This is a genomic window from Salipiger sp. PrR007 (genome assembly GCF_010499845.1).
Taxonomy (GTDB): domain Bacteria; phylum Pseudomonadota; class Alphaproteobacteria; order Rhodobacterales; family Rhodobacteraceae; genus Salipiger; species Salipiger pacificus_A.
Genome location: NZ_JAAGOZ010000072.1, coordinates 55,470 through 167,280 on the forward strand (window position 1 = coordinate 55,470; position 111,811 = coordinate 167,280).

At 66.4% G+C, this 111,811-nt stretch carries 107 protein-coding genes and 1 pseudogene (2 of these 108 only partly in view); 49 read left to right on the forward strand and 59 right to left on the reverse strand.

The window, feature by feature from the left end:
- Both G0Q01_RS22540 and G0Q01_RS22545 read left to right on the forward strand, forming a co-directional pair.
- Positions 1–596, forward strand: the 3' portion of a protein-coding gene (locus tag G0Q01_RS22540) for a MarR family winged helix-turn-helix transcriptional regulator (protein ID WP_235940342.1). Its footprint begins 43 nt before the window's first position; 596 of the gene's 639 nt are visible here — the last part of the coding sequence; its start codon lies off the left edge, out of view; the stop codon is at positions 594–596.
- Positions 597–713: 117 nt separating this feature from the next.
- Positions 714–872, forward strand: coding sequence for a hypothetical protein (locus tag G0Q01_RS22545; protein ID WP_164213888.1), 159 nt, complete (start codon positions 714–716; stop codon positions 870–872).
- A gap of 102 nt (positions 873–974) precedes the next feature.
- On the opposite strand, the gene G0Q01_RS22550 is transcribed toward G0Q01_RS22545, so the two are convergent.
- Positions 975–1,367: a helix-turn-helix domain-containing protein gene (locus G0Q01_RS22550; protein ID WP_164213889.1), complete on the reverse strand. Its 393-nt coding sequence runs from the start codon at positions 1,365–1,367 to the stop codon at positions 975–977.
- Positions 1,368–1,450: 83 nt separating this feature from the next.
- On the opposite strand from G0Q01_RS22550, the gene G0Q01_RS22555 reads away from it, so the two are divergent.
- The 4 genes from G0Q01_RS22555 to G0Q01_RS22570 all read left to right on the forward strand — a co-directional run bounded on the left by G0Q01_RS22555 (position 1,451) and on the right by G0Q01_RS22570 (position 6,242).
- Positions 1,451–2,938 carry an amidohydrolase family protein gene (locus G0Q01_RS22555; protein WP_164213890.1) on the forward strand — a complete coding sequence of 496 codons (1,488 nt, stop codon included), beginning with the start codon at positions 1,451–1,453 and terminating at the stop codon, positions 2,936–2,938.
- 267 nt (positions 2,939–3,205) lie between these two features.
- Positions 3,206–3,937, forward strand: coding sequence for a GntR family transcriptional regulator (locus tag G0Q01_RS22560; RefSeq protein ID WP_164197959.1), 732 nt, complete (start codon positions 3,206–3,208; stop codon positions 3,935–3,937).
- Between the two features lie 160 nt (positions 3,938–4,097).
- On the forward strand, positions 4,098–4,919 hold the full coding sequence (locus G0Q01_RS22565) for an amidohydrolase (protein ID WP_164197958.1): 822 nt from the start codon (positions 4,098–4,100) through the stop codon (positions 4,917–4,919).
- Between the two features lie 27 nt (positions 4,920–4,946).
- Positions 4,947–6,242, forward strand: a complete 1,296-nt coding sequence (locus tag G0Q01_RS22570; protein ID WP_164197956.1) for an SLC13 family permease — start codon at positions 4,947–4,949, stop codon at positions 6,240–6,242.
- A gap of 251 nt (positions 6,243–6,493) precedes the next feature.
- Here the strand turns inward: G0Q01_RS22570 and G0Q01_RS22575 are convergent, their stop codons facing one another.
- Positions 6,494–8,530, reverse strand: a complete 2,037-nt coding sequence (locus G0Q01_RS22575; RefSeq protein WP_164213891.1) for an NADH:flavin oxidoreductase — start codon at positions 8,528–8,530, stop codon at positions 6,494–6,496.
- Between the two features lie 197 nt (positions 8,531–8,727).
- Between G0Q01_RS22575 and G0Q01_RS22580 the strand changes: the two genes are divergently transcribed.
- Positions 8,728–9,369 carry a TetR/AcrR family transcriptional regulator gene (locus G0Q01_RS22580; protein WP_164197953.1) on the forward strand — a complete coding sequence of 214 codons (642 nt, stop codon included), beginning with the start codon at positions 8,728–8,730 and terminating at the stop codon, positions 9,367–9,369.
- A gap of 99 nt (positions 9,370–9,468) precedes the next feature.
- Complete coding sequence (locus G0Q01_RS22585; RefSeq protein ID WP_164197951.1) at positions 9,469–10,863, forward strand: tannase/feruloyl esterase family alpha/beta hydrolase; 1,395 nt, start codon at positions 9,469–9,471, stop codon at positions 10,861–10,863.
- A gap of 58 nt (positions 10,864–10,921) precedes the next feature.
- Here G0Q01_RS22585 and G0Q01_RS22590 read toward each other — a convergent pair whose 3' ends face one another.
- Positions 10,922–11,626: a helix-turn-helix domain-containing protein gene (locus G0Q01_RS22590; RefSeq protein WP_235940343.1), complete on the reverse strand. Its 705-nt coding sequence runs from the start codon at positions 11,624–11,626 to the stop codon at positions 10,922–10,924.
- An 85-nt stretch (positions 11,627–11,711) separates the two neighbouring features.
- On the opposite strand from G0Q01_RS22590, the gene G0Q01_RS22595 reads away from it, so the two are divergent.
- From G0Q01_RS22595 to G0Q01_RS22625, 7 genes are all read left to right on the forward strand, one after another.
- Complete coding sequence (locus G0Q01_RS22595; protein ID WP_164197949.1) at positions 11,712–12,863, forward strand: acyl-CoA dehydrogenase family protein; 1,152 nt, start codon at positions 11,712–11,714, stop codon at positions 12,861–12,863.
- 144 nt (positions 12,864–13,007) lie between these two features.
- Entirely contained in the window at positions 13,008–13,808 is an 801-nt protein-coding gene (locus G0Q01_RS22600; RefSeq protein ID WP_164197948.1) for a class I SAM-dependent methyltransferase, read from the forward strand.
- A 104-nt stretch (positions 13,809–13,912) separates the two neighbouring features.
- On the forward strand, positions 13,913–14,872 hold the full coding sequence (locus tag G0Q01_RS22605; protein ID WP_235940344.1) for an HlyD family secretion protein: 960 nt from the start codon (positions 13,913–13,915) through the stop codon (positions 14,870–14,872).
- On the forward strand, positions 14,869–15,795 hold the full coding sequence (locus G0Q01_RS22610; RefSeq protein ID WP_164213892.1) for an ABC transporter ATP-binding protein: 927 nt from the start codon (positions 14,869–14,871) through the stop codon (positions 15,793–15,795). Before G0Q01_RS22605 ends, G0Q01_RS22610 begins: the two co-directional genes overlap by 4 nt.
- On the forward strand, positions 15,792–16,937 hold the full coding sequence (locus tag G0Q01_RS22615) for an ABC transporter permease (protein WP_164197945.1): 1,146 nt from the start codon (positions 15,792–15,794) through the stop codon (positions 16,935–16,937). The genes G0Q01_RS22610 and G0Q01_RS22615 overlap by 4 nt, the downstream gene beginning before the upstream one ends.
- Before the next feature lie 141 nt (positions 16,938–17,078).
- Entirely contained in the window at positions 17,079–18,098 is a 1,020-nt protein-coding gene (locus G0Q01_RS22620) for an LLM class flavin-dependent oxidoreductase (RefSeq protein WP_164197943.1), read from the forward strand.
- Between the two features lie 213 nt (positions 18,099–18,311).
- Complete coding sequence (locus G0Q01_RS22625; RefSeq protein ID WP_164197942.1) at positions 18,312–19,589, forward strand: solute carrier family 23 protein; 1,278 nt, start codon at positions 18,312–18,314, stop codon at positions 19,587–19,589.
- Between the two features lie 211 nt (positions 19,590–19,800).
- On the opposite strand, the gene G0Q01_RS22630 is transcribed toward G0Q01_RS22625, so the two are convergent.
- The 10 genes from G0Q01_RS22630 to G0Q01_RS22675 form a co-directional block, all read right to left on the reverse strand.
- Positions 19,801–20,775, reverse strand: coding sequence for a class 1 fructose-bisphosphatase (locus G0Q01_RS22630; RefSeq protein ID WP_164197940.1), 975 nt, complete (start codon positions 20,773–20,775; stop codon positions 19,801–19,803).
- 298 nt (positions 20,776–21,073) lie between these two features.
- Positions 21,074–21,457 carry a RidA family protein gene (locus G0Q01_RS22635; protein WP_164213893.1) on the reverse strand — a complete coding sequence of 128 codons (384 nt, stop codon included), beginning with the start codon at positions 21,455–21,457 and terminating at the stop codon, positions 21,074–21,076.
- The gene (locus tag G0Q01_RS22640) at positions 21,454–22,080 is read right to left on the reverse strand and encodes a TetR family transcriptional regulator C-terminal domain-containing protein (RefSeq protein WP_108970211.1); all 627 of its coding nucleotides are present in this window, start codon (positions 22,078–22,080) and stop codon (positions 21,454–21,456) included. The genes G0Q01_RS22635 and G0Q01_RS22640 overlap by 4 nt, the downstream gene beginning before the upstream one ends.
- Positions 22,055–22,699, reverse strand: a complete 645-nt coding sequence (locus G0Q01_RS22645; protein ID WP_164197936.1) for an NAD(P)H-dependent oxidoreductase — start codon at positions 22,697–22,699, stop codon at positions 22,055–22,057. Before G0Q01_RS22645 ends, G0Q01_RS22640 begins: the two co-directional genes overlap by 26 nt.
- Positions 22,700–22,716: 17 nt before the next feature.
- Positions 22,717–23,727 carry an ABC transporter substrate-binding protein gene (locus G0Q01_RS22650; protein WP_108970213.1) on the reverse strand — a complete coding sequence of 337 codons (1,011 nt, stop codon included), beginning with the start codon at positions 23,725–23,727 and terminating at the stop codon, positions 22,717–22,719.
- 29 nt (positions 23,728–23,756) lie between these two features.
- Positions 23,757–25,148: an FAD-binding oxidoreductase gene (locus G0Q01_RS22655; RefSeq protein ID WP_164197932.1), complete on the reverse strand. Its 1,392-nt coding sequence runs from the start codon at positions 25,146–25,148 to the stop codon at positions 23,757–23,759.
- Positions 25,145–26,314 carry an amidohydrolase family protein gene (locus G0Q01_RS22660; RefSeq protein ID WP_164197930.1) on the reverse strand — a complete coding sequence of 390 codons (1,170 nt, stop codon included), beginning with the start codon at positions 26,312–26,314 and terminating at the stop codon, positions 25,145–25,147. The genes G0Q01_RS22655 and G0Q01_RS22660 overlap by 4 nt, the downstream gene beginning before the upstream one ends.
- 3 nt (positions 26,315–26,317) lie before the next feature.
- Positions 26,318–27,184, reverse strand: a complete 867-nt coding sequence (locus tag G0Q01_RS22665) for an ABC transporter permease (protein WP_235940345.1) — start codon at positions 27,182–27,184, stop codon at positions 26,318–26,320.
- Positions 27,165–27,995 (reverse strand): ABC transporter ATP-binding protein, encoded by an 831-nt coding sequence (locus G0Q01_RS22670; RefSeq protein WP_164197928.1) that lies wholly within the window; start codon positions 27,993–27,995, stop codon positions 27,165–27,167. Before G0Q01_RS22670 ends, G0Q01_RS22665 begins: the two co-directional genes overlap by 20 nt.
- Before the next feature lie 11 nt (positions 27,996–28,006).
- A complete protein-coding gene (locus G0Q01_RS22675) occupies positions 28,007–28,807 on the reverse strand; it encodes a creatininase family protein (protein WP_164197926.1) in 801 nt (266 codons plus the stop codon).
- A 411-nt stretch (positions 28,808–29,218) separates the two neighbouring features.
- On the opposite strand from G0Q01_RS22675, the gene G0Q01_RS22680 reads away from it, so the two are divergent.
- From G0Q01_RS22680 to G0Q01_RS22690, 3 genes and pseudogenes are all read left to right on the forward strand, one after another.
- Positions 29,219–30,130, forward strand: a complete 912-nt coding sequence (locus tag G0Q01_RS22680; protein ID WP_164197924.1) for an AraC family transcriptional regulator — start codon at positions 29,219–29,221, stop codon at positions 30,128–30,130.
- A gap of 46 nt (positions 30,131–30,176) precedes the next feature.
- On the forward strand, positions 30,177–32,312 hold the full coding sequence (locus tag G0Q01_RS22685; protein ID WP_164197922.1) for a TonB-dependent siderophore receptor: 2,136 nt from the start codon (positions 30,177–30,179) through the stop codon (positions 32,310–32,312).
- 101 nt (positions 32,313–32,413) lie between these two features.
- Positions 32,414–34,112 (forward strand): annotated as a pseudogene (locus tag G0Q01_RS22690) (ABC transporter ATP-binding protein).
- A gap of 75 nt (positions 34,113–34,187) precedes the next feature.
- Here the strand turns inward: G0Q01_RS22690 and G0Q01_RS22695 are convergent.
- From G0Q01_RS22695 to fliL, 4 genes are read right to left on the reverse strand one after another with little or no spacing between them, the layout of a single operon-like run.
- Complete coding sequence (locus G0Q01_RS22695) at positions 34,188–34,838, reverse strand: MotE family protein (RefSeq protein WP_164197918.1); 651 nt, start codon at positions 34,836–34,838, stop codon at positions 34,188–34,190.
- Between the two features lie 5 nt (positions 34,839–34,843).
- Positions 34,844–35,224, reverse strand: a complete 381-nt coding sequence (locus G0Q01_RS22700; RefSeq protein WP_108970222.1) for a flagellar motor switch protein — start codon at positions 35,222–35,224, stop codon at positions 34,844–34,846.
- Positions 35,208–36,149 carry a flagellar motor switch protein FliM gene (locus G0Q01_RS22705; RefSeq protein WP_108970223.1) on the reverse strand — a complete coding sequence of 314 codons (942 nt, stop codon included), beginning with the start codon at positions 36,147–36,149 and terminating at the stop codon, positions 35,208–35,210. Before G0Q01_RS22705 ends, G0Q01_RS22700 begins: the two co-directional genes overlap by 17 nt.
- Entirely contained in the window at positions 36,146–36,745 is a 600-nt protein-coding gene (gene fliL / locus G0Q01_RS22710; protein WP_164197916.1) for a flagellar basal body-associated protein FliL, read from the reverse strand. The genes G0Q01_RS22705 and fliL overlap by 4 nt, the downstream gene beginning before the upstream one ends.
- Before the next feature lie 147 nt (positions 36,746–36,892).
- Here fliL and fliF point away from each other — a divergent pair, with 147 nt between their 5' ends.
- From fliF to G0Q01_RS22735, 5 genes are read left to right on the forward strand one after another with little or no spacing between them, the layout of a single operon-like run.
- Positions 36,893–38,584, forward strand: coding sequence for a flagellar basal-body MS-ring/collar protein FliF (gene fliF, locus G0Q01_RS22715; RefSeq protein ID WP_164197914.1), 1,692 nt, complete (start codon positions 36,893–36,895; stop codon positions 38,582–38,584).
- The gene (locus G0Q01_RS22720; RefSeq protein WP_164197912.1) at positions 38,581–39,249 is read left to right on the forward strand and encodes a FliH/SctL family protein; all 669 of its coding nucleotides are present in this window, start codon (positions 38,581–38,583) and stop codon (positions 39,247–39,249) included. Before fliF ends, G0Q01_RS22720 begins: the two co-directional genes overlap by 4 nt.
- Positions 39,250–39,252: 3 nt before the next feature.
- Positions 39,253–39,576 (forward strand): FliM/FliN family flagellar motor switch protein, encoded by a 324-nt coding sequence (locus G0Q01_RS27445; RefSeq protein WP_370457342.1) that lies wholly within the window; start codon positions 39,253–39,255, stop codon positions 39,574–39,576.
- On the forward strand, positions 39,573–40,424 hold the full coding sequence (gene fliP, locus G0Q01_RS22730; protein WP_108970228.1) for a flagellar type III secretion system pore protein FliP: 852 nt from the start codon (positions 39,573–39,575) through the stop codon (positions 40,422–40,424). The genes G0Q01_RS27445 and fliP overlap by 4 nt, the downstream gene beginning before the upstream one ends.
- Before the next feature lie 22 nt (positions 40,425–40,446).
- Entirely contained in the window at positions 40,447–41,502 is a 1,056-nt protein-coding gene (locus tag G0Q01_RS22735) for a flagellar motor switch protein FliG (protein WP_164197910.1), read from the forward strand.
- Between the two features lie 18 nt (positions 41,503–41,520).
- Here G0Q01_RS22735 and G0Q01_RS22740 read toward each other — a convergent pair whose 3' ends face one another.
- The 7 genes from G0Q01_RS22740 to G0Q01_RS22770 all read right to left on the reverse strand — a co-directional run bounded on the left by G0Q01_RS22740 (position 41,521) and on the right by G0Q01_RS22770 (position 46,205).
- Positions 41,521–42,342, reverse strand: coding sequence for a DUF1217 domain-containing protein (locus G0Q01_RS22740; protein WP_164197908.1), 822 nt, complete (start codon positions 42,340–42,342; stop codon positions 41,521–41,523).
- Positions 42,339–42,773, reverse strand: a complete 435-nt coding sequence (locus tag G0Q01_RS22745; RefSeq protein WP_108970231.1) for a flagellar biosynthesis repressor FlbT — start codon at positions 42,771–42,773, stop codon at positions 42,339–42,341. The genes G0Q01_RS22740 and G0Q01_RS22745 overlap by 4 nt, the downstream gene beginning before the upstream one ends.
- Entirely contained in the window at positions 42,742–43,179 is a 438-nt protein-coding gene (flaF, locus tag G0Q01_RS22750) for a flagellar biosynthesis regulator FlaF (protein ID WP_108970232.1), read from the reverse strand. Before flaF ends, G0Q01_RS22745 begins: the two co-directional genes overlap by 32 nt.
- 140 nt (positions 43,180–43,319) lie before the next feature.
- Positions 43,320–44,243 (reverse strand): flagellin, encoded by a 924-nt coding sequence (locus tag G0Q01_RS22755; protein ID WP_164197905.1) that lies wholly within the window; start codon positions 44,241–44,243, stop codon positions 43,320–43,322.
- 112 nt (positions 44,244–44,355) lie between these two features.
- Positions 44,356–44,766: a flagellar protein FlgN gene (locus G0Q01_RS22760; protein ID WP_164197904.1), complete on the reverse strand. Its 411-nt coding sequence runs from the start codon at positions 44,764–44,766 to the stop codon at positions 44,356–44,358.
- Positions 44,763–45,080 (reverse strand): rod-binding protein, encoded by a 318-nt coding sequence (locus tag G0Q01_RS22765; protein WP_164197903.1) that lies wholly within the window; start codon positions 45,078–45,080, stop codon positions 44,763–44,765. The genes G0Q01_RS22760 and G0Q01_RS22765 overlap by 4 nt, the downstream gene beginning before the upstream one ends.
- A 12-nt stretch (positions 45,081–45,092) precedes the next feature.
- The gene (locus G0Q01_RS22770; protein WP_108970235.1) at positions 45,093–46,205 is read right to left on the reverse strand and encodes a flagellar basal body P-ring protein FlgI; all 1,113 of its coding nucleotides are present in this window, start codon (positions 46,203–46,205) and stop codon (positions 45,093–45,095) included.
- Positions 46,206–46,386: 181 nt separating this feature from the next.
- On the opposite strand from G0Q01_RS22770, the gene G0Q01_RS22775 reads away from it, so the two are divergent.
- Positions 46,387–47,169, forward strand: a complete 783-nt coding sequence (locus G0Q01_RS22775; RefSeq protein WP_108970236.1) for a response regulator transcription factor — start codon at positions 46,387–46,389, stop codon at positions 47,167–47,169.
- On the opposite strand, the gene G0Q01_RS22780 is transcribed toward G0Q01_RS22775, so the two are convergent.
- The 4 genes from G0Q01_RS22780 to G0Q01_RS22795 form a co-directional block, all read right to left on the reverse strand.
- Complete coding sequence (locus G0Q01_RS22780; RefSeq protein WP_164197901.1) at positions 47,137–48,195, reverse strand: flagellin; 1,059 nt, start codon at positions 48,193–48,195, stop codon at positions 47,137–47,139. The genes G0Q01_RS22775 and G0Q01_RS22780 overlap by 33 nt on opposite strands.
- Positions 48,196–48,209: 14 nt before the next feature.
- A complete protein-coding gene (flgK, locus tag G0Q01_RS22785; protein WP_164197900.1) occupies positions 48,210–49,622 on the reverse strand; it encodes a flagellar hook-associated protein FlgK in 1,413 nt (470 codons plus the stop codon).
- Between the two features lie 46 nt (positions 49,623–49,668).
- Positions 49,669–50,970, reverse strand: a complete 1,302-nt coding sequence (locus tag G0Q01_RS22790) for a flagellar hook protein FlgE (RefSeq protein WP_164213894.1) — start codon at positions 50,968–50,970, stop codon at positions 49,669–49,671.
- A gap of 155 nt (positions 50,971–51,125) precedes the next feature.
- Positions 51,126–52,976 (reverse strand): hypothetical protein, encoded by a 1,851-nt coding sequence (locus G0Q01_RS22795; protein WP_164213895.1) that lies wholly within the window; start codon positions 52,974–52,976, stop codon positions 51,126–51,128.
- Positions 52,977–53,075: 99 nt separating this feature from the next.
- Between G0Q01_RS22795 and flgF the strand changes: the two genes are divergently transcribed.
- The 5 genes from flgF to G0Q01_RS22820 all read left to right on the forward strand — a co-directional run bounded on the left by flgF (position 53,076) and on the right by G0Q01_RS22820 (position 56,775).
- A complete protein-coding gene (gene flgF / locus G0Q01_RS22800; protein ID WP_164197897.1) occupies positions 53,076–53,822 on the forward strand; it encodes a flagellar basal-body rod protein FlgF in 747 nt (248 codons plus the stop codon).
- A gap of 13 nt (positions 53,823–53,835) precedes the next feature.
- Positions 53,836–54,621 (forward strand): flagellar basal-body rod protein FlgG, encoded by a 786-nt coding sequence (gene flgG, locus G0Q01_RS22805; protein WP_108970242.1) that lies wholly within the window; start codon positions 53,836–53,838, stop codon positions 54,619–54,621.
- 4 nt (positions 54,622–54,625) lie between these two features.
- On the forward strand, positions 54,626–55,285 hold the full coding sequence (flgA, locus tag G0Q01_RS22810; RefSeq protein ID WP_164197896.1) for a flagellar basal body P-ring formation chaperone FlgA: 660 nt from the start codon (positions 54,626–54,628) through the stop codon (positions 55,283–55,285).
- The gene (gene flgH, locus G0Q01_RS22815; protein WP_108970243.1) at positions 55,282–56,046 is read left to right on the forward strand and encodes a flagellar basal body L-ring protein FlgH; all 765 of its coding nucleotides are present in this window, start codon (positions 55,282–55,284) and stop codon (positions 56,044–56,046) included. The genes flgA and flgH overlap by 4 nt, the downstream gene beginning before the upstream one ends.
- Positions 56,047–56,130: 84 nt before the next feature.
- Positions 56,131–56,775 carry a hypothetical protein gene (locus tag G0Q01_RS22820; protein WP_164197895.1) on the forward strand — a complete coding sequence of 215 codons (645 nt, stop codon included), beginning with the start codon at positions 56,131–56,133 and terminating at the stop codon, positions 56,773–56,775.
- A gap of 5 nt (positions 56,776–56,780) precedes the next feature.
- Here G0Q01_RS22820 and G0Q01_RS22825 read toward each other — a convergent pair whose 3' ends face one another.
- The 7 genes from G0Q01_RS22825 to G0Q01_RS26965 form a co-directional block, all read right to left on the reverse strand.
- Complete coding sequence (locus G0Q01_RS22825) at positions 56,781–57,455, reverse strand: flagellar hook assembly protein FlgD (RefSeq protein WP_164197894.1); 675 nt, start codon at positions 57,453–57,455, stop codon at positions 56,781–56,783.
- Between the two features lie 15 nt (positions 57,456–57,470).
- Positions 57,471–58,745 (reverse strand): flagellar hook-length control protein FliK, encoded by a 1,275-nt coding sequence (locus tag G0Q01_RS22830; protein WP_164197893.1) that lies wholly within the window; start codon positions 58,743–58,745, stop codon positions 57,471–57,473.
- Positions 58,742–59,491, reverse strand: a complete 750-nt coding sequence (locus G0Q01_RS22835) for a sigma-70 family RNA polymerase sigma factor (protein WP_164197892.1) — start codon at positions 59,489–59,491, stop codon at positions 58,742–58,744. The genes G0Q01_RS22830 and G0Q01_RS22835 overlap by 4 nt, the downstream gene beginning before the upstream one ends.
- Positions 59,492–59,567: 76 nt before the next feature.
- Positions 59,568–60,347, reverse strand: a complete 780-nt coding sequence (locus G0Q01_RS22840; RefSeq protein WP_164197891.1) for a hypothetical protein — start codon at positions 60,345–60,347, stop codon at positions 59,568–59,570.
- Positions 60,348–60,675: 328 nt separating this feature from the next.
- Positions 60,676–61,683, reverse strand: coding sequence for a flagellar motor protein MotB (locus G0Q01_RS27225; protein ID WP_164197890.1), 1,008 nt, complete (start codon positions 61,681–61,683; stop codon positions 60,676–60,678).
- Positions 61,684–61,692: 9 nt separating this feature from the next.
- Positions 61,693–62,136: a MucR family transcriptional regulator gene (locus G0Q01_RS22850; RefSeq protein ID WP_108970417.1), complete on the reverse strand. Its 444-nt coding sequence runs from the start codon at positions 62,134–62,136 to the stop codon at positions 61,693–61,695.
- Positions 62,137–62,280: 144 nt separating this feature from the next.
- Positions 62,281–62,550, reverse strand: coding sequence for a MucR family transcriptional regulator (locus G0Q01_RS26965; RefSeq protein WP_203595138.1), 270 nt, complete (start codon positions 62,548–62,550; stop codon positions 62,281–62,283).
- Positions 62,551–62,687: 137 nt separating this feature from the next.
- On the opposite strand from G0Q01_RS26965, the gene G0Q01_RS22860 reads away from it, so the two are divergent.
- Entirely contained in the window at positions 62,688–63,353 is a 666-nt protein-coding gene (locus G0Q01_RS22860; RefSeq protein ID WP_164197889.1) for a response regulator transcription factor, read from the forward strand.
- On the opposite strand, the gene G0Q01_RS22865 is transcribed toward G0Q01_RS22860, so the two are convergent.
- Entirely contained in the window at positions 63,350–64,408 is a 1,059-nt protein-coding gene (locus G0Q01_RS22865; protein WP_164197888.1) for a hypothetical protein, read from the reverse strand. The two genes, G0Q01_RS22860 and G0Q01_RS22865, sit on opposite strands and share 4 nt — an antisense overlap.
- Positions 64,409–64,539: 131 nt before the next feature.
- Here G0Q01_RS22865 and motA point away from each other — a divergent pair, with 131 nt between their 5' ends.
- The 4 genes from motA (at position 64,540) to G0Q01_RS22885 (ending at position 67,564) form a co-directional block, all read left to right on the forward strand.
- Positions 64,540–65,406 carry a flagellar motor stator protein MotA gene (gene motA, locus G0Q01_RS22870; RefSeq protein ID WP_108970252.1) on the forward strand — a complete coding sequence of 289 codons (867 nt, stop codon included), beginning with the start codon at positions 64,540–64,542 and terminating at the stop codon, positions 65,404–65,406.
- The gene (locus G0Q01_RS22875) at positions 65,403–65,663 is read left to right on the forward strand and encodes a hypothetical protein (RefSeq protein WP_164197887.1); all 261 of its coding nucleotides are present in this window, start codon (positions 65,403–65,405) and stop codon (positions 65,661–65,663) included. The genes motA and G0Q01_RS22875 overlap by 4 nt, the downstream gene beginning before the upstream one ends.
- Entirely contained in the window at positions 65,653–66,087 is a 435-nt protein-coding gene (locus G0Q01_RS22880; RefSeq protein WP_164197886.1) for a flagellar FliJ family protein, read from the forward strand. Before G0Q01_RS22875 ends, G0Q01_RS22880 begins: the two co-directional genes overlap by 11 nt.
- A 292-nt stretch (positions 66,088–66,379) precedes the next feature.
- Positions 66,380–67,564 (forward strand): carbohydrate porin, encoded by a 1,185-nt coding sequence (locus G0Q01_RS22885; RefSeq protein WP_164197885.1) that lies wholly within the window; start codon positions 66,380–66,382, stop codon positions 67,562–67,564.
- Positions 67,565–67,606: 42 nt separating this feature from the next.
- On the opposite strand, the gene G0Q01_RS22890 is transcribed toward G0Q01_RS22885, so the two are convergent.
- From G0Q01_RS22890 to uxuA, 11 genes are all read right to left on the reverse strand, one after another.
- Positions 67,607–70,999, reverse strand: a complete 3,393-nt coding sequence (locus G0Q01_RS22890) for a calcium-binding protein (protein ID WP_164213896.1) — start codon at positions 70,997–70,999, stop codon at positions 67,607–67,609.
- 219 nt (positions 71,000–71,218) lie between these two features.
- The gene (locus G0Q01_RS22895) at positions 71,219–73,213 is read right to left on the reverse strand and encodes a CocE/NonD family hydrolase (RefSeq protein ID WP_164213897.1); all 1,995 of its coding nucleotides are present in this window, start codon (positions 73,211–73,213) and stop codon (positions 71,219–71,221) included.
- A gap of 42 nt (positions 73,214–73,255) precedes the next feature.
- Positions 73,256–74,857 (reverse strand): ABC transporter ATP-binding protein, encoded by a 1,602-nt coding sequence (locus G0Q01_RS22900; RefSeq protein WP_164197882.1) that lies wholly within the window; start codon positions 74,855–74,857, stop codon positions 73,256–73,258.
- Positions 74,854–75,678, reverse strand: a complete 825-nt coding sequence (locus tag G0Q01_RS22905; protein ID WP_164197881.1) for an ABC transporter permease — start codon at positions 75,676–75,678, stop codon at positions 74,854–74,856. The genes G0Q01_RS22900 and G0Q01_RS22905 overlap by 4 nt, the downstream gene beginning before the upstream one ends.
- Before the next feature lies 1 nt (position 75,679).
- The gene (locus G0Q01_RS22910) at positions 75,680–76,639 is read right to left on the reverse strand and encodes an ABC transporter permease (protein ID WP_164197880.1); all 960 of its coding nucleotides are present in this window, start codon (positions 76,637–76,639) and stop codon (positions 75,680–75,682) included.
- Positions 76,639–78,192 carry an ABC transporter substrate-binding protein gene (locus G0Q01_RS22915; RefSeq protein WP_164197879.1) on the reverse strand — a complete coding sequence of 518 codons (1,554 nt, stop codon included), beginning with the start codon at positions 78,190–78,192 and terminating at the stop codon, positions 76,639–76,641. The genes G0Q01_RS22910 and G0Q01_RS22915 overlap by 1 nt, the downstream gene beginning before the upstream one ends.
- 168 nt (positions 78,193–78,360) lie before the next feature.
- Positions 78,361–79,293: a LysR family transcriptional regulator gene (locus tag G0Q01_RS22920; protein ID WP_235940346.1), complete on the reverse strand. Its 933-nt coding sequence runs from the start codon at positions 79,291–79,293 to the stop codon at positions 78,361–78,363.
- A gap of 93 nt (positions 79,294–79,386) precedes the next feature.
- Complete coding sequence (locus tag G0Q01_RS22925) at positions 79,387–80,478, reverse strand: NAD-dependent epimerase/dehydratase family protein (protein ID WP_164197878.1); 1,092 nt, start codon at positions 80,476–80,478, stop codon at positions 79,387–79,389.
- A 565-nt stretch (positions 80,479–81,043) separates the two neighbouring features.
- Positions 81,044–81,661, reverse strand: coding sequence for a GNAT family N-acetyltransferase (locus G0Q01_RS22930; RefSeq protein ID WP_164213898.1), 618 nt, complete (start codon positions 81,659–81,661; stop codon positions 81,044–81,046).
- A 123-nt stretch (positions 81,662–81,784) separates the two neighbouring features.
- A complete protein-coding gene (locus G0Q01_RS22935) occupies positions 81,785–83,239 on the reverse strand; it encodes a mannitol dehydrogenase family protein (RefSeq protein WP_164197877.1) in 1,455 nt (484 codons plus the stop codon).
- Entirely contained in the window at positions 83,236–84,453 is a 1,218-nt protein-coding gene (gene uxuA / locus G0Q01_RS22940; RefSeq protein WP_164197876.1) for a mannonate dehydratase, read from the reverse strand. Before uxuA ends, G0Q01_RS22935 begins: the two co-directional genes overlap by 4 nt.
- A gap of 131 nt (positions 84,454–84,584) precedes the next feature.
- Between uxuA and G0Q01_RS22945 the strand changes: the two genes are divergently transcribed.
- From G0Q01_RS22945 to G0Q01_RS22965, 5 genes are all read left to right on the forward strand, one after another.
- Positions 84,585–85,283: a GntR family transcriptional regulator gene (locus G0Q01_RS22945; protein ID WP_164197875.1), complete on the forward strand. Its 699-nt coding sequence runs from the start codon at positions 84,585–84,587 to the stop codon at positions 85,281–85,283.
- Positions 85,284–85,330: 47 nt separating this feature from the next.
- Entirely contained in the window at positions 85,331–86,308 is a 978-nt protein-coding gene (locus G0Q01_RS22950; RefSeq protein ID WP_164197874.1) for a TRAP transporter substrate-binding protein, read from the forward strand.
- A 105-nt stretch (positions 86,309–86,413) separates the two neighbouring features.
- Entirely contained in the window at positions 86,414–86,914 is a 501-nt protein-coding gene (locus G0Q01_RS22955) for a TRAP transporter small permease (RefSeq protein WP_108970268.1), read from the forward strand.
- Position 86,915: 1 nt separating this feature from the next.
- The gene (locus tag G0Q01_RS22960; protein WP_108970269.1) at positions 86,916–88,193 is read left to right on the forward strand and encodes a TRAP transporter large permease; all 1,278 of its coding nucleotides are present in this window, start codon (positions 86,916–86,918) and stop codon (positions 88,191–88,193) included.
- 10 nt (positions 88,194–88,203) lie between these two features.
- Complete coding sequence (locus tag G0Q01_RS22965; RefSeq protein ID WP_164197873.1) at positions 88,204–89,256, forward strand: L-idonate 5-dehydrogenase; 1,053 nt, start codon at positions 88,204–88,206, stop codon at positions 89,254–89,256.
- 68 nt (positions 89,257–89,324) lie between these two features.
- Here the strand turns inward: G0Q01_RS22965 and G0Q01_RS22970 are convergent, their stop codons facing one another.
- From G0Q01_RS22970 to pcaD, 6 genes are all read right to left on the reverse strand, one after another.
- On the reverse strand, positions 89,325–90,536 hold the full coding sequence (locus G0Q01_RS22970) for a M20/M25/M40 family metallo-hydrolase (protein WP_164197872.1): 1,212 nt from the start codon (positions 90,534–90,536) through the stop codon (positions 89,325–89,327).
- Positions 90,537–90,610: 74 nt separating this feature from the next.
- Positions 90,611–91,675, reverse strand: a complete 1,065-nt coding sequence (locus G0Q01_RS22975; protein ID WP_164197871.1) for a 3-carboxy-cis,cis-muconate cycloisomerase — start codon at positions 91,673–91,675, stop codon at positions 90,611–90,613.
- A gap of 76 nt (positions 91,676–91,751) precedes the next feature.
- Complete coding sequence (pcaG, locus tag G0Q01_RS22980) at positions 91,752–92,351, reverse strand: protocatechuate 3,4-dioxygenase subunit alpha (RefSeq protein ID WP_203595139.1); 600 nt, start codon at positions 92,349–92,351, stop codon at positions 91,752–91,754.
- 2 nt (positions 92,352–92,353) lie between these two features.
- On the reverse strand, positions 92,354–93,109 hold the full coding sequence (gene pcaH / locus G0Q01_RS22985) for a protocatechuate 3,4-dioxygenase subunit beta (protein WP_203595140.1): 756 nt from the start codon (positions 93,107–93,109) through the stop codon (positions 92,354–92,356).
- Positions 93,106–93,489 (reverse strand): 4-carboxymuconolactone decarboxylase, encoded by a 384-nt coding sequence (gene pcaC, locus G0Q01_RS22990; RefSeq protein WP_164197870.1) that lies wholly within the window; start codon positions 93,487–93,489, stop codon positions 93,106–93,108. The genes pcaH and pcaC overlap by 4 nt, the downstream gene beginning before the upstream one ends.
- Positions 93,490–94,272 (reverse strand): 3-oxoadipate enol-lactonase, encoded by a 783-nt coding sequence (gene pcaD / locus G0Q01_RS22995; RefSeq protein ID WP_164197869.1) that lies wholly within the window; start codon positions 94,270–94,272, stop codon positions 93,490–93,492.
- Between the two features lie 103 nt (positions 94,273–94,375).
- Here pcaD and G0Q01_RS23000 point away from each other — a divergent pair, with 103 nt between their 5' ends.
- Positions 94,376–95,299: a LysR substrate-binding domain-containing protein gene (locus G0Q01_RS23000; RefSeq protein WP_164197868.1), complete on the forward strand. Its 924-nt coding sequence runs from the start codon at positions 94,376–94,378 to the stop codon at positions 95,297–95,299.
- A 21-nt stretch (positions 95,300–95,320) separates the two neighbouring features.
- Here the strand turns inward: G0Q01_RS23000 and G0Q01_RS23005 are convergent, their stop codons facing one another.
- Together G0Q01_RS23005 and G0Q01_RS23010 are read right to left on the reverse strand one after the other, a co-directional pair.
- Positions 95,321–96,274, reverse strand: a complete 954-nt coding sequence (locus G0Q01_RS23005) for an NAD(P)-dependent oxidoreductase (protein ID WP_164197867.1) — start codon at positions 96,272–96,274, stop codon at positions 95,321–95,323.
- 184 nt (positions 96,275–96,458) lie between these two features.
- Complete coding sequence (locus tag G0Q01_RS23010) at positions 96,459–96,959, reverse strand: MarR family winged helix-turn-helix transcriptional regulator (RefSeq protein ID WP_108970277.1); 501 nt, start codon at positions 96,957–96,959, stop codon at positions 96,459–96,461.
- 216 nt (positions 96,960–97,175) lie between these two features.
- Here G0Q01_RS23010 and ectA point away from each other — a divergent pair, with 216 nt between their 5' ends.
- From ectA to G0Q01_RS23050, 8 genes are all read left to right on the forward strand, one after another.
- On the forward strand, positions 97,176–97,712 hold the full coding sequence (gene ectA, locus G0Q01_RS23015; protein ID WP_108970278.1) for a diaminobutyrate acetyltransferase: 537 nt from the start codon (positions 97,176–97,178) through the stop codon (positions 97,710–97,712).
- A gap of 58 nt (positions 97,713–97,770) precedes the next feature.
- Positions 97,771–99,060, forward strand: coding sequence for a diaminobutyrate--2-oxoglutarate transaminase (gene ectB / locus G0Q01_RS23020; protein ID WP_164197866.1), 1,290 nt, complete (start codon positions 97,771–97,773; stop codon positions 99,058–99,060).
- A 4-nt stretch (positions 99,061–99,064) separates the two neighbouring features.
- Positions 99,065–99,457: an ectoine synthase gene (locus G0Q01_RS23025; protein WP_108970280.1), complete on the forward strand. Its 393-nt coding sequence runs from the start codon at positions 99,065–99,067 to the stop codon at positions 99,455–99,457.
- Between the two features lie 3 nt (positions 99,458–99,460).
- Complete coding sequence (locus G0Q01_RS23030) at positions 99,461–100,888, forward strand: aspartate kinase (protein WP_164197865.1); 1,428 nt, start codon at positions 99,461–99,463, stop codon at positions 100,886–100,888.
- 251 nt (positions 100,889–101,139) lie between these two features.
- On the forward strand, positions 101,140–102,231 hold the full coding sequence (locus G0Q01_RS23035; RefSeq protein WP_164197864.1) for a carboxynorspermidine decarboxylase: 1,092 nt from the start codon (positions 101,140–101,142) through the stop codon (positions 102,229–102,231).
- 42 nt (positions 102,232–102,273) lie between these two features.
- Positions 102,274–103,509, forward strand: coding sequence for a saccharopine dehydrogenase family protein (locus G0Q01_RS23040; protein WP_164197863.1), 1,236 nt, complete (start codon positions 102,274–102,276; stop codon positions 103,507–103,509).
- A 367-nt stretch (positions 103,510–103,876) separates the two neighbouring features.
- The gene (locus tag G0Q01_RS23045) at positions 103,877–105,316 is read left to right on the forward strand and encodes a mannose-1-phosphate guanylyltransferase/mannose-6-phosphate isomerase (RefSeq protein WP_164197862.1); all 1,440 of its coding nucleotides are present in this window, start codon (positions 103,877–103,879) and stop codon (positions 105,314–105,316) included.
- A gap of 73 nt (positions 105,317–105,389) precedes the next feature.
- The gene (locus G0Q01_RS23050) at positions 105,390–106,763 is read left to right on the forward strand and encodes a phosphomannomutase (RefSeq protein WP_164197861.1); all 1,374 of its coding nucleotides are present in this window, start codon (positions 105,390–105,392) and stop codon (positions 106,761–106,763) included.
- 55 nt (positions 106,764–106,818) lie between these two features.
- Here G0Q01_RS23050 and G0Q01_RS23055 read toward each other — a convergent pair whose 3' ends face one another.
- The 4 genes from G0Q01_RS23055 to G0Q01_RS23070 form a co-directional block, all read right to left on the reverse strand.
- A complete protein-coding gene (locus G0Q01_RS23055) occupies positions 106,819–106,983 on the reverse strand; it encodes a hypothetical protein (protein WP_164197860.1) in 165 nt (54 codons plus the stop codon).
- 488 nt (positions 106,984–107,471) lie between these two features.
- Positions 107,472–108,167: a sugar transferase gene (locus G0Q01_RS23060; RefSeq protein WP_164197859.1), complete on the reverse strand. Its 696-nt coding sequence runs from the start codon at positions 108,165–108,167 to the stop codon at positions 107,472–107,474.
- A gap of 593 nt (positions 108,168–108,760) precedes the next feature.
- Positions 108,761–109,519 carry a metallophosphoesterase family protein gene (locus tag G0Q01_RS23065; RefSeq protein WP_108970287.1) on the reverse strand — a complete coding sequence of 253 codons (759 nt, stop codon included), beginning with the start codon at positions 109,517–109,519 and terminating at the stop codon, positions 108,761–108,763.
- Between the two features lie 147 nt (positions 109,520–109,666).
- Positions 109,667–110,764, reverse strand: coding sequence for a transglutaminase-like domain-containing protein (locus G0Q01_RS23070; RefSeq protein ID WP_164213899.1), 1,098 nt, complete (start codon positions 110,762–110,764; stop codon positions 109,667–109,669).
- A 203-nt stretch (positions 110,765–110,967) separates the two neighbouring features.
- Between G0Q01_RS23070 and G0Q01_RS23075 the strand changes: the two genes are divergently transcribed.
- Positions 110,968–111,811 carry the start of a cation:proton antiporter gene (locus G0Q01_RS23075; RefSeq protein ID WP_164197857.1) on the forward strand. The gene runs 1,682 nt beyond the window's last position, so the window shows 844 of its 2,526 coding nt (coding positions 1–844); it begins with the start codon at positions 110,968–110,970; its stop codon lies beyond the right edge, outside the window.

Consider the following 111,811-nt stretch of genomic DNA (forward strand, 5'->3'; position numbering starts at 1 on the left):
GCAAGCTGTGCTATGTTTCGGTATGCCGCCGCGAAATATTGCAACCTCGTGGGGCGCTGGGTACCACGGAGACCTTTCGACACCGCCACGGCGAGGACAGCTTGCGATACGAAACCCACGACATCCTGCGCGAGACCTTCACGTCCGATCTGCGCTATCTGATGGCGGTGAGCCACATCGTCCTTGCGAACAACCAGGTGTCCAACCGGTTCTTCGAGAAGACCTACCGCATGCCGGTGCATGCTTGGTCGGCGCTTTACGCGGTGGTGCGATTTCCCGGCCTGCTCGCGAAGGACATCCCGCTGCTGTTCCCGCGACCGCAGAATTCGGTCAGCCGCGCGGTCTCGATGTTGCGCGAACGTGGCTGGATCACCGTCGAGACCAGCGACGAGGACACGCGGGCCCGACTGCTCTACCCGACCGATGAAGGGCGGCGCGTGCTTGAAGGGATCGAGACGCAGGTCCTGAAGCGCCAGGAAGAGATCTTCAGCGTGCTGTCACAGGAAGAGCGCGATCAGTTCCTGGAACTGTGCCGCAAGCTGATCCTCGGTGGTGGTCTTTCAATCTCCGAGGCGCTGTCACCCGACGATGCCTGAAGGTGGGGGCCCGCGAAGCTGGGCCGATATGGCGCCGGGCCCTCTCGACGCACAGGAGCTGATCCCCTGCGTCCGGCTGCTGGTCCGACGGGTCGCGGTTGGGATCGATCCGCACGCGTGGCGGGACAGGTGGTGGAGGTGACGCTCGACCATCCCCCGACCGGGTTTGGCGTCAGCCACACGGTACCCCATCCCGCGCGCCGCCGCATCGCGCGCGCCCGGACCTGGATCGACTATAGGGTCGAGACGCTTCCGGCGCTTGCCAGCGATGGGTGAAAACGGCGGCATGCCGGACGGCACCGATACGAATGGCACAGCGCGCGAGACCTGCAGGAGGGCTTTTTGCCTGACCTCCGCTGACGCCCCCCCTCATAGGTTTCATCCTGCCACCTTGGCCTTGGGCGTCTGCGCCATGTCATAAGCGGCTTGGTTCCGTTCAATGTCGTCGCAGTTCAGCGCCGACCATTCGCAGAGCGCAAAGAGCGGCCCGACCAGGGTCTCGCCCAGGGGTGTCAGCCTGTACTCGACCTGCGGGGGCGTCTTGTCGGCGAAGACCTCTCGCTGGACGAGCCCGTCGCGTTCCAATGCGCGCAGCGTGACGGTCAGCATGCGTTGCGAAATCGTCTCGATTTCACGGCGCAACTGATTGTAGCGCTTGGGTTTCTCCGACAGGACCAGCACCGTCAGCGCCGCCCACTTGTTGCCAACCTGCGAGAGGATCGGCGAGATCCGGTTGCAATCCCCGGGTACAGACATGTGCCCTAGCTTCACGAACGTGCCTCCTTGTGCCGTTATTTTCGCATCCCTATCCATTCTAACGTACAAAGAGTAACCGCACACCAGGAGAATAATAGATGTGTGACCTTTGCCGCTCTGCCCGCCCGAACCGGCGCTCCTTCCTCAAGCTTGCCACTGCCAGCGCAGCGTCGGCCGCCGTATTGCCGGCCTTCCTGTCCAGCCCCGCCGCCGCACAGACGCTTCCCGAGGGTGTCGGCGCGCAAGGGTGCCGCACGCTGATCCGCGGCGGCCACGTCATGAGCATGGACCCGCAGGTGGGGGACTTCGAGCGGGGAGACGTACTGCTCGAAGGCAGCCGGATCGTCGAGATCGCGCCGCGCATCGAGGCGCCCGATGCCGCGGTGATCGAGGCTGAAGGCAGGATCGTCATGCCCGGCTTCATCGACACGCATCACCACCAGTTCGAGACGGCGCTGCGGTCTTTCCTGCCGAACGGGATTATGTATGCCACGCCGGACCGCGACGGCGCCCCGAACTACCTCGACGACATTCTCGGGAAGTTTGCCCCGGCCTATCGCCCGGAAGATGTCTACATTTCCGAGCTTTTTGGTGGCATCAGTCAGCTCGACGCCGGGGTCACCACGGTCCACGATGTCTCGCAAATCCACCATTCTCCCGCCCATTCCGACGCGGCGATCAGGGGGCTGCGCGAGGCGGGGCGCCGGGGCGTCTTCGGCTACTTCGAAGGTCAGGGCGCCGATGCGCAGTATCCGCAGGACGCGCGGCGCATCCGCGACGCGTATTTCAGCTCGGACGATCAGCTGCTGACGATGGTCATGGGGGGCGAGGCCTATCTGCCGCATGTCGATCCGCTGGATCTGTGGACGCTGGGGCAGGAGCTCGATCTGCCTATCGCGCTGCATGTGGTCGGCAGCCTCGGCATGCGCGAGACGATGGACCGGCTCATCCCGCATTTCACCGACCGACATCTGTTCATCCACATGACCGGGATGAGCGACGCCGCCTGGGAGCGCACCCGCGAGGTCGGCGCACATGTGTCGCTTTCGGTGCCGATCGAGATGCAGATGCGCCACGGCATGCCGCCGATCCAGAAGGCGCTCGACATGGGCATCGCGCCGTCCCTGTCGGTGGACGTCGAATGCACCATGACCGCCGACTTCTTCACCCAGATGCGCAGCGCCATGACGCTTCAGCGCGCCTTCGCAAATCAGGCCGCGCTGGACGGAGACGAGACGGCCCCGACTCTGCTGACCGCGCGGGACGTGCTGGAATTCGCCACGATCAATGGCGCCAAGGACCTCTGGCTTGATCACAAGGTGGGCAGTCTGACCCCGGGCAAGGAAGCCGACATCCTCTTGCTGGATGCCGAGGCCCTGAACGTCGCGCCGCTGAACAATGCACCGGGGGCGGTGGTGACCCTGATGGAGCGATCGAACGTCGAGACCGTGCTTGTCGCTGGGCAGATCAAGAAGTGGAAGGGCGAGATGGTCGGTTTCGACGTTCCTGCCCTGCGCGATCAGATCACCCGCTCCCGGGATTACCTGTTCGAGGCCGCTGGCGTCGAACACGCGCTTTTCGACTGAGCGTCTGACGCGCAAGGCACGGCGGCGGCGATTGAATCATCGCCGCCGTTCACCGCGGATCGGAAGGTTGGGCCGACTTCCGGAAAGCGTTCTATGGGGCAGTTGAGCCGGGGACCATGGATGCGCCCGAGACCTTTGGCCCGGGGTCTGGCGCGCGGGTGCAGGCTCCCGGACAAATTGAAGACAGACACGTCCTCCACTTCTATATAGAAGTGGTTGACTCACCCTCTGCACACGACTACTCAGTGCCGAGGGAAGGAGACCGCAATGTCATCACTGGACCGACTGGAAGAAGACAGCCGCCTGCCGGCCTACCTGCGCCTGCGCGACCGGATCGCCGCGCGCATCGCCGCCGGCGAATGGTCGACCGAAGACGCCCTGCCCTCTGAAAACGCGCTTGCCCGCGATTCTGGCTTTTCGGTCGGCACCGTGCGCAAGGCGCTGCAGCAGCTGGTCTCCGAGGGGCTGCTCGAGCGCCGCCAGGGCGCCGGCACCTTCCTGCGCAAACCCGCGTTTGAGCCGACGCTGTTCCGTTTCTTCGCGCTGCAGGGCGAAGACCGCGCCCAGAGCATCCCGGTGAGCCGGCTGATTGCCCGCAGCGTGCAGAACGCGCCCGCCGAGATTGCCGCCGTGCTGGGCTCGGGCGACTGCATCCGCATCGACCGCCTGCGCCTGCTGCAGGACACGCCGATCCTGACCGAGGAGATCTGGCTGCCCCGCGCGCGCTTCGACGGCATCGAGATGGTTGCCGAGGCCGAGATCGGGCCGCTGCTCTACCCCTATTACCTTGAGCGTTTCGGCGTCTTTGTCGCCCATGCCGAGGACGAGGTGAGCTTTGCCAAGCCCCCCGCCGCCATTTCCAAGCGCCTGCGCCTTGCCGCCGGCGAGTTCGTCGCGGTGATCGAGCGCACGGCCTTCGCCCTTGACGGCAGCGCGATCGAGTGGCGCCGCGCCATGGGGCCGGCGCGCAGCTTCCGCTACCGAAGTCGCATCGGCTGATCCCGATCCTGGCCCGGCACGCCACGCGCCGGACCTCCCCATAGGGCTCGAGCGCGACCACTCCGCGCTCGCCCGATTTCCCGGCCCCCTCCACGGAGCCCTCCCCTCCCTTGCAGGAGCGGGGCCGGGACGTCTTGCCCCACGAACAGAAGGACCCGGCATGACCTCCAGCCCCCCGCTCTCCGGCATCGACACCCATGCGCATATCTTTGACCCGCGCGCGCTGATGGCGCCCGGACGCCGCTATGCACCGAGCTACACGGCGACCGTCGAGGCCTGGCTGGGGCACATGGAGCGCGCGGGTGTCAGTCACGGAGTGCTGGTCCAGCCAAGCTTCTACGGCACCGACAACCATCTGCTCGCCGAGGCCCTCGCGGCGTATCCGCAGCGGCTGCGCGGCATCGCCGTGCTCGACCCGGCGGTCGCGGAACGCAGGCTGGCCGAGATGAATGCGCAGGGCTTCGTCGGGGCGCGGCTCAACCTCGTCGGCAAGTACCTCGAGGACTACACCAGCCGAGAATGGCAGCGCTTTTTCCACCGCCTTGCCGAAATCGGCTGGCAGGTGGAGATCCAGCGCGCCTTCGAGGACTTCGCGCAGCTTCTTCCCGCCATCTCACGCGCCGGCTGCGCCGTGATGATCGACCACTTCGGCCTGCCGCAGGGCGGAATCGACGCCGCGAACCCCGCCCATGCCGCCACACTCGACATGCTGCGGCAGACGCCCAATGCCTGGGTCAAGCTCTCGGCCCCCTATCGCAGCGGTCAGGACGCGGCGCGGGCTTCTGCCTCGCTCGCACATCTGCGCGCCGCCTGCGACGGCTTGAGCCGCTTCGTCTGGGGCAGCGACTGGCCGCACACCCAGCATGAGACGGCCGCCAGCTATGCCCAGCAGGTCGCGCGCCTCGAGCAGTTGCTCCCCGATCCGGACGATCGGCGCCGCGTGCTGGTCGAAAATCCGGCGGCGCTCTTCCGCTTCACCTGACACCGCCCCGAGACAAGGGAGGACACCATGAGTCTCATCACCGTGCTGGCCATCGTTCTGGCCATCATCCTCGGCTACAAGACCCGTATCAACATCGGGCTTTTCGCCATTGCCTTCGCCTATCTCATCGGTGCCTTCCTGATGGGTCTGAAGCCCTCCGAGATCATCGCCATGTGGCCGCTGAAGATCTTCTTCGTGATCTTCTCGGTGTGTCTCTTCTACAGCTTCGCCATGGTCAACGGCACGCTCGAGAAGCTGGCGGGCCACCTCCTCTATGCCTGCCGCGGCGCCCCCTGGCTGCTGCCTTACGCGGTCTTCATGACGGCGACGGTGATCGCGGCGATGGGCGCGGGCTATTACACCGTGTTGGCCTTCATGGCGCCGATCACCCTGCTGCTCTGCCGGCGCACCGGCATGGACCTCATTCTCGGCGGCATGGCGGTGAACTACGGCGCGCTCGGCGGCGCCAACTTCATGTCGAGCCAGTCCGGCATCATCTTCCGCGGGCTGATGACCAACGCCGGGATCGATGCCAACACCGCCTTCGTCAACAGCGTCGCGATCTTCGCCGCGACCTTCCTGCTGCCGGTGGTGGTGATCACGCTGATGCTCCTCGTGACGGGCAAACACCGCGGGCTGCAGGGCGAGATGCAGATCGACAAGCCCGCGCCGCTCGAACCCAAGCAGCGCCAGACGCTCTGGCTGACGCTGGCGATGATGGCGATCGTGCTGGCCGCGCCGCTCGCGCATCTGGCCCTGCCCGGAAACGAGACCGCCGCCTTCATCAACTCGAAGATCGACATCGGCCTTATCGCCAGCGTGTTCTCGGTCATCGCGCTGATGCTGAAGCTCGGCGACGAGCGCAAGGCCATCGCGTCGCTTCCCTGGCCGACGCTGATCATGATCTGCGGCATGGGCATGCTGATCGCCGTGGCCATCAAGGCCGGCACCATCGACCAGCTCGCGGCCTGGATCGGCGGCACGATCCCGCCCGTGCTGGTGCCGCTGAGCTTCGGCGTGGTGGCCGCGATCATGTCGCTCTTCGCCTCGACGCTGGGGGTGGTGACGCCGGCGCTCTTTCCCATGGTGCCGGCACTCGCGGCGCAGCTGGGCCTGAGCCCGATGCTGATGTTCACCGCCATCGTGGTCGGCGCGCAGGCGACATCGATTTCGCCCTTCTCCTCGGGCGGCAGCCTGATCCTTGGCTCGGCGCCGGATGCCGAGCTGCGCCACAGCCTTTTCACCCGGCTGCTGCTGCGCGCCGCGCCGCTCGGCTTCGTCGCGGCAATGCTGACGAACCTGACGCTGACCTTCCTAACCTGAGCTCGGGCGGCGAGGTCCAGCGCGCGGGCAAAGGAAAGCCGCGCCTGGACCTTAAAGCCGGAGATCGCGTCGGTCGCCCCGACCCCAACCGGCAGATCATGGCTGGCCAGGACCGCGGACCGCCACGGGAGAGAGAGGCACGCCTGCCGGTCGATTTGGGGAGCCGAAAGAGACCGGCCTCGACGCACGAACCCCTCGAAGTAAGGCAACCGGGAGCGATGCAAGTGCAGCCAGCGCGGCGTCTCCGGTGGCTAGAGATGCCGCACGAGGCGGAGCGCGTCGTAAATCGCCGCGTGGGTGTTGCGGCTCGAGATCGCGTCGCCGATCCGGAACAGCCGGAAGCTCCCGCCGGCATTGGGCGCCAGCGCCTGCGGTCTGCCGTCGATGAGCGCGTCGTAGTCCACCTCTCCCAGGTTCGAGCTTTGCGGTTTCAGCGCGAAGTAAAGCTCGTCCAGCGGCCGCGTGCCGGCGTTCACAACCACCTGGTCGACCAGACGGCTGCGCTTGGCCGCGCCGTAGTCGCTGCCGAGCGTGGCCCGCAGCTGGTTGCCATCACGCTCGACCGACTCCAGCCGCCATGTGACGGTGAAGGTCGTGTCGCGCATCTGCAGGTTGCGCATGTAGGGCACGAGGTTCATCGACATGACCTCGGCCGCGAGGTTGCGGTCCCAGCTGACGATCTCGACCTGCGCGCCGGCCTCCGAGATCAGGTCGGCCGCCATGAGCCCTGCGTGATCGCCCGCCTCGTCGAAGACCAGCACGGTCTGGCCGGGTTTGACGTCGCCCGACAGGATGTCCCAGGCCGAGACAACCAGCTCGTTGCCAGCGGTCAGAACCTCGGTGTGCGGCAGCCCGCCGGTCGCGAGGATCACCGCGTCGGGGGCGCTGCCGAGGACATCCTCCGCCTCGGCATAGGTGTTGAACTCGAACCGCACGCCCATCTTCAGGCATTGCTGGTAGCGCCAATCGATGATCGAGATCATCTCGCGGCGTCGCGGCTGCAGCGCGGTCAGGCGGATTTGCCCGCCCGGTTGGTCGGCGGCCTCGAAAACGGTTACGTCATGGCCGCGTTCGGCAGCGACCCGGGCAGCCTCGAGCCCGCCCGGCCCGGCGCCGACAACGGTGACGCGCTTTCGGGTCTGGGCCTTGGCGATGGCATGCGGCTGCTCCAGTTCGCGCCCGGTGGACGGGTTGTGCAGGCAGAGCGCCATGCCGCCCTGGTAGATGCGGTCGAGGCAATAGTTTGCCCCCACGCAGGGCCGGATATCCTCTTCGCGACCCTCGATGACCTTTCGCACAAGGTGCGGGTCCGCCATATGCGCGCGGACCATGCCGACCATGTCGAGCTTGCCCGAGGCGATGGCGTGGCGCGCGGTGGCGACATCGGGGATCTTGGCGGCATGGAAGGTTGGGAAATCCGTCGCCTTGCGGATCTCCCCGGCGAAATCGAGGTGCGGCGCGTTGCGCATGCCCTGGATCGGAATCAAGTCGGTCAGCCCCGCGTCGGTGTCGATATGGCCGCGCACGACGTTGAGGAAATCGACCAGCCCGCTCTGCTTCAGCTTGCGGCTGAGCTCGATGCCCTCGTCCGCAGTCAGCCCGCCCGGCAGGCATTGATCACCCGTGTAGCGCAGGCCGACGATGAAGGCCTCGCCGCAGCGCGCCCGGATCGCGCGCAGCACGTCCATGGTGAAGCGCATGCGGTTGTCGAGGCTGCCGCCGTAGTCGCCACCGAGGTCGTTGGTCTGCTCCGACCAGAACTGTTCGAGCAGATGGCCGTAGGCCTCGAGCTCGATGCCGTCGACCCCCGCGGCCTGCATCCGCTCGGCGGCATCGGCGAAATCGCCGATGATCCGGGCCATGTCCCAATCCTCGATCAGCTTCGGCGCGGCGCGGTGTGCAGGTTCGCGGTCAAATCCGGGCGCGACCACGGGCAGCCAGTCCGCCTTGTCCCAGCGGGTCCGGCGGCCAAGGTGCGAGAGCTGGATCATCACCGCCGCGCCATGATCGTGGCATTCGTCGACGAGCTGTTTCATCCACGGCACCACTTCGTCCTTCCAGGCGAGGATGTTGTTGAACACCGGCGGGCTGTCTTTGGAGATGCTGGCCGATCCGGCGGTCATGGTCATCGCCACACCCGCCTTCGCCCGCTCCACATGGTAGGCGCGGTAGCGCTCCTTGGGCAGACCGTCCTCGGGATATGCCGGCTCGTGGCTGGTGATCATGATCCTGTTGCGCAGGGTCAGGTGCTTGAGCTGATACGGCTGAAGGAGCGGATCGTTCGTCATCGGAGACCTCTGGGCAGGGGATGCGTCACGGGCATCTCAAGACATAATGTTCACATGTGTCAATTTAAAAATCATCATCGAACATTTTATGGCCCAGCTCCACCGCCATCTCGAAAAACCTGTCGCGGATGCACGCAAAATAGACAGAGGTATACAGTTTCTTGGACAGTCCGGCGGCACCCTGCTAAACACGCCTCATGAACAACGAGATTTCACCCGAACGCGGCTGGCGGGGCTCGCGCGAGCTCTGGCTCGGCGCGGCCACCGAGGCGTTGATCGAGGGCGGAATCGACGCGGTGAAGATCCTGCCGCTGGCGAAGAAGCTCGGCCTTTCGCGCACCAGTTTCTACTGGTTCTTCAAGGACCGCGAGGCCCTGCTCGAGGCGCTTCTCGCCCATTGGGAGGCGGTGACGACTCGCCCCCTGCTCACCGCGAGCCGCGAGTATGCCGCGACCGAGACCGAGGCGATGCTGAACCTCGTGAGCATCTTCCTTTCGGACGAAGGCTTTAACGCGCGGCTCGACAGCGCCGTACGCGCCTGGGGCCGACAGGACCCGGCGGTGTTGCCGAAGGTGCACGAGGCGGACGAGCAGCGCCGGCGCGCGCTCAAGGAGCTGCTGCAGCGCTGGGGGCATTCCGAGCCGGATGCGGATGTGCGGGCCTGGACCATCTACCTCGTGCAGATGGGCTATATCGCCCTGCAGCTCGAGGAGACGCTTGAGACGCGGCTCGCGCGCTTTCCCGACTACGTGCAGGTCTACACCAGCCGCTACCCCACCGACGAGGAAATGGCGCGCTTCAAGGCCCGGCTCGGCCTGAACCCGGAGTTTCCACGCTGATCGCCAAGATCAGCGCGGACGCTGCGTCATGGCATAAAATTCTTGAGCGGTTCTCTTCGCAGGGCAATTCTACTCAAGGGAGAATTTGGGAGGATATCCATGAAGCTGACCGCCATCACGCTGGCCCTTCTGGCAAGCGCGTCCTACGCCTATGCCGATCAGACGCCCGAGGAGTGCAGCGCGCTGCGCGACACGGTCTTCGACGGCGGCCATGTCACCTCGGCCCGGGTGATGAGCCCCGAGGGCCTGCCGCAGTATTGCGAGGTGCGGGCCACCGCCCTGCCCGCCATTTCCATCGAAGTGCGCCTGCCGCTCTCGGGCTGGAACGGCAAGTTCTACCAGGCGGGCTGCGGCGGCTTCTGCGGCATCCTCGGGCGGGCCGATGGTGGCGAGTCCTGGGTCAACGCCATGCGCCCGGGGCTCGAGCGCGGCTATGCCACCGCCACGTCGGACAGCGGCCACCACGCGCTCGCCGTCACCGAGGCGACCTGGGCGCAGGACAACCCCAACGCCGAGCGCGATTGGGGCTGGCGCTCGATCGGCGAGACCAACCGGATCGCGCAGGTGATGATCGATGCCTTCTACGGCGCGCCCTCGAGCCAGGCGATTTTCCAGGGCTGCTCGACCGGCGGGCGCATGGCGCATGTGGCGGCGCAGCGCTATCCCGAGATGTTCGACGGGATCATCTCGGGGGCTCCGGCGATGGATTACACCGGGCTCGTCGGCACGGCGATGTCTTGGACGCTTCAGGCCAATACCGCCGAGGACGGCAGCCAGATCCTCGGGCCTGACGAGGCCGCGACCATCGGCGCGGCGGTGATGCAGCAATGCGACGGCGCGGATGGCACCGAAGACGGGGTGATCGAAGATCCACGCGCCTGCGAGGTCGATTACTCCGGCCTCGGCCTCAGCAACCAGCAACTCGACACGTTGGCGAAATGGCGCGAGGGTCCGCGCAACGCGGCGGGCGAGCAGCTCTACCCGGGCGGCATTCCCGAGGGGTCGGAACCCTTCTGGTGGCTCTGGCTGACCGGCAACGCCGAGGGCGCCGGAAAGCTGGTCTCGGGCTTTGCGGGGGGCTTCACCCGCCACATGGCCTTTGCCGACGATCCGGGCACCGACTACTCGCCGCTGTCCTTCGATTTCGAGGCCGATCCGGCGCGCATGGCGACGGCGGCTTCGGTCTATAACGGCGACACCCCGGATCTCTCGGCCTTCCGCGCGGCGGGCGGAAAGATGATCGTCTACCACGGCTGGGCGGATTCCATCGTGACACCCTACAAGACCATGGAGTGGTACGACCAAGCGGCGGAACTTGCCGGTGGCGAGACCGCGCTGAACGAGAACGTGAAGCTCTTCATGGTACCGGGGCTCGATCATTGCGGCATCCTGCCCGGTCCGAACGGGGTGAACTGGTCCTCGCTCGATCCGATGACCCCGCTGGAGGCCTGGATGAACGAGGGCACCGCGCCGAGCTCAATCATGGTCGAGTGACCCTTCCGCCTCCTGCCCCGCGTCCTCGGCCCGGGCAGGAGGCTCCTCTCTGCCGCGCTCAGTCCACCATGCGGTGCTGCGGCGCGAAGACGCTGAGTTTCAGCCAGGTTTTCAGGCGGGTTTCCAACTCCGGCACGGCGTCGATCTGGATATGCCCCGCGTCGATCTCGTCGGGCAGCCGGGACAGGCCCATCCAGACCGAGGTCATCGCCCGCAGGTCGGCCGTCACGAGGATGTCGACCTCGTAGCCGGGGTCAAATTTGCACAGGTCGGTGTCGTCGGTGCCCACGACGAGCCACCAGTCGCGCAGGTTTTCCCCGATTTCCGGGTACAGAAACTGAATCGTGCAGCGCCGGTCGGGGCGCGGATCCGGGTCGAAATTCCGGCGGATGTCCCACATGAGAAGCGATGGGTCGAGGTTGCGCAGCGACAGGCGCGACTCGACCCAGCGCTGCCCCCAGTTGCCGATGCCCATCACGATCGGGCGCAGGTCCTCACCCGCCGGGGTGAGCTGGTATTCCTGTGTGCCGCGATCTGTCTGCACCGTGCGGATCACCCCGGCCAACTCCAATTCCTTGAGACGTTTGGACAAAAGGCTGGGCGACATCTTCGGAACGCCCTTGCGGATGTCGTTGAAGCGGGTCGATCCGCAGAGCAGTTCGCGCACGACAAGCGGCGTCCAGCGCGTGCAGAAGACCTCGGACGCCATCGAGATCGGGCAAAACTGCCCATAGAGGTTGGTGATCTCCATGCGAAGGATCATACACGAGCCGATTCATTTCCTGAACTATCGCTCTGTGTCGACTCTGTCATGCTCGTGGGACGACAGGGAATGAAAGGACCACGAGATGACCGAGATCGAGACCCTCGACCGCCCGGCGACGCGGGACTTCACCGCCATCGCCGAGGACTTCGCGGCCAGCTGCGGCAAGCACGCCATGGCCCGCGACGATGACGACAGCTTCGTTGCCGAGAACTACCGCAGGGCCAAGGAGGCCGGGCTCATCGACGCGGGCGTTCCGGCAGAACTGGGTGGTGGCGGCGCCGATGTCCGCGCCCTCTGCGACATGCTGCGCCGCGTGGCGCATGGATGCTCGTCCACCGCGCTGGCGCTGTCGATGCACACCCACCAGGTCGCCTTTCCCGCCTGGCGCTGGCACCACCAGCAAGCGACGCGGGACAAGACCGAGCCGTTGCTGAAAAGGATCGCTGCCGAGAAGCTCGTGCTGCTCTCCTCCGGCGGCGGCGACTGGATCGGTGGATCGGGCAAGGCCGAACCGGTCGAGGGCGGCTACCGGATCACCGCCCGCAAGATGTTCGTCTCGGGCGCGCCAGCCGGGGATCTGCTGATGACCAGCGCGATCTCACCCGAAGAGGGCGGCACGATCCTGCACTTCCCATGCCCCATGGCGGCACCCGAGGTCTCGGTGCTCGACACTTGGCACACGCTGGGGATGCGCGGCACGGGCAGCCACGACGTGATGATCGAGGGGCTCTTCGTGCCCGCCGAAAAAGTTGCTGTGAAACGTCCGCAGGGCAGGTGGCACCCAATTTTCTTCATGCTGGGCACGATCGCTTTTCCGATCATCTACGCGGTCTACCTCGGCGTCGCCGAGCGGGCGCGGGATCTCGCGGTGGAGATCGCCACGCGGCGCCCGGCCTCGCGCCTGCTGCGCGACCGTGCCGGGCGGATGGAGACAGCGCTCTGCAGCGCGCGGCTCGCCCACGCGCACATGGTCGCGACCTGCGAGTTGAACACGCCCGGCGCCAAGACGGTCGGGCAGGTGATGACCGGCCGCCGGCTGGTCGAGGAGAACGCGATCCGCACGGTCGAACTGGCCATGGAACTGGCGGGCGGCGCGGGCTTCTACCGCAAGGCGGAACTCGAGCGGCTGTTCCGCGACATCCAGGCCGCGCGCTACCACCCGCTGCAAAAGGAGATACAGTCTGAATACGTCGGCGCCCTCGCGCTCGGTCAGTCGATCGACGAGATCTTCTGAACCGCCTCCCAGCCCCTCGCGGCGTTGACGGGCCGCGGCGCCCTCCGGACACCTCCCCGGGGGCGCCGCGCGCTGCCCGGCGGCAGAGCGCCTGTGCTATACTGCGCCGCATCTATGCTCTGACGACAGGAGGAGGCGATGGGCATGGAAAAGCAAGACGCTGCCACGGGCCAGATCACGGCAGAGGCGGCGCGGGTCTACGAATCGTTCTTCGTTCCGGCGCTCTTCGGGCAATTTGCCCCTTGGCTGGTCGAGGCGGCGGGCATCCGGGGCGGCGGCCGGGTACTCGATGTGGCGACGGGCACCGGCGTCGTGGCCCGGGCGGCGCTCAAGCGCGGCGCGAGCGTGAGCGCGGTGGACATCAACGAGGGCATGCTGACGGTGGCCCGTGAGCTGGAGCCGCATGTGAACTTTCAGCGCGCGCCGGCCGAGGCGCTGCCCTTCGACGACAATGCCTTCGACGCGGTGACCTGCCAGTTCGCGCTGATGTTCTTCGAGGACCGCGTGCAGGCGCTGCGCGAGATGCGGCGGGTCTGCCATCCGGGCGGGCATGTGGCGGTCTCGGTCTTCGATGCCTGGGAGGAGTCGCCGGGCTACCGCGATCTCATTCCCCTGCTTGGCGAGATCATGGGCGAGGAGGCGGCGGAGGCGCTCAAGGCGCCTTTCTGCCTCGGCGATCCGGCGGAGCTCGCGGCCCTGCTCGACGAGGCGGGGCTCGGCGCCGCGCAGCGCATCCACAAGACCGGGCAGATCCGCCACAGCTCGCTCGAGGCCTGGCTCGACACGGAAATCGGCGGCTGGACGCTGGCCAGCATGGCAACGCCGGAGATCATGACGGCTCTCAAGGCAGCGGCGGAGACAAGGCTCGGCCAGTATCGCAACGCCGACGGCACTGTGTCCTTCGAGGCGCCAGCGGTCTTTGCCACAGCCGAAGTGAAACCCTGAGGTGAGTGCCGCAAGACCTTGATCAAAATCATGGACTCGCGCTGCCTTGCGGGCGAGGCTGGCCGGGACGGATGCCGCGCGTGTCCAGAACGGGAGAGGGTGGCATGCTGGCAATGCTCAAGGGTCTGGCGGGTCTGGCGGTGCTGCTGCCGTTCGGTCTCAAGTCCTGTGACGGACCGCCCGCCGACGTGGCGCTTGGCCAGTTGATGCGCGAGCGCGTGCTGCTGACCGCCACCGCCAACGAGCTCATCACCGATCTGCCCATCGCCGAGGGCAGCGCGGTGAAGGCGGGCGACGTGCTGGTCCACCTCGACGACAGCCTGCAGCAGGCGCAGGTGGCGGTGGCGCAGGCGCAGCTCGCCGAGGCGGAGGCCGATCTCGAGCGGATGCGCACCGGTGCCCGCCCCGAGGAATTCGCCATCGCCGAGGCGCGGGTCGAGGGGGCCCGCGCGGTCTACCAGGAGGCGCAGGCCAGCTACGAGCGCAACGCCCGGCTGGTCGAGACCGGCACAGTCACCGCCGCCCGGCTGGACGAGGTGGTGGCGCAGCGCAACTCGGCGCTGGCCGAGCTGACCAGCGCCGAGCAGTCGCTGCAAGAGCTGCGGATCGGCGCCCGCGCCGAGGACATCCGCATCGCCGAGGCGCATGTGACCGCCGCCGAGGCGCAGGTCACCGCAGAGCGGACCCGGCTGGACAATCTGACCATCCGCGCCTCGCGCGACGGGCTGCTCGACAGCCTGCCGTGGAACCGCGGCGAGCGGGTGCCCCTCGGCAGCCCTGTTGCGGTGCTGCTGACCGGCGACCGACCCTACGCGCGCATCTATGTGCCCGAAGCCGCCCGCGCCAGGCTGGCCATCGGCGATCCGGTCTCGATCAGCCTGGACGGAAACAGCGAGGTCTACCAGGGCACCCTGCGTTGGATCAGCAACGAGCCTGCCTTCACGCCTTATTACGCGCTCAACCAGGAGCAGCGCAGTCGGCTGGTCTACCCGGCCGAGGTGGCGCTTCCCCAAGCGGCGGCAGAGCTGCCAGCGGGGCTTCCGGTCTCGGCACATCTGCCATGAGCGAGGCCATCGCCCAGACCTTCGGGCTCACCCGGCGTTTCGGCGACAAGCTAGCGGTGGACGGGCTCAATCTCGCGATCCCCAAGGGCGTGGTCTATGGGCTTCTCGGGCCCAATGGCTCGGGCAAGACCACTGCGATGCGGATGCTGACCGGGCTTCTGACGCCCTCGTCGGGCCATGCAGAAGTTCTCGGCGCGCGCCTGCCCGGCGAGGCCGAGGCGGTGAAGCGGCGGATCGGCTACATGACGCAGGGCTTCACCTACTACCGCGACCTGACCGTGCTGGAGAACCTGCGCTTCATCGCCGAGATCCACGATCTTCCCGCGCGCCGCAAACGCCAGCGCATCGACGAGCTGATGGACACCTACACGCTGCGCGAGCAGGCGAACGTGCTGGCCGGGGCGCTGAGCGGCGGCCAGCGCCAGCGCCTCGCGCTTGCGGCAACGGTGATGCACGAGCCTGAGTTGCTGTTCCTCGACGAGCCGACGGCCGCGGTCGATCCCGAGTCCCGCCGCGCCTTCTGGGAGCAGCTCTTCGATCTCGTCGATGCCGGCACCACGATGATCGTCTCGACCCACCTGATGGACGAGGCCGAGCGGTGCCACCGGATCGCGATCCTCGACCGCGGACGAAAATGCGCCGACGGCACCCCGCGCGCGCTGATGGACCGGATCGCCGGGCGGGCGGTGGAAGTGGAGTCCGCGGATCCCCGCCGCATCGGGCGAGCGATCTCGGGGCGAGAGGGGATCGTGTCGGTGGCGCAAATCGGCGAACGTTTGCGGGTTTTGGTGGCCGAGGGCACCGGCGATCCCGAGGCGCTGGTGAGAACGGCGCTCACAGGTCACCCCGACACCAGGGTGCGGGCGATCTTTCCCAATCTCGAGGACGTCTTCGTGCTGGCAACCCACGGACAAGACCGATGATCTCCGGCCGTCGCATCCTCGCCATCCTGCGCAAGGAACTGCTGCAGCTGCGGCGCGACCGGATGACCTTTGGTATGATCGTGATGACCCCGCTGATCCAGCTGGTGCTCTTCGGCTACGCGATCAACACGGAGATCCGCCACATTCCCGCTGTGCTGGTCGACCAGAGCGAGAGCAGCCTCAGCCGCAGCCTCGTGCAGATGGTCGAGGCGACGCAGGTGGTGCGCTTCGAGCAGCGCGTCGCCACCGTCGCCGAAGCCGAACGCGCCATCGTCCGCGCCGAGGTCCGTGCCGCCTTCATCATTCCGGAGGACGTGGCGCAGAGACTGGTGCGCAGCCCGGCGATCGGCAGCCGTTTCGCCGACGGACTGCAGCAGGTCGGGGCCCGGCCCATCGCGCAATGGGTGGCGGACGGGTCGGACACGCTGGTCGCCGCGGCGATCCGCTCGCTGCGCTCCATGCCGCTCGGCGAGATGTTCCGCGAGTCCAGCAATACCGCCACGCCGACCTTCGAGGTCACGCTCTTCTACAACCCCGAGCAGCGCTCGGTGGTGAACATCGTGCCGGGGCTGGTGGGCATCATCCTGACCATGACGATGATCATGTTCACCTCGGCGGCGATCGTCCGGGAGAGCGAGCGCGGCAATATGGAGATGCTGATCACCACACCGATCCGCCCGGTCGAGATCATGATCGGCAAGATCATCCCCTATGTCGGCATCGGCCTTGTCCAGGTGGGGATTATCCTCGGTCTGGGCGCGCTGCTCTTTTCGGTGACCGTCGCCGGATCGCTCTGGGTGCTGCTGCTGGTGACGCTGCTCTTCATCGTCGCCAGCCTGTCGCTGGGGCTGGTGCTCTCGACTCTGGCCAGCAACCAGCTGCAGGCCATGCAGATGACGGTCTTTGTGCTGATGCCGTCGATCCTGCTCTCGGGCTTCATGTTCCCCTACGAGGGCATGCCCCGCGGCGCGCAGCTGATCGCCGACCTGCTGCCCGCGACCCACTTCATGCGGATCATCCGCGGCGTGGTGCTGCGCGATGCAGGGCTCATCGATCTGCTCCCCGACAGCCTCTGGCTGCTCGGCTTCGCGCTGCTGGGGTTGGGGCTGGCCTCGCTGCGGTTCCGCAAGCGGCTCGACTGATCCGGCCACCCGCGCACAGGGCCTGCGCTTGGGCAAACAGCCGCCCGGCTTGCGGGCCCTGCCCCCGAATGACTAGCTATGGCTCAAACGGGCCCGGCAGAGGGGGCTTTCCGCTGCCGCCGCAGCCCAAGGAGTATCGCTATGAAGAAGATCGGCTTCCTGTCCTTCGGACATTGGTCCCCGCAACGCGGCTCGGCCACCCGCACCGCCTCGGACGCGCTGCTGCAGGCCATCGACCTGTCGGTCGCCGCCGAGGAGCTGGGGCTCGACGGCGCCTATTTCCGCGTCCACCACTTCGCCCGCCAGCACGCCAGCCCCTTCCCGCTGCTCGCCGCCGTCGGCGCGCGGACCAAGAAGATCGAGATCGGCACCGGCGTCATCGACATGCGCTACGAGAACCCGCTCTACATGGCTGAGGATGCCGGCGCCGCCGACCTCATCAGCCAGGGACGGCTGCAGCTCGGCATCAGCCGCGGCAGCCCCGAGCAGGTGGTCGAGGGCTGGCGCTACTTCGGCTATGCCCCGGAGGAGGGCGAGACGGATGCGGACCTTGGCCGCCGCCACGCGCAGGTCTTCCTGCAGATGCTCGAGGGCCACGGCTTTGCCGAGCCGAACTCGCGCCCGATGTTCCCCAACCCGCCGGGCAAACTGCGGCTCGAGCCGCACTCCGAGGGGTTGAAGGATCGCATCTGGTGGGGCGCAGGCTCCAACAAGACCGCCGAATGGGCCGCCATGCTGGGGATGAACCTGCAAAGCTCGACGCTCAAGGATGACGAGACCGGCGAGCCCTTCCACATCCAGCAGGCGCAGCAGATCCGCGCCTACCGCGAGGCGTGGAAATCGGCGGGCCATGCGCGCAAGCCGCGGGTCTCGGTCAGCCGCTCGATCTTTGCCATCACCAGTGACGAGGACCGGATGTACTTCGGCTCCGGCGGCAAGGAAAAGGACTCGGTGGGCTTCATCGAGCAACAGCGCTCGATCTTCGGCCGCTCCTATGCCGACGAGCCCGACAAGCTGATCGAGCAGTTGAAGGCCGACGAGGGCATCAGGGAAGCCGACACGCTGTTGCTGACCATCCCGAACTCGCTGGGGGTCGATTACAACGCCCATGTGATCGAGAATATCCTGAGCCACGTGGCCCCCGCCCTCGGCTGGCGCTGAGCCGCATTCCACCGCATCGCCCGGACCTAACGCCGGGCGATGCAGGCAGAACTGCCCCCCTCCCCTCTCCCCTGCGCACCCAAGTCTGCGAAATCCCGCCCCAAGGGTGCGGCACCGACGCGCGCATCCCGGATTTCCGGTGCGGAACCTCTCACATTCGCGTGCGAATACCGCTAAGGCGTCGCCCAGAGAGAGTCTTCCCAGGAGAGAGCAATGTCATACTTCCCCCGATGGCGCGTCGGCACGGGTCAGGTGATCATGCCGGACGAGCGCCTGCCCGGCGCGGCCTCGGTTCCGATGGGCATCCAGCACCTGCTGGCCATGTCCGGCTCGACCATCGTCGCCCCGATCCTGATGGGCTTCGATCCCAATGTCGCGGTCTTCTTCTCGGGCATCGGCACGCTGCTCTTCTTCATCATCACCGCGGGCCGTGTGCCGAGCTACCTCGGCTCCTCCTTCGCCTTCATCGCGGTGGTGCTGGCGGTGCTGGGACAGGAGGGCGCGACCATCGCCCATGCGCTCGGCGGGATCATCGCTTGCGGCGCGCTTTACGCGCTGATCGGCCTGATCGTCATGGCAGTCGGCTACGGATGGGTGGAAAAGCTGATGCCCCCCGTCGTGACCGGCACCATCGGCATCGCCATCGGCCTCAACCTCGCGCCGGTCGCCGTGGACCAGTTCAACGCCTTCGGCTCCCCCACCCCCGCGCATCTGACCATCGCGCTGCTGACGGTGCTCTGTATGGCGATGGTCTCCTGCTACGGCCCCTCGGGCACGCGGCGGCTGTCGGTCCTGCTGGCGCTGGTCTTCGGTTACGCGCTGGTGCTGCTGCTGGGCAATGGGCTGGGGATCATGCCGGGCATCGACTTCTCTGCGGTCGGCACGGCGGATTGGTTCGGCCTGCCACGGTTCCAGACGCCCGAGTTCCACTGGTCCGCGATCACCCTCATTGCCCCGGTCGCCATCGTGCTGGTCGCCGAGAACCTCGGTCACATCAAGGCGCTGGGGGCGATCACCGGCAAGGACATGGATCCCTACATCGGCCGCGGCTTCTTCGCCGACGGGCTGGCGACCATGGTCGCGGGCTCGGGCGGCGGCACGGGTGTCACCACCTACGCCGAGAACATCGGCGTCATGGCAATGACCAAGGTCTACTCGACGCTGGTCTTCGTGATCGCCGCTATCGTTGCGATCTGCCTCGGGCTCTCGCCTAAGTTCGGCGCGCTGCTGCAGACGATCCCGGCGCCGGTGCTGGCGGGTCTGTCGGTCGCGGTCTTCGGGCTCATCGCCTCGGCCATGGCGCGAATCTGGATCGAGAACCGGGTGGATTTCTCGGATCCGCGCAACCTCTTCACCGCAGGCATCGCGCTGATTTTCGGCGCCGGGGACTTCACGCTGCACCTCGGCGATTTCGCGCTTGGCGGTATCGGCACGTCTACGCTGGCGGCGCTGCTGCTCTATCAGCTGCTCGGGATCGGTCGCAAAGCGTGACCGTCGACAAGAAAACAGACGGCCCCCACCGCCCACGGTGGGGGCCTTTTGCGGGGGCTTTCGGAACCGCGCCCCCGCAAGTGCCCAAAAATCAGGCAAGCCAGCGCGGGCCCATACCTGCTTGATCCGACGCCCCGCTTATCCACAGCTCCATCCCCCGCCGATGGGGAGAACTCCCGCGCTCCGCGACGGTGACAGCGGCGCGGAAGGGTCAGCCGTGCCGCGCGATATACTGCTCGATCCGCGCCACCTCTTCGTCGGACCCGAAGATCAGCGGGCAGAACCCATGCGGCGTCTCGGGCGTCAGCTCGAGGATCCGCCGCCGTCCGTCGCTCGCGCGGCCCCCGGCCTGCTCGACCATGAAGGCGATCGGCACGGCCTCGTAGGCGAGCCGCAGCCGCCCCTGCTCGTAGCCCTTGCGCCCGTCCTGTGGGTAGAGAAAGGCGCCGCCCTTGAGCATGATCCGGTGCAAATCGCCCACCGCCGCCGCCAGCCAGCGCATGTTGTAGGTCTTGCCCAGCGGGCCGTCCTTTCCGGCGCGCATGTCCTGCGCGTAGGCCTGCAGTCCCGGAGCCCAGTGCCGCTCGTTCGAGGCGTTGACGGCGATCATCGAGGTGGTCGGCCTGAGGCGGATGTTCTCGGCGGTGATGCGGAAATCCCCGGCACGGCGATCGAGCGTGGCGATATGCACGCCGTCGCCCAGCGACCAGGCGAAATCCACAGAATGGCCAAAGCAGGCATAGCCCGCCGCCACCGCCTCGGAGCCCGGGCGGCGGAAGCTGCCATCCCCGGCGGGGTAGATCACGAAAAGCATGCCCAAGAGCGCGCAAATGCCGATCGAGCCGGACCCGTCGATTGGATCCATGGCCACATCGAACGCCCCGTCGGGATCAAGCGTCACCACCGCCTCGGCCTCTTCCGACAGAACGTGGCGGACGTTGCAGCCCGCAAGGGCCTTCACCATGTGCTCATGCGCGCCGACGTCGAGCGCCTTCTGCGCATCGCCGCTTTCGTTGTCGCCGACGATCTGCGCCGGATCGCCGGTCAGAAGACCCTCGGCCAGCCGGTCCGCGATAGCAGGGAGCGCCTCGGCGATATGCCGCACGATGCGCGCGGCGCCGTCATCTGCCAGCCGCATGTGCAGCGCGTCTCCGCGGGGCGGGTGGTCGTTCGGGAGAGTCAACATGATGGGTCGTCCTGTGGGTTTCCGCGCGCTCTGCGCTTGCCTTGCCGATTTAGCGCCCCGCGGCCGCCGAGGAAATGCCGCGCGTCAGGCCCCGGTGCCAAAGGTACTTCCCGTATGACGCACCACCACACTGCCTCTCGAAGGGACGCGCGGCCGCTGTGACCCGGCCGTGACGTCACCTGCGGCACCTGCCACGGCAAATCACAACGCCAGCCAGGGGCGCCCTGCCTGCGAAAGCCCCACCGAACGGCAGATGGTGCATGGTAGCGGAGAATTCCGCCGTGAGATCAGACGGCTGTCAGCCCCGGCGCAGCGCCAGCGCCTCGACCTCGACAAGGAATTCCGGGCGGGTGAACCCAGAGACGATCATCAGCGTCGAGGCTGGCTTCACCTCGAGATCGGCGCAGGCGCGGTCGCGGGCGGCCATGTAGCCCTGCATGTCCTCGCGCCGGGTGACAAAGGCCGAGAAGCGCAGCACGTCCGAGAAATCCAGCCCGTCTTCGGCGAGGATTGCCCGCACCGCCTCGAAGCAGAAATCGGCCTGCGCCTCGACACCGTCCGGGATCGTGCCGTCGAGGCGCAGCGCCAGCTGGCCCGAGGTCACCACCACCGGACCGGCGGCGATGCCGTGCGAATACTGGCCGAAGGGCGCGGCGATGCTCTTGGGGGCAAGCGGTTTCATCGGGTCCGTCCTTCGTCTTTCAGTCCGGCGCGGGCAAGAAAGAGCTGCACCGCCTCCGCCGCGATGCGCTCGAAATCCATCTCGGCTCCGGGATCAACGCCCAGCACGCGGCGGCTCTGGAGTTCGTAATCGGCATAGTGCTGGGTCACCGCCCAGATGTTCATCATGAAGAGCAGCGGGTCGACCGGGGTCATCCGCCCCTCGTCGACCCAGCGCTGGATCACCGCCGTCGCCTCGCGCACCGAGGCGTGCAACCCCTCCCATTTACCGCCCATCTCGGGCGCGCCACGCCCAAGTTCCTGCAGGAACAGCCGCGAGGCTTCGGGGCAGTCGAGCGCCAGCCGCAGCTTGAGCCGCACGTAACCGGTGATCACCTCGGCAGGATCGTCGGACTCGCCCACGAAGAAGATGTCGCGCCACTGCCCGATGATGCCATCGAGCACCTCGCGGTAGAGGTCCTCTTTCGAGGTGATGTAGTAATGCAGCTGCGCCTTGGTGATCCCCGCGGCCTTGGCAAGCTGCTGGGTCGAGGTGCCCGAAAGACCGGTGCTGGCAAATTCGCGTAGCGCCGCCTCGCGGATGGCGTCGTGGATTTCCTTACGCTTCAGACGTGCGGCGCTCATCGCTCTTCCTCTGGGTTGCCGGTTCGCCGAACCGCGACATGCGGGTACCGACCTTCGCGAGAAAGGCCTTCAGGTCCCGTGGTTTGCGGTGGTTCATGTCGTGTAGCTGCAACCATGTCACGCGGCAACGCGGGTGAAACAAGACACGGTAGCCCCGCGCCAGCATCGAGCGCCCGGGATCGCGGATCAGCCGCAGCCACCACCAGGGCGAGCCCGAGGTGGTGATCACCGCAAAATGGCGGATGTTCTGCAACCTGCCGGTGGCACGCATCTTGGTGGCGCTGGCGACCTCGAAGGCGACGCCGGGCAGCCAGACCCGCTCCATCCAGCCCTTGAGGATGGCGGGCGGGCCGTACATCCATGTGGGATAGACAAACACCAGCCCCTCGGCCCGGCGCAGCGCCGCGACATGCGGCGCCACGCGGGCGATCAGCCGATCGGTGTCCGGTATGTAGTCGGCCCAATCCTCGGCAGAGAGAACCGGATCGAAGTTCTCGGCGTAAAGGTCGATCACCTCGACCTTGTGCCCGGCCCGCAAGAGGCTCTCGCGGGCCGCGGCGAGAAGGGCGGCGCCATAGCTTTCCCGGCACGGGTGAGCAAAAACGATCAGGACGCGCATGGTACCGCCTCTCCGGCTCAGTTGGCTTCGGCGGCGGTCTTGATCTCGATGCCGTGGCGCTTGTTGACGAAGGACGTGTCGGCCACCTTCGACAGATCAAGGCCGCCCTCCTCGAGGATGCCGCTGTTCACCGCGGTCTCGTAGAAGGCGGCGATGCGCGCGTCGGTCATCGCGCCAATGCCAAGCTCGAGCGCGTCGCCGCTGTCGATGATGCCAAGCTCGCGCACCTGCGCCATCTCGGCGTCCAGCTTCTCGACGGTCAGCTCGGGGTTGGCGGCGATGATCGCCTCGTAGCCAGCGGTGTGATCCCCATAGAGGAAGGTGTACCAGCCCTCGATCGAGGCATCGACGAAGCGCTGCACCACGTCGGGGTTCTCGTCGATCATCTGCTGGCGGGTCTCGATGGTGGTGGCATAGGTGTTCCAGCCGTAATCCGCCATGAGATAGGTCGCGACGTCGGCACCCTCGGCCGCGGCGTAGAGCGGCTCGGCGGTGGCATAGGCCTGCTGCACCATCTTCTCGTCGCTGAGAAACTGCGCGAGGTTGTAACCGTAGGGGCGCACCTGCTCGTCCCGGAAGCCGAAGTCCTGCACCATCCATTTCCAGTACGAGAACTGGCCGTCCTTGGAGAGCAGGATCTCGGGCGCGGTGGTCAGGTCCTCCCAGCTGTCGTAGGCGCCTTCATGGGCGATGAGCGCCTGCGGGTCCTTCTGGAAGATCGCCGCGACGACGGTGGTGGGGATGCCGTTGCGCACGTTGTCGAAGGACAGCAGCAGGTTGCCCGCCATCAGGAAGTCGAGCTTGCCGGCGATCAGCATGGGGCGGTTGTTCACCTGCGGGCCACCCTGACGGATCTCGACCTCGAGTCCGTATTTCTCGTAGGTGCCGTCCGCCAGCGCCTGGTAAAAGCCGCCGTGGCCGCCCTGCGCCAGCCAGTTGGTGCCGAAGACGACCTTGTCGCCGGCAAAGGCCGCAGATGCCGCGAGCGAGGCCGCCAGCGCGGTCAGGGAAACGGAGAGAGTTTTCATTTCTTGGGATCCTGTTGGTTGGGGTCTTGTTATGCGCTGCGCGCCATCTCGGGGTGCCAGCCCCGGGTCTTGCCCGGGTTCATCAGGCCATAGGGGTCGGCCCGTTTCTTGAAGTCGATCTGCGCCGTGTCGATGGTCTTCATGCCGCCATCCTCGATGGTGACCACATGCGGGTCGAAGATCGTGCAGCCATCCGCTTCCAGCTCGGCAATCAGCGCGTACATCTCGTCCTTGCCGCGGAAGCGCACCAGCGGCAGGGCGAAGATCTGGATCTCGCCGTCCTGCCGCGCCATCTCGTGGTGCCAGAACATTTCGTCGCCGTAGCGCTCCATCTGGCGCATCACGAGGGCCGGATCGAAGGGGCGCGGGTAGGCCACCTGCAGGTAGGTCCAGCCCTTGTCGACCTTCAGCGCCTGCAGCGTGGTGTGGTTCCAGCCGCATTCATAGGCGGGCTGCAGGCGATTTGCGTGGATCTCCTCCATGGTCATGGCAAAGGAGATCGTCGCGCCCTCGGCCTCGGCCCGGGCGCGGAAACGGTCCATGTCCGACGGCGCGACCATGGCGAAGACCGCGTCGCGGTCCTCGGGGAAATAGCCCTCGAACTTGCGATAATAGGGCGCGAAGCGGCGCTCGACCGGGGTCAGCAGATAGCAATCGAGGCCATCTTCCTGCGCGGCCGTGGCAAAGCGCAGCGCCTTGTCGTAGCCGTCGAAGAGCGCGGCGGTGTGCAGCCAGTCGGTCGAGGGGGTGAGCGCCAGCCCCACCTCCAGCACGATGCCATTGGTGCCATAGGCGTGGTGCACCTTCTGCACGTCGGGCCCATGAAGCTCGATCACCTGCGGCTCTTCCTCGAGCGTGAGTACCTTGAGGTAGGTGAGGTTGCCTTCGTCGCGCAGCATGCCGTGGCGCAGCGAGCCGATGCCGCCCGAGCCGCCCGCGATGAAGCCGCCGATGGTGGCGAGGCTGCGGGTCGAGGGGTACATCGTCAGCTCCTGCCCGGTCTCGCGCGCCGCATCGTCGAGCTTCGACATGCGAATGCCCGCCTCGACATGGGCGTGTCCGGGGGTGATCTCGAGAATGCGGTTGAGGCGCGTCACGTCGATGACCAACCCGCCGTCGAGCGGCACGCATTGCCCGTAATTGCCGGTGCCGCCGCCGCGCAGCGTGACGGGCACCTTGTGGCGGGCTGCGGCGGCGGCAACGCGGATCACCTCGTCCTGATCCTGCGGGATCACCACCAGCTCGGCGCGCTTGTCCTTCAGCTCGGCGTCGAGGATCGGGCTGTACCAGAAGTAATCCTTGGACCGCGCCTCGAGCGCGCGTTCGTCGTCGTAAAAGCGCAGCCCGTCGAGGTCCTGCCGCAGGGCGGCGAGCGCCTCGGCGTGGCGGCCCTTGGGCGCGGCCAGTTGCGTGTCGGTCATGCGAGGTCTCCGGAGGTCTCGGGAATGGGGGCACCGCCGCGCCAGACAGTACGCGCCGCGCGAGGGCGGTTCAGCGCATCGTCGAGCCCGGTGGCGGCGATATGGATGAAGTCGGCGGGGGCACCGGCCTTGAGGGCAAAGTCATGTCCAAGCCAGCGCGCCGGGGTCTCGGTGACGCTGTCGAGCCATCCGGCGGGATCAAGATGCCCGGCAAGCACGGCCATGCGGTAGACGTCGAAAAGGTCGTAATCGCCCTGCGGGTAGAACGGATCGCAGACGTTGTCCGAGGCCAGCATGACCGGCATCCCCGCGGCGCGCGCCTCGTGGATGGGCGCGAGGCCCCGCAGCCGTGGCGTGCGGCCGGGCGTGGCGTCTTGCAGGAAGGCGTTGGTGGTCGGCAGGGTACAGAGCGCCATGCCCGCCTCCGCCGCCCGGCCCAGCAGATCGGCCACCGCGCCCTCCGGGCGCACCGAAAGCGAACAGCAGTGGCCCACCAGCACCCGGCCCGCCATGCCGCGCGCCTCGGTCTCCTGCAGGATTGCATCGAGCCCCTGCGCCTCTGGGTCGAGCCCCTCGTCGACGTGGAAATCGAGCTGCAGGTCGTGTGTCTCGGCAAGGTCGAAGACCCTGCGCAGCTTTGCCGGGATATCGTCGTTGCGGTAGATGAAGGCCCCGAGCACGGCGCCGGTCCCGGCAATCTCCTGCGCAATCCGCGCGCCGACCTCGGGGATGTCATCCAGCGGCGTCAGCGTGGCAAGCTGCAGATCGACCCGGCCGCGCCATTCCTCGGCCAGCTCGCGCAGCACCGGCAGCGCCGCGGGCACCCCGGCCTCGGTCCAATCGACGTGGCTGCGCATCGCCTTGGTGCCATTGGCAAAGGCGCGGCGCAGCCCGCGCGCGGCGCGCTGGCGCAGGTCGCCCGCCGTCCAGTTCGGCTTGTCCCCGGCCATCAGCTCGATCGCCTCGTGCAGCGACTGCGGGCGGCTCGGCACGCGCGCGGCGGTGAAGGTCTTGTCGAGGTGGACATGCGCGTCGGCAAAACAGGGCAACAGCAGGCCGCCCCCCTGCCCCTCCGACGGGGTCAGCGCGGCGATGCGCGCCCCCTCCAGCGTCACGTCCCAATACCCGTCGCGCCCGGCCAGCGCGACGCCGTTCAGCGTGGTCATCGCTCAGCCCTGCCGCTTGATTTCGCTCTCGTGCCAGTGCCCGAGGACCGCGCGCGAGAGCCAGGAGGTGGCGAGGAAGATCAGAATGCCCAGCATCGACACCAGAAGGAGCGCCGCGAACATCCGCGGGATCTCGCCCCGGAAGCTGCTTTCGAGGATGCGCGAGGCAAGGCCCGTGTTCTGCCCGGCGGTGCCGGCGACGAACTCGGCCACCACCGCGCCGATCAGCGCAAGACCGCCGGCGATCTTCAGCGCGGCCATGAAGTAGGGCAGCGCCGAGGGGATCAGCAGGTAGCGCAGGCGCTGCCACTTGGTGGCGCCGTAGAGGGTGAAAAGGTCACGCAGGTTGTGGTCGGCGCTGCGCATCCCGATGGCGGTGTTCGACAGGATCGGGAAAAAGGCAACGATCCAGGCGCAGATCAGCAGCGCGGCGAAGGTGCTGTCGACATAGATCAGGATCAGCGGCGCGATGGCCACCACCGGCGTCACCTGCAGGATCACCGCGAAGGGAAAGAGGCTCATCTCGATGGTGCGCGAGAGCGCAAAGACCATCCCCAGCGCCACGCCGCCGATGATCGCAAGGCCAAGCGACAGCAGCGTCAGCTTGACGGTGAACCAGGCGCTGGACAGCAGCGAGGGTCCGTCGGTCCAGAGCGTCTCGAGTATGAGGCTCGGTGCCGGGATCAGGTAGTGCGGGACCTCGTTGTAGCGCACGAGGAATTCCCAGAGCCCCAGCGCGCAGAGCAGCGCGGCGCAGGGCATGAGGATCTGCATCCGGCGCTCGCGGCGGGCGGCGCGCAGCGCGGGGTCTTCCGAGGCGGGGGCGCTCTGCGGGGCCATGGTCACGGGGTCAGTGGTTGAGGTCGACATCGTCCATGGTCCCTTCGAGTGCATCCGACACGAGACGGCAGGTCTCGGCGTATTCAGGCGTGGTGCGGTAGTGTTCGTCGCGGGTGGTGGCATCGGGCAGCGCGATGTCATGCACCACCCGGCCCGGGCGCGGTGCCATGACCACGACGCGGCTCGACAGGTAGACGCTCTCGAACACCGAGTGGGTGACGAAGATCACCGTCAGCCCGTTGCGCCGCCAGAGGTTCAGCACGTCGTTGTTCAGCTTGAAGCGAGTCATCTCGTCGAGCGCCGCGAAGGGCTCGTCCATCAGCAGCAGCTTGGGCTTTGTCACCATGGCGCGGGCGATCGAGACCCGCATCTTCATGCCGCCCGACAGCTCGCGCGGGTAGCTGCCGCCAAACTTGGCAAGACCCACCATCTCGAGCGCCTCGGTCACCTGCGGCTCGGCCTGCTTGCGGTTCAGCCCGCGCAACTTCAGCGGCAGGTAGACATTGTCGAACACCGTAGCCCAGGGCATCAGCGTCGGCTCCTGGAAGACGAAGCTGACGTCACCGCCGTGCACGCCCCCCGAGGTGCCCGCACCGCCCGGCGCGTGGCCGTTGACGGTGATCTGACCCGACGAGGGCGCCAGAAGCCCCGAGATCATCCGCAGCGCCGTCGACTTGCCACAGCCCGAGGGGCCGAGCAGGCTGACGAACTCGCCCTGCCGAATGGTGAGATCCATGTCCTGCAGCGCCAGCGTTCCATTGTCGAAGCGCTTGAAGACGTGGGACATCTCGATCTGCGCAGCGCCCTGCACAGAGGCGTGTGCTGTGGTGTCGAGGGGCATGGGCGGGCTCCTTACCAGTCGGGTTGCGTGTCGAGCCGCGACAGCGGTGCGCGGTCGATCTCGTCGAAGATGTCGAGGAGCCGGGCGACCGCGTGATCGAGCGTCGTCGCGCCCTTCTCGGCGCTGGCCAGATGGGCTTCGCCGCAGGCCCCGGCGCTGCTGAGATCCTGCGTCAGCCATGCGGGTTTTGCGGGGCCGGGCAGCGCGATCGAGGGGGTGTCCCGTGCCCAGATCTCGGCCTGCGAGGGAAAGTCGCGGGCCTCGGACATGTCGACGTTGCCGGGATCGAGCGCCAGCATCACCGAGGTTTCCATGTCGCCGGCGTGGATGCCATGGCGCAATTCGCGCTCCGAGAAGACCCCCTCGGGCATCCCGGCGGCGAACCAGCTCAGGGCAAAGGCCATCATCTTGTGTTTCTCGCGCAGTTCCCGGGCAACGATGTCCATGGCCGGGATATTGCCGCCATGGCCGTTGAGCAGGACGATCTTGCGCACGCCCGAGCGCGCCACGCAGGCGCCGATCTCGGTCCAGACCCGCAGCAGCGTCTCGGCCGAAAGCGTCAGGCTGCCCGGATAGGCGCTGTGCTCGTTGCTCTTGGTCACCGCCTGTGTCGGCAGGAAGACCACCGGGCTGTGATCGGGCAGCGCGCCCGCAAGACGCGAGACCACACCCTCGACCGAGGCTGTGTCGACGGACATCGGCAGATGCGGGCCGTGCTGTTCGATGGCGCCGAGCGGCAGCACCGCGATCAGCTTCTCGCGGTCAAGCGCGGCAAACTCCCTGCTGCTGTAGTCCGCCCAGTATCGTTTCATGCCCTGCTCCTTCGACAGCCCTCGCCGCACCACGGCGATTTGCGGTCTCATAGCGAATGATCAAACCATTTGGTATGAAAACGTCGGATCGGGCAAGAGAACCTAGGGTTTGCCTTGGATTTCACCGAAATAGTGCCTTCGAATTGTGCATTTTTCCGGGGCGTGTCTAGAGAACGCCGGCGAACCGAGCACACATCCGGCAGGAAATAGGGCCCCGGGCGATTCGTCCGACGCGGCGTCGTGAATGCCGGGCGACTTGCTTGACTAAATTAGTTGGTTTTCCTAGAAGTCCAAATTGACCGGCGTTTCGCTCCGGCGCCCGCCGCGTCTTTCCTGCCCAATGTCCCCGCCGGCACCCGGGTGCGCCACGTCCCGCGGCCGCGCCTACCCGCCTGACCGACGCGAGCCGCCATGACCTTCATGCCCCGCATGACATCGCAGACCCGAGCCATCAGCCCCACGCGCCCGCTGCGCTGGCGGCGCTGGGGCGCCGCCATCGCCGACGTCTGGCATGTGCATGGCGAGGCGGGCGCGGGCGGCTTCTACCGCTCGCCCGACCCCCGTCTGGTGGTGTTCCTCGGCGCGCAAGCCGGGGCGCTGCGGCTGCGCACCAGCCCGCACGGGGCATGGTTGGAGGGGATCGGCGCCTTCTATATCCCCGCCGGCATGCCGCTCTGGAGCGCCCTGCCCGAAGAGCGGGACTATGCCCATCTCGACTTTCACCTCGAGGCCGGACCGCTGGCGCAGCGGTTGCGTGCCGCGGGCGGCGCGCAGCGGATGGACGAGGCGCATTTCCTCGCTGCCGAGAACCGCACCCAGCCGCTCGCCGCGCTTCTGGCCGAAGAGGTGCAGAACCCGTCCCGCCCCGACATCATGCTCGACGGGCTGCTCTCGGCGCTGCTCTGCGAGGTGCTCGACCTTGGTGCGACCGTGGCGGAGCCGCGCCGCGGCGGTCTGCCGCCGCATGTGATCCGAGATCTGCGCAGCCATGCCCTCTCGGCGCTGCATCGGCGGATCGAGGTGGCCGAACTGGCTGAGTTGGCGGGCCTCTCGGAAAGCTGGCTCACCCGGGCCTTCAAGCAGAGCCTCGGAACCACGCCGCAGCGCTGGCTGACCCAGCTTCGGGTCGAGACGGCGATGGGGTTGATGACCGACACGCCGATGGGGCTCGCCGAGATCGCCGCCGCCGTGGGTTTCGCCGACCAGGCGCATCTCACGCGCGCCTTCCGCGCCGCGCAGGGAGAGACCCCCGCCGCCTGGCGAAAAGTCAGAACGCGCGCGATTTCTTCAAACCACGGCAGTCTCGTTCAAGCGCGGCCCTAAATCCCGAGATAAATACTCGGACAAAATCCGCATCCTGGAACGTGACATGACAAGTACCCTCCGCCTGCCTCTTCTCGCCAGCGCCAGCCTGCTCGCCCTCGCCGGGGCCGCACAGGCGCAATCCACCGCAGATCTCTTTGACCTGGGCGAGCTCGTGCTCGAGGGCGGTTACAATCCGTCGGACCCGGTGCCGGGATATGTGGCCACCACGGCGCAGACCGCCACCAAGACCGGCACGCCGATCCTCGAGACGCCGCAGTCGATCTCGGTGATCACCGGCGAGCAGATCGAGGACCAGGGCGCGACCACGCTCGGCGACACGCTCGGCTACACCGCCGGCGTCACCGCGCAGCCCTACGGCACCGACCCGCGCTTCGACGCGCCGACGATCCGCGGCTTCAACGGCGGCAACGCCCAGTATCTCAACGGCCTGCGCCTGCTGCGGGAACGCGGCGCGCCGTCGTTCGAGGTCTACTCGCTGGAACGTGTCGAGGTGCTGAAGGGCCCGGCGTCGGTGCTCTACGGCGCGGGGATCCCGGGCGGCGTGATCAACCAGATCCAGAAGCGCGCCCAGTTCCTCAGCTTCGGCGAGCTCGGCGTCGGCGCCGGTGACCCCAAGGCGACCGAGGGCTTCATCGACTACAACCACGCCTTCAGCGACACCTTCGCAGCCCGCGTCACCGCCGTGGCGCGCGACAGCGAGGAAGACGTGGAGGAGCTCGAGAACAGCCGCCGCTACCTCGGCCTCGCCACCCGCTGGCAGCCGACCGCGCAGACCTCGCTACAAGTCCTCGGCGCCTGGCAGAAGGACAGCCCGATCACCCCCGCCGGTGTGCCCCATGACCTGCTCGGCGCGGCCGACGACGAGGACCTGCGCGACTTCTACGCCGGCGATCCCAGCGATGACGAGAGCGATCGCGAGATGCTCAACCTCGGCTTCGAGCTGAGCCATGAGCTGAGCCGCGACTGGTCGGTGGACGCGAACTTCCGCTACCAGAAATTCGACTGGGACTATACCGGCTTCTACGTCAACAACCCGGTGAGCGACGGCGATACCATCACCCGCGGCGCCAATGGCACGAGCGAAGCGAGCTTCTCGCAGAACCTCGACCTGCGGCTCAACGGTCAGCTCGACACCGGCGCGGTGAACCACCGGCTGGTGCTGGGCCTCGACATGCGCCGCTACGGCATCGACGAGACCACCGACTTCCTCAACGCCGATGCGATCAGCTTCTCGAACCCCTCCTACGGCGGCGCGAACCTGAGCGCCCCGTGGTACTCCGAGACCAATGACCTGACGCTCGAGCAGGTCGGCCTCTACCTGCAGGACGAGCTCGCTTTCGGCAACTGGCGCGCCTCGCTGGCGCTGCGCCATGACTGGGCCAGCCAGACCGGCACCGCCTCGACCTGGATGGACTGGGCAGGCGCCATCTACGAGAGCAACACCGACATCGACCAGGACGACGAGGCGACCACCGGGCGTGCCGGTCTGAGCTACGTCTACGTCAATGGTCTCGCACCCTACCTGAGCTACACCACCTCTTTCGATCCCGAGATCGGCGTCGACAACAGCGGCACCCCCTTCGAGGCGACCGAGGGCAAACAGTGGGAAGCCGGGGTGAAATACCAGCCGCTCGGCTTCAACGGCTTCTTCAGTGCGGCGATCTATGACCTGCGGCAGACCAACGTGAAGACCCCGGTCACCGACGACAGCGGCATCGGCGACGAGCGGCAGGTCGGCGAGGTGCACTCGCAGGGTCTGGAATTGGAAGCCTCGGTCGACCTCGACAGCGGCTGGAACCTGCGCGGCGCCTATGCCTGGAACCGCGCCGAACAGGAGGGCGGCGACTATGATGGCTTCGACATGCCGAACGCGCCGCTGCACAACGCCAGCCTCTGGGCGAACTACAGCTTTGCCGCTGGCTCGGCGCTGGACGGGCTCACCCTCGGCGGGGGCGCGCGCTACATCGGCGAACGCTACGGCGACGCGGCCAACCTCTACCACATGGACGACGTGACCCTTCTGGACCTGCAGGCCTCTTATGCGGTGACCGACGACATGCAGGTCTCGGTCAACGTCAGCAACCTCACCGACGAGGCCTATGTGGCCAACTGCGGCTCCTTCGGCTGCTACTATGGTGACGGTCGCACGGTTCAGGCCCGCCTGACCTACAAGTGGTGATCCGTTTCGCCTGACAAGCCGGGGCGCCGCGTCTATGGATGCGGGGCCCCTTTCTGCCTTTGCCCGGCAGGACCGCGCCACGACCCCTAGGAGACAGCCAGATGCTGCGCCAGTTCTTCGCCTACTACCGCCCGCACATGCGGCTCTTCTGGCTCGACTTCGGGTCGGCCGTGATCTCGGGACTGCTCGAGCTGGCTTTCCCGCTAGCCATCGCCGGATTCATCGACCACCTGCTTCCCGGCGGTGACTGGACGCTGACACTGCTCGCCGCTGTCGGGCTGGTTGTTGTCTATCTGATCAACGGGGCTGATGATCGTGGTCACCTACTGGGGCCACAAGCTTGGTATCAACATCGAGACCGAGATGCGCAGCAAGGCCTTCGCGCATCTCACCAAACTGAGCTGGGGGTGGTTCGACCGCGCCGAGACCGGCAAGCTCGTGGCCCGGGTCACCCGCGACCTCGAAGAGATCGGCGAGGTCGCCCACCACGGCCCCGAGGATCTGTTCATCGCCATCATGACCTTTGCCGGGGCCTTTGGTCTCATGGCCTGGATCCACCTGCCGCTGGCGCTGATGACGCTGGTGATCGTGCCGGTCATGGTCTGGCTGATCGCCGTCTACGGCGGGCGGATGACCCAGACCTGGCAGGCCATCTACAGCCGTGTCGGCGCCTTCAACGTGCGGCTCGAGGAAAGCCTCGGCGGCATCCGCGTGGTGCAGGCCTTTTCCAACGAGCCGCACGAGCGCGCGCTCTTCGAGCAGGACAACCGCCGCTACCGCGAGACCAAGCTCGACGCCTACCGCATCCTCGCCAAGCTCACCGCGCTGCATTACAGCGGCATGCGCATGGTGCAGGTGGTGGTCATGGTGGCCGGCGCGGGCTTCGTCTTCAACGGCACGCTGTCCGAAGGCGGCTTCGTCGGCTTCCTGCTGCTGGTCAACGTCTTCTTCCGCCCGCTCGAGAAGATCGCCGCGGTGATGGAGACCTACCCGCGCGGTATCGCCGGCTTCCGCCGCTACACCGAACTTCTGGCCACCGAGGCCGACATCACCGACGCGCCGGGCGCCATCGAGGCCCCGAGGTTTCGCGGCGAAATCACCTTCGCCCGGGTCAGCTTTGCCTATGACGGGGCGCGCGGGGTGCTGCACGAGGTCTCGCTCGACATCCGCCCGGGCGAAACGGTGGCGCTCGTCGGCCCCTCGGGTGCGGGCAAGTCGAGCCTGATGGCGCTGCTGCCGCGTTTCTACGAGCCCACCGGCGGCGAAATCCGCATCGACGGGGTGCCGATCCACAAGATGACCCTCGCCTCGCTGCGCAGCCAGATCGGGCTGGTGTCGCAGGACGTCTTCCTTTTCGGCGGGACGCTGCGCGACAATATCGCCTATGGCAAGCTCGGCGCCACCGAAGAGGAAATTCGTGCCGCCGTCGCCCACGCGCAGCTTGCCCCGCTGGTCGAGACCCTGCCAGAGGGGCTCGACACGGTGGTCGGCGAGCGCGGCGTGATGCTTTCGGGCGGGCAGCGGCAACGTGTGGCGATTGCACGCGTGTTCCTCAAGAACCCGCCGATCCTGCTTCTCGACGAGGCGACCTCGGCGCTCGACCGGACCACCGAGCGCGAGGTGCAGGCGGCGCTGTCGCGCTTGGCAGTGGGACGCACAACGCTGGTCATCGCCCACCGGCTCAACACCGTGCGCGACGCCGACCACATCGTGGTGCTGGAACAGGGCCGCGTGGTCGAGCGCGGCAGCCACGACGCGCTGATCGAGGCCAAGGCCGCCTACTACGAGCTCGCGAGCTGAGCCCGCTCCGATCCCGCCAGACATGAGAACGCCGGCCCAAAGACGAGGGCCGGCGCTTTCACCCGGGAAAACCGATCAGAGACGGATGTCGTCGAGCCGCTGATCGCCCGGCAGCTTGGAGCGTTCGAGGATGATCTGCGAGATCGCCCGCGCCCGCACCGGGTTCAGCGCGGCCATGATCGGCGCCGCGTCGCGCTCGTTCATCGTGCCGAGAACCATGACCGAAACCTCGATGTCGAGATCGTCCATGATGGTCGCCGCATCCTTGGGCTTCATGTTCCGGTAGAGCGCCACCAGCCGGTCCACGTCGGAAGTGTGCGCCGCCTTGACCTTCTCCAGCAACCCGTCGAGCTCGACCTTCAGATCCGCGAGCCGCTGCTGCTCGATCTCGAGCGTCTCGCGCGCCAGCTCGATTTCGGCCTCGCGCTGCGCGTAGCGGTCCTTCTGCGCCAGCAGCAGCTCGCGCTCGGCGCGGATCGAGGCCAGCAGCTCTTCGGGTCCGCCTTCGCAGAGCATTGCCGGATCCGCCGCCGCCGCCGTGGCCGCAGCCGGCACAGCGTCCGGCTCGCCGCTGGCGGCCGCGGAAGCGGCACCGACGAACATCGTCTGCTCGGCTTGCGGCGGCTCGGCGACCGAGGCCAGCTTGGGTTCGTTGGCAAGGGTCACGCCGATCTTGCCGATCACGGCGACCGCAAGACCCACGAGCAGGAAGGTGATCGGGCGCATCCGGCTCACGCCTCCCGGTTGCGCACGGTTTCGAAGAAGCCGCGCACCAGCTCGGACTTACCCGACACAGAGGCGGTGCCGGTCGGCCGGTTCGGCCGCTCGCGCGAGGTGCGGAACGACGGCGCCTCGCCACGGGCGGCGTCGCTGCGGCTGACTTCGGGCTCGCGCTGGCGGCGGCCACGACTGTCCGCAGCCTGCTCACCGGCGGCCCGCAGCGCGGAGACCGCGCTTTCGGACTTGTCCACCGCGGCAGAGAAGCTGCCGATCATCGGCTCGAGCTCGCGCAGCGCCGCCATCAGCACGCGCACGCGGCGATCCACCACCCAGGCGTAGGTGAGCGTGCCGACGAGGAGCACCAGTATGGCCATGTCAATCAAGAAGGACATTGGGCAATTCCTCTTCTTCGTACAGTTTTTCCGAGACCTTCAGCGCGATCTTGCCGTTCTTGCGCCGGCCGACCTCGGCGCGGGCAATGGTCTTGCCGGTCACGCAGATGGTCACCGGATCATCCACCTGCATGCCGAGGTCGAGGATCTGTCCCGGCATCCAGGACAGCACCTCGCGCAGGCTCAGGTTGGTTTCCCCCAGCACCGCGGCGACCGGGATATTGGTCGTTCCGAGCTTCTCGGTCAGCTTCATACGCCAGCCGGTGTCGCCGCCCAGCTGGCCGCCGGTGAACTGCTGCGACAGCACGTCGCCCACCGCGTCGAGCGCCGTGGTCGGCAACAGGAAGACCATCTCGCCGACCCGATCCTCGATGTTGATCCGCAGCACCGCGCGTGCGCAAGAACTGGTCGGCGGCCCGAGCATCAGCGCCTTGGGGTTGGTTTCGAGATGGCCGATCTCGAAGCGGACCGGCGTCACCTTCTCGAAAGCCGCCGACAGCTCCGCGAGCGTGCGCTCGCAGAACGCCTTGCCGATCCGCTTCTCGATGCCGGTGAAGGTGCGCGGGCTGCGCGGGCTCTCTGGCACTGTGCGGCCCCCGAAGGTGATCTCGAGGATCGAGTAGAGCAGCTCCGGGCGCAGCGCGGCGGCGATGGTGCCGCCCCATTCCACCGCCTCGGTGACGCCGATCAGCGCGGGCTCGGGCAGCGAGTCGATGGCGTCCTGGCATGTCAGGTAATCCATCTTGGCCAAGGTCACGTCGACCACCGCCCCGAGGTAGGTCTTCAGCGCCTGCGAGAGCGATAGCGCGAACCGGTCGAACACCACCTCGAGCATCGGCAGGCGCGCGTAGGAGCGCTTGGCACGCTCGACGATCAGCTCCTCGACGGCGCGGGTGTCGATCACGAATTGGCTCTGCTCGTTCATTGGATGATCAGGTCCGCGATGAGAAATTCCCGGGGCGCCTCGCTGTCGGTGATCGCGCGGGCGCGGCGCAGCAACTCAGCCTTGAGCCGGGCGATGCCGATCGAACCCTGCAGATCGCTCTCGTTGAGCTGCCGCAGGTAGTCCTGAAAGCTGTCGCGCATGAACAGCTGGCGGGTTTCGATCGTCGCTGCCCCGGCGATGCTGTTGTCGTAGACCAGCGCCAGGTTCAGCTTGAGAAAGCGCGAGGTCTGCCGCCCGGTGGCCGTGGTGGCGGTGATGTTGACGATGATCTCCTGGAACGGCAGCACGATGATGTTCTCGGGCTGCTTGGGCATGTCCATCAGCTGCGTATAGCTGGAGGCCCCGGAACCAGACGCTGAGGCTGCACCTTGCCCCGACGCATCCGTATGCGCCGACGAGCTGCTCTCCGGCGCTTTTGTGCCGCCGATCAGCGCCCCCAGCCGGGCTGGCCCCGCTGCGGCGACAAGCCCCGCCAGAAGCGCCACGACACAGGCCAACGCGATTGCGAGCGCGATGACCAGCCCCCCTTTCCGGGAGCCGTCGGATGTGGTTTCCGTCGTCGTCGCGTCAGCCATGAACCGTCTTTGAAAGTGGTATCTAATCTTGATTTACTATGCGTGGAATCTTCGCCGCAAGCAAGCAGAACTTCCGGTATAGTTCTTGATGAGCAAGAACAGTTGTGTTTATTCTTGCGGTGAGCGACACGATAGGGCGCAGGACACGTGCAGGCGATACTGGAAAATCTAAAATCGCTGGGATGGCGGCGACTCTCGGTCCTCGGAGGCACCGGGCTTGCCCTTGTTCTGGCGGTATTTTTCGGACTTTCCGTGATCACCACGCCGGATTACGTCTCGCTCTACCGCGATCTGAATCCGGCCGATGCCGCCCGTATCGTCGACTCGCTCGAAGCCGCCGGGATCCGCAGCCGCACCGACACCGCCGGCACTGCAGTCAGCGTGCCCGCCGAGGACATGGCCCGCGCCCGCATGGAGCTCGCCTCGCTCGGCCTGCCCAGCGAAGGCACACCGGGCTGGGAGCTCTTTGACGAGCAGAGCGGGCTTGGCATGAACAGTTTCATGCAGCGGGTGAACCGGATGCGCGCCATGGAGGGCGAACTGGCGCGCTCGATCCAGACCATCGACGGGGTCGAGGCGGCGCGGGTCCACCTGGTGCTGCCCGAGCGCGAGCCCTTCTCGCGCGAGCGGCCGAAACCCTCGGCCTCGGTCATCGTGCGCGGCTCGCGCCAGATCGGGATGAAGCAGGCCCATGCGATTCGCTCTCTGGTTGCGTCAGCGGTGCCCGATCTCGCCCCGGCGCAGGTGACGGTGCTCTCGGCCTCGGGCGAGACGATCCTGGCCGACGACGGCGAGGCGGGCAGCGAGGCCTCGCTGCAATCGGCCCGCGCCCAGATCGAGGACCGGCTCAGTCAGCGCATCACGCAGATCCTCTCGGCCCGTGTCGGCGCGGGGAACGCGCGGGTGACGGTGAGCGTCGATCTGTCGAGCGAGCGGCAGGTGGTGCGCGAGCAGAGCTACGATCCCGACCAGCGGGTGGTGCGCTCGACCGAGACCCGCGAGGAAACCACACAGGATCAACGCGCAGCCAGCGGCGAGGTCGGCGTGGCCGACGACGTGCCAGCGGCACTGGCCGACGCGGTGCCCGGCAGCAACACCAACAGCTCGAACACCAGCAACGAGATCGTCAACTACGAGATCGGCGGCAAGCAGGTCGAGACAGTGCGCGAGCCCGGAGACGTAGAGCGCATGTCGGTGGCGGTGCTGATCAACGGGATCTACAACGTCCAGCCCGACGGCTCGGTGGAATACGAGGAACGCAGCGCCGAGGAAATCGCGCGGCTGCAGGCGCTGGTGCAAAGCGCCATGGGCTTCGACGAGAACCGCGGCGACACGCTCGAGGTGGTGAGCCTGCGGTTCATGGATTACTCCATGGACGTCGGCGAGCCGGTATCCCGCAGCTTCGCGCAGGTCATTACCGACAACCTCGGAACCATCCTGCGCGGGCTCTTCGCGCTGGGTCTGGTCGCGGCGGTGCTGGCGTTCGGCGTTCGCCCGGCACTACTGCGTCTGATGGAGGCGAACAGGCCCGCTACCGGAGAAGGCCCCGGCGGGCTGCCCGCGCCCGAAGCAGCCGCCCTGCCCGGTGCCAAGACGCCCCCCGGCCTTCCCGGCCAGCCCAACGCACCCCCGATCCAGGCCCTGCGCGAAGAGCAGGTCCACAGCGGCACGGTGCTCGACCCGCTGCCCGAGGGCAGTGCCGAGATGGTCTCCTTCGCCTCGGTGCAGGGCGGCGTACAGCGCGGCTGGATCAACACGGTCGGCCAGCTGATCGAGGATGAGCCCGAGGACGCGATCAAGGTGCTGAAAGGCTGGCTGGCAGAGGGGACCGCGACATGAGTTTCATCTTCGACCGCAACTTCGATGCCGAGGCCGAGGCGCAGCGCCGCGGCGAGCAAGCCAAGGTCGGTGCGATCTATACCCGCGCGGAGTTCGATGCGGCGGTGGCCAAGGCGCAGGCCGAAGGCTTCGAGGCCGGGCTGGCGCAGGGCCGTGACGAGGCCGCGAGCGCCGCACAGCAGAGCACGAGCGCACGTCAGGTGACCGCCGTCGAGGCCATCGCGCCCGCGCTCCATGCGCTGTTTGCCGACGCCGACCATCACCACGCGGTGCTCGAGTCGCAAATGGTGGGCTTTGCGCTTTCGGTGTTGCGGCAGGTCGCCCCGGCGGCGAGCGCCGCGCTGGCCGACCAGGAGGCGCTGCAGGAGGCCCGCTGCGCGGTGCGCATGGCGCTCGGCGCCGCGGAGCTGAAATTCCACTTCGCCCCCGAGGTCACGGAAAGCTGCGCCGCCGAGATTCAGCGCGTCGCGCGGCACGCCGGTTTCGGCGGACGGATCGAGGTGAGCCCCGACCCCGCGCTGGCAACGGGCGATGTGCGTGCCGAATGGGACCACGGGGTGATGCACTACAGTTTCAATGACATCTGCCAGCGCATTCTCGGCGCGCTCGAGGACAGCAAGGCACGCATCGACGCAAGCGTCGGGCAGGATCAGGCAGGAGAATAAGACGTGACAGACGAGGCACAGACCGCAAAAGCGGAACCCGGAGGCGCCGCCGCGCCGAAGCCCGCCGATGGTGGGCAGGGCATCGACGCGATGCTGAACGTCGGGCTGAACGTGCAGATCGTGCTCGGGCAGACCCGCATGCCGATCGCGCAACTGCTGAAGCTCAGCCGGGGCTCGATCATCGAACTGGACAAGAGCATCGGCCAACCGGTCGAGGTGATGATCAACGAGCGGCTGGTGGCCCGGGGCGATCTCGTGCGCCTGCCCGACGAACGGCTCGGCGTCTCGCTCATCGAGATCGTCAAGGACTACGTCTCCGAAGAATGAGCCTCCGGTCCGGCCAGTGGGGAGTTGCACTCACCTGCCTGCTTCTGGCGGCGGGGGGGCTGCTTGTGGCCGCGGGCCCGGCCCATGCGCAGGCGGCCGGCTCTGACCTTCTGGGCGCGATCGGCGACGCATTGAGCTCCGCCCCCGCCGGATCGGACGAGCGCGCCTCGCTCTCGGGACGCATCCTTCAGCTCATCGCGGCGATGACGGTGCTGTCGCTGGCGCCGGGACTGCTCGTCATCATGACCAGCTTCACCCGCTTCGTGATCGTCTTCTCGATGCTGCGCTCGGCGCTCGGGCTCAACCAGACCCCGCCCAACATGGTGCTGACCTCCATGGCGCTGTTCATGACCTTCTTCGTCATGCAGCCGGTGTTCGAGGACGCCTGGGAGGGCGGCGTGCAGCCGCTGATGGAGAACTCGATCACCGAGGAACAGGCGCTCGCGCGCATCGGACAGCCGTTCAAGAGCTTCATGTATGCCAACACCCGGGAAAAGGACCTGAGCCTGTTCCACGACATCGCCGCGCGCAGCGACGCCGGCGGCGCCGAGGTCGAGCCCGGCCCCCTGCCCGCCTCCGCCGAGGCCGTGGGCTGGCGCGAGCTGGTTCCGGCGTTCATGATCTCGGAGCTGCGCAGGGCCTTCTCGATCGGCTTCCTGATCTACCTGCCCTTCCTGGTGATCGACCTGATCGTCGCATCGGTGCTGATGAGCGCGGGCATGATGATGCTGCCGCCGGTGCTGATCTCGCTGCCGTTCAAGGTCATCTTCTTCGTGCTCATCGACGGCTGGTACATGCTCGCCGGGAGCCTGATGGAAAGTTATCTGCCGCTCTCGGGAGCGGGCTGAAAGACATGATTGGAGCCGCCAGATGGCTGTAGCGAACGTTCAACGCACCACGACGAGCGATCCCGCCCCGCAGGCGCCGCGGCGCAAGCTCACCGGCCCGCAAAAAGCGGCGATCCTGTTTCTCTGCCTTGGTGAGAAGCGGGGCTCGGCGCTGATGCAGAAGCTCGACGACGACGAGATCCAGCGCGTCACCCGCGCCATGTCGGGCCTTGGCTCGATTGCGGCGCAGACGGTCGAGCAGGTGCTGGCGGATTTCGTCGAGGACATGACGAACGGCGGCGGCGTCGTCGGCTCCTTCGCGGTGGCCGAGAACCTGCTGCGCTCGCTGCTGCCTGGCGAGCAGGTCGAGGCCATCCTCAAGGACATCCGCGGTCCACTGAAGGAGCGCGACCTCTGGGCCCGGTTCAGCGGCCTGTCGGAGAACGTCATCGCCAACTACCTCAAGGGCGAGCACGAGCAGACCATCGCGGCGATCCTCACCAACGTGAAGACAGATGTGGTCGCCAAGGTGCTGCCGCTCTTGGGGCCGGAGAAGATGAACAGCGTCGTCGAGCGGATGATCCGCATGGAGGCCGTGCCGCACCACATGATGCGGCAGATCGAGGAATCGCTGCAGAGCGACATCATCAATGCCGGCGCGCAGCCCACCGCCGCCGAGCAGCACCAGCGCATGGCGGATCTGTTCAACAAGCTCGATCGCGGCGCCTTCGACGCCATGGCCCCCATTCTCGAGACCACGATCCCCGACGCATTCGCCTCGATCAAGGCGAAGATGTTCACCTTCGAGGACCTCGTGCGGCTCGAGCCGATGGACCTTGCGCGGATCATGCGCGGCGTGCCCGGCAACACGCTGCCCACCGCCCTGCGCGGCGCCAGCCAGGACGCGCGCGACGCCTTCCTCAACGCGCTGCCCGGTCGCTCGCGCGACATGCTGATCGAGGAGATGGAGAGCATGGGCCCCGTCCGCCGCCGCGACGTGAGCGCGGCGCAGGCGCTGATGCTCGACTATGCGCGCACGCTTGCCGATCAGGACCAGATCACCCTGCCGCTCGGCGACGACGACGACGAGATGTATTGACGACGGGAAGCCCGGGGCTCAGCGCGTCCTGTACCCGCTGAAGCCCTGGATCGCCTGGATATCGATGGTCACCGGCACGAAGCTGCCAGAGGCGCCGCTGGCGGCGCTGTTCATCAGCTGAATCGCGGCATTCGTGGAGCTGAAATCCGCAGTCGCGTCGGTGATCGCGACGTATTTCTGCACAAGGCTCTCGACATACTCCGGATCGCCCAGGCGGCCGATCTCGATGCGGCTGGCAATGAGCTCGGCCTGCTTGTCGATGTCCCCGCCCGCGATGGCATCGGGCAGCCCAAGCGCGGTGCGGGCGAACTCCGCAAGATCGCGATCCTTGAGCAGATCGAACACCGTCCTGACCTCGGCGGCCTTGCGGCGGAACTCGAGCACGGTGCCGAGCGCTTCGTTGTCCGCGGACTTGGCGTTGACGTAGGTGGTGTCGACATAGGCCGCCACGATCTGCGTCTTCCAGTCGTCGTCCGACGTATTGGGATTCGCCTTGCCGCCGTCGCTGAAACCCATGGCGTTGTAGAAGGTCTCGAAGCGGTCGTCGGTCAGCCGGTTGACCAGGGCGTCGCGGTCGTTGATGTCGCTCTGCAAGACCTTCTTCATCATGGCCTTGCCGAAGATCTGGTCCTCGAGGTCGTAGGCCTTCATCACGAAGCTGTAGAGTTGGTAGTCGCCGACGAGGTCGTCGACGCTCTCGACCTTCTCGATGTTCTCCATGAAGTAGTCGATGGCGCGCTTGTGCTCCGCCTCGTCCGGGATCATCGCGTGCTCCTTGTCCGCCGTCGCATCGACGATGCGAAGGGCGAGACCCGTGGAGAGGCCAGCAACGGAAATCATGTCGGGATCCTCGGCAATTCGTCAGGGGACGTGGGATCGAGGCCCGCCGGGCCAAGCACTTCGAGCTCGCGCTTCATCAGCGGCCGCAGCTCGCGCAGCGCGGTGAAATACTCGCCCATGCTGACGTTGTTGGCAGCTTCGAACACATGCCTGGCCAGTTGCGGCGTGAACACCGTGGCCAGCTTCGCCAGCTGCTGCTGCGCCGACTTGGTCAGCGCGTCGCGGCGGTCCGGGTAGATCAGCGCGGACTGGATGAGGAAGTAGGCCGCGCGCACGGGCGTGGCGGCGGCCTCGGGCTTCAGCAGGTCGGTCTCGCGGATGATGTCGGCACGGTTCTCGATGGTCAGCGTGGTCTTGCGCCCGCCGTTGCGCATCATGCAGCCGTTGACGACGATCCGTTCAAAGGGCTTGAGAGTAAGGTTGAGCGCCATCTTGTGCCATGCCTGTCGGGGCCGGGCGGGCAGCGGAGAGCCCGGCGAGAATGTTCCGGTTCACGTCGATCAGCGCCGGCAGGCCGGGGCCGCCGCCAAGGACCGTCGTGCTGGTGCGGTCGACCCAGAGCGAGATCGACAGAAGGTTGGCGCGCAGCGCCTCGGGGAGCGCGTTGCGCGAACTGGCGAGGTCGTCGCGCAGCTGCGACCAGAGCCGCTGGTTCTGCGCCAGCGCGTCACGCAGACCGTCCGAGAGCACCGCGATCCGCGCGGACTTCTCGGGGGAGGCCGCCCAGGCCTCGACGTGCTGCTGCAGGGCGCCGGTGACGCGGGCGAAGACGCGGGCCTCGATCTGGCGCGGGGACTCGCTTTCGCGGATCGTGCGTTGATATGCGGAGATGCTCATTGCCGTTCCTGCCTCTGCTCCCCCGACGTGCTGCGGGGTGACGGTAAGCCGGGCCCGGTTTGTCCGAGGCTCCGACGGAAAGGGGGCGCCGATGGCGCCCCCCACTTATGCCATCAGAAGATGTGCCGCTTCCAGCGCTATTAGCGGAAGAGCGACAGAATGTTCTGCGGTGCGGAGTTGGCGATCGACAGCGACTGCGTGGCCAGCTGCTGCTGGACCTGCAGCGCCTGCAGACGCGCCGCTTCCTCTTCCATGTCGGCATCGACCATGGCCGAAACACCGGTCGAGATGCGATCGGTCAGTTCGTTTAGGAACGATTGCTGCGTCTCAATCGCCTTTTCGGCAACACCAAGGCTGGTGGCCTGCTTGGTGATTGTGGTCAGCAGGCCCTCTGCGGCAGTCAGGTGATCTTCAATCGTTTCCGTGCCGGTACCATAGTCCTCAGCCGATACAGAAGCTGCGATGGCCTTCAGTGTCGCCGTGCCACCTGCAGCGTCGGTACCATCAGTCACAAGCAGTTCGAGGTCAATCATCGTGAACGATTGCTTCGTGGTTGAGAGGTCCGCGCCATCGCGACTGATCCCGGTCGTCACCGTCTTGTCGATCGACGTAGCGGTCGTTAGAGGAGTTCCGCCATTCAATTCTGTCGTACCAGCAGTGCTGATCAGGTTTTCACCGTTGAAAGAAGATTGACCAATGGTCGTTTCCATTTGAGCGACCAAGGCAGCCAATTCTTCACCAACGGCAGCCTGATCAACACCCTCTTCTTGCGCGAAAGCCAAGCGATCGACGAACTGCTGCGTCAGGTCCACAAGGGTTTCGGCGCCGAGGCGGGCCGTCGAGACCGAGCTCTTCGCCAGAGTCATGCCCTCGTTGATCGCGGAGTACATGCCGCTTTCCGAGTTCATGGTGGTCGAGATCTGGAAGTAGGACGCGTTGTCCTTGCCCGACTCGACCTTGAGGCCGGTCGAGATGCGGCCCTGCGTATCTTCAAGCTGCTTGTTGATGTTGCGCAGGGTCGACAGCGCGTTCATCGCGCTTGCATTGGTATTGATGGAAGACATTGTATCTGCTCCGATTTCTATCGTTGTGCTTCGCCTTTCTGGCGAAAACGGTCCTGCCGTGGGGTATCCGTATCACGAGAGATTGGAACCAGAGGTTAAAGAGAGGTTAACGCTAAACCGACTGATCGAAGCGTTGCGTCTGGGTAACGCATTGTGTCGGCTTTGTGCCATCCTTGCCATACACTCCCCGCAAACTCTGGCGCTCGCGGATCCGGTCGATCTCTTTGGCCACCGCGCCGGTCGCCTCGGTCATCCGGCGTAGCAGCGCCAGGTCGCCATGGATCAGCTCGCGCAGCTCCGACAGGCTCTGGCGCAGCTTCGCCGCCGCAGGATCCTCGCCGCCGAGCAGTGGCTCGGGGTCGGCAAAGGCGGCCTCGATCTCGGCGAGCAGCTCCTGCTTGCGGGGGAAAAGCTGCTCGACGCGCGCCAGTTCACCCTTGCCGATGGCGGCGATCTCCTCGCGCAGCAGGCGCGACAGGCGGTCGATCAGCGCATGGGCGCGGGGGCGGGTCATCTCGGTCATGTCTTGTCTCCACGGCGGGCGGCCCCATAGGCCGACATCGCCTGTTCCAGGTTGCGCGCGATGCCCGCACCGCCCTGCTCTGCCAGCTCCTTGCCGAAGGCCTCGGCGAGGAAATAGCGCCAATGCTCCTCGGCTTTGCCGCCGCCGAAATCGCCGAGATCCACTTCGCTCAGCATCTCGTTGACCATCTCGGTGAGGAACATCGCCTCGAATTCCTTGGCGGCGCTGGCCGGGGCGTCGGGCGCAACCCTCCCCGGCTGGGCGATCTGAGTGCCGGTGACCTGCAAGGCGGCCATGGAGGTCTTCACGTCCATCGAGTTTCTCCCCTAGATGATCTCGAGATCGGCATGCAGCGCGCCGGCAGCCTTGATCGCCTGCAGGATGGAAATCGTCTGCGTCGCGGTCAGCCCGATGGCGTTGAGCGCATCGACCAGCCGCTGCAGGCTGACGTCGGCGCCCTCGAGGATGGTGAAGTGGGTTTCCTGCTCGTCCACCGCCACGGTCGTGCGCGGCACGACGACGGTGGTGCCCCCGATGGTGATCGGCTCGGGCTGGCTGACCTCGGGATCCTCGCGCACCATGACCGTGAGCCCGCCCTGGCTGACCGCCACGCGGTCGATGCGCACGTCCTCGCCGATGACGATGGTGCCCGAGCGCGCGTCGATCACCACCTTGGCCACGGCATCGGGATCGACGCGGATGTTCTCGACGTCCGACAGGATGCCCGCCACGTCGCCCTTGCCCGCGCCATGCAGCGCGACCTCGACCGTGCCCGGATCGAGCGCGGTGGCGGTGTTGCTGCCCATGCGCTTGTTGATCGCCTCGGCCATGCGGGTCGCGGTGGTGAAATCGGGATTGCGCAGCGCGATGCGGATGGAGCTGAGCGAGGCGAGCGCGAATTCGACCTCGTTTTCGACCGTCGCGCCGTTCTCGATCCGCGCCACGGTCGGCACGCCCTCGACCACCGAGGCGGCCATGCCCTGCGCGGCGTAGCCTGCGACGGCGATCGGCCCCTGCGCCACGGCGTAAACCTCGCCATCGGCACCGGTCAGCGGAGTGACGATCAGCGTGCCGCCGCGCAGCGAGCTGGCATCCCCCAGAGAGGAGACCACCACGTCGATCGGCGAGCCGAGCCGAGCGAAGGGCGGCAGCATGGCGGTGACCATCACGGCGGCAGTGTTGCTGGTCTTGATCTGGTCGTCGGAGAGGTTGCCGACTCCGAGCCGCTCGAGCATCGCCTCGATGCTCTTCTCGGTGAAGGGGCTGTTGCGCAGGCTGTCGCCGGTGCCGTTGAGCCCGACCACGAGGCCATAGCCGACAAGCTGGTTTTCCCGCACGCCTTCGAAGGTCGCGATATCCTTGATCCGGACATCCGACGAGGCGGGAAGCGCCACGAAGAGCGCCAAGCTGGCGGCGACGAGACAGGCTGCGATACGCATGGGACTCCTGGGTGCGGTCCTGTGTTTCAAGAATTAAACATCGTATCGCCGATTTCTTCAACGACATTTTCCAAACTAATCATGCTATCCTTGTGTATTGCTTGACCTGACAAAAATTTGTCCTCATGATCCGCCTATCCATCATGGATAATCAGTGACGGCCGGCTATCGGGAGAGCCTTGTGCATATCTATCTTTACGAGCCACGTTCAAACTCCTTCAGCGGCCTGCTCTCCGAACTGGATGCGGCGCAATGGCAGACCGTGGCCGTGGGTGACGATTTCTTCGAGCGCGAACTCGGGCTGCTGAGCAGCGACGGCTACGCGGACCGGCCGGTGTTGCTGTCGGAGCAGCCGCGGACCGTCGAGCATATCTTCCGCCTGCGCAAGTCCGGCTGCCGCAACCCGATCCTTGTGCTGCGCGACCAGCGCGATCCCGAAGCGGCGATGGAAGCGCTGGATGCCGGCGCCGATGACGACATCGTCGGCCCGCTCACCGGTCCCGAACTGCGCGCGCGGGTAAATGCCATCACGCGGCGGTTCCACGGCCATGCGGCCGGATCGGTGCGGATCGGCGATATCACCGCCTATTTCGACGGCCGCGATCCCGACGTGGCCGGCACGCCCATGCGCCTGTCGCAGCGCGAGCTGGCGATCTTCCAGCAAATCGCGCTTGCGGCGCCCCGCGTGGTGTCGAAATCGGTGATCTACGACGCGGTCTACGGCATGGCCGAGGACCAGCCCTTCGACAAGGTGATCGACGTCTACATCTGCCGCATCCGCAAGAAGATCGAGGAAATGTCGCCTTCGGGCGATCCGCACATCCGCACGATCCGCGGGCGGGGCTACAAGCTGGCGCCCGGCGCCGAAGCCGAAACTGAAGCCGGAGCCGGCAAGAAGGCCGAGACGGCGCGCCTCAGCCTCGCCGACCGGTCACATGTAGTTCAGAAAGCTCAGCTGGGATAGGCGCGCTGTGACCGTGTAGCTGGCCTCGAGCTGGGTCTGCAGCAGGGTCACGTTGCTTGCCGCCTCGTAGGCATCGACGCCGTCGAGCTCCATAAGGCGCGTTTTGTAGAGCACTGCGCGGTCCGCGATTTTTTCGTTCTCGGTCTCGAGACGCGCCGCGACGGTGGAAACCTGCGTCTCGGTCTCCAGCAGACCTGTCACGCCGCCGGACAGCGCCTTCACGGCGGCGCCCATCCATGTGTTGTAGGCTTCGCCGTCGCCGATCTCCGCCGGATCCTGCGCGACCAGCAGGACCAGCCCCTTGACCACCTGCCGGAAGGCTTCGTCGTCCGCCTGCACGCCATAGGCAACGCTGACACCATCCCCGAGGTTGGCGCGCTGCCGGGCATTGCCGACCGAGCCATTGTAGAACAGCGACTGGTAGTTCGTGGCGGGATCAGCGGCGGTGTCTGAGAAAATCGCGTCGATCTCTGCCAGAACCGCATCCGCGTCGGCGGCGGAGTTGAGCCCTCCTGACAGCAGACCTGCCAGCACGCCTTCCGGAGACAGGCCGCTGTCCGATTGCGCCTGCCCCCAGGGCTGAAGAGCACTGGTGACATTCACGGTACCCGAGAAGAGGCTCATGCCCGAATAGGCTTGCGCCGAATGGCCGATCAGCGCGTCGAGCGCGGCCCTCGCGGCGATCTGCACACCGGTGACGCCGTTTGCCGAATGCTCGGAATTGGCCACCGCGAGATCGAGCGCCTCCTGCACCGACTCGCGCATGGAGCCGAGCGCCTCCGTGGTCATCTCGATCCGCGACAACGTGAGCGCATTGGCGGCCGACTGTGCCTCGTCGCGATCGAGCCGGGCGTTGAGGCTGAGCGCCTCGGTCGCGCCGAGCCCGATCGACTTGTAGATGTCGCTCTTGTAGCCGGTCGACAGCTCCTGTTCGGCGCGCGACAGCGCGTTCGACAGTTCCGCATTCTGGTTCCGGCGCAGCAGGCTCGAGTAGAGCGTGGAGGCACCTTTGCTGAGGTAGATCATGGCGGGCTCCGGGATCAGAAGCTGTCGAGCAGCGTGTCGAGCATGGACATGACCGTGGTCATGACCTGCGCATTGGCGGAATAGGCCTGCTCGATGGCGACGAGCTGCTGCAGCTCGTCATCGACGTTGACCCCCATGAAGCCGAGGCGGGTTTCCTGCACCGTCATCGCGGCCGCGGCACTGGTCTCGGCAGCACTCTCGGCTTTTGCGCGGGTGGTGTTCTGGCCCGAGATGAGCGCCGACATGTAGTCCGCGAGCGTGGCGGTGTCGCCAAGTCCAAGCGATCCGTCGAAGCTGGTCTTCGTTGCCATCCCGTCGATGAACGCATTGAGCTGGGTCGTCTCGTTGCTCTCGCCCTCGACCGTCGCCGACATGCCGTCGCGCAGGCGCCAGGCCGCGCCGCCCTCGTCGGGAACAACGGCACTGTTCACCGCGATCCGCGCGGCAAGCCCGGCGGTCACGGGGACGCTCAACGCGGCCCCCGCATCGGTGAACAGCCCCGGCTCACCGGGCGCCAGAGAGGCATCGGCGCTTTCGAAGACGTCTATCAGGGCACGCGCCACCTCGTCGAGCTGCGCGCTCATCTCGGGGATCGTGTCGTTGTAGAGGGTGACTTGACCCGCGAGCGAGCCCTCGGCGATGCCGCGCACCCCGGCAACGCCGGGCGTGATGTCGACGCCGCCCGCGCTCAGCACGCCGGTCTGCGCGTCGAAGTTGATCGACTGGGCCGCCTCTCCCTGAAGCAGCGCGGTGCCGCCGGTGGTGAAGATCTCCATCCGCCCCTTGGCATCGGTGCGCATGGTGAAATCCATCTTCTCCGCAAGCCCGTCGAGCGCCGCGGTGATCTTGTCCCCCACCGTCAGCGTCTGGCCCTCGCTGAGCTTGCCGCTGGAGAGCTGCGCGTTCATCTCGGCCAGGTCGGCCAGCGTCGCGTTCACGCTGACGATGTCGTTCTGCGCCGAGGACAACGCCTGCGCCCGCGCGTCCACAAGCGCGCCCGAGGCGGCGTTCAGGGACTGCGCAAGTTCCTGCGCCTCGCCCACCGCGACGAGCTGCAACGAGCTGTCCGCGGGGCTCGCCGCCATCAGCCCGAAGCTGTTCTGCAGGTCGGTGAGCCGGGTGAGCAGCGTGACGTCGGACTCGGTGTTGCCCAGTTGCGATGCGTAGAGCGACAGGCCCGTCGCGATCGCGTCCTGGGTTGCGGTGCGCGAGACCTCGAGCCGGTACATGCTGTCGAGCGAGGTATTCACCGCCTGGGTGATCTCGCTAATCGTGACGCCACCCTGATTGCCCGACACGATGGTCGGATCGCGCCGCGAATAAGAGGCGTTGTTGGCATTGGCGATGTTGTTCGAGGTCGTCTGCGCCCAGCGGGAGGTGACGCTCATCCCGCTGCGTGCCGCGTTGAGGGCCGCGGAAAGGCTCATGGTGCGATCCTATATGCCAAGTCTGTCACCCGGTTCCGCCCGGGGCTCAGCGCTTGAGATTGACGGTTTCGTTCAGCATCTCGTCGGCGGTCGTGATGATCTTCGCGTTCGAGGAATAGGCGCGCTGACGCTGGATGAGGCTGGTGAGTTCCTGCGCGATGTCGACGTTCGAGCCCTCGATTCCGCCCGAGGTGAGCGAGCCGGTCTCGCCGGTGCCCGACGCACCGAGATAGAAATCGCCGGACTCGCCCGACACCTGGAAGGTCGAGTTGTTCGAGGTCGCAAGCCCGTTGGCGTTGGCGAAGGTTGCCAGCGGCACCGAGTAGAGCGGCTTGCGGGTGCCGTTGTCGAAGATGCCCCAAACGTCGCCGGATTCGTCGAATTCGACGCTGGTCAGCACGCCGCTCTCGCTGCCGTCGGCATCGACCTTCATCGGCGTGTAATCCCCGGCGAACTGGGTCAGCCCGTCGAAGGCGCCAGGCGCGCCAAGCGACATGGTAATGGTCTGCGGCGTGGTGCCATTGTTGATCGTCAGGCTCACCTCACCGGTGGCCGCATCGAAGGCGAAGCCCGCGGGCGCCGTCGCCAGCGAGGTCACGTTGGTGTAGCTCGCCGGCGAACCCGCATTGGGGCCGCTGTTGTTGAAGGTCATCGTGACGCTGCCGTAGTCACCGCCGGGGCCCGAGATGGTGACGTCCCAGGTGTCATCGGCGGCGGTTGGCTGGAAGGAGAGCGTCAGCCGGTCCGCCTCGCCGAGATCGTTGTAGAACTCGACCGAGGTGGTAAACGCGCTCCCCGGCGTGGCGAGGCCCGTCTCCTGCGAGGGCAGCGTGCCGCTGATCCCGATGGTGCCCGTGGCCGAGCCGTTGATCGACTGGCTGGCGACGTTGATCGGCTCGAGATCGGCAAAGCTGGACCGGTCCACCGCGCCAAGCTCGCCATCGGCACCATAGGCAAAGCCCATCAGGTAAAGCCCGGCGCCATTCACCAGGTTGCCGTTCTCATCCGGCGCGAAGCTGCCGTCGCGGGTAAACATGTTGCCCGTCGTATAGCCCGCGTCGATGTTCGAGTTGACCACGAAGAAGCCGCTGCCGTTGATCGTCAGGTTCGACGCGACCGAGGTTTCCTGAAAGGTCCCCTCGGTGGTGTTCGAATGGGTGATCGTCGTCGCCACACCGGCAGAGGTGCTGCCGGTGGCGGCGGTCGAGCCCGAGGTGATCATTTGCGCGAAGCTGCGGCGATAGCCTGCCGTATCCGCGTTCGCAATATTGTTGGAAATGCGTTCAACCGCATTGGAGTTCGCCGTGAGGCCGCTGACCCCGGCCGCCATCGCGCTGGAAATGCTCATGTCCGTCTCGCCCTGTTGGTCGCAGTTGAACTTTTACTGACTGGTCACATAGGCGAACCAGGTTTCACCATGGTTAAATCCGCCTTTACTTGTATTAATTTCAGCGGAAGTCCGCTGAATCTTGCCTGATCTTGCGAGGTGCTTAAATCCCTCGATCAATTGAGGTTCCCCGTCTCCGGCAGGCTGTCGAGCGTCTGCTGCGCCTTGTCGATCCGCGCTCGCGCGGTTTCCTCGCGCAGCGGCAGCAGCGCCGGCGCCGGCTCGGTCAACCCGCGCGCGATCTCGGCCCAGCCCGGCAGTTCGGTCAGGCTTGGAAAGGTTTCGGCAAGCTCGGCTGCCCGGGCATTGTCGCCACTGCGGTGCGCGGCCAGCAGGTAGCGGATCGCGTCCGGCAGCGGCAGCGCACTGCCCTCGCGCGCATGCAGCGTCCCGTAGGCCGTGGCCGCCGGAGCCCAGTCCCCCCGCTCAAAACGCGCCAGCGCCCGCAGGCGCAGGATCTGCGTGGTTTCACCCCGCTCGTCCGTGTCGGCCAGCAGCTCGGCACTCTGTCCCGTCTCATCGAAGTAGCGGGCCGAAACCAGATCGAAACGCCGTTTCAGATCCGGATCGGACAACGTGATCGGCTGCAGGAGCAGCGTGCCCAGAGCCTCGAACTGGCCGCCCGCCAGCAACGTCTCGGCTTCCTTCACCTTGAGGCGCGCCAATTGCCCCTCTTCCGCGGTGGTGATGCCCAGGTCCTGTGCCGCCGTGAGGTAGTCGTGGGTGGTGGCATATTCTTCGGCGGCAACCTTGGTTGCTCCGGCTTTTCGGAAGGTGTCGGCAAACATCTCCGAGGCCAGCGCGAAACCCTGCGTGAAGCGGAAGTAGCGCGAAATGCGCGTGTGATCCGCCATGAAGTCGCCGAGGGAGATCTCTCCCTCCGAGCCCTTGCGATAGAGGTCTTCTATCAGCGCCCGCGCCTTCTGATGCGCGGCGGCCGCCTGTGGTGTGCCGGCGCGGCGCGACACCAGAAGCCCGTAGGTCTCGATTGCCTCGACCTTGCGCCCGGCGATGACCTGCAGCGAGGCCAGCTCGTCGAGCACCTCTCCCGAGGAGTCGTCGCCCCGCCACATCTCGGACTCCAGTTCGAGCAACTGGATCGCCTCGCCGGTCGAGAGTGCATCTCGCCTCAGACCCAGCGAGACCAGCGCCCGCCGCGCGCGGTGCGCCCACACATCCCGACCCGAGATCACATGCGCGTAGCTGTCGAAGGCGGCCAGCGGCTTGTCGACCGTCTCGGCCACGGACCCAAGCAGGTAGTAATAGGCGGCTCCGCCCTTCAGCTCGGGGTAGTCGTCAAAGGATGCCGCCAGATCGCGCGCGAGGCGCCATTGCCCGGTCTGGATGGCGCATTCGAGCAGCCCCGGCAGCACCCGGGCCCGCACCGGCGAGGGGAACCGCGCAAGGCGCGCAACGGCGCGCGCCAGAAGCGGCCCAGCTTCTGTGCAGCTTCCGTCGCGGATGTGCGAAAGGGCGAGGAAAAGCGGCTGATCGGGCCAGCCGTCGTGCCCCGGACCGAGCAGCGCTGCCGCGCGGTCGGTCAACGGGCGGCGGCGCTCATCGATCAGGCCGAGCGCCAGTTCGAACGCACGCGCCCGCAACGCGTGCGCCAGCGGCACCCCCTCGCCGCGCACGGCACTCAGCACCGAAAGTCCTTCGGGGGCCATCGCATGAGCGAAGAAGAACTCGGCGAGATCGGTCAGGGCGCGGGCAAGGTCGGGCTGACGGTCCTCCGCCGCGATCACCGCATCCATGAGATGCGCGCGCTCCTCGAGAAAGGGCTGACCGGCGCGGGCACCAAGATAGAGCGCGGGCGGGTCGATCATCCGCGGCTCGGCCAAGACTGCCGGGGTGACCTGGGCGATCTGCGCGGGGCTGGCGCGCTCGGCGAGCGCCGGGCAGCCGCAGAGGACCAGCGCCGCCACCGCCGCCTGCCGCCCCACCCATGCGCAAGAATAGACCACCAATCACGCCCGCCTTATCATCATAATGCTTGCGTTATCTTAGCAAAACCCGCATCATCAGCAAGAAAAGAATGATCGAGCAAATATTGACGGGCAATTTGCATGGATAATTCGATTTACGTCGCACTCTCCCGGCTCACCGCTCTCGAGCGGCAGATGGACGTGACCTCGAACAACATCGCCAATGCCAATTCGACCGGCTTCAAGGCCGAGCGGGTGTTGTTCGAGACCTATCTCCAGCAGGACGACGCGGCGCTGGCCGGCGACGGCACCAACTATGTGCTCGACCGCGGCTCCTACCTCGACAACAGCTCGGGCGCGATCATGCCCACCGGCAATGCGCTCGACCTCGCGCTGAGCGGAGAGGGCTGGTTCGCCTACCAAACCGCGCAGGGACAGACCGCCTTCGGCCGTGACGGAGCCTTCGTGCTCGATGCCGAGGGCCGGGTGATCACCGCCAGCGGCGCGCAGGTGCTGGATGCGGGCGGCGCACCGATGGTGCTGCCGCCGGCGCAGGCCTCGACGGTCAGCATCTCCAATGACGGGGTGATCTCGGATGCCGAGGGTGCCGTTCTAGGACAGATCGGAGTCTTCACCCTGCCCGACCGGCAGAGCCTCGGGCGCTCGGGCGGCGGCATGTTCGTGCCGCAGGACGGCAATGGCGGGCTGCTGCCAGACGAGAGCGGCACCCAGATCATCCAGGGCGCCGTCGAGATGAGCAACGTGCAGGCGGTGACCGAGGTCACCCGGCTGATCGAGATCCAGCAAGCCTATCAGCAGTCGCTGAACTTGGTGCAATCGGATGACGAGCTGAAAAAGGACATGCTGAGCCGGATCCGGAACAGCTGAGGAAGGGACGACCATGAAGGCACTCGGAATCGCCGCAACCGGCATGATGGCACAGCAGACCAACGTCGACGTCATCTCCAACAACATCGCCAACGCCAATACCACGGGCTTCAAGGCCTCGCGGGCGAGCTTCACCGACCTTATCTACGAGAACATCACCCGCGAGGGCGCGGTGACCGCCGAAGAGGGCAATACCCGCCCCACCGGACTCGACATCGGCTTGGGTGTGCGCACCGCGGGCACCGTACGGCTCAACACCCAAGGCGGCCTGGCGCAGACCGAGAACCAGCTCGACATGGCGATCGACGGGCGCGGCTATTTCACCGTGAACATGCCCGACGGCAGCCAGGCCTACACCCGCGACGGCTCGTTCCGCCTGTCGGCCGAGGGGCAGATCGTCAACGAACAGGGTTACGAGATCGACCCGGGGATTGTGCTGCCCGACGACACGGTCTCGATCTCGATCAGCGAAACCGGCATCGTCAGCGCCTACACCGGCAATGACACAACCCCTGTCGAGGTGGGCCAACTCACCCTGACCACCTTCGTCAATGATGCCGGCATGCGCCCGCTGGGCAACAACATGCTGCAGGCGACAGTGGCCTCCGGCGATCCGATCCCCGCAGTACCCGGCGACGAGGGCGTCGGTATCCTGCGCCAGGGGTACCTCGAAAGCTCGAACGTCGACATCATCCGGCAGATCACCGACCTCATCCAGGCGCAGCGCGCCTACGAGATGAACTCCAAGGCCATCGAGACCGCCGATCAGATGATGTCCGCCGCGAACCAGATCCGCTGAGCCCATGCGCTGCCTCGCCGCCCTCCTCGCCGTGCTGATGCTGGCGCCGCTTGCCGGACACGCCGAAACGCCCGTCGTGCTTATCGAAGAGCAGGCCCGGATGAGCTGGGCGGAGGCGCTTCCGGCCGAGGCGAACCTCCGCGTGCGGTTCAAGGGCGCGATGATCGACGAGGCCGAGACAATTTCGGCCTTCTGGATGGATCGTGAAAGCGGCCAGTTCCTTGCCAACGCGGTGACCGAAGACGGGGTGACGCACCGCCTCCAGGGCTTCATCATCGCCACGCGCAGCCTGCCCGTGCCCACCCGCCGGCTGATGCCCGGCGATCTGATCGGCGCGCAGGACATCAAGACCGTCGAAATGCCGCTGAGCCGGGTCGGCGCCTTCACCGTGGTCGACGAGGAAAAGCTTGCCGGCATGCAGGTGCGCCGGATGCTGGCGCAGGGACGGCCGGTGATGACCCAATCCGTGATGCAGCCGCTGGTCGTCGGCCGCGGCGACAAGGTAAACATTCTCTACGACGATGGCCGGCTGGTGGTGACCGCCCCGGGCCGCGCGCTCACCGATGCCCACCGCGGGCAGGAGATCCGCATCGTCAATCTCGTCAGCAATACCCCCCTCGTCGCCATCGCGCGCGAGGCGGGCCTCGTGGAGGTGATCCGATGACCCCGCTCCGTCATGGCCTGATGGCCGCCTCTGCCCTTGCCCTGCTGGCGGGCTGCAGCACCCCGGCCTTCGACCGCGAGCCCGAGGTGAGCCGCGTCGGGATCGACCCCGAGACGCTGGCCGAAGCGCGCAGCGTGAACATTCCGATGCCGCCGCCCAAGCCCGACCGCATACCCTACCGCGCGGAAGGTGCGTCGCTCTGGGAACGAGGGTCGTCGGGCTTCTTCGGGGATCAGCGGGCAACTCAGATCGGTGACATCCTGACCATCCTCGTCGAAATCGAGGACGAAGCGTCGCTCAGCAATGAATCGGACCGCAGCCGCACCGGCGGCTCGACCTTGGGTTTCCCCAGTTTCTTCGGCTATGGCAGCCAGATCGACAAGATCCTGCCCGGCGTCGGCCCCGAGGATCTGCCATCGGGAGACAACATCGTCGATATCACCTCGACCACCGGCGCCTCCGGCTCCGGCAGCATCGACCGCGAGGAGAGCATAAGCCTACGCATGGCGGCGCTCGTCGTGCAGGAGCTGCCCAACGGCAATTTCGTCGTCGCTGGCCGGCAGGAGGTCAAGGTCAACGAGGAACTGCGCGAGCTGCGCGTCACCGGCATCATCCGGCCGCAGGACATCGACCGTACGAATGCCATTCCCTACGACAAAATCGCCGAGGCGCGCATCTCCTACGGTGGCCGCGGCTCGGTGAGCCGGCAGCAGACGCGCGGTTACGGCGAGGACGTGATGGACGTTATTTTGCCTTATTGAGCTAAATCGCGCCCTTATTTGAAGAAACTATCGCCCGAATCTTACGTCACTACGGACCCTGACAGAGAAACTGCGGGATTCGTTATGAAGAAATCATACATCGCCCTGGCCGCCCTGCCGCTCGTCTTCGGAGCGCTTGGCTACGCTGCCGGCCACATGATGGCGCCCGCTGCGACCGCGCCGGTCGAAACCAAAGCGGAAGCCATCGAACCTGCGGCAGCCAAACAGATCCTCGACGATCTGGCGACCAAAGGGCCGAAGCACGTCCCCACGCCCGAGGATGACACCGAGATTGCGCAGCCGTTGCCGCACGAGCATGCCCGCAACGGTGGCCGCCCCGAGACCGAGATCTCCCACGAGCCCGCCGACACCGCGGGCATCCTGACCAAAGATCGGATGGACGATTCCAGCATCGTGTCGCTTGGCAAGATCTCGGTGCCGGTCTACCGCGCCTCCAGCATTACCTACGTGGTCTCGGAAGTCGGTGTGGCCATGCGCGACGTACCCACCGCAGTCAATTTCAACATCGCCGAGAACGCCTCGCGCCTGCGCGACGCGATCCTGACCTCGATGCACCGCGCCGCAGATGGCAACACCATGAAGGGTGTGAACATCGACACCGGCGTGCTGTCGCGCGAGCTGTCTGCGGACCTGAAAAAAGACTTCGGAGACGATGTCTCCGAAGTCCTGTTCCTGTCGCTCGTGAAGGCCGACGTGCCGCGCAGCTGAGCTGCTCAGATGATTTCCTCGATGAGGCCCGCAAGCACGGTCTCGCCGTTCTCCAGGTGGAGCGTGGCGAGGCCGTTTTCGTAGGTCATGCTCTGCACCTTGAGCGGCGCATAGGTCTGCGATGCGATCGTGGTACCTTCGGAATCCACCGCCTCGAGCTTCATCTTATAGTTGCCAGCCGGCAGCGGCAGCCCCTCGTAGTCGAGCCCGTCCCAGACCACCGTGTGGCGCGCCCCGGCGCTGGTGTCGAGCCCGGTGTAGCTGCGCAGCACGGTGCCATCCTCTGCGGTCACCGTCAGCGTCGCAGTCGCGGCCTCGGCAGCCAGGACGTAGGACATCTCGGCGGAGCCGCCGTCCTCGCCCAGCGTCACCCCCTCCGTCGCGGTCACCACCGAGCGGCCGATCAGCGACAGTCCGGTGATGGCCCCCATCGACGCCAGCTGGTCGGAGATGCCCTCGAGGTTGGAGTTGGTCGCAACCGATTGCTCTACCTGGCTGAGTTGCGCGAGCTGCGAGATGAAGGTTGTACTGTCCATCGGCTCGAGCGGGTTCTGGTTCTGGATCTGCGCGGTAAGCAGGGTGATGAAGCTCTCGTAGTCCTCCGAGAGCTGGCTCATCGAGCTGCTTGCGGAACTGGTGGTCGTGCTGACGCTGGTCGTGCCGAACGGATCAATGGCCATCGAGATAGGTCCCCGTCAAATGCTGATGTCCACGCTGCCCTCGGGCAGCAGGCGTGAGTGCGATGCCGCGCCGTCGAGGCTCGATGCCTCGGTGCTGACGCTGCCGTAAGTCGTGTAGCCGCCCATGCGGGCACCGTCGTGGTTTTGGCCGGAGTGCTGAGAGCCTCCCTGCGCGCCCATGTCAGAGAAGCTGAGCGCGCCATCCTCGACTGCGTGCCCGGCGTCGCGCAGCAGGGCAAGAAGCGCGTCGCGGTCGGAGCGCAGCGAGGACAGCACCGCCGCCTGATCGGCGCGCACGACGACCTGCAGCTTGCCCGCCTCGTCTGGCGTCAGCGAGATCTCGACCTTGCCCAGTCCCTCGGGCTTGAGTTCGACGTTGATCTCTCCCTCGGCGTTGGCGCTGGCGCGGATTTGACCCAGCACGTCTTGCCCCTGCACCGCCAGTTGCGGCGACGTACCAGCCACCTGCGCGGCGGCAAGGGCGCTGGCGGCAAGCGGCGTCGCGGAGACCGGCGCAAGCGGCATGGCCTGCATGTGCGATGCCGCGCCCTCCGCCGGCTGGGCGGCCACCTGGCCAGCCGTTGTGCCCGCCGCCAGCACCTGAACCGCTGCCCGCTGCCCGTCCGAGGTCTCGCCATCGGTCTGCGGCACCTTTTCAGCGATCCCCCGCAACTCGGCCGCAGGATGCCTGATGTCCTCTGGCAACCTCGACCCCGCCACGCCTTCCCCTGCGGGCTGGCCGCGCAGGGGAAGCGACAGCAGCTGCCCCAACCCGGAGACGGCCGGACCGCGCGGCTGCGCGACCTCTTCGGCCACGAGAATGGCCTGGCCCAAGAGCGCTGCCAGCGCGGCGGGTTCGCCCTCGATCTCATCGGCTCCGCCCAGCAACGCCTGGAGGTCTGCCAGCCCCTCGGAGAGGTCACGCCAGGACATCTCGTCCGCCGCGCCCTCGCTCCCGAAGCTCGCAGAGAGATCGGCAACCAGTGCTTCGGCGCGCTCCAACAGCGCCGGATCGCCGGCCAAAGCTGTGCCGAGCTGCGCGATCAGCGGGCCGACAATGGCCGCGATCTCTTCCTCGGACAGGTCTGGATCGGCCAGCGCCGCCTCGGCGTCGGCGAGCATGTCACCGAGCTCGCCGGACCCTGCCCCGTCGCCTTCCGCCGGAGGCGCGTCATCCCCCCCCAAGAGCGCGAGAAGGCCGGCGAAGGGTGTCTCCCCTTCCGCCGGCTTTTCCGCCGTGGCGCCATTCGTGGCTCCCGCGCCGCCGAATGCGCCGAGAATATTGATCATGTCAGCACTGCTCGCGAGAAGCCCCTGTCTATGAGATTGCGCCGCAGCCGCAGCATGGCGCGCTTTTCAACCTGCCGCAGGCGGTCCTGCGACACCCCGAGATCCCGGGCAATGCTGCCGAAGGGCTCGGGATCTGCCTGCAGGCGCCTGCGCCGGATCACCGCGGCTTCTTCCGGGGTCATCGGCTCCAGCGCCTCGGCCAGCAGGCGTGTCAGCATGGCCCGCTCGCTCTCCTGCGTGACCAGCTCCTCCGGCCCCGGCTCGCCCGATACGAGAATATCCCGCGGGCGCCCGTCCTCTTCGTCGTCACCGCCGTCGAGCGCGATGATCCCATGGGTGGCCATACGGATCCGGACGCGTTCCTCATCCGAGAGCTTGCCGGTCTGGGCATCGAGATAGGTGCGCGCCGGGATATCGATCACCGCCTTGATCCGCGCCAGCGCGCCGGAAATGCCGTTCATCACCCACCAGGCCGCATAGGTCGAGAAGCGCACCTCCTGCTGACGGTCGAAACAGTCGGCGGCCTTGATTAGGCCGAGAATTCCCTCGGCCGCCAGATCCTCGAGGTGCACCGGGTTGTCGGTGAACCGCGCGGCCTGGGACCACGCCTGCCGCGCGTGCGAGCGCAGCAGCAACTCAAGGGCCTTGCGGTCCCCGCTGTCTTGCCAATCGCAGATGGCGGTCCGTTCCTGCTCTACGTCAAGAAACGGCTCGCGCATGGCTGCCTGGTACGTCATGGACATCATGAAGAAACGCCCAACTCATTCTTGCCTGCAAGAATAAGTAAACACAGTTCTTCAACCTTCGGAAGAATATAATGATTTACTGAAGGTTAAACCGTGCAGCCAAGTTGCTCTTCAGCGGCGCGTCTTCGCGCTCGGGCGCCCCCATGACGGCGCGCAGCATGATCTCGGTCCGCGCCGCCCACTCGCTCAGCCGGAGCGGTGCATCCGAGACGCTCAGCAAGTCCTCAGGCACGAGCAGAGGGTCGGGCGAGCTGAAGCCGGGGTCGAGATCCGCGAGATAGACCGCAAGCTGCCGCTGCCAGAGGAAATCGGAGCGCATGAACAGCATGGGATCGGGCAGCAGCGGGCGTCGCTCGGCGAGCCAGTGACGCGACAGGCACCGACCGAGCCCACGGCAGAAGCCCTGCGGATCCACGTCATGCCCCTCTAGAACCAGCGTCGCGGCCCGGCGCATCGCGGCGTGGGCCATGATATAGAGCGCGTCGGTCTCGTGCTCCATCGGCACACCGCCAAGGCTCTGGGCCAAAACCAGCGCCTCGCCCACCGTCTCGCCAAGGAGCTGCGAGAAGGAGCTTCCGCCTTCCGGCAACATCACCACCATCGTGCCATAGGGCAAGTCGAGCGGCAGCTCTTCGACAAGCACGTCGCCAAGCGGGAGAGCGGGGGCCAGTTCCAGCTCGTCGGCCATGACCAGCGGCCGCGCACAGCCGCCCTTTGCGATCAGGATTACCACCTGGACCGGCAGGATCGAGGAAAGCGCCGCACGAAACCGCAAGCCGAAGCCCGTGTCGGGCAGCGCCACGCCGTTCCGCCAGATCAACCGAAGTACATCCCCGCCACGCATCTGCTTACCCATGCCCCAAGTGAGTCATTTCCCCAGGACATACAGTAAATTTTGAGCGGATATCCGCAAACCCACCAAATGTTAATGGTTCCGCCAGATGTAGGGGGGTTGAACTTTCCAAGCCCTACATCCTGACAGGCGAGTCGCCCCTCGAAGGCCCTGTGTTTGCAGGGGTTCCCGGCGCCGAAACAGACCGAGCCAAAGCGCCAAACCGAAGTCCACACCCTCTGACTTATCTTTACATAGTTCGAATTAGGTGTGGATATGCAGGAGGGTGCTGCAAACAGGACACTAAATGTGGTGAATTATTCGGTCATATTTCCGAACGCCGCGACGTCGCTCAGGGCTGCGTATCCCGCGGATACTGCAATGTGACGCTGATGCGGCGGTTTTCCGGGGCCATCGGGTGCTCCGGGTCCAGTGGAACCGTGTCGGCAAGGCCGGAAATACGGGTGATCCGGGTCGGGTTCACCCCGGTATCAACCAGCACGCGCCGCGTGGCATTGGCGCGGTCGGCCGAAAGCTCCCAGTTGGAATAGGTTCCCGCCCGCGCGTAGGGCACCGAGTCCGTGTGCCCGGAAATCGAGATCTCGTTCGGCAGGTCGACGATGGCCTCGGCAACGATGCGCAGCAGGTCGCGCGTCCGCTCCTCGATCCGGGCACTGCCGGTCGCGAACATCGAGGTACTGTTCTTGTCGACGATCTGGATCTCGAGCCCGTCCGCAGTGCGTTCGAACAGCAGGTTGTCAATCATGGCCTCGAGCTTGGGATCCTCGGTGACGCGGTCGGTGATCGACTGCTCGAGACGGGTCTGCGTCTCCTGCCACTCCTGCTCGGCGCGTTCGAGTTGCTCTGCCTCGGCCTCGGAATCCGCGGCGGCCTGCGCCGCGGCGATGCCATCGGCGACCCCGTTCTCGCCTGTGTTGATCGTCTGGCTGTCCTGCGTGCCGTCGGGACGCGAGTCGAATTCCACGACGACCCGAGAGTCCGGGTCGCGCAGGCGGCTGTCGAAAACCGCCAGCGGGTTCTCTTGGCCGAAGCTCGGCAGTTGCACAGGGCTCTGCGGGCCGTCGGTGCCGCTCATTACGCCATCCTGGCCCAGCACCGTGCCGTCGAGCAACCCATCCCCGCGCCCGCCGGACTCGGAGAGCGAGGGGGTGAAATAGTCGGCAAGTCCGCGCAGTTTTTCCTCGTCGGAGGCGGCAAGGATCCAGAGCAGCAGGAAGAAGGCCATCATCGCCGTCATGAAGTCGGCATAGGCGACTTTCCAAGCGCCGCCGTGATGCCCGTGACCGCCGGTCTCCTCGATCCTCTTGATGATGACCGACTGCTCGTTCCTGCCTGCCATGCTCTGCCTTTACTCTTGCCCCGCCATCACCGTGCGGTCGTATTTTCCGAGGCCTGCCTCCTTGGCGTGGGCCGCTTTCTTGCGCGAGTAGCTCGGCGCTACCAACGGGAAGTCCTCGGGAAGACCGAAAGCCGCGCGGTACTGCGCTTCGGTCATCCCGTGCTCGGCACCGAGGTGGCGCTTGAGCATCTTGAAGCCGCGACCGCAGCACAGGCAGTAGACCTTTTCCTCGGTCACCGCCTGGGCCACCGGCAGCGCGGGCCGCATCCCGCCGTGTCCCTGCGCGGCGCCGTGCGCCGGCTCGGCCATCGTGGCAGAGGCGGGCATGTCCTGCACCTCACCCGTCAACCGCCTGTACAGATTCACGATCTCATCCGGGGTCACGTCCGGTCTAGACGCGTAGGCCGCCACGATCCGGGCCACCATATCCTGCGATTCGTCATGTCCACTCATAATCTCATCCTGCCGATCGTCGTTCTGCTTTCGCATCGAAGGGACCAAACGCACTTCTGTCCGTTCTTGCTTGTCCTTGAACAAGCGCGCCCGTCGACGGGGATTGCACTTTTACTTTACATAGATTCTTGCCGCTGCGGCAATTTAACCTTCCCACTCCATGTTTCGAGCGGCTTCCCGCCGGTCGAGGTAGGATTGCGAAACCAGCGGCGCGTCTTTCGGCAGGCGCCACTTCCTGCGGTATTCCTCGGGCGTCATCCCCAGAACCTCGCGCAGATGCCTGCGCAGAAGGGGCTTTTGCATCCCGGTTTCGCGGCATGTCAGCATCGAGTATGAGTCGCCCCGCGGTGACGACACATTTGCCCGGCTCCACCTTAAAATCCGCAAAAGGAACCCTCGCAACTCTTTACCCATTCCCTTGTCTCTACTTAGTGTTCTTACTCGCTCTTGGTAGAGCAGATAGGATTAGAAGGTTAATCCATGTTGAATGCCGCGAGTTTTCGTCCAGTCATGGGAAAAAATCCGACAAAACCTTGTCCGACGAGAGCGAAATGACAAATCGTGCCTCATTTGCCGTGGTTGTCGAGCGCGACACGGCGCAGCGCACCGCTTGGTCGCAGCTGCTCGAGCGCAGCGGACTGCGCCGCGTGCTGCGCCGCGCCCGCCCCGCCGAGGCCCGCGAGCTGGTGACCCCGGGCGCGCCGCTGACCGCCATGCTCGTGGGTCTGACCGCCCATCTGCCGCGGGATGATGACATGCTCGGGCTGATCGCCGAGGCGCGGCGGCTGGTCCCCGATGCGGTGATCCTCGCCATCGATCACGGCAACCGCCCGCGCGGCGCCGCCGAGATCTTCGCCGCCGGAGCCGATGACGCGCTGCGGGCCGACCATGATCCCTCGGAGCTGCGCGCACGGCTTTCGGTCAGACTGCGGGGCGCCTCGCTTGCCGGGCAACGCGCGGCGAGGCTGGTACAGCTCGGACTGACCCCGCTGGAAGAGCGCATTCTCGCTTTCCTGAATGTGCGGCGCGGCCAGATCGTCAGCCGGTCCGCGCTCGCCGCAGAGGTGGCCGGAGCCGAATGGAGCTACGGCGACCGGCGCTTCGATGTGCATGTCGGAAGGATCAGGAAGAAGCTGGAAGAGAGCTACGGCACCGCGCTGCGGGTCCGCACGATCCGGGCGCAGGGTTACGTGCTCGAAGGCGACGCCCCGCTCTAGTTGTCGAAGGCCATCTCGAGCACCGATGTCTCGAAGTTCGCCGGCATCTCCACCGCCCTCATCATCGTGCCGGTCATCAGCCCCGCGCCGGTGAGCACCGCCAGCGCCACCCGCAGCGGCGAGAAGACGCGGCGGGTGCGGCGCGGCTTGGCCGCGACCGGGGGCACCGCCGCCGCCGGCACCGCAGGTTCGGCGGACTGCGTCGCCGGGCCTGGCGCCACAAAGACCCCATGTCCGGTCACCGTTACCTCGGCCACGCGGGGCGATGCGGCAAACCGCTGGCGCAGGGCGGCGGGAAAGCGGCTCTCGGGGATATCAATGACCAGAGGCGCGCCGGCGACCCAACCTTGCACCGCCTTACGCGGCAGCACGAAGCGCGAAAAATCGTCGCGGAAACCGACCTCCTCGATCAGCACGGCGCGGGTCTGGATGGTCACCAACCCGGGGCAGAGGGTCACCCGGACACCGCGGTGACCGAGGCTGACCTCCGCCTCCACGAACTGGCACTCGCTGCCTGAAACCACCTCGGCGGGCAGGTAGCCCTCGGGCATCTCGGGCTTGGGCTTGCGGCGCGCCACTGGTCGCGGCGCAAGCTCGGCGAGGTGCAGCCGGGGGCGCCAACGGAAGGGCTCGGGGCCGCGCAGCGCCGCGCTGACCTTCTCGGCCAAGGGGTCGGTGACCGGCGCGGGGGCCGGCGCCGGACGCGCCTTGCGCTCCTGCTCGAAGCGGTAGTTGATCAGGTAGTCCTCGGCCATCTCCGGCAGGTCATCCTCGCCGGCCACCAGCTTCAGAAGCTTCTGCTCGTCCGAGAAGAGCACCCTACGCGTCGGGTAGCCCTCGACCGGAGGCACGACGGCGAACCCGCCCTTGCCGCAGTCCAGCACCGCCGCGGCCTTGCGCAGCACCGAGCGTCCCTCGTCAAGGTGATGCAGCACCATTTCGCAGGTGCCCGCGTCGTCGAGGCAGAGCACAAGGCCGATCTCGTCGGGCCATTCGGCGAAGACCGTCAGAAGCTCACCGGCCTCGAAAAAATATGCGAGCTTTTCGGCGTTCATGATCAGTGGCCTCGAACAGTTCTTCAACTTCGGAATCTATTCTTGTTTATACTTGAAAGAAAGTCAAATTTACATATGCTCATCATGACAGCCGGCGCATCCCGGCAAAAGAGCCAAGCAGAGATTTCCCCATGACGCTGATCCTCGGTCTCGCCCTTGTCTTCGGCCTGGTCTTCGGAGGATTCATCCTCTCCGGTGGCAAGATGGACATCGTGCTGCACGCCCTGCCCTTCGAGGGCATGATGATCGGCGGCGCCTCGATCGGGGCCTTCGTCATCGCCAACAGCTTCACGGTCATCAAGAGCGCGGGCAAGGGCGTGATCAAGGTCGTGCGGGGCCCGCGCTGGAAAACCAAGGATTACGCCGACCTGCTCAACCTGATGTTCGAGCTGTCGCGCATATACAAATCCCGCGGCATCCTCGCCCTCGACAGCCACATCGAGTCCCCGAAAGAGAGCGACATCTTCGCGCGCTACCCGCGCATCGCGTCGGACCATTTCGCCATCGACCTGATCCGCGACAGCTTCCGCATGCTGTCGATGCAGTTCGACGACAAGTACCAGACCGAGGATGTGATCAACCGCAAGATCAAGAAGCACCACCATGAGGCCATGGCCTCGGCGCACGCGATCCAGACCATGGCCGACGGCCTGCCCGCGATCGGCATCGTCGCGGCGGTTCTGGGGGTGATCAAGACCATGTCCTCTATCGACCAACCGCCCGAGATCCTCGGCGGGATGATCGGTGGCGCGCTGGTCGGCACCTTCCTCGGCGTGTTCCTCGCGTACTGCATGGTGCAGCCGATCTCCGGCCGCCTGGCCCAGATCGAGGAAGAGGACGCGGCCTTCTACCACATCATCCGCGACATCTTCGTGGCCATGGTCTCCGACCACCCGCCGAGCATCTGCGTCGAGATCGGCCGCGGCAATATTCCGACCCGGATGCAGCCCGACTTCTACGAGGTCGAGGCCGCGCAAAAGGAACTGCCCGCGGCATGAGCCTTCTGCGCACCATTCCCCTGCTGCTCTTCGCCGGCATGGCCTCGGCAGAAAGCGCACCAACGCCGCAGGAGGATTTGGCGACGCTGGGTTATATCTCCGCCGCACGGCCGGGCAAGTTCCACGCCATGCCGCCCTCGGGGAACGGCTTTCCCGAGCCCATCCTAGCCCGGATGCGGATGGCGCTCGGCGGCGAGCGGCCGATGCCCTCGGCGCCGAATCCCGACAGCCCCGCCGCGGCGACCGATGGCCACTGACGCCACCCGGCGCCGCCTGCGCGCGCTACAGGTGATGGAGCGCCTCAAGTCGCTCGAGACCGAGCGGCAAGCGGCGGAGACCGGCGCGATCCGCGCCCGCATGGACAGGCTCGAAAACGACAAAACGGCGCTGCTGGAGCGGCTCTCCGGCGAGTCGCGGATCGACGGGCTCGAGGGCGCCCCCTACCTTGGGCGTTTCATCCGCTCGATCCGCGCCGAGGTCGACCGCATCTCAAACGACGCCGCCAAGCTGGCACCCGAGCTTGCCCGCTCCGAGGAGAAGCTGCGCGCCGCGCTGGCCGAGCAGAAGACCTACGAGATCCTCCGCCTCAAGCGCCTCGCCGAAGAGCGCGAGGCGCGTGTCAAGCGCGAGGCAGACGCGCAGGACGAGCTCTCGCTGCAGCGCTGGAACCGCACCGGCTGACCCGCCGCCCCCGACCCGCACGCCTGCACCGATACCGGGCAGCCGCGCCACACTTGCAGCACCGGTTCACGCGCCGGTAGATCCAGAATTGCTTTTATCACGCACCTGTGGAAGGCTTTTCGCAGGGTTTCCCGGCTTCGTTTCTCGCCGCGAAATCAGCATTTTCGAGACTGCGTTTGAATGAGTGCCGTTCCGGGGCCGCGCGAGGGATCCACGAAGGATCAAGGCGCGGCGCGTTGCCGGGACCGTAATTTCCCAAGGAACAGCCACCTCCGATACGAGGATATTTGCCATGACTGTCCGCCTTTCATTTCGCCCGACGTTGCTTGCCGCCCTGCTGACCTCTGCCAGCCTGCCCCTTGCCGCCCATGCGCAGAACAGCGGGCCGCAACTCAGCTTCGGGCTGACCACCTTCGCGGATGTCCCAACCAGCGGCGACACCGATGACGACGCGCTTTACAACTGGCGGGTCGACATCAAGCTCAACTACGCGGAGATCTGGTCCGGAGGTTCGATCAGCGGGCACTTCGAATACAACGACGGCGACGGCTACGTCGGCCTCGGCGAAGGCGGCCTGGTCTGGCCGACCAACACTTTCGCGACGCTGCCCTCCGTCACCTCGGACAATGAGACCACGCTGTCGCTGACCCTCACGCAGCAGTTCAACAACACCACCAGCGTCAGCTTCGGCAAGTTCAACGTGATTGATCTGGCCGAGGCGGTGCCGCTTCTGGGCGGACAGGGCCAGGGTGGATTCCAGTACCTCGGCATCGGCGCCCCCGGCAACTTCGTGCTCCCGCCCTACATTTTCGGCGGCGTGCTGACGGTGAACTATGCGCCGATGATCTATACGCTGATGATCTATGATGCGAACAACGCACAAGGCGAGGACTTCTGGGACGATCTCTTCGACGACGGCGTGGTCTACAATGGCACCGCCACCTACACGACCCAGATCAACGGCATGCCCGGCTTTTACAGCTTCAACATTGCCCATTCGACCAAGAAGGGCACCGACTACGAATCCTTGTTGCTTTCGCCCAGCGATGACGCCTTCGCGGGCACCAAGGACGGGGTCAATTACACCGGCGTCAGCTTCCAGCAATACCTCTGGAGCGATCCCCAGAACCCGATGGTCGGCTGGGGCGTCTTCGGCCAGATCGGCTACGGCGATGGCAACCCCAACCCGCTCGACGAGATGTTCCTGTTGGGCGTCGGGGGCAACTCGCCGCTCTACGGGCGGCAGGGGGACCGCTGGGGCATAGCCTGGAGCAAGTACAACTGGTCCGACAAGCTGGGTGACGCGCTGGGGGCCTACGGGGTCAACCTGCAGGACGAGTCGGCGGTCGAGGCCTTCTACGAGGCCGCGCTCACCGAGAACTGGCGCCTCGGCGGCAATATCATGTGGGTCAAGCCGAGCTTCGAAAGCTACGACGACTACACCCAAGTCGGATTCCGCATCCGCGCGACCTTCTGACCCTTCGGGCCTGTCCCCGCGGGGACAGGCTTCGGCCCCGCCTCAGACGAAGCTGAAGTTGCGCGCCGCGCTCACGTCGGAGATGCGCAGATCGCCTTGCAGCAGCAAGCTTCCCTGCGCGCCGAAGCGGATGGTGATGCCCGCCTCGCTGGCCGCGAAGCTAAGGTCCGACAGATCGTCGATCCCCGGCAGGTCGACCTCGATCACGTCCTTCCCGGGGGTGAAATCGGTGATCACGTCGCCGCCGGTGAGGTCGCCCTCCTCCAGCACGAAAACGTCCCGCCCAGCCCAGCCGGTCAGCGTGTCCGCCCCCGGCCCGCCCGAGAGCCTGTCATTGCCCACCATCCCGTTGAGCACGTCATGCTCTTCGTTGCCGGTCAGTATGTCGTCGCCCTCGCTGCCGACCAGCGTGTCGCTTCCCTGGTTGCCGGAAATGAGATCGTTGCCGTCCCCACCCTTGAGGTAATCACCCCCGCCCCAGCCGAGCAGACGGTCATCCCCAGCGCCGCCATTGGCGCTGTCATCCCCCTTGCCGCCGACCAGCCTGTCGTCGCCCGCCAGTCCCTCGAGCGTATCGTCGCCGTCACCCCCCTCCAGCGTGTCGCCTGTCGTGCTGCCCGTGATCCGCTCGCCCGTGTCGCCGACGGTGTCCGGCTCCGCCGCATCGATGCCCGAGGTGTCGAAGGTGATCTCGATGACCTCGAAGGGATCGAGGGTGATCGGCACCTTGGTCCCGGTGACTGCGATATCCGTCAGCTTGGCCCGCACGTCGTTCTCGTTGATGTAGTAGCGCTGGCCGTTGACCAGTAGGCTGTCGGCCTCCTGGAAGCCTTCGCCCGGCACGTAGTGCACCCCGTCGCTGGAGTTGGCCGAGACATCCGCGCCAATCTTCACCGCCGAGGCAGAGGCGTATTCGGGCACCAGCGTCGAGAGATCGAGCTCCAGCTCGAGGCTGTCGGTGGCGCGCGAGGCGACGTAGACGACGGTGCTGTCCTCGGACTGCCAGGCGTGGAAGGTGAAGCTGCCATCCTCGATGGAAAGGTCAGTCTCGAGCAGTTCCAGTCCCGGCAAGCTGGAGCTCATCAGATCGAATGTCGCGCCGTTGATCGTGTTCAGCACCCGCCCCTCGGCGTCGGTAAGGACGTTCTCGTGCTGCTTTCCGGCAAGGTCGGTGGGCGTGTTGTGCTGCACCGGCCAGACATGCGCCGCGTCGACGCCGAGCCCGTTCATGTTGGAGGTCATCTCGACCATGACCGAGGCAGAGCGCAGACCGGTCTCCGTGGTGTCCGAGGTGCGCACATTCCACTCGGTGACGTAGAGATCGAGCTCCTTGTCAAAGGCGTCGTCCCAAACCGCGTAGTCGCGGTTGATGAAGTTCATCTCGCCGCTGGTGCCCTCGAACTCGGTCACCCGCTTGTCGTAGTAGTAATGCTCGACCACCCCGTCGAGGGCCTCGCGCGCCTCGCTGCCAAGTTGGCCGATGATGGTGCGGTTGGCATCCTGCACGCGCTGCAAATAGGGGCGATCATCGATCGAGACGTGATATTCCGACCCCGCGAAGGGCGAGGCCATCTGCACGAGGATCGCCGCCTGATCCTCCGGCTCGAAGCCGGCCTCCTCCATGCCACGCGCCAGCGCCACGGCGGCGACATCGGCCTTGGCCCCATAGGCGGTCTCGCCCATGCTCCAGTATTCATTGCCGATCTCGAAGGCTTCGACCACGTCCGAATGGTCGCGCATCACCGTCTCGGCAAAGCGGGCTATGTCCCCGTCGAGCGCCTCGTAGTCAGTCACGCTGTAGTTCTTGGTTGGCAGCACCAGCGTTACCTTGGCGCCACTCTCGCGCGCCCAATCCAGCATATCAGTCACTTCGTGCCGGAGCGCCCATGCCCCGTCCACCCGCTCCATCTGCAGGATATTGAGGAACCCCGCGCCATCCTCCTCGAGATCGCCGCTGTCGCCCTGCCCGGCAGGGAAGCGCAGATGGGTGATGTCGAGCGCATCCGCCGCAGCGCCGAAATTGTCGAAAGGCAGCCCGTCCTCGGTGTTGACGCTGAACACGAGGTTGCCGCCGAAATAGGCCCCCTCCAGCACCTGTCCGGTACCCATCGCCGCGGTGACCGAGACTTGCGTTCCGTCGAAGGCGGGCGGGGCGGCCGCGAACGGCGTCACGGCAGCGAGGTTGCCCAGCCAGCCGCGCGGGTCGCCGAGTTCGGCCGCGTCCACGCCGTCGATCACCGCGAGCACCCGGCCCTCGAAGACCAGCGCCGTGCCGCTGCCATCCTCGGCTTCCGCGACCGTCAGGCTGCCATAGGCCGCCCCTGCCGAAAGCCGCGTGCCGTCCGGCTGCACCAGGGTGATGAGTTCCGGAGCACCGTCGTTGCCCCGCAGGTCATAGGTGTGCAGCGTCATCGGAACGAAGGCCCCCTCCCCCTGCGGCACCACGATCTCGTAGCTGTCCTTTCCCGCCGCGCCCGCAAGATGATCGCCCGCGTCGCCGCGCAGCGTGTCGTCCCCGGCGTTGCCAACCAGCGTGTCGCCCACCGTCTCGGCCCCCTCCTCGTCGACGCCGTTGACGAAATCGTCGCCGGACTGGCCGTCGAGATAGTCGCCTCCGCCAAGACCCACCAGCGTATCCGCTCCGCTCCCGCCGAAGAGCTCGTCGCGCCCCTCGCTGCCGGTAAGCGCGTCGTCGCCGTCGAAAAAGCCGGTGAGCGCGGGCGAGAAGTTCCCGATCCAGACGGTCTCGTAGAAAAGCTCCTCGGCGGTGTGGCCCTCGATCACCGCCACCACCTCGCCGTTCATGTAGATCCCCGCGCCGCTGCCGTCGGGCATGTCGCCGATGCCTGCCGCGAGCGTGCCGTCGAAAAAGGCGGCGCGCGGGAGGATCTCGCCCTCCGGCGTCACAAAGACCACGCGGTCGGGCACGTCCTGCTCGGTGAAGCGGGTGAAGTCGAGATCGGTGATGGTAACCGGCGCGGCGCCCTCCTGCCCCACCGGCACGACGAAGATATCCGCATTTGCGCCGCCGGTCATCCTGTCGCCGTCATTGCCCCAGAGGACGTCGTTCCCCGCGCCGCCCTCCAGCACATCCGGCGCCCCGAGCGCCTCGTCTACGAAAAGTAGGATGTCGTTCCCCGCCCCACCCTGCGCGCTGTCCGCCCCCTGCGTGCCGACGAGCTGGTCATTTCCCTCCCCGCCGATAAGCAGGTCGTCCCCGGCACCTCCGTCCAGAGTGTCATTGCCCGGGCCGCCGGAAAGCGCGTCACTCCCTGCACTGCCGATCAGCGTCGCGCCATTGAGGTCCGCTGTCTCATCGGCATCTTCGGCGGCCCTGTCCTCCGGGGCATCCTCCTCGCCCGAGGACGACGTGCCGCCCGCCACGCTCCACAGGATACCGCCGATAAGAAGGGAGAAGAGGTAAAGCGTGGGCATGAAAACAACCGGAACCAGAATGCGAGGGCACGGCCCACGGTGCAGGCGCCGAACCACAACAACTCCGCGCAGTCTAGGACATATTCCCGCCGCAATTTAGCAATTTTTGGAAACTTCGCGTTTCCAGACTCCGGGCAATGCACGCAGGCCACACGAATTCCGCATGCAGGAACGGGCGCCGCCAGAGGGGCGCCCGTTCCCGACCGAAAGAGACGGCGGTCAGATCAGATGCCGCGGGATGGTCTCGGACCAGTCCTTCGCGAAGACTTCCTCGCCATTGAGCGTGACCGACATCCGGGCCTTCAGGAAGAAACTCTCCGTATCGCTGGTCATCTCGCTGTCGAGCACCGAAACGGTCTGCCATCCCTCACGGCCCATCTCGTAGACTTGGTGCAGCTTGTAGCGCGCCGAGGTCGGATCGTCGGGATGGATGGTCAGCTCGCGCCGCAAACTGTGCGAGAGCACCGTGCCGATCTCGTCGAAGCGCAGCACCCCCTCGCCGAAAAGCCCGCCCTCGCCGTTGGTCACATAGGTGACCTCGCCGGTTAGGTAGTCGGTCGTGACACGGCGCTCGAGCTTGGCGGGCCGGATCATGGTCATCGGGCAGGCCGGACCATGCGCCGGGGGCTCGAAACCCGGATGAACGTCGCCGCCGCGACGCTGCGGCACGTGCAGCAGGCTGCGCGCGGTGTCGATGGTCAGCGTGGCCGCCTCGGGCGCGGGCCAGATGATCGGCCAGTAGGCGGTGCCCACCGAGACGCGCAGCTTGTGACCCGCGGCAAACCGGTGGCCGCAGGCCGAGAGCTTGACCTTCACGGTCTCGAAGTGTCCCGGCACCAGCGCCTCAGGGGTCTCGTGGCCGTTCCGATGGGTGAGGTTCAGCACCTGGTAGCTCACCCGGGTGACCTTGCCATCGGGCGCGACGTCGCCGAGCCGCACCACCAGTTGCGCCACCGGCTTGTCCGAGGCGAGGTGCAGGTCGAGCTCGGGCACGCCGAGGATTTCAAGATCGGAGCCGAATACCCCGGTTTCGAAGACCAGCGCGCCGCCGTCCTCGATGCGCTGATCGGCAGGCATCTCGCCCGGGCAGCCGACGCCCATCCATTCGCCCGCGGCAATGCCATGGCTCTGGGGCGAACGGATCGGCAGCAGAGCGCCCTCTTCCGGCGCATCGGCGAGCGCGCCGCCGGGGGTCAAGTGCATCTGCCGCATAGGCTCGGCCAGCGGCCAGTCGGAGCCAACCCAGCGGCCCGGCTGGTCGGGGCGCGAGGTCTCGGGCGCAATGGGATCGTTGATGTAAGCGCGCAGCTTGGGCTCCTGCATCACGCCGGTATCCTTGCCCTTCAGCCACTGGTCCCACCAGCGTGTCGCCTCTTGCAGGAAACCGATCGCCGGGCCCGGCACGCCGTCCTGCGGGTAGACGTGCCCCCAAGGGCCGATGATGCCGCGCGTGGGAACCTGCAGGTTTTCCAGCAAGCGCGGCACCGAGTTCGTGTAGCTATCGGCCCAAGCTCCGACGACCATCACCGGGCACTGGATTGCCGAATAGTCCTCCTGCACCGAACCGTGCTTCCAGTATGCGTCATAGCTCTGATGCTCGGCCCAGAGAGCCGGGAAGAAGGGCAGCGTTTCCAGTCTCTTCTGCCAGTCCTCGCGCCAGCTTTCGCCGACCACCTCAGGATCGAGCGGACGGGCCTGGTAGCCCATCATGATCGAACCCCACCAGAGGTTGTCGTTCAGCAGGCAGCCATTCATGAAGTGAATGTCGTCCTTGAACCGGTCGTCGGTGGAGTAGCAGGTGATGATCGCCTTCAGCGCCGGGGGACGGCGCGCGGCGACCTGCAGCGAGTTGAACCCCGACCAGCTCTTGCCCATCATCCCGACATTGCCGTCGCACCAGTCCTGCGCCGCGATCCAGGCGATGACCTCGCAGGCGTCGTCCTGTTCCAGCTCGAGGTACTCGTCGGCCATGTGGCCCTCGGACTCGCCGGTGCCGCGGATGTCGACGCGCACGGCGGCATAGCCGTGTTCCGCGAAATAGCCGTGCATCGGCTCGTCGCGGCCGCGGGTGCCGTCGCGCTTGCGGTAGGGAATGTACTCCAGAACCGCCGGGACCGCGTGGCTGCGGGCGCCCTCGGGCAGGAAGAGCCGGGCGCTGAGCCGCGTGCCATCCGGCATCGGGATCCAGACGTGTTCGATGAATTCGGTGGCCATGATGACTTCCGTTTATCGTGTGTATTCAGATGATTGTTTGGGTCAGGACGCGCGGGCGGCCAGCACCTTGTCGAGCCACCCGCGATCCAGCTGCGGCACCGAGTCCAAGAGCTTGCGGGTGTAGGGATCACGCGGCGCCTCGAAGAGCGTGGCGGTCTCCGCCTCCTCGACGATCCGGCCCTTCTGCATCACCACCGTCCGGTCCGCGAGCCGCCGTACCACCGACAGGTCGTGGGTGATGAAGAGGTAGGTCATCCCCAGCTCGTCCTGCAGCTTGCGCAAGAGGCGCAGGATATCCTCGGCGACCAGCGGGTCGAGCGCCGATGTGACCTCGTCACAGATCATCAGATCGGGCTCGGCGGCCAGCGCACGGGCGATGCAGACGCGCTGCTTCTGCCCGCCCGAGAGCGCGCCGGGCAGACGGTTCGCCATCTCGGCCGGAAGGCCGATCATCTCGAGCAGACGCGCCACCTCGTCCCGCTGCGCCTTGCCCTTGAGCCCGCGGAAGGTCTGCAAGGGGCGACCGATGGTCTCGGCCACCGTCTGGCGCGGGTTCAGCGCAACGTCGGGCAGCTGGTAAATCAGCTGGATGCGGCGCAAGAGATCCGGCGAGCGCTTGCGGTAGGTCACGGGCAGCGCCTCGGAATCGAAGCGCACCTGCCCCGCAGAGGGGGCCAGCAGGCCCGATACCAGCCGCGCCAGCGTCGACTTGCCCGAACCGGATTCGCCGACGATTGCGACGGTCTCGCCGCGCTTCACCGACAGGTCAACGTCATGCAGAACCGGCGTCCTGCCATAGGCGGCAGAGAGGTTGTCGATCCGCAGGATTTCCTCGCCCGTCCGGTGATGCGCGCCCGCCTCGGCGTTGAGACTCGCCTGCCGCTCGGAGACGAGCCGCTGCGTGTACTCCTCGCGCGGGGCGGCAAGGATCTGCTCGGTGGTGCCGGTCTCGACCTCGGCCCCGTTGCGCAGAACCATGAGCCGGTCGGCGACCTGCGCGATCACCGCGAGATCATGGGTGATGTAGAGCGCCGAGGTGCCGTATTTGCGGATCGTCTCGCGCAGCAGCAGCAGCACCTCGATCTGCGTCGTCACGTCGAGCGCCGTGGTCGGCTCGTCGAGCACGAGGATGTCGGGCTTGCACGACATGGCCATGGCGACCATCGCCCGCTGCAACTGCCCGCCCGAGACCTGATGCGGGTAGCGGCGGCCAAAGGTTTCGGGCTCCGGCAGCCCGAGCGCGGTGAAGAGCTCGATCATCCAGGCGCGGGCCTCGGCGGCGCTCATCTGCCCATGCCGCAGCGGGCCTTCCATGATCTGCCGTTCCAGCCGGTGCGCGGGGTTGAAGGCCGCCGCCGCGCTCTGGGCCACATAGGCGATGCGCGCGCCGCGCACGGCTTCGCGCTCGGACTTTGAGGACGACGCCAGGTCGCGGCCCGCCAACTCGATGCTGCCGCCGGTGATCCGGCAGCCGCCGCGCCCGTAGCCCATGGCCGCAAGGCCGATGGTCGATTTGCCCGCGCCGCTCTCGCCGATCAGGCCAAGGATCTCGCCCTGCTCCAGATCGAGCGAGACGCCATGCAGCAGCTCCACGCCCTCGGCGGTGGCAACCCGCAGGTCGCGGATACGAAGGATATCGCTCATCGGTTGTCTCCCTGCACGGTGGTGTGGCCCGCGAGCAGCCAGTCGACGGTGAGGTTCACCCCGATGGTCACCATGGCGATGGCACCGGCGGGGAAGAGCGGCGCGTAAAGCCCGTAGAGGATGCCCTGCTGGTTGTCCCGCACCATGCCGCCCCAGTCGGCGAAGGGCGGTTGCACGCCAAGCCCGAGGTACGACAGCCCCGCCACGAAGAGGAACGTGAAGCAAAAGCGCATGCCGAACTCGGCCACCAGCGGCGGCAGGGCGTTGGGCAGGATCTCCTTGCGGATCATCCAGCCAAGGCGCTCGCCACGCAGGCGGGCGACCTCGGCGTATTCCATGACGTTGATCCCCTGCGCCACGAGCCGTGCAAGGCGGAACACCCGGGTGCTGTCGAGCAGCGCGATGGTGACGATCAGCACCGGCAGCGACGAGCCGAGCGCCTGCAGCACCACCAGCGCCGAGATCAGCACCGGGATCGACATGACGGTATCGACGACGCGCGACAGCACCAGGTCCAGCCAGCCACCGCGGATCGCCGCGAGGATGCCGAGCGGCACGCCGACGGCGAAGGACAGGCACACGGCGGCGAGAGAGATGCCGATCGACATCTGCGCGCCGTAGAGCAGGCGCGAGAGCATGTCGCGGCCGTTCTGGTCGAAGCCCAGCGGGTGGCCCGGCTGCGGCATGTCGAAGGGCATGCCGACGATCTCTTCCTGCCCGAAGGGCGCGAGCATCGGCCCGAAGAGGAACAGGATTGCATTCGCGGCGATCAGCGCCATGCCGATCCAGCCGGGCAGCGGGATGTTGGAGAGGCGGGACATCTTACGCCTCCTTTCCACGCGGGTGGCGCAGGCGGGGATTGAGCGCGATGGCGGCAATGTCGGCGATCATGTTGAGGATCACGTAGGCGGCCCCGAAGATCATCGCGGCGGCCTGCACCATCGGCAGATCGCGCTTCGACACGGCATCGACCATGAAGCGGCCCAGCCCGTTGTAGTTGAACACCGCCTCGACCAGCACGACGCCGGTGATGAGGTAGGCGATGTTGAACGAGACCACGTTGACGATCGGCGCGGCGGCATTGGGCGCCGCGTGGCGCATGACCACCCGGCCGTTCTTCAACCCCTTGAGGAAGGCGGTCTCGATATAGGGCTGGTCCATCACGCCCAGAACCGTCGTCCGGGTCATGCGCAGGATCTGCGCCATGGTGACCATGACCAGCACCAGCATCGGCAGCGTGGTGGCGTTGAACCAGGCGGCGAGACCCATGCCCTCGTAGGTGTCGGCAAGGCTCGGCAACCAGCCGGTCTTTACCGAGAGCCAGAGCACCAGCAGCAGGCCAAGGAAGTACTCGGGCAGCGACACGAAGGCGAGCGCGGCGACATTGGCGGCGCGGTCAAAGATCGTGCCCCGCTTGGCGGCGGCGAGGATGCCGAGACCCACGGCCAGAGGCACCGCGATGACCCCGGCGTAGGCCGCCAGCGCCATGGTGTTCCAAAACCGCGGCCAGAGCAGGTCCGAGACCGGCTGACCCGAGGCCATCGAGCGGCCCATGTCGCCGGTGAGGATGCCCCCCAGCCAGTCGAAATAGCGCTGCAGCGCGGGCACATCGAGGCCCAGTTCGCTGCGCAGCGCGGCGAGGGACTCGGGCGTGGCGCTCTGCCCGAGGATGGCCCCGGCCACGTCGCCCGGCAGGATCTCGGTTCCGGCAAACACCAGAACCGAGACCAGCCAAAGCGTCAGCAGCCCGAGGCCCGCGCGTTTTGCGATCAGCGAACCCATCAGGCTTCCAGCCAGACCTTCTCGGCCATGCGCGCGCCCATCAGGTTGAACATCGCATGGGGTTTCACGCCCTTCACATCCTTCGACACCGCGTCGAGGTAGTCGCCGAACATGGGGATCATCGCGCCGCCGTCCTCGTGGATCAGCGCCTGGCACTCCCAGTAGATCTCGCGGCGCTTCTCCTCGTCGAGCAGCGCGCGGGCCTCTTTCAGAAGCGCATCGAAACGCTCGTTGCTCCAGCGCGTGTCATTGTAGGAGGAGCTGGACTCATAGGCGATCGACAGCATCTGGTCGGCGGTCGGACGGCCGCCCCAGTAGGACATGCAGAACGGCACCTGCATCCACACGTCGCTCCAGTAGCCGTCCGCCGGCTCACGCTTGATGGTCACGTCGACGCCAGCGCCAGTGGCCGCGCTGCGGAACACCGCCGCCGCATCGACCGCGCCGGAGAAGGCCGCATCGGAGGCCGAGAGGGTGACGGCAAGCGGATCGAAGCCCGCCTTCTTGGCGTGAAACTGCGCCTTCTCGGGATCGTAGGCGCGCTGTTCCAGCTCGGAGTTGTAGAAGCGGTCGGTCTGCGGGATCGGGTGGTCATTGCCCAGCTGGCCAAAGCCGTTGAGCGCCGTCTTCAGCAACTGCTCGCGGTCCACGGCGTACTTGATGGCCAGACGTGCGTTCACGTCGGTGAACGGGGCCTTCGTGCAATCCATCAGGAAGGTGAAGTGCTGGCCGCCGGCCGAGCGGACGATCTCGAGCTTGGGGTTGCGCCCCAGCAGGGTGACGGTCTTGAAATCCACCGCGTTGATCGCGTGCACCTGGCCCGACATCAGCGCGTTGGTGCGGGCGGTCACATCGTTGATCACCACCACCTCGACGGCATCCACGTTGGCGCAGCCGGGCTTCCAGTAGTCCTCGTTGCGCACGAAGCGGCCACGCACGCCGGGCTCGACGCGCTCGGGGATGAAGGGGCCGGTGCCGACGGGGTTGGACCAGTCGTCGAAGCCTTCGGGCACCACCAGCAGGTGATAATCCGACAGCAGGTACGGCAGATCAGCGTTGCCGCTCTCGAGCGTGATGCGGATCTGGTGATCCGAAAGCTTCTCGATCTCGGTGATCGGCGCGAGGATCGAACGCGCCGCTGACGAACTCTCGCCACGGTGCAGGTTCAGCGAGTAGATCACGTCGTCGGCGGTGAGGCTCTTGCCATTGTGGAAGGACACGCCCTGACGGATGTCGAACACCCATGCGGCGGCGCCCTCTTCGGCTTCCCAGGCCGAGAACAGCTCGGGTTGGGCGATGTTGTCGGAGTCGATCTCGACGAGGCCGTTCATGACCATGTAGGCCTGGTTCACCGGCACCCAGTCGGCGAGCTTGCGGATGTCGAAATCGTCGGTGGTCGAGCCGCCGCTGATCCCGAGCTTCAGCGTGCCACCCTTGCGCGAGGTCTCCTGCGCGCGCAGCGGCAGGCCGCTGAGACCCACGAGGCCCATGCCGGCAGCCCCCGCGAGAAGGCCACGACGGCTGATGCCGGACATGTCATGAAGTTTCGTCATGTCGTCTCTCCTGTGAATTCTTGCTTATACGCGGCTCTTGGCCGGCTTGGCGCAGAACATTCCGGGGAATGCTTAGAGGTACAAATGAAAATTTGTCATGCCCCTCTGAGGGCATTTCAAGCGCGCGGTTTTCAAATGGGAATCAGAGGCTTGCCCGGTGCCAGCGGGTCAGCTCGCCCGCCAGCGCCTGTTGCTCTCGACCAGCCAGTCTCCGACCTGGCGCGCGGCCTGCCGCTGGTGACGGGTGGTTGGGCGCATCAGGTAATACTCGCCATGACCTCGGAACGGCCGCGTATCTGCCGGAACCAGGGCGCCGCTCTCCAGGTAGTCGACAAGGAACCACGTCCAGCCCATGGCGAAGCCGACTCCGCGCCGCGCCGCCTCGACCGAGAGGTGATAGTCGCCGAGCTTCCAGCGGGTCGTCGCGCCGGGCAGCTTGAGGCCGACGGAGGCAAGCCAATTGCCCCAGTCCGTCCACTCCTTGTGGGTCTCCTCGACGGTCAGCAACATCGGGGCCGCCGCCTCTACAAGCGGCGTGCCGCCGGGCGCCATGACCGGCAGGATCTCTTCCGGCCCGAGCGCGGCGACGAGATGGTCGGCGGGGCGGTTTGGGCGGTAGTAGATCGCCAGATCGTATTCGTCGTGACGCAACTGCTGGAAGAAGTCGTTGACGATGAGCTTCAGTTCGAGCGCCGGGAAGGCGTCGCGCAGCCGGGTAAGCCGGGGGAGCATCCAAAGGTCGGCCACGGCGCGCGAGCAGGCGATGGTCACCTGGTCCTGCCCGCGCCGGGTGATCTGCCCCGCTTCGAGCGATTGCAGTGCATCGAGCGCCCGGCCCACCTCCTTGGCGTATTCCTCGCCGATCCGGGTCAGCACCACGCCCGCAGGCTGGCGCTCGAAGAGCGCCGCACCGACGTGATCCTCGAGCTGCGCGATCTGCCGGCTGATGCCGCTCTGGGTCAGCGCCAGCAGTTCGGCGGCGCGGGTGAAGCTGCCGCAGCGCGCGACGGTCTGAAAGGCGATGAGGCTGCGCAGCGGAGGAAGGCGACCGATATCCATGCCGCGCTTATAGGCGAGCGCCACGGCGGCGCGAAGAGCCATTGCGCCGGCAGGACGTCCCCGGGCGCCGGAAAAGCAACTGCCGCGCTCGGGAGGGAGCGCGGCAGGGGAGGAAAAACCGAAAGGGCGAGGGGGCTATTCGGCCACCTGTGCGGGCTTCATGGAGCCTGCGTACTCGTTATGGAAGTAGGTCATCGTATCGAGAAGAACATCCTCGAGCGCGATCTTCGGCTCCCAGCCAAGAAGCTCCTTGGCCTTCGAGATGTCGGGCATGCGGCGGTCGCAATCCTCGTAGCCTTCGCCGTAGAACTCTTCGGCGCTCACCTCGATGATCGGGTAATCCTCGTAAGAGGGATCCCCGGTGATCTTGGCGTAGGTCTTGCGCATCAGATCCGCCAGCTCGGCCATGGTGACCTCGTTGTTGCGGTTGCCGATGTTGAAGGCGTGACCGTTGGCCTTCTCGGGGCTGTCGAGCATGCGGCAAATCGCGTCCACGGCCTCGTAGATCGACACGATGGTGCGGCGCGCCTTGCCACCGTCCACCAGCTTCATCGGATCGCCGTTGAGCAGCGCGCCCATGAAGCAGGCCAGAACCCGGGGAACGCCATCGCCGTCGCGCTGCGGAATGTAGTCCATACGCGGGCCGAAGAAGTTCAGCGGGCGCACCACGGTGAACGGCAGGCCGTCTTCCTTGTGGTGGGCATAGACAAGACGCTCGACCATCTGCTTGGCGCAGGCATAGGTCCAGCGCTGGTTGACGATCGGCCCCATAATGAGCGGCGTCTCGTCTTCCTTGAGTTCGTAGAGGTCGGGGTTCTCGTAGCTCGTGTCCCCGACATAGCTCGACAGCGTGCGGCCATAGCACTCGCTGGTCGAGAAGCTGATCAACCAGCGCTTGTATTCCACGCAGAGTTCGACAATCGGATAAACGTCGAACAGGTTGGACTTGATCACGCTGATCGGGTTGGTGTTGTACTCGGACGGGTTGCAGATCGCGGCAAGGTTGATGACCACATCCCCATCGGCCACAGCATCCCGCAGATCCTGTTGGGTTTCTGGATCATCCACGTAGCGCTGGTGGAGCGTGAAGTTCGGATTATCCAGGTGCTTCCGGATCTTCGAGCTCTCCGGGTCCCATCCGATGATCTTGTGATCGGTGGTGGTGAGCAGGCGATCCAGCAGATGGCTGCCGATAAAGCCCCCGCATCCAAGGATTACAATATTCATCGGATTCTCCGTTCCAATTCGCATATGAAAAGCACCTCCGGTCAGGACCCGCGAGAATGACGGGGGCCCCCAGAAAATATTAGCTTAAAATCTGTAGCTTGCGCGTGGGATTAAAACTTAACTACCCGAATCCTATTACACGAAAATAAACGCTGTGACCACGCTTTGAACATGATCTAGGCCACAGGTTGCGGGACTCAGCCCCTTCCTTGACCGAAAACTTGGCGGCAAATTGCCACCAGTGCCCCGAACTGCGCCACTTCCCGCATCGCCACGACGCTGCGGCGCTGGAATGCGCCGGCGGAACCGCCTCGCCACGGCAAGGTCCAGCGATGATTCGCCGGTTTCCGTGGCTGGCGGAGGCGGACCTCCGCACGTGCAAGGACAATGCCTTCGTCATCGCCCCCGCCCGAGGCCGCAATTCGCGAGACGGGCGAGAGCGGCAGACCCGGCATGTGTGGGGATTTCGCCGAACCCGGCGGCATCCGACACCTTATAACAGGCACCTTATAATAGGCACGTCGGCTACCGCGACCGCCGAGATTGCCACTGCGGCTGCCGGGCCCTAGGACCGGCCGTGGCGGTCCAGCGGCGAGCGGGGGATTCGGAACATCGCGCCCGGAGTGAGTTCGTGGTGCTGGAAGCCGTGGCGGCTGTAGAAATCCTCGAGCGCGGGCTTGTCGAGCCCCTCCTCCCCGAAGGGTTCGTGGTGCAGCTCGATCCCCAGCTCGGCCTCATCCGCCGCCTCGACTAGCTGGCGCAGGATGCGATGCGTCACGCCCTTGCCCCGGTGCTTCGGCGCCACCCAGATGCCGCTCAGGATAAAGCGTTTGCTCCAGAGCGAATGCTCGATGTAGGCGACGTTCTCCTCGCTGTCGCGATAATAGGTGCGCTCGCCGGTCTCTCCGGTCGAGGCCATGAGACCCGGCACCCGCGCCAGGCGCTCGGTGACATAGGCGTATTTCACCTCGGCGCGGCGACCGGCCCGTTCAAGCCCCTCCTCCAGTTCGCGAGTCAACTCGGGATGGCGAATCTCGCAGTAGTCGCGCATCCCGTGTTGCAGGGCAACGGCCACGAATGCGCGTAACTCATTCTCGAGACGGGTGATTTCGGCGCTCTCCTCGGACTGTCTCCGGGGGGTGCTGAACGTCCGGGACCCGCGTGCAAAGTCGGTATATGGCATGGTGTCCTCCCAGGCCGATAATATAGCGACATTTTCATCAGGTCAGTACATCCGGACATCCTGTTCGCGCAAACAGTGGATTGCGCGACTGCCCGCCTGCGCGGCGGGCAGCGATCATGGCGCTCAGAAGGCGGCTTCACGCGCGATCACGTCCCGCATCGGCTCGAACAGCATCTCCGCCAGAAGCCCCGCCACCTCGGCCCAGAACGCCTCGTCCGCGGCAAGCGCCGGCGGCACGAAGGCTGCGTGACGCAGCGCGCCGACGATCTCGTCGGCCTCCCTGCCCTCGGCCATGGCCTGAAGCTCGGCGGCGCGGGGGTCACGCAGCGCGTAGGGCGCGCAATCGTGGGTCGCGCCGCTGAGGTGTCGCAACCAGGCCGCCGTGGCAAAGGTGAAGGCCCGGCAATCCCCCCCCCTGGCCCGCGCATCTGCCACTGCGGAAAAGACGCGCTGCGGCATTTTTTCCGAGCCGTCCATGGCAATCTGGAAGGTCTCATGCGCGATCTCGGGGTTCTCGAAGCGCTTGGCCAGCGCCTCGGCATAGACGGCGGTGTCGATCCCCGGGATCACGGGCAGGGTCGCGGCGGCGGCCCCAAGGTGGCGGCGCACCAGCTTGGCCAGCGGCCTTGCCGCCATCACGTCGCGCACGTAGGGGCACCCGGCGTGGAATCCGGCGTAGGCCAGCATGGAGTGGGTGCCGTTGAGCATCCGCAGCTTCATCCTCTCGAAGGCGGTGACGTTGCCGGTGAAGATCGCCCCGGCCTTTTCCCAGGCCGGTCGACCTTGCGGGAAATTGTCCTCGATCACCCATTGAACGAACGTCTCGGTCGCGATCGCTGCCTGATCCTCGCACCCGGTCAACTCGGCGGCCTCGGCCAGCGTCGCCGGTGTGGCGGCGGGGGTGATGCGGTCGACCATGGTCGAGGGGAAGGCGACCTCGGCGGCAATCCACTCGGACAGCGCGGGGTCGATGCGGCGGGCGAAATCCACCACCGCGCCGCGCAGCAGAACGCCGTTTTCCGGCAGGTTGTCGCAGCAAAGCACGGTGAAGGGTGCAAGCCCCGCATCCCGGCGGCGTCGCAGCGCCTCGGTCAGCAACCCGAGCACGCCCTGCGGCGCCGCGGGATTGGCAAGATCGGCGGCGACGGCGGGATGCGACGGGTCGCAGCCCTGCGTCGCGCGGTCCAGGCCATAGGCCTTTTCGGTCACCGTCAGCGAGACGATCTTGGTGCCCGGCGCGGCCATGGCCACCAGTGCCGGCTCGGGGTCGCCGGCCGAGCAGATGGCATCGGCGATGGCGCCGATCACCCGCGCCGAAGTGCCCTCGGCGCCCTTCTCGATCAGCGTGTAGAGCCCGTTTTGCGGGTGCAACTCGTCAGACGCCTTGGGCGAGCGCAGCGACACACCAAGGATGCGCCAATCGCCGCCCTCGGCCGCCAGCGCCAGATCGGTCAGCGCCGCCTGGTGCGCCTTGTGGAAGGCGCCGAGGCCGAGGTGGACGATGCCCACCCCATACGCCTGCGGATCATAGCCCGGGCGCAGCGCCTCGGGCACTTGGCTCAGCGAGGTCAGCCTCATGCCTTGCCCGCCACTAGCTCGTGCTCGAAGGCACGGTAGAGGCCGCGCAACTCGGCCAGCCCCTTGAGCCGGCCGATCGCCGGGTAGCCCGGCTGCGCTTCGCGGCCGATGTCGTCGAGGATGTCCTGCCCGTGGTCGGGGCGGAAGGGGATCGACCAGTCGGCCCGGCCCTCATCCTTGCGGCGGCGCTCCTCGGTAACCACGGCGGCGACCATGGCGACCATGTCGGTGTGGCCCGAAAGGTGCTCGTCCTCGTAGAGCGAGTTCATCACCTCGCTGCCCTCGATGCTGACGTTGCGCAGGTGCAGGAAGTGCACGCGGTCGGCCAGCGCCTTGAAGATCTCGACCGGGTTGTTGTCCGGGCGCGCCCCCAGCGAGCCGGTGCAGAGCGTGACGCCATTGGCGCGCAGATCGACGGCATCGAGGATCTTCCGGTAATGCGCCTCGGTCGACATGATCCGCGGCAGGCCGAGCAGCGGGAAGGGCGGATCGTCGGGGTGGCAGCACAGGCGCATGCCCAGCTCTTCGGCCAGCGGCGTCACCTCCGACAGGAAGTCGATCATGTGCTGCTGCAACTGGGTCTCGGAGATATTGTCGTATTCCGCGAGGTGCAGCTTCACATCGTCGAGCGAGAATTTCTCTGCCGCGCCGGGCAGACCAAAGACGACGTTGCCGGCGAGCTGCTCCTTGCGTGCGTCATCCATCTTGGCGAAGCGCTCCGCGGCCTCGGCGACCACATCGTCAGGGAAGCTCTCGGCAGCGCCTGCGCGCTCGAGGATGTGGATGTCGAATGCGGCGAAGTCGATCAGGTCAAAGCGCATGCAGCGCGCGCCGCTCGGACGTTCCCAGGCCAGATCGGTGCGGGTCCAGTCGAGCACCGGCATGAAGTTGTAGCAGATGGTCTCGAGACCGGCCTCGGAAAGGTGCCGCATCGAGGTCTTCCAACTCTCGACATGAGCCTTCCACTCGCCCTTCTGCTTCTTGATGTCTTCCGAGACGGGCAACGATTCGACAACGTCCCAGACCAGCGGCGACGGGCGGCCATCCTTGCGCGTGGCGATCTCGCGCTGGCGCTGCGCGATCTCTTCGGGAGTCCAGACTGCGCCGGTAGGCACGTGGTGCAATGCGGAAACGACGCCCTCGACGCCAGCCTGCATCATGTCGTCGATGCTCACGCGGTCTTTCGGACCGAACCAACGCCAGGTCTGACGCATCGGAAACCCTCCCTCTTGTCTGCCGTGCGGGACGGGCTCCCGCGCATCGGTGGTCACGAGATTCATAGCAGCCGATTCAAATGTTGACTAGTATGGAAGTATGGAGCAGGTTGCCGCCACGGAGGAGAGCTATGGGAATCGAGACAATCCAGATCGAGCAGGTCGACCAGTCCGCTCCCGTCGGACCGCAGCTGATCCGCGCCCTGCGCCAGGCGATCGTGCAGAACCAGCTCGAACCCGGCACCCGGCTCTCCGAGGCCGAGATCGGCGCGCGCTTCGGCGTCTCGCGCCAACCCGTCCGCGAAGCCTTCATCAAGCTGGCCGAAGAGGGCCTGCTGGAAATCCGCCCGCAGCGCGGATCCTTCGTGCGCAAGATTTCCGTGGCCGCCGTGCTCGACGCGCGCTTCGTGCGCGAGGCGGTCGAGGCCGACATCGCCAAGGCCTGCGCCAGCGCGCGGCCCGACGGGCTGGTCGAGGAGCTGCGCAGCCAGATCGCCGCGCAGGCCCGGCTTGTGGATCAGCATCCCGCCGCCTTCGTGCCGCTCGACGACGAGTTTCACCACACGCTGGCCAAGGGCGCGGGCCGCCCCAACGCCTGGGCGGTGATCGTCGGCACGAAGAGCCAGATGGACCGGGTGCGCCAGATGACCTCGGCGCATTTCCCGCTCGAACACCTCATCGCTCAGCATACCGCGGTGGTCGACGCCATCGACGCGGGCGATCCCGATGCCGCCGAGAGGGCGATGCGCGGCCACCTGCAGATGATCCTGTCGGACCTGCCGGCCATCCGCGAGGCCTTCCCCGAATACTTCGACCCCGATGCCGCGTGAATATCCGCGCTGCATCGTCCCCAAGCGACCCTAAAAGGGAGGACACCATGACTGTCGCCAAAACCCTGAAAACCCTGCTGCTTTCCGGCATTGCCACCGTCGCGCTCAGCGCTTCGGCCATGGCTGCCGACATGACGCTGAAGCTCGGCCACCTCGCCAACGAGGACAACATCTGGCACAAGGCCTCGCTGAAGTTCGCCGAGGAGCTGGCCACGCTCACCGACGGCCGCATCGAGGTCGAGGTCTATCCGAACGAGACGCTCGGCAAGGAAGTCGACGTGATCAACGGCATGCAGCTCGGCACCGCCGACATGACCATCACCGGCGAGTCGCTGCAGAACTGGGCACCGATGGCCGCGCTGCTGGCGATGCCCTATGCCTACAGCTCGCTCGAGGACATGGACTCCGTCGCCGGCGGCGAGCTTGGCGACCGCATCGAGGCGCAGATCATCGAGAAGGTGGGTATCCGCCCGATCGCCTATTTCGCCCGTGGCCCGCGCGAGCTGACCTCGAACCGCCCGATCACCTCGCCGGACGAGCTGAACGGCCTGAAGATGCGCGTGCCGAACGTGCCGCTCTTCCTCAACGTCTGGAAGGCGCTTGGCGCGAACCCGACCCCGATGGCCTTCTCCGAGGTGTTCACCTCGCTGCAGAACGGCACCATCGAGGCGCAGGAGAACCCGCTGGCGCTGATCAAGTCGGCGAACTTCAACGAGGTCCAGAAGTACATCAACAAGACCGATCACGTGCGGTCGTGGATCTACCTGACGATCTCGGAAATGGCGTGGAACCAGATGTCCGAAGAGGATCAGGCCAACGTCATGGAAGCCGCCAAGCGCACGCAGGAATACGAGCGTGAGCTCTTCCTCGCCGACGAAGAGCAGCTGGTCACCCAGCTTCAGGACCTCGGCGTGGAATTCGTCGACGTCGACAATGAGGCCTTCGCAGCCGCCGCCAAGGAAGCGGTGCTGAGCTCGGTCTCCGAAGACATCCGGCCCGACGTCGAAGCGCTCTTCGACCGCTAAGCCGGACCGCGGGCCCCTCCTCCCCTTCTCCCGGGCCCGCACTCCCGGGCCGGACCCCTCCACTCGGGTCCGGCCCTTCCCGTAATTTCACCGAAGAGCCGATCCATGCAAAAGCTCGTCACGGTCCTGACCGCAATCGCCCGCATCGCGACGGGGCTCAGCTTCGCCGCCATCATCGCCGCCGTCATCATCCAGCTGCTCGGGCGCTCGGGCGTAATCTCCTCGGTCGTCTGGACCGAAGAGCTGACCCGCTTCGCCCTGCTCTACCTCGCCGCCTTCGGCGTCGGGCTGGCCTACCGCTCGGGCGATCTGGTCAATGTCGACATCGTCTGCGAGGCCCTGCCGGGACGGCTGCCCTGGATGCTGAGGCTCATCTGCGCGGTGATCACGCTCGGTTTCGGCCTGATGCTGATCAAGGCGACCTGGCTCTACGTGTCGATCGGCGCGCGGCAGACTGCGCCGTCTCTGGGTGTGCGCATGGATTTCATTCACGCCTCGGTGCTGGTCGCATTGCTCTCGATCAGCCTGTTTGCCGGGCTGCGCGTGGCCGGCATGCTGAGCCGCCGCGACACCGGACTTCCCGAAAAACCCGAAGAGGAGCTCTGAGATGGAGCTGACCATTCTGCTCGGCTGCTTCCTCGGCGGCCTGATCATCGGCTTGCCTGTGGCGATCACCCTCGGCGTGTCGTCGATGGCCTATATCCTCTTCAAGGGCATGCCGCTCGTGGTCATCCCGCAGAAGATGTACGCGGGCATGGACAGCTTCGTGCTGCTCTGCATCCCCGGCTTCATCCTTGCCGGCAACCTGATGAACGCTGGCGGCATCACCGGGCGCATTGTGCGGCTGGCGCAGGCGCTGGTCGGCTGGATGCGCGGCGGGCTGGGCCTCACCAACGTCGCCGCCTCGATGCTCTTCGGCGGCATCTCGGGCACCGCCGCGGCGGACGCCGCCTCGATCGGCGGCATGATGATCCCCGGCATGAAAAAGGCCGGCTACCCCGCCGACTTCTCCGCCGCGATCACCGCCGCCTCCTCGACCGTCGGGCCGATCATCCCACCCTCGGTGCCGATGATCATCGTCGGCACGCTCTCGGGCATCTCGGTCGGCAAGATGTTCATCGCGGGCGCCCTGCCCGGCATCCTGATGGGCGTGGCGATGATGGTCACCGCCTGGATCATCGCGCGCCGGAACAACTACCCGCGTCAGCAATGGCAGGGCATGGGCGAACTGTGGAAGGCCTTCCTCGGCGCGTTCTGGGCCGTGGCCATGACCGGGCTCATCGTCGGCGGGCTGCTCACCGGCTTCGCCACCCCGACCGAGACCGCCATCGTCGCCTCGATCTACGCCTTCGTCGTCGGCGCCTTCGTCTACCGCGGGCTCAAGCTGCGCGACGTGCCGAAGATCCTGATCGACAGCGCCGTTTCCGCCGCCGCGATCCTCGTGCTGGTCGGCCTTGCCAACGTCTTCGGCTGGATCCTCGTATCCGAGCGCATCCCGCAGATGATCGCCGACAGCGTGCTCAGCATCACCGACAACAAGTTCCTGGTGATCCTGCTGATCAACCTCGTGCTGCTCTTCGTCGGCATGTTCATGGAGACCATCGCCGCGCTGATCATCCTCTTCGGCCCGCTGCTTGCGCTGGCCACCGGCGTCGGCGTCGACCCGCTTCACTTCGCGGTCTTCGCGGTGCTCAACCTGATGATCGGCCTGACCACGCCGCCGGTCGGCGTGTGCCTGTTCATCTGCGCCGGCATCGGCCGGGTCACGCTCTGGCAGGTCACCCGCGCGATCATGCCCTTCATCATCACCAACATCCTCGTGCTGCTGCTCGTGTCGTACGTGCCGTTCTTCAGCACCTGGCTGCCCTCCTTCCTGTCGAACTAGGACCAAGATTATGACCAACCGCATCGCACGGCTGCACGGACAGAAAGACCTGCGCGTCGAGACCATCGAAGAGCCCACCGCGGCGGCGGGCGAGGTGGTGGTCGCGATCGGCGCGGGCGGCATCTGCGGCTCGGACATCCACTATTATGCCGACGGCGGCATCGGCACGATCCGGGTGCGCGAGCCGATCATCATCGGCCACGAGGCGGCGGGCACCGTGGTCTCGGTCGGCGACGGCGTGACCGGCGTGAGCCCCGGCGACGTGGTGGCGGTGAACCCCTCGCACCCCTGCGGAGAGTGCAAGTTCTGCACTGCGGGCGAGCACCAGCACTGCATGAGCATGCGCTTCAAGGGCTCGGCGATGTTCCTGCCGCACGAGCAGGGCTTCTTCCGTGACCGCGTCGCGATCGGGGCAGGCCAGTGCTACAAGATCGCCGAGGGCGTGCCGATGGCCGAGGCCGCGCTGGCCGAGCCGCTCGCCGTCTGCTGCCGCGCCGTGACCCGGGCCCTAAAGGTTGCGGGTTCGCTCGAGGGCAAGCGCGTCCTCGTCACCGGCGCAGGCCCGATCGGCGCGCTCTGCGTGGCGCTGGCCAAGCATTACGGAGCCTCGGAGATCGTGGTCACCGATCTGCAGGACGCGACCCTCGAAGTGGCCAAGCAGGTCGGCGCAACCCGCGCGATCAACGTCGCCACCAACGGCGAAGCCTTGGCCGAATACGAGGCCGAGAAGGGCCAGTTCGACCTCTGCTTTGAATGCTCCGCCGCCGGCCCGGCAATCCGCTCGGCCATCGCCTGCACCCGCCCGCTCGGCACCATCGTGCAGGTCGGCGTCATGGGCGACACGCCGGTGCCGTTCAACATGCTGGTCTCGAAAGAGATCAACCTCTGCGGCACACACCGTTTCGACGCCGAGTTCGGCCAGTCGGTAGAGCTGATCAACGCGCGCGCCCTGACCCTCGCGCCCATCGTGACGCATTCCCTGCCCGTCGATCAGGCACAGGACGCCATCGAACTGGCGATGGATCGGGGCAAGGCGGTGAAGGTCCAGCTGACCTTCGGCTGACCCACCTCCCCTGCCCCTGCAAGGACCGCGCCGCCCACCGGCGCGGTCCTTCCTTTTGGACACGTGCTTCAGCCCTCGATCATTCCCACCGTGCCGAGGATCGCGGCAAGCCCCGCGTAGAGCCCGCGCAGCGACAGCTCCGGCTCAACGTCAATCCATTCCTCGAGAGTGTGCGCCCGCCCGCCGGTGCCGCCCGATCCGAGGCAGATCGCCGGCACGCCAAGGCTCATGGGGATATTGGCGTCGGTCGAGCTCTCACCGGTCGACGCCGTGAAGCCAAAGGCCGGGAGTGCCGCAAGGGCCGACTGGACGATGGTGCTCTCGGGTGCGGTCTGCCCCGCCGGGCGGTTGCCGATGCGGCTCACCTCGGCGCGGATCGCGCCATGGCTGGTGTCGCCCCGGGCGTTCTCAGCCGCCACGGCCTCCTCGACGAGCGCGTGCAGCGCCGTGTCGAGCTTGTCCAGCTCGGCTGCATCCACAGAACGCAGGTCCACCTCGAGCCAGACGTCCTCGGGGATGGCGTTGATCGAGCTGCCGCCCCCCATGACGGAGGCGCAGAATGTGGTGCGCGGCTCTGCCGGGACCTCGATGCGCGCCATGCCCGCCATCAGTGACCCGAGCGCATAGGCCGGGTTGACCGTGCCGAAGGCGTTCAGCGAATGCCCGCCCGGCCCGCGGAAGCTCACCCTGTAGCGCAGCGAGCCGACTGCGCCGGTGGTAATCTGTCCCACCTCCAGCCCGTCGATGGTGAAAAAGCCCGCGATCTTCTCGCGGTAGGCGCCCTGCTCAAAGAGATACCGAATACCGCGCAGGTCGCCCTTGCCCTCCTCGCCCACGTCGCCGACGAAGAGGATATCCTGCTCGGTCTCGATCCCCGCGGCATCCAGCGCCCGGACAAAGGCCAGCAGCGCCGCCAGCCCACGCGTGTCATCGCCGACACCCGGCGCATAGAGCTTGGTGCCCTCGCGGCGCACGGTCACGTCGGTGCCTTCGGGGAAGACCGTATCCAGATGGGCCGCGACCACGATCACTTGCCCGTTGCCGCGTCCGCGGCGCAGACCCAGCACGTTGCCGATGCCGTCAAGTTCGACCTCCTGCAGCCCCAGCGCGCGGAACTTCTCGGCGTAGGCGGCGGCGCGGACCTCTTCCTGGAAGGGCGGCGCGGGGATCTCGGTCAGCTCGATGATCTCGCCGACAAAGCGCTCATGGCCCTGTGCCAGGTCCTCCTGCGCGCGCTTGAAGCGGTCCGATGCGATGATCCGGGCGACGTCTTGGGTCATGGAAGGTCCTGTAACTGGGTCGGGGAGGGAAACTTCTCCCGACCCAGTTACAGGAGGACGGGCCATCCCGCCACTCAGTCCGGCGTGCCGATCCGCTCGATGTTGCCGACAAGCCCCTGTGCCGTGGCCAGTGCCCGGGCGGTCGCTTGTGCCATCTGTGGCAGGATCATCCACTCCAATGCCCAGGCCGCGCCCGAGCGCTCCTGCTCGTGGATCAGCGCCTGGTGCATGCCCGAAAGCTGCACCGCGTTGAACCGGGCCAGCGTCACCAGCAGCTCGGCCCCCACCGGGTTCTGCTTGTGCGGCATTGCCGAAGAGCCGCCGCCGCCCGAGAGCTTGATCTCATCCAGCCCCTGCTGCGCCATCAGGCAGATGTCCTGCCCGATCTTTCCCAGCGTGCCGGTGATCAGCGACAAGAGCCCCGCGTATTCCGCCACGCTGTCGCGCTTGGCATGCCAGGTCCCGCCGGTGCTGGCGAGGCCGAGCTCGGCGGCGACGTGATCGGTCACCGCCTGCGCGTCCTCCCCCAGCGCCTTGCGGTCGCCCGAGGCACCGCCGACCTGCACGCGCTCGACCCGCGGGGCGATCTCGGCCAGCCGCTCGAGATGCGCGGCAAGCGGCTGGTGCCAGGGTCGCAGGCGGTCGGACACGGTGATCTCGGTCGCCGCCTGCATCCGCGTGCGCCCCATCAACGGGGTCTCGCCCTGTCGCGCGTCGAGCGCGATCAAAGCCGCCTCGAGCTCGGCCACCCGCCGTGCCAGCAGCGCGGTGCTGTCCTTGAGCGTCAACACCAGCGCACTGTCCACCACGTCCTGCGAGGTGGCCCCCTTGTGCAGCGCCGAGGCCGCGTCCGGTCCGACAATCACCTGCAGCTGCTTCACCAGCCGCGGCACCGGCACGCCATCCTGCGCCATGCCTGCCCGGATGTCCGCGAGATCGATCCGCGCCGAGGCAATCGCCTCGGCCGCAGCCTCGGCCAGCGCCGCATCCACCCGCCCGCAGGCGCCGAGCGCCCGGCTCCAGGCCGCCTCGAAGGCAAGCATATGCGACATCTGGCGCTCGGCGGACCAAATCTTTGCCATCTCCGGATCGCCGAACAGCCCGCCCAGCCAGGGGTGATCGAAAACGCTCGCGCTCATCTTGCTCCGTCCCTCTTCCATGTCGAAAGGGCGACCTTAAGGCCGCCCCGTTTCTTTTTTGCTTACAGCGCCCGTCTCAGATGTCGAGAAAGACCGTCTCGCCCTCGCCCTGCAAGCGGATGTCGAAGCGGTACTTGCCCTCGCCGGTCTTCTTGGCGATCAGCGTCTCGACCCGCGGGCGCTGCTCGATGCGCGCCAGCAGCGGGTCCGAGGAATTGTCCTCGTCCTCGAAGTAGATACGCGTCTGCAACCCGATGTTGATGCCGCGCGCCACGACCCAGAGCGAGATATGCGGCGCGCCGACCACGCCGCCGCGGCCCTTCACCTTGCCCGGCTTCACCGTGCGCAGGGTGAATTCGCCGGTCTCGGCATCGGCCGCAAAGCGGCAATGGCCCGAAACCTTGGGGTCAGCGCCGTCCTGGCCGGGGAACACACCCTTGGCATCGGGCTGCCAGCTCTCGATCAACGCGTCGCGCATCGCCCAGCCGGTGCCGTCGTAGACCGAGCCGGTGATCTCGATGATCTCGCCCTCGCAGCCCTCTTCGATGGGGCTGACGCCGATTTCCTCGTCGTAATACCCGGCGTTGCCCGCGTAGGTGGGCATCAGGCCGATGTGGACATAGGGCCCGGCGGTCTGCGAGGCGGTTTCCACGAGGGTGTCGAGTTTCTGCACCATGATCACATGCCCTCCAGCTTGTTCTCGAACATCGACTGGCGGCGGCCGCGCAGCACGATGTCGAACTTGTAGGCGAGGTAGTCGAGCGGGCGCGAATGCGCCAGATCGAGCGGGGCGACCAGCGCGTCGAGCTGGGCGCGGTTCTTGATCGTCGCGGCGATCGGGCAATGGTCGATGAGCGGATCGCCCTCGAAATACATCTGGGTGATCAGCCGCTGGCCGAAGCTGTGACCGTAGACCGAGATATGGATGTGCATGGGCCGCCAGTCGTTGCCGCGGTTCGGCCAGGGATAGGCGCCGGGGCGAATGGTCAGGAACTGGTAGTAGCCGTTCTCATCCGTCAGCGTGCGGCCGCAGCCGCCGAAGTTCGGGTCGAGCGGCGCCAGGTAGGTATCTTTCTTGTGCCGGTAGCGTCCGCCCGCGTTGGCCTGCCAGATCTCCAGCAGCGTGTTCGGCACCGGGCGCGCATTCTCGTCGAGCACGCGGCCGTGCATCAGGATGCGCTCGCCCACGGCCGGAGCCGCGCCCTTGGTCCAGTTGAGGATCAGGTTGTTGTCGAGCGCGCCGAGCTTGCCGTGACCGAAGGTCGGGCCGGTTTCCTCCGAGGGCGAACTTTCCATCGACAGCAGCGGCAGGTTCGGGGACCGCGCGACGCTGGTCTTGTAGCCGGGATCATAAGCCACCGGATGCGCGTCGCGGTTGCGCGGGATCAGCGGACCCTTGTCCTTGATCGAGTCTGGGGTGATGAAGTTGCTCATTCCGCTGCCGCCTCCATTTCGGCATAGGTCGCCTTGGCCAGTTTCAGCGCGTGGTTGGCGCGCGGAACCCCGGCGTAGATCGCCACGTGCTGGAAGGCCTCCAGAACGTCCTGCTTGCTGGCCCCGGTGCGCGCCGTGGCGCGGATGTGCATCGGGATCTCCTCGAAGTTGCCAGTTGCCGCCAGCAGCGCAAGCGTCAGCATCGAGCGCTCGCGCTGGCTGATCGCGTCCGAGGCCCAGACCGTGCCCCAGGCGCTGCGGGTGATCAGCGTCTGGAAGGGCTCGTCAAAGGCGGTCTTGGCGGCCTCGGCACGGTCGACGTGGGCATCGCCCAGCACCGACCGGCGCGTCTTCATGCCCTGTTCGTAAAGCTCGTCCATTCAGGCAGTCCTTTCCAGAAAGTCGTTGATCAGGCGGGCGGTCTCGGTGGGCTGCTCGACGCAGGGGATGTGCCCCGCCGCCTCGATCAGCGAGAACTCCGCCCGGCACAGCTCGGCGGTGCCGCGCACCAGCTCGGGCGGGGTCGAGCCGTCCTCGGCTCCGACCATGGCCAGCACCGGCAGCGTCAGCGCGCGGGTGCTCTCGGTCAGATCGGCGCCCGCGATGGCCGCGCAGCACCCGACGTACCCCTCGATCGGAGTGCGCACGAGCATGTTCCTCCACGCGGCAAACTGCGGGTCGCTCTCGCGGAACCCCGGCGTGAACCAACGCTCGAGGATGGCATCGGCCAGCGCGGCGACGCCGCCTGCGCGGATGCCGTCGATCCGGGTCTGCCACATCTCGGGCGTACCGATCTTGGCCGCCGTGTCCATCAGCACCAGCGCGCGGATCAGGTCCGGACGCTTCGCCGCAAGACCCTGCCCGATGAGCCCTCCGATCGACAGGCCGACGAAGGTGACGCCCTTGAGCTCCAGCGCCTCGCAGATCGCCTCGGCATCGCCCACCAGCGTCTCCATCTCGTAGGGCGCCTCGGGGGCATCCGACAGCCCGTGGCCGCGCTTGTCGAAACGCACCACGCGCAGCCCCTCGGGCAGCAGCGGGATGAGCGCGTCCCAGACCCGCAGGTCGGTGCCGAGCGAATTGGCCAGCATCAGCACGCGCCCGTCTTTCGGGCCCTCGTCGCGGATGTGCAGGCTGACGCCGGCTACGGTGATTGTCTGCATGATGCCTCCTCGCGGCCGGATCGGGCCTTGGCGCTCTTCTGCCATGGCAAATCGCCGATGAAAAATATAACCAAAGGCAGAACCCATAACTCCGAGGTTATGAATGATCCACCCCCACCTGCGCATGCGGCACCTGCGCGTCTTCCTCGAGACCGCCCGGCTCGGCAGCCTCAGCGCCGCCGCCGAGAGCCTGCACGTGAGCCAGCCCGCGGCCTCCAAGACCGTGCGGGAGCTGGAAGATATCCTGAACGCCCAGCTCTTTGACCGCAGTGGGCGACGTCTGGCGCTGACCCGCGCGGGCAAGATCTTCCAGCAATACGCAGGCACCGCGCTCGCCGATCTCGAGCGTGGGCAGCGGCTGCTGAGCGATCTCCCGCAGCACCAGCGCAAACTCGCCGTGGGGGTGCTGCCGACCGCTGCCACCGGGCTCTTCCCAGATGCCGCCGCGCGATTCCGCGAGACCCACCCCGACTGCACCCTGCGCGTCTCCACCGGGCCGAATTGGCTGCTGCTGTCGCAGCTCCGCGAAGGGGCGCTGGACATCGTGGTGGGGCGGATGCCCGCCACCGGTACCGGCGAGGGGCTCAGCTTCCGCCAACTCTACTGGGAGCGCGTGGTGCCGGTGATCCGCCCCGGCCACCCGCTCGCCGGGCAGGATTGGGAGCCCTCCGAGTTGCTGCGCTACCCGCTGATGCTGCCGCCCGCCGGGGCGGTGATCTCGGGCTCGGTGCGCGCGTTCCTGCAATCGCTGGGACTGGGCGAGCCGAGTCCCGCATATGAGAATGTGTCCCACGCCTTTGGTCGCCGCGTCGTGGCGCGTTCCGACACCATCTGGTTCATCTCGGCGGGCGTGGTCCGCGCCGAGCTGGACAGCGGCGAGCTGAGCGTGCTGCCGGTGCAGAACGAGCTGCTCGGCGGGCCCCTCGGCATCTCGCTGCGCGAGGGGATGCTGCCGGACCCGGTGCTGCAGGACCTCGTTGAGGCGCTGGTCGCCGTCGCCGCCGCGCACCCGGCGCAGGAGGGCTGAGCCCCCTGCCCCGCGCCCGGTTCAGCCGGCGGTTGCCAGCGCCCTCATCTCCGGCACCGGGGTGACCAGCGGCGCACCGGCAGTAAAGGCCGCGATGTTGTCGCACATGAGGTCGGTCGCCATCTGCTGCACTTCGGGCGCGTTGCCTGCCATATGCGGGGTCAGCACCACGTTCTCAAGCGCACAGAGCGCGGCGGGCACATCGGGCTCATGCTCGAAAACGTCGAGTCCCGCGCCCTTGAGCGTGCCCGCCTGCAATGCCGCGATCAGCGCGTCGGTGTCGACCACCGTGCCCCGCCCGACATTGAAGAGATAGCCCTGCGGCCCCAGCGCGGCGAGCACCTCGGCGTTCACAGCGTGCTGCGTGGCCGCCCCGCCCGGCACGCAGGCCACGAGGTAATCGACCCGCTCCGCCAGGTCCAACAGCGAGGGCACATAGGCATAGGGCAGCTCCGGCTTCGGGCTGCGGCTGTGGTAGCTCACCTCGATGTCGAAGGCCGTTGCCCGTCGCGCCAGCGCTGCGCCGATGCCGCCCATGCCGAAGATCCCCATCTTCTTTCGCGAGACCAGCGGTCGCGGCGTCTCTGTATAGTTCCACGCCCCCGAGCGGGTCAGCCGGTCCTGATGCGGAATGCAGCGCACCACGGAAAGCAGGAGCGCCATGGCGTGATCGGCCACCGCCCCGGCGTTCACCCCGGCGCCATGGGTCACCCTGATGCCGCGGTCGATGGCCGCCTGCACGTCGATCCCCTCGTAGCCGGTGCCGACGCAGCAGATCAGCCCGAGGTTCGGCAACTCGTCCATCTCGGCGCCCGTGGCGCCCTTGAACCCGGCGGTGATCAGCACGCGGATCGCGGCGCGCTCCGTCTCGGTCAGATGCGCGTATCCAGCGGTGCAGTCGTGCAGCGTGAAGCGTTCGCCGAGCATGCGGTGATAGGCCTGGGTCTTGATGTTGATGGCGATCTGCTGCGGCATGAGGCGCTCCGGTCCGAGGCACGCGCCCGCCCTGCGCCGGGTCGCGTCATGAAGCGCCATCCCGGCCGCGCGGGCAGCCCTCCCCCGGGCGGCGCGGGTTGCCCCATCTGCCCCGACGGCAGACCGGGATTCAAGCACGATTGCGGCTGCGACGGTTCCGGACCCGGGGCATGCGGTCAGACCGTCACTGACCTTCCTGACGGATGTCGCGGATGGTCAGCACCGGCGAGGCATCCATCTCATGCGCATCGAGCATCGCGGCGACCCGCTCGAGCGACGCCACGAGCTGCGCCTGCTCCCAGTCCTGCAGCCCCTCGAAGCTCTTCACGTATTTCTGCTGCAGCGCGTCGGGCGACTGGCTCACCGCCTCGCGCCCCTTGTCGGTGATCGCCACGTCGGTCTGCCGGCGGTCCACGTCGGAACGATGCCGGGCCACCATGCCGCGCGCCACCAGCTTGTCGACCAGCGCGGTCACCGTCGCTTGGCTGACCCCCATCTGGGTCGCCAGCCCCTTGGGGGTGGCGGCGCCGTGGTCCTTCTTGGCGACGATCTGCAGCACCCGCAGCTGCGCCGGCGTCAGGCCGGCGGCCTGCGCAAGCTTGCGCTCGTAAAGCTCGGTCGCGCGCAGGATGCGGCGCAGCGCGATCAGGCTCTGGTCTGTGCGATCTGGAGTTGGGTCAGCCATGCATGACTTTTGGCAGGATTCCGCCAGAGCTTCAATTGGCTAAGCACTTGACTGTGTCATTCGTAAGACTAAGCAGATTTGCTGCATAAAATCTTAGCATGAACGCTGCAAAATAGGCTCATAGTCCGCTATGAGCGTAAAAAATGCTTCGGCGGTTGAAACTTTAGGCCGGGTATATTAGTTAGATTGACGAACGAAATGGAGGACACCAGATCGATGCCGAAAGACATGACACAGCCTGAGACGCGCACCCCGGTGCTGCGTAAGCCCGAAGCAACGGACGGGGCTGCGATCTGGGACCTCGTGCGCGCGTGCAAGCCGCTCGACGAGAACTCCATGTACTGCAACCTCGTGCAGGCCGAACATTTCCGCGACACCTGCGTGCTGGCCGAACTTGACGGCGAGGTGGTGGGCTGGATCTCGGGGCACATGATCCCGAACCAGGACGCTTTCTTCGTCTGGCAGGTGGCTGTCAGCCCCAAGGCGCGCGGCCTGGGCCTCGGCCGCAAGATGCTCACCCATCTTGTGGAACGTGACGAATGCGCCGAGGCGACCGAACTTAAGACCACGATCACCCGCGACAACGATGCGTCGTGGGGCCTGTTCCGCAGCTTCGCCCGCTCGATCGGTGGCGACCTGACGGACGCGCCGCACTACACGCGCGACGACCACTTCGATGGCATGCACGCGACCGAACACATGGTCACGATCGAGTTGCCCGAAGAGGAAGAGCAGCTGCGCGCCGCGGCCTGATCGCTCCCCCCAAAATCGCTAATCTTATCTTTTTCTAAGTTCTAGAAAGGACTTCGTTATGCCGAAAGACACGTCTAACGGCCCGACTATTTACGCTCGCCGCGAGAGCGAGGCACGCTCCTACTGCCGCTCCTTCCCGGTGAGCTTCACCTCTGCCCGTGGTTCGGAACTGACCGACGACGAGGGCAAGACCTACATCGACTTCCTGGCCGGCTGTTCCTCGCTGAACTACGGCCACAACGATCCGCACATGAAGGCGGCGTTGGTCGAGCACATCATGAGCGATGGCATCGCCCATGGTCTCGATATGCACACCGACGCCAAGGAAGCCTTCCTGCAGACGTTCGAGCGCCTGATCCTCGAGCCGCGTGGCATGGACCACAAGGTGATGATGGTCGGCCCGACCGGCACCAATGCCGTCGAGGCCGCGATGAAGCTCGCCCGCAAGGTCACCGGTCGCACCAACATCATCGCCTTCACCAACGGTTTCCATGGCATGACCGTGGGCGCGCTGGCGGCGACCGGCAACAAGGGCAAGCGCAACGGCGGCGGCATGCCGCTGCAGGGCGTGACCCACATGCCCTATGAGGGCGCCTTTGGTCCCGATGTCGATACGCTCGCGCAGATCGAGATGATGCTCGAGAACCCCTCGTCGGGTCTCGACGCCCCCGCCGCCTTCCTCGTGGAGCCGGTGCAGGGTGAGGGCGGCCTCAACGCCGCCTCCGCCGAATGGCTGCGCGGCATCGCCCGCCTTGCCAAGAAGCACGGCGCGCTGCTCATCGCCGACGACATCCAGGCCGGCATCGGCCGGACCGGCACCTTCTTCTCCTTCGAGGAGATGGGCGTCGAGCCGGACATGATCCCGCTGGCGAAATCGCTCTCGGGCTTCGGCCTGCCCTTCGCCGCGCTTCTGCTGAAGCCGGAGCTCGACGTCTGGAAACCCGCCGAGCACAACGGCACCTTCCGGGGCAACACCCACGCCTTCATCACGGCGCGCGTGGCGCTCGAGAAGTTCTGGGCCGATGGCCGCTTCCAGAAGTCGCTGGCCGAGAAGGCGCAGCTGATCGAGGACGAGCTCAAGACCATCGCCGAGATGGTCCCCGGTGCCTATCTCAAGGGCCGCGGTTTGATGCGCGGCGTCGATGTCGGCTCGGGCGAGTTGGCCGGTGCGATCTGCGCCGCGGCCTTCGAGCGCGGTCTGATCATCGAGACCTCGGGTGCGGACGACGAAGTCGTCAAGGTGCTCGCGCCGCTCACCACCTCGGAGGAGACCTTCCGCAAGGGTTTCGACATCCTGCGTGAGAGCGTCGCCACCAGCCTGAACAACCACAAGATTGCCGCGGAGTGACATCATGATTGTACGCGATTTCAACGACCTGAAGAATACCGACAAGCATATTGCCGACGCGCAGTGGACCTCCACCCGGATGCTGCTGGCGCAGGACGGCATGGGCTTCTCGTTCCACATCACCATCCTCGAGGCGGGCTCGGAACACACGTTCCACTACAAGCACCACTTCGAGAGCGTCTACTGCATGAAGGGCAAGGGCTCGATCACCGATATCGCCACCGGCGAGACCCACGAGATCAAGCCCGGCGTCATGTATGCGCTCAACCTCAACGACAAGCACATCCTGCGTGCCGAGGAAGAGCTTCACATGGCCTGCTGCTTCAACCCGCCCGTCACCGGTACCGAAGTGCACCGCGAAGACGGCTCCTACGCCCCCGCCGAGGAGGTGGCGTAAGCCATGACCCATACCGTTGAGAAAATCGGCGGGACGAGCATGTCCCGCCTCAACGAACTGCGCGACACGCTGCTCATCGGCGGCCGCGAGGGGGATGATCTCTACGGTCGTGTCTTCGTGGTTTCCGCCTTTGGCGGCATCACCGACCTGCTGCTCGAGCACAAGAAATCGGGCAAGCCGGGCGTTTACGGCCAGTTCGCCAACTCCGACACCGGCCACGGCTGGCACGACGCGCTGACCGAAGTCTCCAAGGCGATGATCGAGGCGCATGAATCCGTGCTCGATCATCCTGGCGACGTCGAGCAGGCGACCGACTTCGTGCGCAACCGCATCGAGGGCGCGCGCAACTGCCTGATCGACCTGCAGCGGCTGTGCTCCTACGGGCACTTCCAGCTGTCGGAGCACATGCTGCAGATCCGCGAGCTGCTCTCCGGTCTCGGCGAGGCGCATTCGGCCTATGTCACCGTGCTGATGCTCCAGCGCTCCGGCGTCAACGCGCGCAACGTCGATCTGTCGGGCTGGCGCGACGATGGTCACTACACGCTCGAAGAGCGCATCATGAAAGCGATGGAGGGCGTCGATCCGACCACCGAGATGCCCATCGTCACAGGCTATGCCCAGTGCACCGAAGGGCTGATGCGCGAGTTCGACCGCGGCTATTCCGAGGTGACCTTCTCGAAGCTGGCGGCTCTGACGTCGGCGCGCGAGGCGATCATCCACAAGGAGTTCCACCTCAGCTCGGCCGACCCCAAGCTGGTGGGCGCAGAGAACGTGCGCAAGCTGGGCCGCACCAACTACGACGTGGCCGACCAGCTGTCGAACATGGGGATGGAGGCGATCCACCCCAAGGCCGCCAAGACGCTGCGCCAGGCGCAGGTGCCGCTGCGCGTCACCAATGCCTTCGAGCCGGGCGATCCGGGCACGCTGATCGACGATCAGCCCGCCGAGACCCCGGCGGTCGAGATCGTCACCGGGCTCGACATCGTGGCGCTCGAGGTCTTCGAGCAGGACATGGTGGGCGTGAAGGGCTATGACGCCGCGATCCTCGACGTGCTGACCCGTCACCAGGTCCGCATCGTCTCGAAGGTGTCGAACGCCAACACCATCACCCACTACCTGGACAGCTCGCTCAAGACGATGCGCCGGGTGGAGGACGATCTGGCCAAGCTCTACCCGCAAGCCAAGATCAGCTCGCGCACGCTGTCGATGGCCTCGGTCATCGGACGTGACCTCAGCACCCTGCGCGTCCTGACGCGCGGTCTGCAGGCCATCGCCGAGGCGGGCTATGAAGCGATCGGTGCCACTCAGGGTCCGCGCAACGTGGACGTGCAGTTCATTCTCGAGCGCGACGACCTCGATCCGGTCATCGCCGCCTTGCACGGAGCCTTCGTTTCCCCGCAGGCCAGCCAGAAGCTGAAGACAGCCGCCTGAGCCTGCACCATCCGACAGGGACTTCGACCAACTGGGGCGGCTTTCGGGCCGCCCCTTTTTCCATCCCCCCTGCCCCACGCCCGCTTCTCTTCGAAAAGACCCGCAATCCACGCCCAAGGCTTTCGCGCCCAGCCCCTCGAGACCGTCACACCTATGTCAGAGAGCTGCGGCAACAGGGGGGCATTGTTCTCGGCGGGCTTGCGCTATATTGGCACGGCTTCCCCGTGTTCGCTGTCCGGAGGTGACCACCGATGCAGACGCCTTATTACCTGATCGACAAATCGCGGCTCCTGCCCAATCTCGAGAAGATCGCCCACCTGCGCGAGACCTCCGGCGCCAAGGCGCTGCTGGCGCTCAAGTGTTTCGCCACCTGGTCGGTCTTTGACATGATGAGCGAGTACATGGATGGCACCACCTCCTCCTCGCTTTTCGAGGTCAAGCTGGGCCGGGAGAAATTCCCCGGAGAGACCCATGCCTATTCGGTGGCCTGGGCCGACCATGAAATCGAAGACGTGCTGGCAAGCTCGGACAAGGTGATCTTCAACACCGCCGCGCAGCTCTCCCGCTTCGAAGAGGTCAGCCGCGGCCACACCCGCGGGCTGCGCGTCAACCCGGGCGTGTCCACCTCGGGCTTCGATCTCGCCGACCCCGCCCGCCCATTCTCGCGCCTTGGCGAGCATGACCCCAAGGACATCGAGCCTGTGCTCGAGCAGATCAGCGGCTTCATGTTCCACAACAACTGCGAGAACGCCGACTTCGAGCGCTTCGACGCCATGCTCGGCTCCATCGAGCAGCGCTTCGGCCACCTGATCCGCCAGATGAAATGGATCAGCCTCGGCGGCGGCATCCACTTCACCGGCGAGGGCTACCCGCTCGACCGCCTTGCCGAGCGGCTCAAACGCTTTGCTGGCGAAAACGAGGTGCAGGTCTATCTTGAGCCCGGAGAGGCGACGATCACGAATTCGACCACGCTGGAGGTGACGGTGCTCGACACGCTCTTCAACGGCAAGAACCTCGCGATCGTCGACAGCTCGATCGAGGCGCATATGCTCGACCTGCTGATCTACCGCGAAAGTGCCAAGATGAAGGAAAGCGGCGATCAGCCCTGGATGATCTGCGGCAAATCCTGCCTGGCGGGCGATATCTTCGGCGAGTTCATGTTCCCCAAGGCGCTGAACCCCGGCGACCGGCTCAGCATTCAGGACGCCGCCGGTTACACGATGGTCAAGAAGAACTGGTTCAACGGGGTGCAGATGCCCTCGATCGCCATCCGCGAGCTCGACGGCAGCGAACGGCTGGTGCGCGACTTCACCTACGACGATTTCAGCGCCGCGCTCTCCTGAGCGCACGCAAACCAAGACGGACAAAGACGGAGGTCCAGTGAGTTGAAAAAAGACGTTCTCATCATCGGCGCAGGCGGCGTCGCTCAGGTCGTGGCGCATAAATGCGCTCAGAACAACGATGTGCTCGGCGAGATCCATATCGCCAGCCGGACGCTTTCGAAATGCGAAGCGATCCTTGAGTCGGTCCGCGAAAAGGGCGCGATGAAGGTTGAGGGCGTCCTCAAGGCTCACCAGGTCGACGCGATGGACACGGCCGCCGTCGCGCAGCTGATCCGCGACACCGGCGCGCAGATTGTCATCAACGTGGGCTCGGCCTTCGTCAACATGTACGTGCTCGACGCCTGCATCGAGACCGGCGCCGCCTATATCGACACGGCGATCCACGAGGATCCCGCGAAGATCTGCGAGACCCCGCCGTGGTACGCCAACTACGAGTGGAAAAAGCGCGACCTCTGCGCCGAGAAAGGCATCACCGCGATCCTTGGCGCCGGTTTCGATCCGGGCGTGGTCAACGCCTTCGCCCGCTTCGCCATCGACCAGATGGACGAGGTCAAGAGCATCGACATCGTCGACATCAACGCGGGCTCGCACGGCAAGTATTTCGCCACCAACTTCGACCCCGAGATCAACTTCCGCGAGTTCACCGGCACCGTCTACTACTGGGAAGACCAGCAGTGGAAGGAAACCTCGATGTTCGCCTCGGGCAAGGACTGGGACCTGCCCGTCGTCGGCACCCAGCGCGCCTACCAGTCGGGCCACGACGAGGTGCATTCGCTCTCGGCCAACTACCCGCAGGCGGACGTGCGCTTCTGGATGGGCTTTGGTGAGCATTACATCAACGTCTTCACCGTGCTGCAGTCGCTCGGCCTGCTCTCCGAGCAGCCGGTGACAACCGCCGAAGGCCTCGAGGTCGTGCCGCTGAAAGTCGTCAAGGCCGTGCTGCCCGACCCCTCCTCGCTCGCGCCCGACTACACCGGCAAGACCTGCATCGGCGATCTGGTGAAGGGCGTGAAGGACGGCGAAGAAGTCGAGATGTTCGTCTACAACGTCGCCGACCACAAGGACGCCTACACCGAGGTGGGCAGCCAGGGCATCTCCTATACCGCGGGCGTGCCGCCGGTCGCCGCGGCGATGCTGGTCGCCTCGGGCGAGTGGGATGCGAAGACCATGAAGAACGTCGAGGAACTCGACCCCAAGCCCTTCTTCACCATCCTCGACGAGATCGGTCTGCCGACCCGCGTCAAGGATGCCAAGGGCGACCGCCCCTGGAATGCCTGACCGCCTGATCGTCTGACGGCGACTCACACCAAGGGCCGGGAGCCATGCTTCCGGCCCTTTCCTTTTCACTGCCTTTCTTGCAGCCGGGCGACAATTTTCCGCCGCCGTGCCGCCAAGTCGTCACCACGTCTTGCAAACCCCGCGCGCCCGAGGTTTCTGTCGCCGTGACGGGAAAAAGAGCGGCTGCCAATTCGACGATCTTTGACGGGACCTTATCTGGCGCAATGCATCGGTTTAGGGTGCCTTCCGCTTGCCGTTCCTATTGGCAAATGCTCTTTTCCTTCGCAGTGGTTTCATGCGGCTGTTAGGCGATGTTTCTAAGAACATCCGCAGTCGCATTGCTCGGCAGTTGGAAGGAAAGAGATTCATGCAGGCAATTACCCCGGTCATTCTTTGTGGCGGTTCCGGAACACGGCTCTGGCCGGTCTCGCGCAAGAGCTACCCCAAGCAGTTCGCGCGGCTCGTGGATGACACCAGCCTGTTCCAGGCCACCGCCGAGCGGCTCTCGGGCAGCGCCTGCTTCACCAAGCCTGTCGTCGTGACCAACTCCGACTTCCGCTTCGTGGTGACCGAGCAGCTCTCGGCCATCGGCATCGACCCCGGCGCGATCCTGATCGAGCCCGAGGGGCGCAACACCGCCCCCGCCGTGCTCGCCGCCGCGCTGCACCTCGCGCGCAAGGATCCCGAGGCCGCGATGCTGGTCGCGCCCTCGGATCACCGCATCCCCGACCGCGAGTCCTTCCGCGCCGCGGTCGAGAACGGCCGGGCCGCGCTCGAGCAGGGCAAGCTGGTGCTTTTCGGCATCCACCCCGACCGGCCCGAGACCGGCTACGGCTACCTCGAACTCGACCTCGCCAACGCCGGTCCCGCCACCACGCCGCTGAAGCGCTTCGTCGAAAAGCCCGGCGCCGAGAATGCCGCCAAGATGTTGGCGCAGGGCGGCTTCCTCTGGAACGCCGGGATCTTCCTCTTCCGCGTCAAGGACATCCTCGCCGCCTTCGAGACCTACGCCCCCGGCCTGCTGGCCCCGGTCAGCGCCGCGGTGGACCAGGCCGAGGTCGACCTCGGCTTCCTGCGCCTCGCGCCCGGCCCCTGGTCCGAGGCCGAGGACATCTCGATCGACTACGCGGTGATGGAGAAATCCGACGCGCTGGAAGTGGTGCCCTTCGACAGCGGCTGGTCCGACCTCGGCGGCTGGGACGCAATCTGGCGCGAGCTCGAGCAGGACGAGAACGGCGTGGTCTGCAGCGAGGGCGCCACGGCGATCGACTGCGAGGGCTCTATGCTGCGCACCGGCTCCGACGCCATCGAGATCGTCGGCATCGGCCTCAAGGACGTCATCGCCGTGGCGATGAACGACGCCGTGCTGGTGGCCAGCAAGGACCGCGCTCAGGACGTGAAGCTGGCCGTCGACGCGCTGAAGAAGAAGGGCGCCAAGCAGGCGGTCGAATTCCCGATGGACCACCGCCCCTGGGGCTGGTTCGAAAGCCTCGTGGTCGGCAGCCGCTTCCAGGTGAAGCGGATCCATGTGCACCCCGGCGCCTCGCTGTCGCTGCAGAGCCACTTCCACCGCTCCGAGCACTGGATCGTGGTCGAGGGCACCGCGCGGGTCACCGTCGACGACGAGGTCAAGCTGGTGACCGAGAACGAGAGCGTCTACATCCCGCTCGGCGCGGTTCACCGGATGGAGAACCCCGGCAAGATGCCGATGGTGCTGATCGAGGTGCAGACCGGCTCCTATGTCGGCGAGGATGACATCGTGCGTTACGAGGACGTCTACGCCCGCGGCCAGGGCGCCAAGGGCTGACCCCGCCAAGAGCGAACATACCGCGCCGGCCCGCGAGGGTCGGCGCTTCTGCAAAGACAGGAAAGGCGCCCCGATGGCACCGAAATTCGGAACGAGCGGCCTGCGCGGCCTCGTGGTGGAACTGACCCCCGAACTGGTCGCCGACCACGTTCGCGCCTTCGCCGCAGCCTGCGACCACGGCGGGCTTCTCTGCGTCGGACAGGATCTGCGCCCCTCGAGCCCGCGCATCGCGAGCGACATCATCGCCGCCGCCCGCGCCGAGGGGCTGCGGGTGATCGACTGCGGCGCGCTGCCGACCCCGGCGCTGGCGCTCGCCGCGCAGGAGACTGGCGCCGGCGCGATCATGGTCACCGGCAGCCACATCCCCGCCGACCGCAATGGCCTCAAGTTCTACACCCGCAGCGGCGAAATCACCAAGTCCGACGAGGCGGCGATCACCGCCGCGCTCGGGCGCCCGGCAGGCACCGCCGAGGGCCCGCTCGACACCGATCCCGAGGCCGGTACCCGCTTCGTCGCCCGCTACGTCGACACGCTTGGCAGCGACGCCCTTTCGGGCAAGCGCATCGGCCTCTACGCCCATTCCGCCGTCGGCCGCGACGACCTGCGGGCCATGCTCGAAGGCCTCGGCGCCGAGGTGCGCGAGCTGGGACGGTCCGAGACCTTCATCCCCGTCGACACCGAGGCGGTGGACCCGGACACCCGCGCACAGATCGCCGCCTGGGTGACGGAGCACAAGCTCAACGCGCTGGTCTCCACCGATGGCGACAGCGACCGCCCGCTTCTGGCCGACGAGACCGGCACCATCGTGCCCGGCGACATCATGGGCCAGATCACCGCCGAAGCCCTCGGTGCCGAGGCGGTGGTGACGCCGATCTCCTCCAATTCCGGCGTGACTCGCAAGCGCTTCGGCAATGTGCTCACCACCCGCATCGGTTCGCCCTTCGTGATCGCCGGCATGGAAGAGCTCGGCGGCAAGGTCGTCGGCTACGAGGCCAACGGCGGCTTCCTCCTCGGCTTCCCCGCCGAGGGGCCGACCGGCACGCTCGCCGCCCTGCCCACCCGCGACTGCATGCTTCCACTCATCATGACGCTGATCGCCACTGGCGACGGCCCTCTGTCGGCCCGCGTCGCGCAGGAGCCGCCCGTCGTCACCATGGCCGACCGCCTTCAGGAGGTGCCGCAGGAGGCCTCGCAACCCTTCGTCGCCAAGCTGCGCGAGGACAGCGCAGCCCGCGCGGCCTTCCTCGCCCCGCTCGGCGCCACCGAGGCAGCCTGCGATCAGACGGACGGCGTGCGCATCACCCTCGCCGACGGCCGCATCCTGCACGTCCGCCCCTCAGGCAACGCCCCGGAGCTGCGGCTCTACGTCGAGGCACAGGACCGCGCCGGCGCCGAGGCGCTCATGCACGAGGGGCTGACGCAGCTGCGCGAGGCGATCCTCGGCTGACAGAGGGGTCACGCAACTCACCGGCCCGATCCCCGCGATCGGGCCGACGCATCCCCTAAAGGCTCGCCTTGATCCGCGCCTCGCCGGTCGCCCCCGGTTCCTGACCTGCCCCACCGTTGCTGGCATTCAGCATCGACGGCAGCGTCCCGGCGGCCACCGCCGCACCGGTCACAACAAGCGCAAGGCCAAGCACGGTCCAGGTCGGCACCCGGTTGATCATCTGGGTCGGTTGATAACAGCTTCCACATTGCTGCGCCCCAAAGCGCAGCTTGTGATTGCAATACCTGCACTTGAAATAGCGATGACTCCGCAAGGACATGATCGCCCCCCTAAAATAGGAATCTGAATTCAATTGTGCGATTAACTCGCGTCTTAAGACTTAAACGATTGTGCCCGAAGGATACGGTAAAGTCGGACACCCGCGGAAGAGAAACCAGTCAGCTCCAAAGATATCGGTCGGACCACAAAACACCGACACGGCCCTAATTGAACCTTCGGTACCAGGGTATCACCCGCCGCACTCTCCTGTCACCGTGGACGCAGCGATCGCGGGCGCCCGCAAAAGCTGTGCGCGAGACATGCCGAAAATCCCGGCACACCCCTGCGCAGCCTCCATGCAGGGTGGGCTCCCTGCGACACCCTGGCGGCACCCCGAACATAGCAAACGCGCGCCGCTCCCAAGGAGCGAACGCGCCTTCCGAAGATGTCTCAATACCCGGTGCGGTTGCACATGGCGGTGAAGGTTTTCACCATCAGCTTGACGTCGGTGGCGCAGGACATCACCCGCAGGTATTCGATATCCATCGCCACGCGCTCGTCATAGGTCACATCGTTGCGCCCCGACACCTGCCAAAGCCCGGTCACCCCCGGCTTCATTGACAGGTAAGCCGCTTGGTGCACGCCATATTTCTCGAGTTCCGCATCGACGATCGGGCGCGGCCCGACAAAGCTCATCTCCCCGAGAACCACGTTCCAAATCTGCGGCAACTCGTCGAGGCTGGTCTGCCGCAGGAACCTGCCGATCAGGGTGATCCTCGGATCCTTGGTCAGCTTGTGATCGCGCGCCCATTCCGCCGCGGCGGCCTCGTCGCTGGCCAGCAGCGCCTGCAGCTTTTCCTCGGCATTCGGCACCATGGTGCGGATCTTCCAGCAGCGGAAGGTCCGACCGTCCTTGCCGACACGCTTGTGGCCAAAGAAAACCGGCCCACCATCGGCGCGCACGACGACCCACAGCACAGCAATCACAGGCAGCAGGACGGGCACCAGCATCATTGCGACGGCAAGGTCGAACCACCGCTTCAGGACTTGAGCGTAGACCCTGTCGCTCCAACGGAGAAAGCGGCCATCGGTGGGGCGTGGGGAGTGGGCGTCATCTTCGCTTGCCCCGAATTCAATGGATCTCATCGGCTAAATCCTCCAAGCGAAATGGCTAGATGCATCGATCCGACGGCGGACATGCCGGACAAAAGAGTTAATTTCTGAAACATCTTGGGCCGAGTATTGTACGGAGCTGAGGGTCAGCTCCCGTTAATCATTAAGTACACTTTGCTGATACACGCGGTGCTTTAGGGCTTCAACCCGCGGCTACAAGACGTTTTCGTAACGGATTTTTGGCAGTTCGAGCGCCGCCGAACGCCCGCAACAAACCTTTCATCAAAATTACCGCTCTGGAAACAGTGGCTTGAACTTTTCGGGCAGCAGCCAAACCCTCCCTGTTCCCGGGCCTAGTTGACGCAGGGACCGATTTTCCCAAACCCGGTTTTGTGGCCGACAATGCACACAGTTGGGCCCTGATGCTGAAAGAAACGGCGGTCGCCGGACGCGCCGGCGCACCATTCCGTGGCGGCTGGGGCATGAATGGGACAAATAGCGGCAAAAGCGAGGCTTTTGCGTCCCGAACGCGGTCCCTTTGTCCGCGAACGCGCCAGATTCCCGACTCGGCGCGAATCAACCATGGCGAGTATGAAGGTGTTCCAGCACCCCTTAAGGGTCTCACCTCAGGTCGAGACGAACTCCACCTTGCCAGAGCTCAGCAGCGCTGCTGTCAGCCTGCCAGTGGCATAGGCGCCTGTATCAACCGGAACGCGCCCCGCGGTCGGGCGGGCGTGATCGGTGATCGTGTGCCCATGCACCACCCAATTGCCATCGGTCCGCGCCGTGGTCTCGAAACCGGGCGGTCCCCAGATCAGGTCCCGGGAACTTTGCGCCTCGAGCGGTCGGAGCGGGTCGGCCCCGGCATGGCAGATGAAGACGTTGCCGGTCTGCCAACTCAACGGCAGCCCGCGCAGCCAGGTCTCGATCTCCGGGGTCATCGCCGCGCGCAAACGATCGCGCAGCTTCACCCAGTCCTCTTCCGGCGCCGTATGCGCGACCCCGGCCAGGCCATAGCTCGCCAGCGTCTGCAGCCCGCCGTACTTGAACCAGCGCGCCCCCGCCGTCTTTGGATCGTCGAGAAAGTCCAGCATCATCTGGTCGTGGTTGCCGCGCAGGCAGATCACCTGTTCGCTGCCCAGACGAGCCTGCATCTGCTGCAGACGGCGCAGCACCGCGGCGCTCTCGTCCCCCCGGTCGACATAATCCCCGACCAGCACCAGCTTGGTCTCCGGCGACGAGCGCCCTTCGAGGCGCCCCAACAGCTTGGCGAGCAAGGCGTCGCAGCCATGAACGTCACCGATGACGATACATCTGTCGGCGGGGCGGAACGGGGCATCGAAGACGGGCGCGGGCGGCTTGCGGCGTTTGAACAGGAACTTCATGGGGCGTGAGGTAGATTCAAAGGGGTTCGGTGCCAAGTGGCAATGCGGCGCTTGACACAAGGTCAGCTAGCCGCTCCCCGGAAAGCACGCCCTAAGACCGTGCCCGGGACCGCGCGCGCCGATGCCGGCGCGCGCGTCGGGTTTCGCTCAGGCGTCCAGTTCGGTCGCCGTGATCGAATAGGCGAAGCTGCCCGGATCGAGCTCGTCCTGCTCGACGCCGTCGATCTCGGCCTGCGGGTACATCAGGAAGCCCACCTCGTCGCGCGCCGAGCCAGGCAGCGCCACGTCATGCGCGAAGTTGAAGCCGATCCAGTTGCCTTCCCAGGACCCGAAGAGCGCGGCGCGCACCGCGCGCACCTTGGGATCGTCGAGCGCGAGGTTCTTCGGCGGCTCCTCGAGCATCACCTTGCGCACGTCCGCCGGGTCGACCGCGACCCAGCCGTAGTCCGACAGGAAGACCTCGGCGCGGCAGTGTTGCGCCTTGCTGACATCCGACGACCCCGCGCCAAGGCTCTTGTAGCCAAAGGCCGAAGGCGCCACGCGCAGACCGTAGACATCGCGCGCTGGCAGGCCGGCGGCCCGCGCCAGCCCGACATAAAGCGCGTTGAGATCGGCGCATTTGCCGGTCAGATCGCCCATCTCCAGCATCGAGGCCACGTCGCCGATGCCGCAGCCGCGGGTCTCGGGGTTCCGCTCGGTGCTCTCGACGACCCACTCGTAGATCGCCCGCGCCTTCTCGAGATCGGTCTCCATCTCTTCGGTGATCATGTCGGCGGTCGCCTTGACGATACCGTCGGTCGGGATCAGCCGCGTCGGCGCGGTGTAGAGCGCGCGATCCGCCTCCGAGAGCGTCGCCCCCTGCCCCGGCGCGCCAAGGTCGACAGCGCGGTCGCGGGTCGAGACCTGCGCGGCCACTTCCAGCTCGGCACTCTCCTGCCCGCCGCTCCAGACCGCATGGATGAACTGCGCGCCGCTCTCGGCGTCGGTCACCAGCTCGGCGATGTCGGCATTGCCCGAGAAGCTCGGCGCCTCGGCCTGCATCCACCCCGCCTCGTTCACCGAGGGCACCGGGACCCAGGCCTGCACGGGCTTGCCGCCCGCCGGGATCTCGACGCGCGTGGTGACCTCGAACCGGCGCCAGTCCGCCGGGGTCGGGCTGAAGGCGGCACGCGCCCCGCGCGGCAGCAGCGGCGACAGCGCAAGCGCCGCGCCCGCCGTGATGAAGTGTCTCCGATCCAGGGTCATCGAGTGTCTCCTTCGCATGGGGAACCGCCCTCCCCTAATTGCCGCCGCTGATAGCCCGGACGTCCCCACATCTCAAGGCTGTAGCTCGCCGCGCCGCGCAATTCGGCCGCGCCCGCGCAGGCCGCACCGGCGATGTAACGCAAAGCACGAAAAATTTGACGCACCGCCGTTCTCCCGACGTCGTTTGCGGTTTATCTGGGGGCATGGATGTTGTTCTCGTCACCGCGGTCATCGCGTCGCTCTTTCTCGTCATCGCCGCGGCCGAGCCGCTGGCGGCCCGCCTCGGCCTGCCCTACAGCGCCATCCTCGCGCTTCTCGGCACCTTCATCGGCGGGGCGGCGATCTTCTTCCTGCGCACCGATATCACCGACGCGCTCAATCCCGTGGCCGCGGCGATCATCAACTTCCCCATAAGGTCCAACGTCTTCCTATACGTCTTCCTGCCCACCCTGCTGTTCCAGGCAACGCTGGGCATGAACCTCAGGCGGATGCTCGACGACTGGGTGCCGATCCTCGTGCTGGCCATCGTCGCGGTGGTCGCCGCCACGCTCTTTGTCGGTCTGGCGCTCTCGTGGACGAGCGCGCTGCCGCTCATGGCCTGCTTCCTCGTCGGGGCGATCGTGTCGACCACCGATCCCTCGGCGGTGGTCGGCATCTTCCGATCCATCGCCGCACCGCGCCGGCTGGTGCGCATCATCGAGGGCGAGAGCCTGCTCAACGACGCCGCCGCCATCGCGCTCTTCGGCCTGTTCATGGGCTTCGTGATGGAGGGCGTGCCAAACCCCACGCCGCTCGGCGCGCTCGCCCAGTTCCCCATGCTGCTCGGCGGCGGGGCGGTGGCTGGCTGGATGGTGGCCCAGGGCGCGATCGGCGCCATGGCCCTGCTCGAACGCTACGAAAAGGCGCAGCTCTCGGTGTCCATCGCCCTGCCCTATCTCGCCTACATCGGCTCCGAGCAGGTTTTTGGCGCCTCGGGCGTCATCGCCGTGGTGGTCTCGGGGCTCACCCTCAACCTCGTCGGCCCCGGAAAGATCCCGCCCACCGCCT

Bases quoted from the DNA above. Each gene is read 5' to 3' on its own strand.
- G0Q01_RS26965 (WP_203595138.1), bottom strand. From the start codon at position 62,550: ATGGGTAAAGAGTTGCGAGGGTTCCTTTTGCGGATTTTAAGGTGGAGC.
- G0Q01_RS23060 (WP_164197859.1), bottom strand. From the start codon at position 108,167: ATGAGATCCATTGAATTCGGGGCAAGCGAAGATGACGCCCACTCCCCA.
- motA (WP_108970252.1), top strand. From the start codon at position 64,540: ATGACGCTGATCCTCGGTCTCGCCCTTGTCTTCGGCCTGGTCTTCGGA.
- G0Q01_RS22680 (WP_164197924.1), top strand. From the start codon at position 29,219: ATGACCTTCATGCCCCGCATGACATCGCAGACCCGAGCCATCAGCCCC.
- G0Q01_RS22925 (WP_164197878.1), bottom strand. From the start codon at position 80,478: ATGAATATTGTAATCCTTGGATGCGGGGGCTTTATCGGCAGCCATCTG.
- ectA (WP_108970278.1), top strand. From the start codon at position 97,176: ATGCCGAAAGACATGACACAGCCTGAGACGCGCACCCCGGTGCTGCGT.
- G0Q01_RS22885 (WP_164197885.1), top strand. From the start codon at position 66,380: ATGACTGTCCGCCTTTCATTTCGCCCGACGTTGCTTGCCGCCCTGCTG.
- G0Q01_RS22770 (WP_108970235.1), bottom strand. From the start codon at position 46,205: ATGCGTATCGCAGCCTGTCTCGTCGCCGCCAGCTTGGCGCTCTTCGTG.
- G0Q01_RS22625 (WP_164197942.1), top strand. From the start codon at position 18,312: ATGTCATACTTCCCCCGATGGCGCGTCGGCACGGGTCAGGTGATCATG.
- G0Q01_RS22695 (WP_164197918.1), bottom strand. From the start codon at position 34,838: ATGCGCCCGATCACCTTCCTGCTCGTGGGTCTTGCGGTCGCCGTGATC.
- G0Q01_RS22685 (WP_164197922.1), top strand. From the start codon at position 30,177: ATGACAAGTACCCTCCGCCTGCCTCTTCTCGCCAGCGCCAGCCTGCTC.
- G0Q01_RS22630 (WP_164197940.1), bottom strand. From the start codon at position 20,775: ATGTTGACTCTCCCGAACGACCACCCGCCCCGCGGAGACGCGCTGCAC.
- G0Q01_RS22645 (WP_164197936.1), bottom strand. From the start codon at position 22,699: ATGCGCGTCCTGATCGTTTTTGCTCACCCGTGCCGGGAAAGCTATGGC.
- flgA (WP_164197896.1), top strand. From the start codon at position 54,626: ATGCGCTGCCTCGCCGCCCTCCTCGCCGTGCTGATGCTGGCGCCGCTT.
- G0Q01_RS22965 (WP_164197873.1), top strand. From the start codon at position 88,204: ATGACCAACCGCATCGCACGGCTGCACGGACAGAAAGACCTGCGCGTC.
- G0Q01_RS22765 (WP_164197903.1), bottom strand. From the start codon at position 45,080: ATGGACGTGAAGACCTCCATGGCCGCCTTGCAGGTCACCGGCACTCAG.
- G0Q01_RS22585 (WP_164197951.1), top strand. From the start codon at position 9,469: ATGAAGCTGACCGCCATCACGCTGGCCCTTCTGGCAAGCGCGTCCTAC.
- G0Q01_RS22920 (WP_235940346.1), bottom strand. From the start codon at position 79,293: ATGGCTCTTCGCGCCGCCGTGGCGCTCGCCTATAAGCGCGGCATGGAT.
- G0Q01_RS22670 (WP_164197928.1), bottom strand. From the start codon at position 27,995: ATGCCCCTCGACACCACAGCACACGCCTCTGTGCAGGGCGCTGCGCAG.
- G0Q01_RS22970 (WP_164197872.1), bottom strand. From the start codon at position 90,536: ATGACCCAAGACGTCGCCCGGATCATCGCATCGGACCGCTTCAAGCGC.
- pcaC (WP_164197870.1), bottom strand. From the start codon at position 93,489: ATGGACGAGCTTTACGAACAGGGCATGAAGACGCGCCGGTCGGTGCTG.
- G0Q01_RS22755 (WP_164197905.1), bottom strand. From the start codon at position 44,243: ATGTCTTCCATCAATACCAATGCAAGCGCGATGAACGCGCTGTCGACC.
- G0Q01_RS22655 (WP_164197932.1), bottom strand. From the start codon at position 25,148: ATGACCGACACGCAACTGGCCGCGCCCAAGGGCCGCCACGCCGAGGCG.
- fliL (WP_164197916.1), bottom strand. From the start codon at position 36,745: ATGGCTGACGCGACGACGACGGAAACCACATCCGACGGCTCCCGGAAA.
- G0Q01_RS22700 (WP_108970222.1), bottom strand. From the start codon at position 35,224: ATGTCCTTCTTGATTGACATGGCCATACTGGTGCTCCTCGTCGGCACG.
- flgF (WP_164197897.1), top strand. From the start codon at position 53,076: ATGGATAATTCGATTTACGTCGCACTCTCCCGGCTCACCGCTCTCGAG.
- flgH (WP_108970243.1), top strand. From the start codon at position 55,282: ATGACCCCGCTCCGTCATGGCCTGATGGCCGCCTCTGCCCTTGCCCTG.
- G0Q01_RS22835 (WP_164197892.1), bottom strand. From the start codon at position 59,491: ATGATGTCCATGACGTACCAGGCAGCCATGCGCGAGCCGTTTCTTGAC.
- G0Q01_RS22745 (WP_108970231.1), bottom strand. From the start codon at position 42,773: ATGGCGCTCAACCTTACTCTCAAGCCCTTTGAACGGATCGTCGTCAAC.
- G0Q01_RS22595 (WP_164197949.1), top strand. From the start codon at position 11,712: ATGACCGAGATCGAGACCCTCGACCGCCCGGCGACGCGGGACTTCACC.
- G0Q01_RS23000 (WP_164197868.1), top strand. From the start codon at position 94,376: ATGATCCACCCCCACCTGCGCATGCGGCACCTGCGCGTCTTCCTCGAG.
- G0Q01_RS22900 (WP_164197882.1), bottom strand. From the start codon at position 74,857: ATGAGCGATATCCTTCGTATCCGCGACCTGCGGGTTGCCACCGCCGAG.
- pcaD (WP_164197869.1), bottom strand. From the start codon at position 94,272: ATGCAGACAATCACCGTAGCCGGCGTCAGCCTGCACATCCGCGACGAG.
- G0Q01_RS23050 (WP_164197861.1), top strand. From the start codon at position 105,390: ATGGCACCGAAATTCGGAACGAGCGGCCTGCGCGGCCTCGTGGTGGAA.
- G0Q01_RS22880 (WP_164197886.1), top strand. From the start codon at position 65,653: ATGGCCACTGACGCCACCCGGCGCCGCCTGCGCGCGCTACAGGTGATG.
- G0Q01_RS22890 (WP_164213896.1), bottom strand. From the start codon at position 70,999: ATGCCCACGCTTTACCTCTTCTCCCTTCTTATCGGCGGTATCCTGTGG.
- G0Q01_RS22590 (WP_235940343.1), bottom strand. From the start codon at position 11,626: ATGATCCTTCGCATGGAGATCACCAACCTCTATGGGCAGTTTTGCCCG.
- G0Q01_RS22635 (WP_164213893.1), bottom strand. From the start codon at position 21,457: ATGAAACCGCTTGCCCCCAAGAGCATCGCCGCGCCCTTCGGCCAGTAT.
- G0Q01_RS22825 (WP_164197894.1), bottom strand. From the start codon at position 57,455: ATGGCCATTGATCCGTTCGGCACGACCAGCGTCAGCACGACCACCAGT.
- G0Q01_RS22615 (WP_164197945.1), top strand. From the start codon at position 15,792: ATGATCTCCGGCCGTCGCATCCTCGCCATCCTGCGCAAGGAACTGCTG.
- G0Q01_RS22760 (WP_164197904.1), bottom strand. From the start codon at position 44,766: ATGACCGAGATGACCCGCCCCCGCGCCCATGCGCTGATCGACCGCCTG.
- pcaG (WP_203595139.1), bottom strand. From the start codon at position 92,351: ATGGTGCAGAAACTCGACACCCTCGTGGAAACCGCCTCGCAGACCGCC.
- G0Q01_RS22570 (WP_164197956.1), top strand. From the start codon at position 4,947: ATGAGTCTCATCACCGTGCTGGCCATCGTTCTGGCCATCATCCTCGGC.
- G0Q01_RS22895 (WP_164213897.1), bottom strand. From the start codon at position 73,213: ATGGCCACCGAATTCATCGAACACGTCTGGATCCCGATGCCGGATGGC.
- G0Q01_RS22600 (WP_164197948.1), top strand. From the start codon at position 13,008: ATGGAAAAGCAAGACGCTGCCACGGGCCAGATCACGGCAGAGGCGGCG.
- G0Q01_RS23025 (WP_108970280.1), top strand. From the start codon at position 99,065: ATGATTGTACGCGATTTCAACGACCTGAAGAATACCGACAAGCATATT.
- G0Q01_RS22620 (WP_164197943.1), top strand. From the start codon at position 17,079: ATGAAGAAGATCGGCTTCCTGTCCTTCGGACATTGGTCCCCGCAACGC.
- G0Q01_RS22910 (WP_164197880.1), bottom strand. From the start codon at position 76,639: ATGGGTTCGCTGATCGCAAAACGCGCGGGCCTCGGGCTGCTGACGCTT.
- G0Q01_RS22610 (WP_164213892.1), top strand. From the start codon at position 14,869: ATGAGCGAGGCCATCGCCCAGACCTTCGGGCTCACCCGGCGTTTCGGC.
- G0Q01_RS22950 (WP_164197874.1), top strand. From the start codon at position 85,331: ATGACTGTCGCCAAAACCCTGAAAACCCTGCTGCTTTCCGGCATTGCC.
- G0Q01_RS23070 (WP_164213899.1), bottom strand. From the start codon at position 110,764: ATGACCCTGGATCGGAGACACTTCATCACGGCGGGCGCGGCGCTTGCG.
- flaF (WP_108970232.1), bottom strand. From the start codon at position 43,179: ATGAGCATCTCCGCATATCAACGCACGATCCGCGAAAGCGAGTCCCCG.
- fliP (WP_108970228.1), top strand. From the start codon at position 39,573: ATGAGCCTCCGGTCCGGCCAGTGGGGAGTTGCACTCACCTGCCTGCTT.
- G0Q01_RS22850 (WP_108970417.1), bottom strand. From the start codon at position 62,136: ATGAGTGGACATGACGAATCGCAGGATATGGTGGCCCGGATCGTGGCG.
- G0Q01_RS22580 (WP_164197953.1), top strand. From the start codon at position 8,728: ATGAACAACGAGATTTCACCCGAACGCGGCTGGCGGGGCTCGCGCGAG.
- G0Q01_RS22720 (WP_164197912.1), top strand. From the start codon at position 38,581: ATGAGTTTCATCTTCGACCGCAACTTCGATGCCGAGGCCGAGGCGCAG.
- G0Q01_RS22705 (WP_108970223.1), bottom strand. From the start codon at position 36,149: ATGAACGAGCAGAGCCAATTCGTGATCGACACCCGCGCCGTCGAGGAG.
- G0Q01_RS22955 (WP_108970268.1), top strand. From the start codon at position 86,414: ATGCAAAAGCTCGTCACGGTCCTGACCGCAATCGCCCGCATCGCGACG.
- G0Q01_RS22735 (WP_164197910.1), top strand. From the start codon at position 40,447: ATGGCTGTAGCGAACGTTCAACGCACCACGACGAGCGATCCCGCCCCG.
- G0Q01_RS23005 (WP_164197867.1), bottom strand. From the start codon at position 96,274: ATGCCGCAGCAGATCGCCATCAACATCAAGACCCAGGCCTATCACCGC.
- G0Q01_RS22575 (WP_164213891.1), bottom strand. From the start codon at position 8,530: ATGACGAACGATCCGCTCCTTCAGCCGTATCAGCTCAAGCACCTGACC.
- G0Q01_RS22840 (WP_164197891.1), bottom strand. From the start codon at position 60,347: ATGGGTAAGCAGATGCGTGGCGGGGATGTACTTCGGTTGATCTGGCGG.
- G0Q01_RS22875 (WP_164197887.1), top strand. From the start codon at position 65,403: ATGAGCCTTCTGCGCACCATTCCCCTGCTGCTCTTCGCCGGCATGGCC.
- G0Q01_RS22640 (WP_108970211.1), bottom strand. From the start codon at position 22,080: ATGAGCGCCGCACGTCTGAAGCGTAAGGAAATCCACGACGCCATCCGC.
- G0Q01_RS22555 (WP_164213890.1), top strand. From the start codon at position 1,451: ATGTGTGACCTTTGCCGCTCTGCCCGCCCGAACCGGCGCTCCTTCCTC.
- G0Q01_RS23055 (WP_164197860.1), bottom strand. From the start codon at position 106,983: ATGATCAACCGGGTGCCGACCTGGACCGTGCTTGGCCTTGCGCTTGTT.
- G0Q01_RS22830 (WP_164197893.1), bottom strand. From the start codon at position 58,745: ATGATCAATATTCTCGGCGCATTCGGCGGCGCGGGAGCCACGAATGGC.
- G0Q01_RS23065 (WP_108970287.1), bottom strand. From the start codon at position 109,519: ATGAAGTTCCTGTTCAAACGCCGCAAGCCGCCCGCGCCCGTCTTCGAT.
- G0Q01_RS22960 (WP_108970269.1), top strand. From the start codon at position 86,916: ATGGAGCTGACCATTCTGCTCGGCTGCTTCCTCGGCGGCCTGATCATC.
- G0Q01_RS22780 (WP_164197901.1), bottom strand. From the start codon at position 48,195: ATGATCTACCTCAGCAAAGGTGCCTCCACGCTCTACTCGAGCCTGCTG.
- G0Q01_RS22660 (WP_164197930.1), bottom strand. From the start codon at position 26,314: ATGACCACGCTGAACGGCGTCGCGCTGGCCGGGCGCGACGGGTATTGG.
- G0Q01_RS27225 (WP_164197890.1), bottom strand. From the start codon at position 61,683: ATGGCAGGCAGGAACGAGCAGTCGGTCATCATCAAGAGGATCGAGGAG.
- G0Q01_RS23010 (WP_108970277.1), bottom strand. From the start codon at position 96,959: ATGGCTGACCCAACTCCAGATCGCACAGACCAGAGCCTGATCGCGCTG.
- G0Q01_RS22915 (WP_164197879.1), bottom strand. From the start codon at position 78,192: ATGACGAAACTTCATGACATGTCCGGCATCAGCCGTCGTGGCCTTCTC.
- G0Q01_RS22675 (WP_164197926.1), bottom strand. From the start codon at position 28,807: ATGAAACGATACTGGGCGGACTACAGCAGCAGGGAGTTTGCCGCGCTT.
- uxuA (WP_164197876.1), bottom strand. From the start codon at position 84,453: ATGCGTCAGACCTGGCGTTGGTTCGGTCCGAAAGACCGCGTGAGCATC.
- G0Q01_RS22975 (WP_164197871.1), bottom strand. From the start codon at position 91,675: ATGAGCGCGAGCGTTTTCGATCACCCCTGGCTGGGCGGGCTGTTCGGC.
- G0Q01_RS22935 (WP_164197877.1), bottom strand. From the start codon at position 83,239: ATGAGGCTGACCTCGCTGAGCCAAGTGCCCGAGGCGCTGCGCCCGGGC.
- G0Q01_RS22650 (WP_108970213.1), bottom strand. From the start codon at position 23,727: ATGAAAACTCTCTCCGTTTCCCTGACCGCGCTGGCGGCCTCGCTCGCG.
- flgK (WP_164197900.1), bottom strand. From the start codon at position 49,622: ATGAGCCTTTCCGCGGCCCTCAACGCGGCACGCAGCGGGATGAGCGTC.
- pcaH (WP_203595140.1), bottom strand. From the start codon at position 93,109: ATGAGCAACTTCATCACCCCAGACTCGATCAAGGACAAGGGTCCGCTG.
- G0Q01_RS22560 (WP_164197959.1), top strand. From the start codon at position 3,206: ATGTCATCACTGGACCGACTGGAAGAAGACAGCCGCCTGCCGGCCTAC.
- G0Q01_RS22860 (WP_164197889.1), top strand. From the start codon at position 62,688: ATGACAAATCGTGCCTCATTTGCCGTGGTTGTCGAGCGCGACACGGCG.
- ectB (WP_164197866.1), top strand. From the start codon at position 97,771: ATGCCGAAAGACACGTCTAACGGCCCGACTATTTACGCTCGCCGCGAG.
- flgG (WP_108970242.1), top strand. From the start codon at position 53,836: ATGAAGGCACTCGGAATCGCCGCAACCGGCATGATGGCACAGCAGACC.
- G0Q01_RS22930 (WP_164213898.1), bottom strand. From the start codon at position 81,661: ATGCCATATACCGACTTTGCACGCGGGTCCCGGACGTTCAGCACCCCC.
- G0Q01_RS22905 (WP_164197881.1), bottom strand. From the start codon at position 75,678: ATGTCCCGCCTCTCCAACATCCCGCTGCCCGGCTGGATCGGCATGGCG.
- G0Q01_RS22790 (WP_164213894.1), bottom strand. From the start codon at position 50,970: ATGAGCATTTCCAGCGCGATGGCGGCCGGGGTCAGCGGCCTCACGGCG.
- G0Q01_RS23035 (WP_164197864.1), top strand. From the start codon at position 101,140: ATGCAGACGCCTTATTACCTGATCGACAAATCGCGGCTCCTGCCCAAT.
- G0Q01_RS22865 (WP_164197888.1), bottom strand. From the start codon at position 64,408: ATGAACGCCGAAAAGCTCGCATATTTTTTCGAGGCCGGTGAGCTTCTG.
- G0Q01_RS23045 (WP_164197862.1), top strand. From the start codon at position 103,877: ATGCAGGCAATTACCCCGGTCATTCTTTGTGGCGGTTCCGGAACACGG.
- G0Q01_RS22665 (WP_235940345.1), bottom strand. From the start codon at position 27,184: ATGTCGACCTCAACCACTGACCCCGTGACCATGGCCCCGCAGAGCGCC.
- G0Q01_RS22605 (WP_235940344.1), top strand. From the start codon at position 13,913: ATGCTGGCAATGCTCAAGGGTCTGGCGGGTCTGGCGGTGCTGCTGCCG.
- G0Q01_RS22740 (WP_164197908.1), bottom strand. From the start codon at position 42,342: ATGATTTCCGTTGCTGGCCTCTCCACGGGTCTCGCCCTTCGCATCGTC.
- G0Q01_RS22945 (WP_164197875.1), top strand. From the start codon at position 84,585: ATGGGAATCGAGACAATCCAGATCGAGCAGGTCGACCAGTCCGCTCCC.
- G0Q01_RS22820 (WP_164197895.1), top strand. From the start codon at position 56,131: ATGAAGAAATCATACATCGCCCTGGCCGCCCTGCCGCTCGTCTTCGGA.
- G0Q01_RS22565 (WP_164197958.1), top strand. From the start codon at position 4,098: ATGACCTCCAGCCCCCCGCTCTCCGGCATCGACACCCATGCGCATATC.
- G0Q01_RS23030 (WP_164197865.1), top strand. From the start codon at position 99,461: ATGACCCATACCGTTGAGAAAATCGGCGGGACGAGCATGTCCCGCCTC.